The organism is Agromyces sp. NPDC055661, from assembly GCF_053618135.1.
This window is the reverse complement of sequence record NZ_JBSHHC010000001.1, coordinates 2101073-2212911: the sequence shown is the minus strand read 5'-3', so window position 1 is coordinate 2212911 and position 111839 is coordinate 2101073. Positions and strand designations below refer to the sequence as shown.

Genomic DNA, 111839 nt, shown 5'->3' with positions numbered 1-111839 from the left:
CCGCCGCGCATCGAGCGCGGGTGGCGCGAGCACCTCGTCGGCACCGACGGGCGCGTGTACCTCGACATGGTGAACAACGTGACGCCGCTGGGCCACGGGCACCCGAAGCTCGCGGCGGCGGTCGCGAAGCAGCTGCGCACGCTCAACACGAACTCCCGCTTCAACTACGGCGCGGTGGTCGAGTTCTCCGAGCGGCTCGCCGCCCTGCTGCCCGATCCGCTCGACACCGTCTTCCTCGTCAACTCGGGCTCGGAGGCGACCGACCTCGCCATCCGCGTCGCGCTCGCCGCCACCGGACGACGCGACGTCGTATCGATCCTCGAGGCCTACCACGGCTGGACGTACGGCTCCGACGCCGTGTCCACGTCGATCGCCGACAACCCGAACGCGCTCGTGACCCGTCCCGACTGGGTGCACGTGCTCGAGGCGCCGAACCCGTTCCGCGGGCTGCACCGGGGCACGGATGCCGCGCGCTACGCGCCCGAGGCCGCACGCCGCATCCGGGAGCTCGCGGCATCCGGTCGGCTACCTGCGGCATTCATCGCCGAGACCTTCTCCGGCAACGCCGGCGGCATCCCGCTGCCAGACGGCTACCTCGAAGAGGTGTACGCGGCTGTGCGCGAGACCGGCGGGCTGGCGATCGCCGACGAGGTGCAGGCCGGGTACGGACGCCTCGGCGAGTGGTTCTGGGGCTTCGAGCAGCAGGGCGTCGTGCCCGACATCGTCGCCGTGGCGAAGGCCGCCGGCAACGGCTACCCGCTCGGCGCCGTCATCACGTCGCGCGAGATCGCCGCGCGCTTCCGCACGCAGGGCTACTTCTTCTCGTCGACGGGCGGCAGCCCGGCCTCGAGCGTGGCGGGCCTCGCCGTGCTCGACGCGTTCCACGACGAGGGCCTGCAGCGCAACGCGGTCGAGGTGGGCGCGCACCTGAAGGGCCGGCTCCGGGAGGTCGCCACGCGGCATCCGCTCATCGGCGCCGTGCACGGCCTCGGCCTCTACCTCGGCGTCGAGTTCGTGCGCGACCGCGAGACGCTCGAACCCGCCACCGAGGAGACCCGCGCGATCTGCGACCGCCTGCTCGAGCTCGGCATCGTCATGCAGCCCACGGGCGACCACCAGAACGTGCTGAAGACGAAGCCGCCGCTGTGCATCGACCGGACTTCGGCCGACTTCTTCGTCGACACGCTCGATCGGGTGCTCGCCGAGGGCTGGTAGCGCGGGCGCCGGCGGCGCGCGGGCCGAACGGATGCCGCCGATGTCAACGCCATGACACCGGTTGCGGCCGCATCCCTAGACTGGGCGCGTGCTCCCCGCCGTCATCGCTCTTGCGATCGCTCCTGCGTTCCTCATCCTCGGGCTCGGCTTCGTCGCCCGTGGGATCGCCGTGCAGCGGGTGAAGGGGCTCGTGGTGCAGTACACGCCCCAGCGCGGGTCGACGGTGCTGCACGACGCGCTGCTCGTGGACGCCGATCGGCGAGCGGCATCCGCGATGCTCATCGACCTCGCGGTGAAGCGCAAGGTGCGGCTGCTCGCCGGTTCCAAGCGCGAGCCGGTCGGCGTGGAGGTCCTGCCCAATGTGGTGTTCACGGCCGACGAGCTCACGCTGCTCGAGGCCCTGTTCGGCGCCGACCACACGCCCGGACGGGTGCGGCGGTTCTCCGCCGATCGGCGTGCGCTCAACGGGCGGCTCCGCATCCTCGTGCAGCACGCCGAGCACGCGCTCGCCCGCGAAGGGCTCATCGCCCCGCGCCGCACGACCTGGCCGGGGGTCACGCTGCGGAGCCTCGCGTACCTCGGCATGCTCGTCGAGGCGCTGCTGATCGTCTTCGCCCTCATCGACGGCGACGGGGCGTCGCTCGGCCTGACCGTCGTCGCCCTCGCGGCCACGATCGCCACGATCGTGGTCACGCCCGCGTCCTGGCGCCGGTTCCTGCCGCCCGCGCGCCCGCGGCGCGAGCACCTCGACGGGCTGCGGCAGTACCTCGAGCTCGCCGAGGCCGATCGGCTGCGGGTACTGCAGTCGCCGACGGGGGCCGACCTCGTCGCGACCGACGGCGAGGATCCCGCGCTCGCCCGATACCATCTGCACGAGCGCCTGCTCCCCTACGCCGTGCTGTTCGGGCTCGAGCGCGAGTGGATCCGGCAGCTCAAGCTCCAGCACGACGAGTTCGCGGCGTCCGACCTCGACGTCCTCGGCGCGGTCGACGTGCTCAGCGACGTCGCGGTGGCCCTGGATGCCGCGGGCGGCGCCGTGCAGCTCACGGCCGCGGTCGGCGATCTCGTCGACGGCACGGGCGCGGTGCTCGACGGGGTGGGCGGCATCTTCGAGGTCTTCAGCTCCTAGCGGAGCCGCCGAGTCTGAGCGGAGCCGCCGAGTCCTAGCGGTGCAGTGACGTCGGAGGGACAATGGAGGCGGTCGGCGCCTTCGGCGGCTCGACCGCATCAAAGGCCTCGCCCTCGTCGCGGAGCCGAACACATGACCGTCACACCTCCCGAGCACGGCTCCCCCGTGCCGAACTCCGAGACGCCGGTGGATCCGGCGCCGACGCCGACGACCCCGCGGCCGAAGCCGCCGAACATCCACGTCAGCGCACTCATCGTGTGGCTCACGATCTTCCCGCTCGTCGCCATCGTGGGCACCGTGCTCGCCCCGGTGATCGCCGAGTGGCATCCCGTCTTGCGGGCCCTCGTCGTGACGCTCATCGTCGTCCCGATCGCGGCGTACTGGCTCATGCCGCAGATGTTCCGCTGGTATGCCGCGATCGAGCGGCGGCGGGCGGCCCGTCGCGCTGGGAAGGGCATGCCCTGACGTCCGCGCGATGCGGCAGCATGGGGGCATGACCGCGTCGACCTCGCCAGAGACCGCCATCACGATCGACGTCGACGGCACGCCCGTGTCGGGGGTGTACTCGCGCCCGGCGGATGCCGCCGCCACGATCGTCGTGGCGCACGGCGCCGGCGCGGGCATGGAGCATCCGTTCATGTCGGGCTTCACCCGGGCGATGCACGACCTGGGCTACGCGACGCTGCGCTTCAACTTCCCGTATCGCGAGGCGAAGCGGCGGTTCCCCGACCGGCCGCCCGTCGCGATCGCCACGTGGCGCGCGGCCCTCGCCGCCGCGGCCGAGCGGGCCGGCGTCAGCAACGCGGGCGAGCCGATCTGGGCGTCGGGAAAGTCGTTCGGCGGGCGCATGGCGTCGATGGCCGTCGCCGACGGCATGCCGGCCACGGGGCTCATCTACCTCGGCTATCCGCTGCACCCGCCCGGCCGTCCCGAGAAGGCGCGCGACGAGCACCTGCCCGGCATCACGGTGCCGATGCTCTTCCTGCAGGGGCGGAACGACCCGTTCGCCATCCCCAACGAGCAGCTCGACGAGGTCGTCGCCCGCATCGGCCAGACCGCGACGCTCGAGTGGATCGAGGACGCGAACCACTCGTTCGAGGTGAAGGGGCACAAGCGGCCGGCCGCGGAGATCGGTGCGTCGCTCGCCCCGCGCGCGGCCTCGTTCATGGCGATGCACGCGGCGGGCTGAGGAGCCGCGCGGCCCACCCCGCGGGTTGAGGAGCCGCGCAGCGGCGTCGAAACCCGCTGCCCCCGCTGGAACTTCCGAGACGACACGCAGCCTGGCGGTCCTACGCTGGTCGCATGCCCACGACGACCGGTCGCGCGCGGGGTTGGGTGCTCCCCGCGATGGCCGGCGTGGCATCCGTGGCACTCGGCGCCGGCGTCGGCGAGCTCGCGGCGGCGATCCTCGCCCCCGAGGCGAGCCCGTTCGTCGTCGTCGGATCGCTGCTCATCGACCTCGCCCCGCCGTGGGCGAAGGATGCCGCGATCGGGCTGTTCGGCACGGCTGACAAGATCGCGCTGGTCACCGGCATCGCGATCGTGCTGCTCGCCGTCGCCGGAGCGGCGGGCGTGCTCGAGGTGCGGCGTCCGCCCTGGGGGCGCGTCCTCTTCGGGGCCCTGGGCCTCGTCGGCGTCGTCGCCGCGATGACGCGTGCGAACGCGCCGCTGCTCGCGTTCGCACCGCCGGCACTGGCGGCCGTCGCGTCGGTGATCACACTCCAGTTCCTGGTGACCCGGCTTCCATCGACGGATGCCGCGCCGCCCGCGAAGCGTCCAGAGGGAATCGACAGGCGACGCTTCCTGGGCTGGGCCGGCGGGGCCGCGGCGCTCGGAGTGCTCGCGGCGGTGGGCGGCTACGCGCTGCAGGCCGGCACGCGTGCGGTCACGGCGATCCGCGACACGATCACGCTGCCGAAGCCGACGTCGAACGCCACCGTTCCGCCCGGCGCCGAGCTCGACATCGAGGGGCTCACCCCGGTCGTCACGCCGAACGAGCAGTTCTACCGCATCGACACGGCCCTCGCGGTGCCCGCGGTCGACCCCGAGACGTGGAGCCTCCGCATCCACGGCATGGTCGACCAGGAGGTCACCCTCTCCTGGGACGAGCTCCTCGCCCTCCCGCTCGAGGAGAGCGTGACGACCCTCGCCTGCGTGTCGAACGAGGTCGGCGGCAACCTGATCGGCAACGCGGTCTGGCTCGGGTATCCGATCCGCGAGCTGCTCGCCCGCGCGAACCCGAGTGCCGACGCCGACATGGTGCTCTCGCGCAGCGTCGACGGGTTCACGGCGTCGACCCCCCTCGCGGTGCTGCAGGACGACCGGAACGCGATCCTCGCGGTCGGCATGAACGGGGAGCCGCTGCCGGCGCAGCACGGGTTCCCCGTCCGCATGGTCGTGCCCGGCCTCTACGGCTACGTCTCGGCGACGAAGTGGGTGGTCGACCTCGAGGTCACGCGGTTCGACGCGGCATCCGCCTACTGGACCGACCGTGGCTGGAGTGCGAAGGGTCCCATCAAGCTGCAGAGCCGCATCGACGTCCCGCGCGGCGGCCAGCAGCTGACGGCCGGCACGATCACGGTCGCCGGGGTCGCCTGGCACCAGCACGTCGGGATCGCCGCCGTCGATGTGCAGGTCGACGACGGTCCGTGGCAGCCCGCCACCCTCGCCGAGGCGATCTCGATCGACACGTGGGTGCAGTGGCGCTTCGACTGGGAGGCCGAATCCGGCACCCACACCCTCCGCGTCCGCGCGACCGACGCCGACGGCGAGGTGCAGACCTCCGACATGCAGGGCGTCGTGCCCGACGGCGCCACCGGCCTCGACGAGCGCTCGGTCACGGTCGGCTGACGCGCCGGCATCCGCGGCTGGGCCCGGGCCCGAGTGCGGGCGCACGGTGCACAACTCCGGATCCGCGGCCGCTTGCCCGGCGTGTCGCACCACGCCACGCCGACGAACAGGTTCGGCTTCCGGAGTTGTGCACGTGGCGCCGGCGCGCGGCGGCCGGCGCGGCGTCAGACGGCGGTGTAGCCGCCGTCGACGAGGTGGTAGCTGCCCGTGATGAAGCTCGCTGCGTCGCTCGCGAGGAACGCCACCAGCGCGGCGACCTCATCGGCCTCGCCGAGGCGTCCGATCGGGTGCTTCGTGACGAGGAACTGCATGGCGGCCTCGTCGAGGTTCGCGTCGAGCAGCGGGGTCTTGATGAAGCCCGGACCCACAGAGTTCACGCGCACGCCCTGGTCGGCGTACTCGATCGCGGCGTTCTTCGTGAGGCCGACGAGTCCGTGCTTCGCGCTGACGTAGGCCGAGGAGGTCGCGAATCCGACGCTGCCGAGGATGGACGCGATGTTCACGATCGCGCCGCCCCCGTTCGCCGCGATCGCGGGCAGCTGCGCCTTCAGGTTGTGGAAGATCGAACTCAGGTTGACGCCGATGACCGTGTCCCAGCCGTCGTCGGGGTAGTCGCCGATGAGCGCGGACGGTCCGCCGACGCCGGCGTTGTTCACCGCGACCTTGAGCGGAGCCAGGGCGTTCGCCTGCTCGATCGACGACGCGATCCACGCGGCATCCGTGACGTCGCCGACGGATGCCTCGGCGGTGCCGCCGGCCGCCCGGATCTCGTCGACCACCGCGTTCGCGTGCCCCTCGTCGAGGTCGTTCACGATCACGGACGCGCCGTTCGCGGCGAGCAGGAGCGCGATCGCGCGGCCGATGCCGCTGCCCGCGCCCGTCACGATCGCCGAGCGTCCCTCAACGTCGTACGTGGCCATGGTGGGTCCTCCCCGGGCGGACGCGGAGCCGGGAACCCTTCTCGGGCGGTCCGTCCGTTCCCAGCGTAGGAACGGCGGCTGGGAGGCCGACCAGTCGAAGGTCCCGCGGCAGGAGTACCCTTCGCACCGGATGGGTAGGTCAGACCGGCGAGTGCGAGCGGGTCGGCGTCAGGTCGCCGCGGCATCCGGGCCCGTGAACCGCGCCACGAGCGCCAGCGCGATCTCGCGCTGGCGCAGCAGGAACGCGCGCTCGTCGAGCTTCTTGCGGCGCAGCCACGAGGTGACCTCGTCGTTGCACTTGCTGGCGTTGCAGGATCCGCATGCGGGGACGACGTTCTCGAGCGTGTAGCGCCCGCCGCGCGAGATCGGCAGCACGCAGTCGCGCTGCAGGGCTCGATCCGTCGCGCCGCAGTAGGCGCATCCCTGCCACTCCGCGGTCAGCGCCGCCCACTGCGCGTCGCTGAGGTCGTGCGTGAGGCGCGCCATGCGCCGCTTGCGCCGTCGCGCGTAGACCGCCGTGCGGGACCGGCTGACCGCCATGCCGTCAGGGTAGCCAGCCGTCAGAGCCTCGGCGTGCGCGGCGGCTCGGTGCGGCGCGATCCCGTCGCCTCGAAGGCCGCGGCGAGCGAGAGCAGCGCGTTGTCGTCGTACGCGCGTCCGGCGAAGGTGAGCCCCACCGGCATCCCGATGTCGGCCATCGTGCCCATGGGCACCGTGACCGTCGGAATGCCGAGGTGCCGCGGCACCAGGTTGCCGTTCGCCACCCACACGCCGTTGCGCCAGCCGAGGTCGGCGGATGCCTCGGCGACGTCCATGTCGGCCGGACCGACGTCGGCGACGGCAGGGAACACCACGGCGTCGAGCCCCAGGTCGTCCATCCACTGTTCGAGGTCGATCCGCCGGGTCTCCTCGAGGCCGCGGAGTCCGCCCTCGAGCTCTGGCATGTCGGCGAACGTCGCGCGCGGGTTCGCGCGCGCCCAGTCGGGATACTCGGCGATGTCGTCGTCGAATCCGGCGTACCGGTCGGGCAATGCGCCCTCGGGGTGCGGGAAGATCCGGGCGCCGTCGACGTCGGCGAGCGAATGCAGCGCCGGGTCGCCGTTGGCCTCGAGGAAGTCGTTCCACGACCAGGCCGAGAGGTCGACGATCTCGCGGTGCAGGTACTCGGGGCTCACGAGCCCGCGGGTCGCGATCGTGGACGCGCCGGGGCGGTCGCCCTCGTAGTTCGACACGACCGGGAAGTCGACGAGCACGACCTCGGCGCCGGCCGCCTCGAGGTCGCGGCGCGCGGCCTCCCAGAGGTCGATCACCGAGGGCCGCGTCTCGATGCGCTCGCCGGTCGGTCCGCCGATGCCCGGGGCGCGACCCGCGTCGGCGGTTCCGGCCGCGGCGTCGTCGTTCACGTACATGCGCGGGACGCCGAACCGCTTGCCGGCGAGCGCCGAGCGGGCCGCAGCGGCATCCGCCGGCCGCAGCGCCGGGTACGAGTCGGGCCGAACCGACGACGACGCGGGGATCTCGACCCACGGCTGCACGCGCCAGAAGTCGCCGCGCGTCTCGGCGTCGTCGGCGACGATCACGTCGAGCACCTCGAGCAGGTCGGCCATGGAGCGCGTGTGCGGCACGACCACGTCCATGGTCGGCACGAGCGGCCAGTTGCCGCGCACCGAGATGACACCCCTCGAGGGGGTGTACGCGCACAGCGCGTTGTTCGACGCGGGCGCGCGGCCGCTCGACCACGTCTCCTCGCCGAGGCCGAAGGCGGCGAAGGATGCCGCGGTGGCCGTGCCCGAGCCGTTCGACGAGCCCGAACCGAAGGCCGCCGTGAGGTACTCGGCGTTGTACGGGCTCTCGGCGCGACCGTAGACCCCGCGCTGCATGCCGCCGTTCGCCATCGGCGGCATGTTCGTGAGGCCGATCAGCACGGCGCCGGCGGCACGCAGCCGCTCGATCGTGAACGCATCGCGCTGCGCGACGAGGTGCTCGAACGCGGGGCTGCCGGCCGCCGCGGTCAGGCCTCGCGCGAGGTAACTGTCCTTGGCGGTGTACGGGATCCCGTCGAGCGGGCCGAGCGTCTCGCCCCGGGCGCGCCGCTCGTCGGAGGCCCGCGCGTCGTCGATCGCCGCCGGGTTCATCACGACGAGCGCGTTGAGCCCGGTCCCTGAGCCCGTCGAAGCGGTCCCTGAGCCCGTCGAAGCGGTCCCTGAGCCCGTCGAAGGGCGGTCGTACGCCTCGATGCGGTCGAGGTACGCGCGCGTGAGCGACTCGCTCGTCGCGCGCCCGTCCTCGAGCGCGGCGCGCAGCTCTGCGATCGACGCCTCGACGACGTCGAACCCGCTCATCGCGTCACCGCCGGCTGCTGCTGCGTGATGCAGTGGATGCCGCCGCCTCGAGCGAACAACGGTCGCGCGTCCACGGTGACGGCCCGCCGCCCGGGGTACGCCGCCTCGAGGATCTCGCGCGCTGCGGCATCCGCTCGCTCCTCGCCGAACCCGCACGCGATGACGCCGCCGTTGACGACGAGGTGGTTCACGTAGCTCCAGTCGACGAAGCCCTCGTCGTCGCGGAGCGTCTCGGGCGCGGGCAGGTCCAGGATCTCGAAGCGTCGGCCCGCGGCATCCGCCTGTTCGGCGAGCTGGGCGCGGAGCTCGCGGGTCACCTCGTGGTCGGGGTGCTCGGGGTCGCGCTGGTCGTGCAGCAGCAGGCGCCCGGCGGACGGCATCGTCGCCACGATGTCGACGTGGCCGTTGGTGCCGAAGTCGTCGTAGTCGCGAGTCAGCCCGCGTGAGAGCCACACGACGCGGGTCGCACCGATGGTGCGGGCGAGCTCCGCCTCGACGCGCGCCCGGTCCGCGTACGGGTTGCGGCGCGGGTCGAGCTGCACGGTCTCGGTGACGAGCACGGTGCCCTCGCCGTCGACGTGGATGCCGCCGCCCTCGTTCACGAGCAGGCTGCTCACCGTCTCGGCGCCGACGAGATCGGCGATGAGGCGCGCGTGCTCGGCGGACTTGCGCCATTCCGACCACTCGGGCGCGCCCCAGCCGTTGAACACCCAGTCCACGGCGCCCAGCACGCCGGGGCGCTCGTCGTCGAACACGAAGGTGGGGCCGTGGTCGCGCATCCAGAACTCGTCGACGGGCGCCTCGATCTGCTCGATGCCCGCACCGAGCATCGACGCCGCGCGCTCGCGCTCGGTCGGGTCGACGAGCATCGACACGGGCTCGAACTCGGCCACGGCGTGCGCCACGGCCGTCCAGGCGGCGTAGCCCTCCTCGCGGTCGGACGTCGACTCCCCGAGGGTGATCCCCTCGCGCGGGAACGCCATCCAGGTGCGCTCGTGCGGGGCGGTCTCGGCGGGCATGCGCCAGGTCATGCGGGTACCTCCATGGTGACGGGGGCGGATGCCGCGGCATCCTCCTGCTGGGTTCCGGATGCCGCGGCATCCGCTGTCTCATCGCGACCGACGGTCGGCGCACCGGGGCGGAGCGCTCGGTCGCGGTACGGCGAGGTCGTGAGCCAGAGCACGGCGTAGAGCGCTCCGGCGAGGAACGGGCCGGCGACGGCCGAGAGGTCGGCGCCGCCGAGCGCGGCCGCGATCGGGCCGACGTAGAGGGTGGTGTTGGCCATGAGCACGGCGAGCGTGGTGCCGACCACCATGGTGACGACGCCGGGCCAGAACACGCCCCCGTGGTACCAGAAGGGGCTGCCGCGGCGCTCGTCGCTGAGCGCGACGCCGTCGTAGCGGTTCCGGCGCAGCAGGATGTCGACCGCGTAGATCGCGACGAGCGGTCCGAGCACGGTGACGCTGAGCTCGAGCGACGCGTTGAGCGTGTCGAGGAAGCTCGGCGCGAGGTAGACGAACCAGCCGGCGGCGGCGGTCGCGAGCACGCCCGTGATGATCACGGTCGCGGCGCGCGGCACGCGGATGCCGAGGCCCTGCGCGTAGAGGCCGGTCGAGTAGGCGACGAGCACGTTGTTCGTGATGCTGCCGAGCACGACGATCGCGAGGAAGACCGGCGTGAACCAGCCGGGCACGATCTCGCCGATGGTCAACTGCGGGTCGGTCATGTCGATCGCGGTGCCGGCGGCCACGCCGAGGGTGCCGATGAGCACGGCCGGGATGAACCCGCCGAGCGCGGTCCACAGGGCGACCTTGCGCTTCGGGGTGTCGCGCGGCAGGTACCGGGCGTAGTCGGCGCCGGTGCCCCACGACAGCGGACCCGACGCGACGATGGCGTAGCCGAGCAGCACCATGGCCCAGTGCTCGCCGTCGGGCAGCGGCGCCGGCCGGTACGTGAAGTCGGCGGCCTGGAACACGAACACCGCGAGCACGATGAACGCCACGGCGAGCGCGGCCGAGAAGTAGGGCGACAGCTTGGTGATCGTCGCGTGGCCGTAGACGCTCAGCACGAAGCTCAGCGCCGCGACGACGACGAGCACGACCCAGCCGAGGCCGCCCGACACGTCGATGCCGATGAGCCCGAGCAGCGCGTTGGCCGCGAGCGTCGCGACGGCGATGTTGATGATCTCGTAGAAGAGGCCGATCGCGACGCCGAGTCCGCCGCCGAAGACGCGGTTGCCGCGGATGCCGAACATCGCACGCATCACGGTGACGCTCGGCGTGCCCGACACGGGCCCGCTCACGGCGAGCCAGCCGACGGCCGCCCACCACAGGTTGCCGACGACGGTGATCGCGAGCGCCTCCCAGATCGAGAGGCCGAGCAGCATGAGCACGCCGCCGAGCACGAAGTAGAGGTAGACGACGTTGGCGCTCATCCAGATCCAGAACAGCTCGCGCGGGCGGCCGTGGCGCTCGGGGTCGGGGATCACGTCGACGCCGTGGGTCTCGATGTGGCCGGCGCGGTCGGATGCCGCGGCCGACGCGTGCGGCGACGCTGCCGCGCTGGGGTCGGGGGTGTGCTGGCTCATCGTCGAGGACTCTCCGGTTTCGATCGCTCGAGGCGATCTCTGGACTCGGCCGGTGACCCGACCTATTATTGATCACACGATCAATAAGTTGCAAGGACGCTACCTACACTGAGGTCACGATGTCAAGACCCCCTCGCAAGAAGGCCGCACGCAAGTCGCCCGCCGAGCGCTCCGCCGAGATCACGGATGCCGCGCGCGCCGTCGCCCTCGAACACGGCCTCTACGCCGTGACGCTCCGCAGCGTCGCCGCGCGCATCGACGTCGCCCCCGCCCTCGTCGCGCACTACGAGCCGAACATGGACGCCCTCGTCGCGAACACCTTCGGCGCGATCGTCGCGGCCGAGCTCGCGGAGCTCGAGGACCTCGTCGCCCCGCTCGCCACGCCGAGCGCTCGGCTGGCGAACCTCCTCGACACGCTGCTCGACGGCACGCGCGACGACGTCACCGTGATCTGGGTCGAGGCGTGGGCGCTCGGCCGCCGCAACGAGGCCCTCGCGGAGCGCGTGCGCGAGGAGATGGACGACTGGCGCGTGTTCGTGCAGGGCATCGTGCAGGCGGGCGTCGAGGCGGGGGAGTTCGAGACCGACGACGCGGCATCCGTGGCCTGGCAGCTGCTCGGCATGATCGACGGCCTCAACGCGCACGCGCTCGTGCGCTGGGAGGACGCGACCGACCGCGGCTCGCGCATCGGGCACGCCGTCGAGGGCATGCTCGGCCTGGGGCGCGGCGCGCTCGCCTTGACCCCCGGTTGACTCCGGTGGTCGAGGAGGCCGCGAAGCACTCCGGTGGTTGAGGAGGCCGCGAAGCAGCCGTCTCGAAACCACCCCGCTGCAAACCGGCACGCAGGGAATCCCCTACCCCGTCCACAGGTTGCCTTCATCATGACGACCCTCCCGACCACCATGCGCGCCGTCGCCGCCACGGGCGCCCTCCCCCTCGACGACGACCGCGCGCTCGCCGACGTCGAGCTGCCGCTGCCCGAACTGCGTCCGCGCGACGTGCTCGTCGAGGTGGCCGCCGTCTCGGTGAACCCGGTCGACCTCAAGACGCGGATGCGGCGCGCCGCCGACGCCCCGCCCGTCGTGCTCGGCTACGACGCCGCCGGCACGGTCGTGGCGGTCGGCCCCGACGTCACCCTGTTCTCTCCGGGCGACGAGGTGTACCACGCGGGCGTGAACAACCGGCAGGGCACGAACGCGGAGTTCCACGCGGTCGACGAGCGGCTCGTCGGCCGCAAGCCCGGGAATCTCTCGATGGCCGAGGCGGCCGCGATGCCGCTCACCACGATCACCGCGTGGGAGTCGCTGTTCGACCGCTTCGGGCTGCGCGCCGACAGCACCGGCACCCTCCTCGTGCTCGCCGGCGCGGGCGGCGTGGGGTCGATCCTCACCCAGCTCGCGTGGCGGCTCACCGACGTCACGGTCATCGCCACCGCGTCGCGCCCAGAGTCGCAGGAGTGGTCGCGTCGGATGGGCGCGCATCACGTGCTCGACCACCGCGGCGACCTCGCGGCATCCGTGCATGAGCTCGCCCCCGGCGGCCTCGACCGCGTCTTCACGCCTGCGACCGCCGGACGCGTGCCGCTCTTCGCCGAGGTCGTGCGGCCGTTCGGGCAGGTCGTCGCCATCGACGAGGACCCCGACATGGACCTGCGCGCGCTGAAGTCGAAGAGCATCGCCTGGCTCTGGGAGTCGATGTTCACGCGCGGCGTCTTCGAGACGCCCGACATGATCGGCCAGCACGAGCTCCTCGACGCCGCGGCGGGGCACTTCGAGGCCGGCACGCTCGTCACGACGCTCACGCGCGAGATCAGCGGGCTGGATGCCGCGGGCCTCCGCGAGGCGCACGCCATCGTCGCGTCGGGCCGCAGCATCGGCAAGGTCGTCGTCACGCGCTGAGCCCGCGGGTCGAGGAGCCGGCTCCTCCGGCGTCTCGAAACCCGCCGACCGCGAGCGGATGCCGCGGGTTGCGGGCCTGCGGATGCCGCAGGCCGATGTCGGTCGCGACCGCTAGCGTGGTGGCGAAGCCGAGGGAAGGAGCCGAATGTTCGTCGTCGACGGCTCCGTGGTCACCAGCGCGAGCGACCTGAAGAAGGCGTCCGAGTGCGAGTTCGCGTTCCTTCGCGAACTCGACGTCAAGCTCGGCCGCGAGACCCTCTTCGAGCCCAACGCCGACGCGATGCTCGAGCGCGCGGGTCGCCTCGGCGACGAGCACGAGCGGCGGGTGCTCGCGCGTTACCGCGAGCAGTTCGGCGCCGGTGTCGTCGAGATCCCCCAGCCGAACGTGCGCGACACCGAGGCGGTCGCCGCGGCGGTCGAGGCGACCCGCGCCGCCCTCGAGGCGGGCGTTCCGGTCGTGTACCAGGCGACGTTCGCCGACGCGGGGTTCATCGGCTTCGCCGACTTCATCGTCCGCCGGCCCGACGGGCGCTACCGGGTGCAGGACTCGAAGCTCGCCCGGCACGCCCGCGTGACCGCGCTCCTGCAGCTCGCCGCCTACGCGTCCCAGCTCGACCGCATCGGCATCCCGAGCGACGACGTGGTCGAGCTGCTGCTCGGCGACGGCACGAACAGCGAGCACCGGCGCGACGACATCACCCCGGTCTACGTGCAGCGCGTGGCACGGCTGCGGCAGCTCGTCGACGAGCGCATCGCCGCCGACGGTCCGGTCGCGTGGGGCGATCCCCGCTACACGCACGACGGCCGCTGCCCCACGTGCGAGCTCGAGGTGCAGGCCAACCGCGACGTGCTGCTCGTCGGCAGCCTGCGCGTCACCCAGCGCGAGCCGCTCGCCGAGGCCGGCATCACGACGATCGACGGGCTCGCGGCGTCGAGCGGGTCGGTTCCGCACCTCATCGACTCGACGGTCGAGAACCTGCGCGCGCAGGCTCGCCTGCAGCTCGTGGCCGAAGCGGCCGGGCTCGCCGCCGAGGCCTCGGGCGAGCGCGGCCCCGACGATCCGCCCCTCGCGCCGCCGGTCGAGGTGCGCGAGGCGGCCGCGCTCGCGGCGATCCCCGAGCCGAATCGCGGCGACCTGTTCTTCGACTTCGAGGGCGACCCGCTCTACACCGAAGGCGACGCCACGTCGTGGAACCTCGACTACCTCTGGGGCATGGTCGACGAGCAAGAGCAGTACACGGCGCTCTGGGCGCACTCGTTCGCCGAGGAGCGCGAGGCGCTGCTGCAGTTCCTCGAGCTCGTGAAGCTGCGTCGCCAGGCCCATCCCGACCTGCACATCTACCATTACGCGTCCTACGAGCGCACGCACCTCACGACCATCGCCGCACGGCACGGAGTCGGCGAGGCCGAGGTCGACCAGCTGCTGCACGACGGCGTGCTCGTCGACCTGTATCCGATCGTGAAGCGGTCGGTGCGCGTGGGCAGCCGCTCGTACTCGATCAAGAAGCTCGAGCCGCTCTACATGGGCGACGAGCTCCGCGAGGCCGACGTGAAGAGCGGCGCCGACTCGATCACCGAATACGTCCGAGCCCGCCAGCTCGTCGAGTCGGGCGGCGCGGCCGAGACCGCCGAGGGCGAGCGCATCCTCGACGACCTGGCCGATTACAACCGCTACGACTGCGTGTCCACCCGCCGCCTGCGCGACTGGCTGCTCGCGATCGCGCGCCGCGAGGACATCGAGCCCGTGCCGCCCGCCTACCTCGCCGAAGGTGCGGCGAAGGTCTACGAGCCGACGCCACTGGCGATGCAGCTGCGCGAGCTCGTGGGTCCGGCTGCGCCCGGCGACGGACGCACGCCCGACGAGCTCGCGCTCGCCCTGTCCGCCGCGGCCATCGACTACCACGACCGCGAGGCGAAGAGCTTCTGGTGGTCGCACTACCTGCGCGTCGACCAGCCCGTCGACTCGTGGGAGAACCACCGCGACGTGCTCGTCGTCGACCCCGCGGCATCGCGCGTCGAGCAGCGCTGGTACGAGGAGGGCACGCGGCAGTACCCCCGCCGCGAGGTGCTGCTCGGCGGGCGCATCGCCCCCGGATCGCGGTTCGGCGTGGGCGCGAGCGTCTTCCTCCTCTACGAGTGGCCGGCGCCGTTCCCGTCGAGCACGCTGCGCCCCGGCCAGCGAGCCTGGTCGAACGGCACCATCCTCGAGGTCACCGACACCGGGGTGCTCGTCGAGGAGGTCGGCGTCGCGGATGCCACGTGGCCGGCGCTCCCCATGGCGATGACGCCCGGGTGGCCGCCCGACTCGCGCGCCCTCAAGGCGGCGATCGCGGAGTGGGCGGCGCCCATCCCCGCGGCCGTGCCGTCGCTCCCCTCGAACCCCGCGATGGACGTGCTGCGTCGCCTCGCGCCGCGTGCCGCCGGCGGCCTCGCACCCGTGCTCGGCGCCGACTACGTCGACGCCGTCGTCGAGTCGGTGCGTCGACTCGAGCACTCGTACCTCGCCGTGCAGGGCCCACCCGGCACGGGCAAGACCTACGTGGCCTCGCACGTCATCGCGCGACTGGTCGCCGAGCACGGCTGGCGGGTCGGCGTCGTCGCGCAGTCGCACGCCGTCGTCGAGCACGTGCTCGAGGCGGTCGTGGGGGCCGGCCTCGACGCCGCGCTCGTGGGCAAGGCCGTGAAGGATCCGGCCGAGCTGGAGTCGCGGGTGTTCACCGCCTTCGCCAAGAAGGACGACCTGTCGAAGTTCACGGCCGAGCGGCCATCGGGCTACGTCATCGGCGGCACGGCGTGGGACTTCTGCAACGTGAAGCGCGTGCCGCGGGGCTCGCTCGACCTCCTCGTCATCGACGAGGCAGGGCAGTTCTCGCTCGCGTCGACGATCGCCGTCTCGGTTGCCGCGCGCAACCTGCTGCTGCTCGGCGACCCGCAGCAGCTGCCGCAGGTGAGCCAGGCCCTGCACCCCGAGCCCGTCGACGCGTCCGCGCTCGGCTGGGTCGCCGACGGCCACGAGGTCCTCCCGCCCGAGTACGGCTACTTCCTCGCCGAGAGCCGACGGATGCACCCTTCCGTCGCGGCACCGGTGTCGCGGCTCGCCTACCAGGGCGAGCTCCGCTCGCATCCGGTCGCCTCGACCCGGCACCTCGAGGACATCGAGCCCGGCGTGCGCCCGATCCCGGTCGACCACGAGGGCAACACGACCTGGTCGCCCGAGGAGGCCGAGCTCGTGGTCGAGCTCGTCGCCTCGCTGCTCGGCCGCGAGTGGTCCGACGCCCGCGACACGGCCGACGGTCCCGTCCGGGAGACCGCCCGGCCGCTCGACCAGACCGACCTCATCGTCGTGACGCCCTACAACGCGCAGCTCACCACGGTGCGCGAGGCGCTCGACCGCGCCGGCTTCCCCGAGGTGCCCGTCGGCACGGTCGACAAGTTCCAGGGGCAGGAGGCCGCCGTCGCGATCGTGTCGCTCGCCGCATCGTCGGCGAGCGCGGCACCGCGCGGCATCGAGTTCCTGCTGCTCAAGAACCGGCTCAACGTCGCGATCTCCCGAGCGAAGTGGGCGGCCTACCTGCTCTACTCGCCCGGCCTGCTCGACACGCTGCCCCGCCGCCCCGACGGGGTCGCGCAGCTCAGCGCGTTCATCCGGCTGGTCGGAGCCGACGTGCCCCAGTCGGTCGCGGTCTAGGGCGCCCGCCCGCCCGGGCCGGCTCAGCTCGTGAGCTGCTCGACCGTCTTCGCGATCCGGCGCTGGCGCGTCTCTGCCGCCTTCGCGCCCTCGATCGCCGTGACGTGCGCCTTCTTGTGGCTCGGCGAGAGCTTCTCCCACGCCTCACGCGCGCCGGGCGTCGCGTCGAGCGCCTCGGCGAAGTCCGCTGGCGGCTCCACGATGCGCGGCGCCGTGTCGAGCTCGAGTTCCACGACGATGCGATCGCCGCCGACGAGGCCCGTCGTCGCGCGCTTGTCGGAGCTGAACGGGATCAGGAACATGCCGCCCATCGGCGCGATCGTGCTGCGGTACTCGAAGCCGTTCACGTTCACGACCACGGGCGGGCGCTTGCCTGCACCGAACGCCTCGACGACCTCGGGCGGCACCTCGATCCCGGTGTTCCGGCCGTCCACCAGCAGCAGCTCCGTCTCGAATCGCATGCGGCGAGTCTGCCACCGGCGCCGAACACGCGATAGGCCGAAGCTGGGAATACCGCACAGGCTCGCTGCGTATGGTCTCTTCGTGACTTCCCCTGCAACGTCAGACCTGAACCCTGCCCGCATCACGATGTACGGCGCCGCCTGGTGCGGCGACTGCCGCCGCTCGAAGGCCCTCCTCGACGGCCGCGGCGTGGACTATGAGTACGTCGACCTCGAGGCCGTCGTCGACGGCGCCGACCGCGCGAAGGCGATCAGCGGCCGCACGCAGATCCCCGTGGTCGTGTTCCCCGACGGGACCCACTTCACCGAGCCCACCGACGCGGAGCTCGGCGCGAAGCTCGACGAGGCCATCGCGGCGTAGTCCGCAGCGGGCGGGTTTCGCAAGGCCGCTGCGCGGCTCCTCGACCCGCGGGTCCTAGCGCTCCTGCAGCGCCGGGATCACCTCGTTCGCGAAGAGCTCCAGCCCCGAGCGGTCGAAGGCCGCCTCGGGGAAGTAGTGGATCGCGTATCCGAGCCCGGCCTCGCGGCGCTCCGCGAGCATCGCCGCGACCTTCGACGGTGTGCCGACGGCGAACGCCTCGGGTCCCCGGAAGGCGTGCATGTACTCCGCGGTCTTCGCGGGGCCGAGGTACGGCGCGACGCGCGCCTCGATGACGTCGAGCCGGCGCGCGACATCCGCCTCGTCGACGCCGACGACGGTGTTGAAGTTCGTCGAGCGCGTGATCGCCTCGAAGTCGGTGCCGAGGTCCTCGCAGTGTGCGCGCAGCACCTCGCTCCGGTGCACGAACTCCTCCACCGAACCGGCGAAGTTCGTGTACGACGCGTATTGCGCGGCGATGCGCAGCGTGACCTTCTCGCCGGCGCCCGCGATCCAGATCGGGATGCCCCCGGGCTGCAGGGGGAGCGGACGCACGATAGCGCCGTCGACCTGGTAGTGCTTCCCGTCGAGCGTCGCCGAGCCCGTCGTCCACGCCTGGCGCATGATGTCGACGCCCTCGCGGAGCCGCGCGAGCCGCTCGCCGACGGGCGGGAACCCGTAGCCGTACGCCCGCCACTCGTGCTCGTACCAGCCGCCGCCGATCGCCATCTCGACGCGTCCGCCCGAGATCACGTCGACCGTCGCGGCGACCTTCGCGAGGTACGCGGGGTTGCGGTAGCTCATGCACGTGCACATCTGGCCGAGCCGCACGCGCGACGTCGTCGCGGCGAACGCGGACGTCAGCGTCCACGCCTCGTGCGTCGCCTCGGTCTCGCTCGCGACCGGCACGGTGTGGAAGTGGTCGTAGACCCAGATCGACTCCCAGGGTCCGGCATCCGCGAACTCGGCGAGCCCGCGCATCGTGTCCCAGTGCTCGGCCGGCTCGATGCCGACGAGATCGTGACGCCAACCCTGGGGAACGAACATTCCGAATCGCATGCGCTCCAGCCTAGGTCGCTCCGAGTACGCCGGAAACCGCTTCCTCAGGGGCGATGCATCTCAGCGCCAGCACTGAGGACGACCCGACGGGACGCGCTTAGCGTCGGAGACATGACTGCGCCGAACCACTGCGACTTCTCCGCCGCCGACTTCCGGGCGACCGCGATCGAATCGTCCGCCGGCCGCCTCATCCGCGTGACCGGCTCGGGCCTCTGCCCCACCAGCGGCTGGGAGCTGCGACTCGTCGCCGCGAACCCCGGCGTGGTCCCCCACCCCGAGACCCTCTGGCTCGAGCTGCGCGAGTTCGAGCCGCGCAAGGCCCCGCGGGTGGTGACCGAGACGACGGTCGAGGCGATCGTCGAGGACTCGCGGGCGCGTCAGATCGTCGTCCGCTTCGGCTGGCGCGAGGGGTTCACGATCCCCGTCGTCGTCGCCGCGCTCCCCAAGGGGCGGCGCAGCGCCCGCCGGGGGTCGGATGCCGCGCAGGGGCGACTCGCGGCATCCGCCGTCTGACCGGCTGACCCACCGACCCGGCTGCACGAACGCAGCCGGGCGACTCGGAGCTCCGACTACGCCAGCGCGTACCGGAGCTCGGCCATCGCGGGGCCCGACCAGACGTTGTCGTCGAGGTCGTCGCTGCGCACGGTGACGACCTTGCCGCCCTTCGCGATCACGAGCAGCGCGAGCTGCGGCAGCACGTCGCCCGCGAGGGTGCCGTCCTGCATGCTCTCGCCCTCGCCGTTGCCGGTGGCGAACTCGATCGCGCCGGACTCCTGGTCGAGCGTGCCGTTCACCGACGTCGTGAAGTCGAACCACAGGGTCTCGACCGCGCCGTCCGCCGCGAGGCGCCCGATCGCGGCGAGGTCGCGCTCGACGCGGCCGGCGCTGCCCTCGGTGAGGCCGTGCAGCGCAGCATCCGCTTCATTGATGTTCAGGGTCGCGAGCTGCATGCGCAGCGCCTCGTCGATCTCGGCGGGGCCGAGCCGGTCGGGTCCGCCGGGGACGGCGACCATGCGGCGGTGGTTGTGCGCGCGCTCCATGAACCCGCTGAGCGTCGGCTCGGTCGCGAACACGAAGAGGGGCACGCGCTCGTCGGGATCGTGGAGCTGGAGCTCCTGGCGGACCGCGTCGGCGACGCGCTTCGCGTAGATGTCGAGCGTCGCGGCGCGCTTGTCCTCCTCGCTCGTGCCGCGATCGCCGTGGCCGCCGACGCGCTTCGTGCCGGCGCCGCCGGGCTCGCGGTTCGCGGCCTCCTCGGCGTTCTTCGGCAGCGTGGGCTCGACGGGCATCTGGGCTGCGCGGTCGGTGGGCGTCGCGTGCCAGAGGCTCCACTCGTTCGCGGAGATCGCGACGGCGAACGCCTCCTGGTCCTGGCTGGGTGCGCGCAGCAGCTGGCCGAGCGTGAAGTGCGAGCCGACGTGCACGGCGTCGTCGAGGCGGTTCGGCAGCACGAACACCTCGCTGAAGCCCGGCGCGACGAAGATCGCCATCGACCGGGCGAGGTTCCCCCAGAGCTGCTGGTCGAGCACGATCGCGTCGCGGGAACGGCGCAGCTCGTCGACCTCGGCTGCGGAGGCGCCCGAGGCCTTGACCTGTTCGATCGCATCGTCGAACGCGCTCTTCACGGCCACCTCGGACCGTTCGCGTTCGCTGACGACCGGCGAGGTGGACGCGTAGATGGTGATCGCCGGGTGGTGCGGGCCGGCCAGCGCGGCGAAGTCCGCGGTGGTGGGCAGTTCGTAGTGGAGCGTCATTCGTTCCCTCCCCGGGGAATCGCGCGACAGCGGTGTCGCTCGCACCCAGCCTATGAAGGCCGCGGCGCGAGCGACACCCCCCGTCACCGACGCACGGGGTGGTTCGAGCGGATCACGCCCGTGGGGTCCACGGCGTTCTTCAGCGCGCGCAGGCGGTGCACGCGCTCTCCGAAGATGCGCTCGGCCGAACGCTCGCGCTCGGCGAAGTTGAGGTAGTCGAGCGGTGCACGCCAGGGCTCGACGCGAGAGAGCAGCCGGCCGAGCGACATCGCGAGCGCCTCGGATGCCCCGGGCACCGCGATCCCCACGCCGAACACGACGTACTCGGCGTCGAGGCCGGCCACCGCGCCCGGCGCCGGGGTGCCGCGCTCGGCCGCGGAGGCGTGCGCCGCCTCGGGCCGGAGGCCGCCACCGAGGTGCCGGATCTCGGCCGAGAGCAGGGCGCTGCCCGAGTCGGGACCGGCCGCGGCCACGAAGGCGCGCACGGCGGCCGGCGGGAGCTCGGTGAGGAGCATGCCGTCGCCGTACCCGGGGACGGGCGCGGGCGGGTCCATGTGCAACTGCAGCAGCTCGGGCATCGGCTGCGGGTGCACCGAGTCCATCGCGGGGCCGAGTGCGCGCAACGGCGCGAGCAGCTCGTCGGCCCGCTCGGGCGACTCCTGGATCGCGGCCTCGACGACCACGAACGACTGGCCGGAGAGGAATGGCGGCAGGTCGGGCATGGGCGGGAACCGCAGCACGCGGCCGACCGAGGTGACGCTGTCGGGCACGGAAGCGGTCCACGCCGCCCAGGCCTGCAGCACCTCCTCGGCGCGCTCCAACGGGAAGAACAGGGTGCCGGCGACGATCTCGGCGATCGGGAAGAGTCGGAACTCGAGGGCGGTCACGACGCCGAAGTCGCCGCCGCCGCCGCGCACCGCCCAGAACAGCTCGGGGTCGTGGTCGGCGTCGATGCGGCGCAGCACGCCGTCGGCGGTGACGAGCTCCACGGCGAGCACCTGGTTCGCGGCGAGGCCGTGCGACCGTCCGAGCCAGCTGATGCCGCCGCCCAGCGTGTAGCCGACGACCCCCACGTCGTGCGAGGATCCGGCGAGCGCGGCGAGGCCGTGCGGGGCGATCGCGGCGACGACGTCGCCCCAGAGCGCACCGGCCTCCACACGCGCCACGCGCAGCTCGGGGTCGATCGCCACGCCGCGCAGCTCCGACGTGCGCAGGAGCAGCGCGTCGGCCAGGCCGTTGCCCGCGGCGAGCGGGCCGGCGTTGTGGCCGGTCGCCTGCGGGGCGACCGAGAGCCCGAGGCCCTTCGCGGTCCGCACGGCCTGCACGAGATCGTCGGCGGCGCCCGCGACGACGACGGCGACCGGGCGCTGGTCCACGGCGAGGTTCCAGGCCGAGCGCGCCTCGTCCCAGCCGGGGTCGCCGGGGATGAGCACGCGACCCGCGATGCGGTCGTCGAGCAGGGCGAGCGCCTCGCGGAGCGAGAAGGTGGTGACGTCGTCGGACTCGGCGCGGACGTCGGCGGGCGCCGTCACGGCGCCGGGCACAGGGGTGTTCACGGATGGTTCCTCTCGGGATCACGCGTTTCGCGGGCCCGGGCCCTCGCTTCGGAGGCGGACGGCCGCGGGGGATCCCGTCGGCGCGCACGAACGCGATCTCCATCCCATGACGAACGGGTCCGACGGACGACAGGGGCATCCCTCCGATCGGCTCAGGGACAACCCTGTCCGCGGAATAGCGGTCCCCGCGCCGCGGTTGCCGAGAGGGATGACTCCCACGCCCCGCCTCTCCGTGCTCGACCTCGTCCCGGTGCGCAGCGGCCAGACCAGCGCGGGGGCGGTCGCAGCATCCGTGCGCCTCGCGCAGCTCGCCGACCGCCTCGGCTACACGCGCTACTGGTTCGCCGAGCACCACAACATGCCGGCCGTCGCGTCGACGACCCCGCCCGTGCTCATCGCCGCGACCGCGGCGCAGACCGAGCGCATCCGGGTCGGCTCGGGCGGCGTGATGCTGCCGAACCACGCGCCACTCGTCGTCGCCGAGCAGTTCGCCGCGCTCGAGGCGCTCGCGCCCGGACGCATCGACCTCGGCATCGGCCGCGCCCCCGGCAGCGATCCCGTCATCACGCAGTTGCTGCGGATCAGCGGACCGACGGCCGATGTCGACCGGTTCCCCGACCACGTCGCCGACATCCTGAGCCTGCTCTCGCCCGACGGCGCGACGCTGCGCCTCACGAGCGGACGCGAGTACCCGATCACCGCGACGCCGGCCGCGAGCGAGGTGCCCGAGCTGTGGCTCCTGGGGTCGAGCGACTACTCGGCGAAGCTCGCCGCCGAGCTCGGCCTTCCCTACGTGTTCGCCAACCACTTCTCGGGCGAGGGCCTCGAGCGTGCGCTCGAGCTCTACCGCACCGAGTACCGGCCGAGCGAGCGGCATCCGTCGCCCGTCACGTTCCTCACGATGAACGCGTCGGTCGCGCCGACCGTCGAGGAGGCCGAGGCGCGCGCCCTGCCGCAGCTGCGCTCGATGGCGCGGCTGCGTACGAACCGACCGATGCGTCCGCTCGAGACCGTCGAGGAGGCGCAGTCGGCACCCGCCGACTCGATGGCCGACGAGCTCATCGCGGGCATGCGCCGACGCTGGGTCATCGCGGATGCCGCGACGGCGGCCGCCGAGCTCCGGCGCTTCGCCGAGCGGCACGGCGTCGACGAGGTCATGGTGTCGCCGATCGCGGGAGCGTACGAGTCCGAGCCGACGGATGCCGCGCCGGGACGCGAGCAGACGCTGGAGTTGCTGGCGCGGGAACTGTCCACCCCCGTGGGTTGAGGAGCCCGCGCAGCGGGCGTCTCGAAACCCATGCGCAAGCGGGTTTCGAGACGCGCCTCCGGCGCTCCTCGACCCGCGGAGCCGTACGACCGTGGGAAATGCAGATGCCCCGGGCCTGTGCACCCCGGGGCATCCATGTCTACTCGTCGCGGCTCAGGCCGCCAGACCGAGCCGGCGCAGGTCGTCGCTCGACGCACGGAACTCCGCGCCCTCGGCGATCGTGGCCTCGCGCGGCACGCGCGCGCCGTTCTGCACGCGTGCGTCGGCGCCGATCTCGGCGTAGGGACCGACGACGGCGTTCCGGCCCACGACGGCGCGGCGTCCGACGTGCGCGCGCACGCCGATCACGGCGCGCTCCGCGACGATGGCGTCGCGATCGACCCAGCCGCCCGGACCGATGTTCGCGTTGCGCTGCACCTCGGCGCCCGGGTCGACGTAGGCGGTCGGGTCCACGAACGCGCTGGGGTCCACCTTCGCGGTCGTTGCGACGAGGCCGCGACCGTTCACGTGCTTGCGGTAACGCCGCAGCACCCCGTTCTCGTCCTCGAACTCGACGTAGCTGATGCCCACGTTCTCCTCCTTCCGGCGTGGTCCTCCCACGCCGCTCCGACGTGGTGGCTCCACGTCCGGACATTGGTACAACATCGGGGCTGACCGGGGCATTCCCCACTTCGACGGGGGTGCAGGGAGCCCCAGCGAACCCACAGCTCGGTGCCAGCCCTGAAACCCGGTGGGGCCAACCCCGAAACCCGCCCGAATCGCTTGTCGAGGGTTCCCCGGGCTGGATAGCTTCGCTGCTCATGTCCACCTACCTCCTCTGCGCCAGCCCCATCCAGGGTCACGTGGCGCCCATGATCGCCATCGCCCGCGACCTCGTCGGCCGCGGCCACGACGTCACCGTGCTCACCGGATCGCGCTTCCGCGACGCCGTGCTGACCGCCGGCGCCGACCACCGCCCCTTGGTCGGCACCGCCGACTACGACGACCGCATCATGCAGGACCTCCTGCCCGACCGCGACCGCCACCACGGCATCGCGAAGCTCGAGTACGACGTGCAGACCATGTTCGTGCGCCCCGTGCCCGACCAGTACCGCGCCCTCGAACAGGCCATCGCCGAGCTCGGGCCCGACGCGATCCTCGCGGAGGGCGCGTTCGCCGGCATCGTGCCGCTGCTGCTGGACGACCCCGCCACGCGGCCGCCGATACTCGGCGTCGGCGTGATCCCCCTCGTGCAGCTCAGCGTCGACACGGCGCCCGCCGGATTCGGCCTCGCGCCGAAGCCGGGCGCGTTCGGCCGGCTCCGGAACCGCGTCCTCAACGGGCTCGTGACGAAGGTGGTGTTCCGCAAGACGCAGGCCCTCGCGCAGCAGATCATGCGCGACCTCGGCCGCTCGGGCCTCGACACGTTCGTGTTCGACTCGACCCGCAAGTGCGACCGCTTCCTGCAGCTCTCGCCCGCCGAGTTCGAGTACCCCCGCGGAGATCTCAGCCCGAATGTGCGCTTCGTGGGCACGGTGCTGCCGCCCGCTCCGGCCGACGCGGCCCTGCCGTCGTGGTGGAACGAGCTGGACGGCGACCGCCCGGTCGTGCACGTCACCCAGGGCACGATCGACAACAAGGACTTCGACCGGCTCGTGCGTCCGACGCTCGACGCGCTCGCCGACCGCGACGTGCTCGTGGTCGTGGCGACCGGCGGTCGTCCGGTCGAGGAGCTCGGCGAGCTGCCGGGCAATGCGCGCGCCGCGGAGTTCCTCCCCTACGACCTCCTCCTGCCGAAGACCGACGTGTTCGTCACGAACGCGGGCTTCGGCGGCACCCAGTACGCCCTGAGCCACGGCGTCCCGATCGTCGCGGCCGGCGACACCGAGGACAAGCCCGAGGTCTCGATGCGCGTGCAGTGGTCGGGCGTCGGCGTGAACCTCCGCACCGGAACGCCCACCGCGGCCGCGGTCGCGAAGGCGGTCGACGAGGTGCTCGCCGACCGCACCTACCGGGATCGGGCCCGCGCGATGGCCGCCCGGATCCGCGACTACGACACGTTCGACCTGATCGAGGCCGAGCTCGAGGCATCCGTCATCGCCGCCTCGCTGCGACTCGAGACGCCGGTCGGCTGACGCGTCCGTCGGGCCGGGCAACGGGGCGGATGCCGCGCCTCGCCCGGCCCGAAGGCGAAAGGTTAGGCTGTCCTAAGCCGACACCGTCGGCGACGCCTACCCGCCGGCGGCAGCCGGCACGACCGGGACTCCCGATGACCGCTCCCCTGCTCGAGCTCGATGCCGTGCGCATCCGCCACGACGGTGCGACCCGCGCGACGCCCGACGGCGTGAGCCTCGCGGTGCGGCCGGGCGAGGTCGTGCTCGTGCTCGGACCGTCGGGTTGCGGCAAGTCCACGCTGGCGCTCGCGCTCGACGGCCTCGTGCCGCACGCCGTGCCCGCGGCGCTCGACGGCACGGTCTCGATCGCCGGGCTCGACAGCCGGGAGCATCCGGTCGGCGTGCTCAGCGCGCACGTCGCGATGGTGTTCCAGGACCCCGACGCGCAGGTGGTCACCGGCACGCTCCTCGACGAGGTGTGCTTCGGCCCCGAGAACCAGCTCGTGCCCGCCCACGAGGTGCTCGCACGCGCCGAACGGGCGCTCAAGCTCGTCGGGCTCTGGGAGCGGCGGGCCGACAATCCCGATCGACTCTCGGGCGGCGGTCGGCAGCGCCTGGCCATCGCCTGCGCGCTCGCGATGGCGGCGCCCGTGCTCGTGCTCGACGAGCCGACCGCCAACCTCGACCCCGCCGGCATCGACGAGGTCTACGCCGTGCTGCGCGAGCTCGCGTCGACGCGCGACCACGCGATCGTGCTCGTCGAGCACAACCTCGACGCCGCCGTCGACATCGTCGACCGGGTGGTCGTGCTCGACGCCGAGGGCCGTCTCGCGTTCGACGGACCCGTGCGCGAGGTGCTCCGCGACCACGTCGAGGAGCTGCTCGGCCTCGGCGTCTGGCTCCCCGTCTCCACGCTCGCGGCGATGCGGCTCCGCGCCGCGGGCGTCGCGCTCGATCCACTGCCGCTCACGCCCGCCGAGCTCGCCGCCGCACTCGACGCGGTCGAGGACCTGCCCGCGCCGCTGGTCGATATGGCGGGCGGGCAGGCGGCGCCGGCGGCGGCGGCGGCGGAGACTGCCCCCGGCCCTGCCCCCGCCCCCGCCATCCGCGTCCGCGGGCTCTCCGTGCGCCGGGGCGGTCGCCGCGGTCCGGTCGTGGTGCACGACGTCGATCTCGACGTGGCGGCCGGCGAGTTCCTCGCCGTCGTCGGCACGAACGGCGCCGGCAAGACGAGCCTGCTGCAGGCCGTCGCGGGCGTCATCCCGGCGGCATCCGGCACCGTCGACGTGCTCGGCCTCGACCCGCAGCGCGCCGATTCGCGTGAGCGGAGCCGCCGGATCGGGTTCGTCTTCCAGAACCCGGAGCACCAGTTCGTCGCCACCACCGTCGAGGACGAGCTCGAGACGAGCCTGCGGGTGCAGGACGTGCCCGAGCCCGAACGCGCGGGCGAGGTCGCCCGCATGCTCGAGCGCTTCGGCCTCGGCGAGCTCCGGGGCCAGCATCCGTTCCTGCTCTCGGGCGGGCAGAAGCGCCGCCTGTCGGTCGGCACGGCCCTCATCGCCGGTGCGCCGGTCATCGCGCTCGACGAGCCGACGTTCGGCCAGGACCGCGAGCGCGCGGCGGAGCTGCTCGACGTGCTGCGCGCGCTGCACGAGGAGGGCACGACCGTGCTCGTCGTGACGCACGACCTGCAGTTGGTCGCCGACTACGCCACGCGCGTGGCCGTCATGGCCGACGGTCGCCTGCTCGGTTCCGGACCCACCGCCGAGGTGCTCGCCGGGCCGCTCATCGACGAGGCCGGGCTCCGCCACCCGCCGCTCGCGCGCGCGACCCGCGGGCTCGCGCGGCATCCCGAGTGGCATGCGGTCACGCGGATGTCGCAGCTGCCGTCGCGGCGGCCGGGATCGTCGGGAGGCGCCGCATGACCGCCTCGGCCGAGGCCCGCGAGGCCCGCGAGGCGCGGCAAGCGCGCGTGCCCGACGCCGGGGGCGCCGACAGCCGTCCCCCGGCGGACACCGGCACGGCGAGCACCGTCGTCGACCCCTACGCCGAGCGTCGCGCGCCGCGGGCCGGATTCCTCTCCGCGCTCAACCCGCTCGCGAAGCTCGCCGCGCCGCTGCCCGCCATCATCGCGCTCATCTTCACGCGCGGCCTGGCGATCCCGACGGTGCTCATCCTGCTGTCGCTCGCGGTGCTGCTCATCGGCGCCCGGCTCCGGGCGCGCTGGGTCGCGCTGCTCCTCATCGGCCTGCCCGTGCTCGTCGCCGTGCTCGGCGTCAGCTTCGGGCTGTGGGTCGACCCGAGCCGGATCCCGACCGGGAGCCCCGGGGCATCCGTCGTGCTCGTCGAGATCGGCGGCTGGGAATTCACGCTCGCGGCGTACCTCATCGGGCTCGCCACCGCGCTGCGCATCGCGGCGCTGCTCGTGCTGAGCCTCATCGCCGGGCTGACCACCAGGGGTCCCGAGCTCGTACGCGCCCTCGTGCAGAACCTCCGCGTTCCCTACCGGATCGGCTACACCGCGCTCGCGGCGCTGCGCTTCGTGCCGCGGTTCGGGCACGAGCTCGAGGTGATCCGCGCGGCGCAGCGCGTGCGCGGCCTCGACCACGGACGCGGCCCGATCGCCGCGGTGCGTCGCACCCTCGCGGTCGCGATCCCGCTGCTCGCCGGCGCGATCCGCCACGCCGAACGCGTCGCCCTCGCGATGGACGCGCGGGCGTTCGGCGCGCACCCCACGCGCACCGAGCGCACGGTCAGCCGCTGGCGCGCTCGCGACACCGCCTTCGTCGTGCTCTCGTGGTGCGCGATCGCGGCGGTCTACTGGTGGGGCCTCACCTCCGGGTTCGGCGGGCTGGCCGGGCGGCCGTGACGCGCGGTCGCGCGACGGCCGCCCGACGTGCCTACTGGCCCTGCTCCGTCGCGGGCGCGGTGTCGATGATCTCGACGACGAACACCAGCGTCTGGCCGGCGAGCTCGCCGCCGTTCGGGTCGGTGCCGTAGCCGTACTGCGGCGGGATCGTGACGATGAGCTTCGTGCCGACCTTCTGGCCGACGAGCGCAGCGCCGAAGCCCTGGATGACCGCGTCGGTCGTGAACTGCGCCGGGTCGCCACCGTAGGACTGGTCGAAGACCTCGCCCGTGTCCCAGCTGGTGCCCTGGTAGTGCAGCGTCACGTTGTCGCCGGACTGCACCTCGGCGCCGTCGCCCTCCTCGAGCACCTTGAGCTGGTACTCGGCGGGCGGGGCCGTGTCGGGCAGGGTCACCGTGGGCGGCTCGCCCTCGGCGCCGAACTTCACCTCGGGCACGTCCTTCTTCCACTCGGCGGGCTTGAGCGGCTCCTGCACGTCGACCACGATGACGACGGTCTCGTTCGGCGCGATGCCGATGGTCTCGTTCCCCTGCTCGCCGTAGAGCGTGGAGGCCGGCGCGACCGTGACGGTGCGCGAGCCGGTGGGCACGCAGTCGATGCCCGCGAGGAACGCGTCGAACACGCTGTCGTCGCCCGCCGTGATGGTGGCCGGCTGCGAGAAGGCCTGCTCGCCGGTGGTGCCCGAGAACGCGCTCACGATCGCGTTCACGTCGTCGCCGGCCTTGGTCACCTCGCCGTCGCCCTCGATGAGGACCGTGCGCTCGAGCTCATCGGCCTCGAGCGGCGTCGTGAACGTCGCCGTCGGCGAAGCGCCGAAGTCGCCCTCGACCTTCACGCTGTCGCTGAGCGACCCGGACGGCACGTCCATGCAGTCGGCCGCGGCCGGGGTCGTGGTCTCGGGTCCGGGGCCGGCGGCGCAGCCCGCGAGGACGAGCGCGGCGGCGGCGGCGAGTGCGACAGGCGCAGTGCGGCGCAGGGCACGGTTCATGACGGGGATTCTCGTTTCGATCGGAAGCGCGAACTGCCAGTCTGCCCGGTGCTGGCTCTCGATTGCCTGAGACTTCGGATTTCCGCCGGATCAGGACGAGAATGGGCAGATGGGGGACACGACGACCGTACCCGATTCCGCAGGGGAGTTCACCGAGTCCGCGGCATCCGTCGCCGGACTCGACGAGGTGCTCTGGGACACGATCTCCACGGCCGTGCTCCTGCGGTCGCATCCGCAGTTCGATGAACGCGTGCTCGACGCGTACGCGCGCGACGGGGCATCCGCGTTGCCGACGGCCGAGCTCGTGGGCATCGGCGGGCTCGTCGACGCCGTCGAGCCGATGGCGTCGCTGGTCGAGCTGGCCCGCGAGCGCGCCGGCGAGCGGATGCCGCAGCTGCAGCTGCACGTCGCCGATCCGGCCGGGTGGGCGCCCGACGGCTACGACCTCGTGCAGTGCGTGCTCGGCATCGCGGCGTTCGACGACGTCACCGCGGGGATGCGTCACCTGGTCGATCGCGCCCAGCCGGGCGGTCGCGTCGTGATCGCGGTCTGGGCGCGCGACTCGCTGGATCCGCTGCCCGGACTGCTCGCCGCCGCGGCCGGCGGATCGGCGGCGGCCGGCGGATCGGCCGCGGCCGGCGAGTCCGACGAGGAGCCTGAGGAAGGAGCCGACGAGGAATCCGACGGCGCCGCCGAGCCTCCGCACACCGTCGTCGCAGCGGACACGGCCGGGAGCCTCGCGCACTGGCTGACCGAACTCGGCCTCGTCGACGTGCGGGCCGAGGCCGTGCAGCGGCACGTCGACCTCACCCCCGAAGTCGCCTGGCTCCTCGTGCAGGGCACCGGGCTGCACGGACTGGTCGACGGGCTCGACGAATCGGAGCTCGACACGGTGCGGGAGCGGTACCTCAGGGCGATCGCCGACGCGGACGTGCACGCCGTCGACGCCACGACGATCATCGCCGTCGGACGCCGCCCCGCCTAGTTCTGCGAGCCCCCGACGGTTGGCACGGAGTCGCCGGGCTCGTCCCCGGTCGCGACCGGGCGCCCGGGCTCGTTCGACCACTGGCTCCATGAGCCGGGGAAGAGCGCCGCGTCGATGCCGGCGAGCGCGAGGGCCGCGACCTGGTGCGCCGCCGTGACGCCCGAGCCGCAGTAGGCCGCCGTGGCCGTGCCGTGCTCGATGCCGAGCGCGGCATACTTCGCACGCAGTTCGTCGGGCGCGAGGAAGCGCCCGTCGGCGTCGAGGTTCGCCGCGGTGGGCGCGGAGCGCGCGCCGGGCACGTGGCCGGCGCGCGGGTCGATGGGCTCGACCTCGCCCCGATATCGCTCCGCCGCGCGCGAATCGAGCACGACGCCGGTCGCCGGCAGGGCGGCCACGCCGTCGGCGTCGATGACCGGCATCGCGCCGAAGTGCGCGGTGGCGTCGCCGCGTTCGGCGGTGGTCGTGCCCTCCTCGAGCGGATGCCCCGCCGCGGCCCAGGCCCGGAGCCCACCGTCGAGCATCCGCACGTCGCCGAACCCGGCGTAGCGCAGCAGCCACCACGCTCGCGCCGCGGACTGGTTCCCGAGGTCGTCCATGACCACCGCGGTGTCGCCGTCGCGCAGGCCCCACGAGCGCATGGCCTCGGTGAACGCCGCCTCCGCCGGCAGCGGGTGCCGCCCACGTCCGGTCACCGAGTGGTCGGCGAGGTCGTGGTCGAGGTCGACGTAGACGGCGCCGGGGATATGCCCTGTCAGGAATGCCGGTCGTCCGTCGGGCACGGCGAGCGACCAGCGCACGTCGAGCACGACCGTGCGGGTGTCCGACCCTGCGGTCCGCTCGTCGTCGAGGCGACGGGCGAGGTCGTCGGCGGTGATGAGGATCGGCATGGGAGACGCGGTCATCAGGGTTCTCTCCGCTTCCGCTTCTGGATCTCGGGCACGTGGAGCTCGGGCACGGCCCGCAGCATGAAGGCGTCGAAGTCGGGAACCGTGAACGCGGCATAGCCGTGCTCGGGCGTGTACAGCAGGCCCATGTCGATCAGCTCGGCACGGGTCGGCCCGAGCTGGGTCGATTCCCGCCCCATGACCCGCGCGACATCCGATGCCTTCTGCGGTTTCGGGCCGAGTTCGGCCATCGCCCGCAGGTACGCGGTCTGCAGCGGGGTGGCCCGATCGAGGCGGACGCGGAAGAACGACCCGTCGAGCTTGGCCTCGTACGCCTCCCGAGCCGCCGCCACGTCGGCTCGCCGGATGCGGTGCTCGGTCGCGACGCCCCAGACCTGGTAGCCGAGCTCCTGGATGAAGTACGGATATCCCTGGGTGATGCGGATGGCGAGCTTCACCGCATCGTCGTCGAACGTCACGCCTTCGAGGAGCGCGGGCTCGATGAGCGCCTTCCTCGCGTCGTCGTCGTCGAGCGACCCGACCGAGGGGAACGTGAAGAGGCGTTCCGCATAGCTCTTCGCGTCGCCGGCCAGCTCCGCGATCTGCGGCAGGCCCGCCCCGACGAAGGTGATCGGCAGGCGGCGCTGGACGGTCTTGTGCACGGCCTGGATGAGCGCCTCGAGCTGGCTCCGCCCCAGGAACTGGACCTCGTCGACGAGGAGCGCGACGCCCCGGTCCTGCTCCTCGGCCGCCTCCCCCACGGCGACGAACACGTCGGTCAGGTCCATCGAGAGGTCGCCGTGATCGCCGGCGCCCTCGGCGGCGGGCACATCCCAGCTGACGCTGAACGTGCCCTTCTGGTCGACGGAGACCGCGAAGGCGCTCAGCACCTCCCCGGCGCGACGCGCTCGATCCGTCCACCGCGCCCGCGGCGAGAGGCGGAGCAGGGCGGCCTTGAGCTGCGAGAACATCGCCTGGCGGAAGCGCGTGTCGTCGTGCTTGCTCGCCTCGATCTCCACGACCTCCCACCCGGCAGCGCGTGCGATCTCGCCGAACCTGCCGAGGAGGACGGTCTTGCCGACCCCGCGGAGACCCGTGATGACCATGGACTGCTCGGTGCGACCCCGCTCGAGGCGCTGAAGCAGGACGGTGAACGCCTCGAGCTGGTCGTCTCGTCCGACCACGATCTCGGGCGTCGCCCCGGCATTGGGTGTGTACGGATTGCTGACGGCGTCCACGCCCCGAGTTTATGAGTCTTTGGCTTCTTTATGAAGCGACGATAAATCGATCTAAACACTCTCCGGCCTTCGGTAGACTGATCGGACGGAATGTTGCGCGAGGCTCGGGAGGTCGGATGATCGCCAGCCTCGTCGCATTCGGCGTCGTCGCGCTCCTCACGCCGCTCGCAACGAGGCTGCTCGGCCGCCGGGTCTTCCCGATCATCGCGCTGGTGCCCGCCGCGGTCTTCGTCCTGCTCCTCACGTGGCTGCCGGGGGTCCTCGCGGGCACGCCGGTCGTCGAGGTCGTGCCGTGGATCCCGCAGCTCGGCATCGCGCTGTCGTTCCGCCTCGACGCCCTCGCGCTCCTCCTCGCCCTCATCGTCACCGGCGTCGGCGCGCTCGTGCTCCTCTACTGCACGCACTACTTCCGCGACGACGAGCCCGCGCTCGGCCGGTTCGCCGCGCTCCTCCTCGCGTTCGCGGGCGTGATGCTCGGCCTCGTCACCGCAGATGACGTGTTCCTGCTGTTCATCTTCTGGGAAGCGACGAGCGTGCTCTCGTACCTCCTCATCGGCCACTACACGGGCCGCAAGGAGAGTCGAGGCGCGGCCCTGCAGGCCCTCACCGTCACCACGTTCGGCGGCCTCGCGATGCTCGTGGGCCTCGTGCTGCTCGTCGTCGCGGGCGGCACCACCTCGCTCTCGGAGCTCGTGGCGCACCCCGTGACCGGCGCGGCCGGCGAGTGGGGCATCGCACTCGTGCTCGTCGGGGCCATCTCGAAGAGCGCGCTCGTGCCGTTCCACTTCTGGCTCCCCGCGGCCATGGCCGCCCCCACGCCGGTGTCGGCGTACCTGCACGCCGCGGCGATGGTGAAGGCGGGCGTGTACCTGGTGGCGCGCATGGCGCCCGGGTACGCCGACCTGACGGTGTGGCATCCGATCGTCATCGGACTCGGCGTGCTCACGATGCTCGTCGGCGGCTGGCGGGCGCTGCGCCAGTACGACCTCAAGCTCCTGCTCGCCTACGGCACGGTGAGCCAGCTCGGCTTCCTCGTGCTCGTCACCGGCTACGGCACGCGCGACGCGGCGCTCGCCGGCGTCACGCTGCTGCTCGCGCACGCGCTGTTCAAGGCCGCCCTCTTCCTCGTGGTCGGCATCGTCGACCACGCCGCCGGCACGCGCGACTGGCGCAAGCTCTCGGGGCTCGGCCGCCGCATGCCCGTGATCGCGACCATCGCGATCCTCGCCGCCGCGTCGATGGCGGGCATCCCGCCACTGCTCGGGTTCGTCGCGAAGGAGGCCGTCTTCACGGCCTTCCTCGAGGCCGCGGCGGCCGGCGAGTCGTGGGCGTGGGTCGCGCTGGTGGGCGCGTTCCTGGGCTCGGTGCTCACGGTCGCGTACTCCGTGCGCTTCGTGTGGGGTGCGTTCTGGACCCGCCCCGGCGTCGAGCCGACGCCGCTGCACGCGGAGTCGCCGCTCATCGGCATGGCGCCCGGCATCCTCTCGGCGGCGAGCCTCGTCGCGGCGTTCGCGATCCCGGCGATCGAGCCCCTGCTCGCCGCCTACGCCGACGAGCTGCCCGGCCCGCACGACTACCACCTCGCGCTCTGGCACGGCCTCGAGCCCGCGCTCTGGATCTCGCTCACGGTCTTCGCGCTCGGCGCGCTGCTCGTCTGGGGCCGCGTGCGCGTCGCCCGCCTGCAGGCCGCGGTGGCCCCGATGGTCGACTCGGCGCGCGGCTACCTCGGCATCGTCTCCGTCGTCGACCGCGTCGCGGCGGCGGTCACGACCGCGATCCAGCACCGCGGGCTGCCCGGCTACCTGGCGATCATCGTGGCCGTGTTCATCGGCGGGCTCGGCGCGGCATCCGTCATGAACACCGCCTGGCCCGACGGCGTGCGGCTCTGGGACTACCCGGCGCAGCCGTTCCTCGCGTTCGTCATGGCGATCGCGGGACTCGCGGCCGCGACCGTGAAGCAGCGCATGACGGCGGTGCTGCTCGTGAGCGTCACGGGCTACGGGCTGGTGCTGCTGTTCGGCATGTCGGGCGCGCCCGACCTCGCCCTGACCCAGGCCCTCGTCGAGACGATCGTGCTCGTGGTGTTCGTGCTGGTGCTGCGCCGTCTCCCCAAGCAGATCGCGCAGCGCAACCCTCCCGTGCACAAGGTCGCCCGCGGCATCATCGGAGCGCTGGCCGGCATCGTGATGGGGATCATCGGCCTCGTGGCGCTCGGCGCCCGCATCGAGCCGACCATCGCCGAGGGGCTGCCGGCGTTGGCGATCGAGGCGCACGGCAAGAACATCGTGAACGTGATGCTCGTCGACATCCGCGCCTGGGACACGCTCGGCGAGATCTCGGTGCTCGTCGCGGTCGCCACCGGCGTCGCGAGCCTCATCTTCGTCTCCGGCCGCACGGGCGGCGCGCCGCGACTCGACCTCACGGAGCTCGACGTCCCCGTGAGCCGCCGCGAGCGGCTGCAGCCGGTGCCGGAGCAGGCGTCGAGCATCCGCGCCCCGCGCACGAGCCTCGCAGACACCGAGGGCGAGACGGATGCCGCGGGCGAGGCCGCCTCGACCCGGCAGACGTGGCTCCTCGCCGGCCGCACGCTCTCGCCGCGCAACCGCTCGATCCTCATCGAGGTGCTCGTGCGACTGCTGTTCCACCCCGCGATCATCGTGTCGGTCTACCTGCTCTTCGTGGGCCACAACGCCCCGGGCGGCGGCTTCGCGGGCGGCCTGCTCGCCGGCCTCGCGCTCGTCGCCCGCTACCTCGCGGGCGGGCGCTACGAGCTCGGCGAGGCGGCCCCGGTCGACGCCGGGCGCCTGCTCGGCACGGGCCTGCTGCTCGCCGCAGGCACCGCGGCGGCCTCGCTGCTGTTCGGCGGCGCCCCGCTCGAGTCGGCGTGGTTCGAGGCCGAGCTGCCGCTCATCGGCACCATCTCGATCGGCACCTCGACGCTGTTCGACATCGGCGTCTACCTCGTGGTCGTCGGCCTCGTGCTCGACATCCTCCGCTCGCTCGGCGGGGAGGTCGACCGCCAGGAGGAGCTGGCCGGCGACGAGAGCGAGGAGGGCGGCGACCTCGACCGCGGCGGCGCGGCGGCCGGTGCCGACCTCGAGCAGGGCGAGGGGCCCGAGATCGCCGAGCGCCCCGAGCACCTCGACGCCGAGCTCGAGACCCCGCTGACGACGACCGACCACGCCCCCGACACCGCCGAGGAGGTGCGCCGATGACCGCCTCGCTCACGCTCGTCGTGCTCATGGCCGTGCTCTTCGGCGCGGGCATCTCGATCATGCTCGAGCGCAGCCTCACCCGCGTGCTCATCGGGTTCCTGCTCGTCGGCAACGCCGTGAACATCCTCATCTACCTCATGAGCGGCACCCCGGGCCTCGCGCCGATCCTGGGCGAGGGCGTCGACCCCGACGAGATCTCCGACCCCCTGCCGCAGGCGTTCGTGCTGACCGCGATCGTCATCAACCTCGGCATCACGGCCTTCATGCTCGCGCTCATCTACCGTTCGTGGTGGCTCGCCCAGCTCGGCACGAAGGGCGACCTCGTCGACGACGAGGAGGAGGACGTGCAGGACGCCGAGGAGGCCGCCGACCTCATCCGCAGCTCCGCGGCCGATGACGCGGCGATCCAGGAGATCATCGACGCGAGCGACGAGGAGCCCGACGAGGGGTTCGAGGAGGAGCTGGAGCTCGAGGCATCCGCCCGCGACCGCAGCGACGGGGGTGATGAGCGATGACCGCCGTGCTCGTGCCGCTCGTGGTGCTGCTGCCCCTGCTCGGGGCGGCGACCGCGCTCATCCTCGGCCGCCACCGCCGCGCGCAGATGGCCGTGAGCGCTGGCGTGCTCGGCACCGTGACGGTGATCGCCGCCGTGCTGCTCGGCGCCGTCGACGCGGGCGAGTCGACCGTGGTGTCGATCGGCGCGTGGCCGGCGCCGTACGGCATCGTGCTCGTCGTCGACCGCCTGTCGGCGATCATGCTGCTCATCTCCGCGATCGTCCTGCTCGTGGTGCTCGTGTACGCCGTCGGCCAGGGCGTCGCCGACCGCCACCGCGAGACGCCGGTGTCGATCTTCCACCCGAGCTACCTCATCCTGTCGGCGGGCGTGTTCAACGCGTTCATCGCGGGCGACCTGTTCAACCTGTACGTCGGGTTCGAGATCCTGCTGTCCGCGAGCTACGTGCTGCTCACGCTCGGCGGCACGGGCGAGCGCATCCGCGCGGGCGTCACGTACATCATCGTGAGCCTCGTCTCGTCGCTGTTCTTCCTCTCGGCGATCGCACTCGTCTACGGCGCGACCGGCACCGTGAACATCGCGCAGCTCTCGGTGCGCCTGGCCGAGCTCCCCGACGGCGTGCAGCTCATCCTGCACCTGCTGCTGCTCATCGCGTTCGGCATCAAGGCCGCAGTGTTCCCGCTGTCGTTCTGGCTGCCCGACTCCTACCCGACCGCGCCCGCACCGGTCACCGCCGTGTTCGCCGGCCTGCTCACGAAGGTCGGCGTCTACGCGATCATCCGCACCGAGACCGTGATCTTCACCGAGAGCGACCTCACGGTGCTGCTCATGGTCGTCGGCGGGCTCACGATGCTCATCGGCATCCTCGGCGCGCTCACGCAGGCCGACATCAAGCGACTCCTCTCGTTCACGCTCGTGAGCCACATCGGCTACATGATCTTCGGCATCGCCGTGGGCACGCAGCTCGGCCTCGCGTCCACGATCTACTACGTGGTGCACCACATCACCGTGCAGACGACGCTGTTCCTGACGACCGGACTCATCGAGCGCTTCGGCGGCGCGACCTCCATCAACCGGCTCGCGGGGCTGCTCAAGGCGTCGCCCTTCCTCGCGATCCTGTTCTTCATCCCGGCGCTGAACCTCGGCGGCATCCCGCCGTTCTCGGGCTTCCTCGGCAAGACGGGGCTCTTCCTCGCCGGGGCCGAGCAGGCGGGCGCAGCGGATGCCGCGGGCATGGCCTGGCTGACCTGGGCCGTGATCGCCGCGGGCGCCGCCACCTCGCTCATCACACTGTACGCCCTGACGCGGTTCTGGAACATGGCGTTCTGGCGCGGACGCGGCGAACTCGAGGGCTACGAGTCGGTGCTGCTCGGCTCGGTGCAGGAGGCGCCCGAGGGCGCCACCGTCACCGCGACGCGCACGACCCCCGTGCTCATGGTCGCGGCGACCACCACGCTCGTGGTGGTCACGGTGCTGCTGACGGTCTTCGCGGGTCCGCTCTTCGACCTGACCGACCGCGCCTCGTTCGACCTCGTCAACCCCGAGGCGTACGTCTCCCTCGTGTTCCCCGGAGGCATCCGATGAGCCGGCCCGAGCTCGAGGTGTCGCGCTGGCGGTCGGTGTGGCGGCAGCTGCCGCTGCTCATCGGACTCGTCGCCCTGTGGCTCTTCCTCTGGGACCACGTCGACACGCTCACGGTCGTGACGGGCGTGATCCTCGCGATCGCCGTCACGCGCGTGCTCTACCTGCCGCCCGTGCTCCTCAGCGGACGCTTCAACCCGTGGCGCGGCCTGCTGCTCGGCCTGCGCATGATGTTCGACGTCGTCGTCGCGTCGCTCCAGGTCGCGTTCCTCGCCGTGAACCCGCGGTGGAAGCCGATGAACTCGATCATCGCCGTGCAGCTGCTCACCCGCTCCGACCTCGTCACGACCCTCACCGCCGAGGCGATCTCGGTCGTGCCGGGCACCGTCGTGGTCGACATCGACCGCGAGCGGGGACTGCTCTACCTGCACGCGCTCGGCACCCGCACCGAGGCCGACATCGAGCGCACCAGGCGCGGGGTGCTCGGCACCGAGGAGCGCATCGTGCTCGCGATCGGCACGCACGCCCAGGCGGTCGCCGTGCGGAAGGAGCAGCGCGCGCGGCGCGCCGCCGAGAAGGGACGGACCCCATGACCTTCCTCACCGTCGTCAGCGTCATCGCTGGCGTCATGTTCGGCATCGGCGCGCTCGCGGCGGTCTTCCGCATCATCCGCGGGCCGTCGATCCTCGACCGGGCGCTCGCGACCGACGTGCTGCTCGCCATCGCGATCTGCGCGCTCGGCGCCGAGATGGCGATCAACAAGCACACCGACACCCTCGTGGTCATGCTCATCCTCGCGATGTTCGCGGTCGTCGGTTCGATCTCCATCGCCCGGTTCATGGCGAAGCAGGATGCCTCGTGAACGCCACCGAGATCGTCGTCGGCGTGCTCATCCTGGTGAGCGCCTTCCTGTCCATGGCCGCCGGCATCGGCATCGTCCGGTTCCCCGACGTGCTCACCCGCCTGCACGCCGCGACGAAACCGCAGGTGGTCGGCCTCGCCGCCGTGCTCCTCGCGATCCTCCTGCAGGTGCCGACGTGGGGCGTGCTCACGACCATCGTGCTGGTCATGACCTTCCAGCTGCTCACGCAGCCGATGACCGCGCACATGCTCGGCCGGTCGGCGTACCGCACCGACCACGTGCGCCGCGACCTGCTCATCGAGGACGACCTCGGCCGCGACATCGAGGAGCACGACCAGGAGGACGCGCACCGCTGAGGTCGACGAACCTCGCCCGCTCACTCGCCGTCACGCGAACGAGGTGATTGCAGCCCCCGTTCCGGCGGGTGGAGAATACGGCTGAAGTCGCGTTCGTGCGAACTCTCTCCAGTGAAGGAGAGGCCATCTTGAGCGAGCGGGGTCGCAGCAGCATCAGCGAGGAGGACTTCGAACGCCTCCAGCGCGACTACAGCGACGCCACCGAGCAGTTCGCGGCGATGAACGAGGTGCTCACCGCCCTCGGTCGATCCTCCTCGGATCCCGACGCCGTGCTCGACACCGTCGTGCAGAGCGCGCGACGCCTGTGCCGCGCCGCGGCCGGCCAGATCTACCTCGTCGAGGGCGATCACTTCGCCCTCTCCAGCTCGGTCGGCCTGTCCGACGAGTTCGTCGCGTACGTGGAGGCGAACCCGCTGACGCTCGACCGGAGGTCGCTCGTCGGCCGGGCGGTGCAGGACCGACGGATCATGCAGGTGTCCGACGTGCTCATCGATCCCGAGTACGGCCGGCTCGACCTGCAGCAGATCGGCGGCTTCCGCACGCTCATCTCGGCGCCCATGATGCTCGACGACGACGTGGTCGGCACGCTCTCGCTCTTCCGCACCGAGGTCGCCCCGTTCGACGCGCGGGCGATCGCGCTGCTCGAGGCGTTCGCGGCGCAGGCCGCGGTCGTCGTGCGCAACGTGCACCTCGTGCGCGCCCTCGAGGGCCGCGGCAGGGAGCTCGCCCGCCGGATCGAGCAGCTCGAGGCGCTCAGCGAGGTCGGCGAGGCGGTGAGCTCGAGCCTCGTGCTCGACGAGGTCCTCTCGAGCATCATCATGAACGCGGTGCGGTTCGCGGGGTGCGACGGCGGCTCCATCATGGAGTACGTCCCCGAGGACCGGAGCTTCTCGGTGCGCAGCGCGTACGCGTCGAGCGCCGAGCTCCTGCGAAAGCTCCGCGGCATCCGCGTCGACCTCGACACCACGCTGGTCGGCCGCGCCGCACTCGAGGGCCACCCGATGTGGGTCGCGGACCTCGACACCGTCGAGCTCGACCCGCACCTGCAGCTCCTGCACGACGACGGCTGGCGCTCGGTGCTCACCGTGCCGGTGCTCCGCGGGTCGCAGATCATCGGCGCGCTCGTCGTGCGCCGCAAGCGGCCCGGCGGATTCTCGAACGAGACCATCGAGTTCCTCGAGACGTTCGCGAGCCAGTCGGCGCTCGCGGTCTGGAACGCCCGGCTCTTCCGCGAGCTCGAGACGAAGACCGCCGAGCTCGAGGTGGTGAGCCAGCACAAGTCCGAGTTCCTGGCCAGCATGTCGCACGAGCTCCGCACGCCGCTCAACGCGGTGATCGGGTTCTCGGAGGTGCTGCTGGAGCGGATGTTCGGCGAGCTCAACGACCGCCAGGACGAGTACCTCCGCGACATCCTGAGCTCGGGCCGGCACCTGCTCAACCTGCTCAACGACATCCTCGACCTCTCCAAGGTGGAGGCGGGGCGGATGGAGCTCGCGCCGTCGACGTTCTCGGTGTCGTCGGCCATGGAGTACGGCCTCTCGATGGTGCGCGAGCGCGCGGCGATGCACGGGCTCACGCTGAGCCTCGAGGTGGATCCGACCGTCGACGTCATCGACTCCGACGAGCTGCGCGTCAAGCAGGTGCTGCTCAACCTGCTGAGCAACGCGGTGAAGTTCACGCCCGACGGCGGCCACGTCGCGGTGGTCGCCCGGCGCGCCGGCGACGAGCTGGCCGTGACCGTCACCGACGACGGCGACGGCATTCCGGCGGACGACCGCGAGCGCATCTTCGAGTCGTTCCAGCAGGGCGGGCGCGGCACCCAGCGCGAGGAGGGCACCGGCCTCGGCCTCACGCTGTGCCGCCGCATCGTCGCGCTGCTCGGCGGTCGGATGTGGCTCGAGTCCGAGGTCGGCCGCGGCAGCACCTTCGGCTTCACGCTGCCCCTCGACGGGCCCGTGGTCGTGCCGGCGCCCCAGCCCGCCGAACAGGCGAACCTCCCGGTCGTGGTGGTCATCGACGACGACCGGGCATCCCTCGACCTCATGACGGCCTACCTCGACGGGCTCGGCGTGCAGGTCGTGCACGCCCGCGACGGCGAGGAGGGGCTCGAGCTCATTCGGGCGCACGGGCCGGCCGCGGTCGTGCTCGACATCCGGATGCCGGGACTGGACGGCTGGCAGGTGCTCACCCGCGTGCGTGAGGACCAGGCGATGAGCGCGGTCCCCGTGATCATCGTGTCGATCCTCGACGAGCGCTCGCGCGGCATGACGCTCGGCGCGACGGACTACCTCGTGAAGCCCGTCGGCCGCGAGGAGCTCGTCGGCGCGCTGCGGCGGGTCGGCGCGGTGCACTCGGGCTCCCTCCCGGGACGCAACGGGCGGCCGGCCACGGACCCGGAGGAGGCGGGATGATGCCCGGCCGACGCATCCTCGTCGTCGAGGACAACCCGCTGAACCTCAAGCTCGTGCGCGACGTGCTGACGGCCTTCGAGTACGACGTGGTCGAGGCGCACAGCGGCGAGGAGGGCGTGGAGCTCGCGGGGACGTGCTCGCCCGACCTGGTGCTCATGGACCTGCAGCTCCCCGGCATCGACGGGTACGAGGCCCTGCGCCTGCTGCGACAGGACCCCCGGCTCGGCTCGGTGCCCGTGGTGGCGGTCACCGCGTTCGCCATGAAGGAGGACCGGGAGCGCACGGCCCGCGAGGGCTTCGACGGCTACCTCGGCAAGCCCATCAGCGTCCGGGCGCTGCCCGAGCAGGTGAGCCAGTTCCTGAGCAACGGACGGGCCGATGCCCGGTGACGAGGTCACCATCCTCGCGGTGGACGACCTGCCCCAGAACCTCCGGCTGCTCGACGCGGTCCTGAGCCCTCGCGGCTATCGCGTGCTCACGGCGACCTCGGGCGAGGAGGCGCTCGCGATGCTGCCGACCGCCGGAGCCGACCTCGTGCTGCTCGACATCCTGATGCCCGGCCTCGACGGGTACGAGGTGTGCCGCCGCATCCGGGCGAGCGAGGAGTTCGCCTACCTGCCGGTCGTGATGATCACCGCGAGCGGAGAGCAGGAGAAGGTGCGCGCGATCGAGGCGGGTGCCGACGACTTCGTGAGCAAGCCGTTCGACCAGGGCGAGCTCCTCGCCCGCGTCGCGTCGCTGGCCCGCATCAAGCGCTACCACGACACCATCGAGCGGCAGGCCGAGGAGCTCGCGGCGTGGAACGTCGAGCTCGAGGCGCGCGTCGACGCGCAGGTCGCCGAGCTCGAGCGCGTGAACCGGCTCCGCCGCTTCCTCTCCCCGCAGCTCGTCGACGTGGTGCTCGACTCCGGCGAGGAGGGCGTGCTGGCCAGCCATCGGCGGGAGATCGTCGTGGTGTTCTGCGACCTCCGGGGGTTCACCTCGTTCGCCGAGGCGAGCGAGCCCGAGGAGGTCATGGGCGTGCTCGCCGAGTACCACCACGCGCTCGGCGAGCTCATCTACCGGTTCGAGGGCACGCTCGAGCGGTTCACGGGCGACGGGCTCATGGTGTTCTTCAACGACCCGCTCCCGGTGGACGACCCCGCCGGGCGCGCCGTGGCGATGGCCGTCGCGATGCGGGAGCGCGTCGCCGAGCTCGCCCACGACTGGAGCCGGCGCGGCAACGACCTCGGCTTCGGCATCGGGATCGCGCAGGGGTACGCGACGCTCGGCCGCATCGGCTTCGAGGGGCGGTTCGACTACGCCGCGATCGGCAGCGTCACGAACCTGGCCGCCCGGCTGTGCGCGGTGGCGGATGCCGGGCAGATCCTCGTGGCCCAGCGCGTGTACTCGGCGGCCGAGGGAGTGGCGACGGGCGAGCCGGTGGGCGAGCTCGACCTGCGCGGCTTCAGCAAGCCCGTGCGCGCGTTCGCGATCACGGGCCTCGACGACACGGAAGCGCAGGTGAGGACATGACCACGCTCGATGGCACCACGGCACCCACGGCGACGGCATCCGACGCCGCCACGCTGTCCGAGCTCGACGAGGACGCCCGGAACCTCCGCTTCGACCGGCTCCAGGACCGGATGGCGTCGGTGTGGGACGCGATGCGACTCGGGCTCGAGGACGAGTCGGTCGTCGTCGTCCCGTCGGTGACGCTGAGCCGCGCCGTCCCGGGGAGCGGCAGCGGCAGCATGGCGCAGGCGTTCGAGGAGCGGTTCCTCTTCCTCCTGCTCCTGCTCCGCCAGCCGCGGCTCCGCATGATCTACGTCTCGTCGATGCCCGTCGATCCGCGCATCATCGAGTACTACCTCGCGCTGCTGCCCGGGGTCATCCCGAGCCACGCGCAGGCCCGCCTCACGATGGTCTCGGTCGGCGACGCGTCGCCCCGCCCCCTGAGCGTGAAGCTGCTCGAACGGCCGAGGCTGCTCGAGAAGATCGCCGCGCTCATCCCCAACCGCGACCGCAGCCACCTCATCCCGTACAACACGACCGAGCTCGAGCGCGACCTGGCGCTCACCCTGGGAATCCCGATGTACGGCTCCGATCCGCGGCTGTCGGACCTCGGCACCAAGACCGGATGCCGCCGGCTCTTCGGCGAGGTCGGGGTGCCGTACCCCCTCGGCGCCGAGGACCTGCACGGCCTCGACGAGGTGGTCGACGCGATCGGCGACCTGCTCGACGCCCGGCCGACCATCGGCCAGGTCATCGTCAAGCTCAACGAGGGCGTCTCGGGGGCGGGCAACGCGCTCGTCGACCTCGCGGGCGTCGGCGGGTTGCCGGCGGCGGAGCGACGGGCGGCGATCGCCGAGCGCGTCGACGGGATGCAGCTCGAGGCGCCGGACGTGCCGTTCGCGGCGTACGTCGCGAAGCTCGAGTCCGACGGCGGCATCGTCGAGGAGCGCATCGTCGGCGAGGAGCTGCTGAGCCCGAGCGTGCAGCTCCGCTCGCTTCCCGACGGCACCGTCGAGCTCCTGTCGACGCACGACCAGCTGCTCGGCGGCGCGAGCGGGCAGAGCTACCTGGGCTGCGTGTTCCCCGCCGATCCCGCGTACTCCCGCCTCATCAGCGAGCCGGCGGCGGCGATCGGCGAGCGGCTGGCCGCCGAGGGCGTGCTCGGGCGGTTCGCGGTCGACTTCGTCACGATGCGGGATGCCGCGGGCGGATGGTCGGCGTACGCGATCGAGCTCAACCTCCGCAAGGGCGGCACGACGCATCCGTTCCTGACGCTCCAGTTCCTCACCGACGGGCGGTACGACGCCGAGACGGGCCGCTTCCTCACGCCCGAGGGCGCCGAGAAGCACCTCGTGGCCACCGACCACCTCGAGGGCGGGGAGCTCCGTGCGCTCTCGGTCGGCGACCTGTTCGACGTCGTCGCGCGGCACGGCCTGCACTTCGACCAGTCCCGGCAGACCGGGATCGTGTTCCACATGATCAGCTCGATCACCGAGCACGGCCGCGTGGGCATGACCGCCGTCGGCGACACCCCCGAGCAGGCGATGGAGCTCTACGAGCGGGCCGGGCGCGTGCTGTTCGACGAGGCCGGGCTCGCCGGGACCGAGCGGGCGCTGCCGGACTAGGGAGTCCGCGGGTCGAGGAGGCGCGCAGCGCCGTCTCGAAACCGGCTCGCGCAGGCACGGGTTTCGAGACGCGGCTGCGCCGCTCCTCAACCCTCGGGAGTCAGCCGCGACCGGTGAACGCAGGCCTGCGCTTCTGCTGGAACGCCGCGAAGCCCTCGCGGTAGTCGTCGGTGTCGCAGAGCGCCGCCTGCGCGCGGTTCTCCTGGTCCATCGACTGCCAGAGCCCGAGGCGGTCGTCGCGCAGCGACGCGATGAGCGCCTTCGACGCCACGAACGCCTGCGTGGCCCCGGATGCCGCGGCGCGGGCCGCGGCGCGGGCGGCATCCGTCACCTCGTCGGTGGGGAACACCTGCGAGAACAGGCCCGCGGCGACGGCCTCGGTTCCCGACATGAGCCGGCCCGTGACGATGAGGTCCATCGTCTTGTGCGCGCCGAGCCGCTCGAAGAACAGCGCGTGGCCGCCCGAGTCGAGCGTCGCGCCGAGGTTCGCGAAGGGCGAGCCGATCTTCGCCGTGTCGGCGACGTACACGATGTCGCTCGCGATGAGCAGGCCGAGCCCGACGCCGAGGCACGCGCCGTGCGCGACCGCGAACGTGGGCGCCGGGAACGCCGCCATGCGCTCGAGCAGCGGCTGCACCCGGCCGCCGAGGTAGCCGAGCACGTCGTCGTCGCGCGGGTCGACGCCCGAGATGTCACGGCCTGCGCAGAACGCGCGGCCCTCGCCGCGCAGCACGAGCGCGCGCACGTCGCCGGCCTCCGCGGCCCGCTCGGCGGACGCGTACGCCTCGGTGAGCTCGGCGAGCGCCGCGACGTCGAGCGCATTGAGCTTGTCGGGGGCGTTGAGCACGACCTCGGCCACGCCGTCGGCAACGCTGAGTTCGATCATCTGCGCCTCCCAATACCGATTTCAGGACGTTCTGGGCGATTCGGACGCGCTCCCGGCGTGTCTTCCTGAGAACGATGGGGCGCGCGCCTGGTGCTCCTGAGAAACGCGAGCAGCGTCTCACGCTCAGACGTCATAGTCCACCACGACGCGGTCGGACTTCGGGTGCGACTGGCAGGTGAGCACGTAGCCGCGCTCCAGCTCGTCGGGCTCGAGCGCGTAGTTCTCGGTCATGTTCACGCTGCCCTCGACGACCCGGGCGCGGCATGTGCCGCACACGCCACCGGCGCACGCGAACGGCACGTCGGGGCGCACGCGCAGCGCCGCGTTGAGGATCGACTCGTTCGCCGACACGGGGCTCTCGACGGTCGAGGACTGCCCGTCGAGCGTGAACTCGATGGCGACGGTCTCCTCGCCCTGCTTCACCTCGACCGGACGCCCGTGCCGCGGCTCGACGCGGTCGGCGTCCGTCGTGAACAGCTCGTAGCGCACGTGGTCGGCCGGCACGTCCTTCGCGGCGAGGGTGTCGCGCGCGAGCTGCACCAGCTCGAACGGCCCGCAGAGGAACCACTCGTCGACCGTTTCGGGCCGGATGAGCACGTCGAGCATGGTGCCGAGCTTCTCGGCGTCGATGCGGCCCGAGAGGAGCGGCGCGGTGCGCTGCTCGCGCGAGAGCACGTGGTGCACGGCGAGTCTCGACGGGTAGCGGTCCTTCAGCTCGGCGAGCTCCTCGAGGAACATCACGTCGAGGGTCGAGCGGTTCGTGTAGACGAGCTCGAACTCCGCCGTCGCCGACCGCGAGAGCACGGTGTGCGCGAGCGCCATGAGCGGCGTGATGCCGCTGCCGGCCGCGATGCCGACGATGTGCTTGCCGTCGAGCGCGTCGAGCGTCGAGGTGAACGTGCCCTGCGGGCTCATCACGTCGAGCGTCTCGCCCGCCTGCAGCTCGGAGTTCGCCCACGACGAGAAGATGCCGCCGAGGTCGCGCTTGATGGCGACCGAGATGGTGGTCCCTGAGCCCGTCGACGGGTCGGGGGCGCGGCAGATCGAGTAGCTCCGGCGGCGCTCGTGCCCGTCGAGCTCCTTGCGGAGCGCGACGTACTGCCCGGGCAGGTACGTGTAGTCGTCGGCGAGCTCCTCGGGCACCGCGAAGGTCACCTCGACGGCGTCGGCCGTGAGCGGACGCACCTCGGCGACCTCGAGCTCGTGGAACCGCGCCCGGTGGCGCTTCGCGCCCTCCTTCGTCGACAGCGACTCGCCGCCGACCGTGGACGCGAGGAACGCCTCGGCGACGGAGCTGTCGACGGGCTGCGCCGAGCTCGGGGCGATGGCGGTCGACGTGCCGAACCCCAGTCCCGTCGACCCCAGGTTGCGCGCCGCCATCAGAGCACCTTGAAGTAGTCGAAGGGCTCGAGGCAGTCGCGGCACTCGTAGAGCGCCTTGCACGACGTCGAGCCGAAGCGGGCGAGCTCGCGCGTGTTCAGCGAGTCGCAGCGCGGGCACTTCACCGCGAGCTGCAGGCGCACGGGCCCCTGCTTCGCCGCGGCGTGGCCGGTGGGCGCCTGGATGCCGTAGCGGCGCAGCTTCTCCTTACCGGCGTCGCTCATCCAGTCGGTGGTCCACGCGGGGGCGAGCACGAGGTCGACCTGCACCTCGTCGTAGCCGGCGTGGGTGAGCGCGACCAGCACGTCGTCGCGCATGGCGTCGAGCGCGGGGCATCCGCTGTACGTCGGGGTCAGCTTCACGCGCACCGCGACGCCGTCCGAGCTCGACGAAGGGGCGACCTCGACCGAGCGCAGCACGCCGAGGTCCTCGATCGTGAGCACGGGGATCTCGGGGTCGGTCACGGTCGCGGCGACGTCCCAGGCGCGTCGTGCCGCCGGGTCGCTCGGCAACGGTCGGGCGACGGATGCCGCCACCGCGGTCACCACGACGCCCCCGGGTGCTGGCGGGCGAGCACCTGCATCTCCGCGAGCAGCGGGCCGAGGTGCTCGGTGTGGGAGCCGGACCGTCCGCGGCCGGCGGCGATGAACGCCGTGCGGCCGGTCGGGGGCTCGAGCTCGGCCTCGGCGAGCACGGCGGCGATGACCTCGTCGAACCGGGCGCGCAGCGTCGACGGCAGCACCGCGACGCCGTCGGCGGCGAGGCGCTCGGTGAGCTCGTCGTCCTCGAAGAGCTCGTCGATGTACGGCCAGGTGTCGGCGATCGCGATCGTCATGCGGCGCCGCGACTCGTCGGTGCCGTGCGCGAGGCGGAGCGTCCACTGCACGGCGTGGTCGCGGTGGTAGTCGACCTCCTTGACCGCCTTCGCCGCGACGGCGGCGAGGGTCGGGTCGGTCGACGCCGAGAGCTCGCCGTAGAGCTCGAGCAGGTACGTCGCGACCACGAGCTGGCGGGCGATCGTGTGCGCGAAGTCGCCGTTGGGCTGCTCGAAGATCCAGGCGTTGCGCCACTCGGGCTCGTCGCGCCAGTACGCGAGGTCGTCCTCGCTGCGGCCGGTGGCGCTGCCCGCGTAGTGCAGCAGCGAGCGGGCGTGGCCGATCAGGTCGAGGCCGATGTTGCCGAGCGCCACGTCCTCCTCGAGCTCGGGCGCGCGGGTGATCCACATGCCCAGCTGCTGGGCGAGCACCAGCGCGTCGTCGCCGAGCCGCATCGCGTACTCCGCGGCATCCGCCGACGCCGTGCCGCCGGTGCCCGTGAGACCGGCACCCGCGAGCTCCTCGACGAGCTCGACCTGGTCGACGGAGACGTCGCCGTGCCCCTCGACGGGCTCAGGGACGGATGCGCTCACAGGTGCTTCACCCCCTCGGACTTCGTGTAGTACACCGCGTGGCGGTAGTTCTTGCCCGCGGGGCTCTCGAAGAACGCGCCCTTCGCGTCGGGGTCGCTCGTGGTGATCGCGTCGGCGGGCACCACCCAGATCGAGACGCCCTCGTTGCGGCGCGTGTAAAGGTCGCGCGCGTTGCGCACGGCCATGTCGGCGTCGGGCGCGTGCAGCGACCCGACGTGCACGTGGCTGAGGCCGCGGTTGGCCCGCACGAAGACCTCCCAGAGGGGCCAGGCCTCGGTGCCCGTCTCGCCCGGAGTCGACATCATGCCACCGCCCCGGATGCCGCGAGCGCACGCTCGGCCTGCTTGCGGGCGTACTCGGCGGCCGCCTCGCGCACCCAGGCGCCGTCCTCGTGGGCCTCGCGCCGGCGGCGCAGGCGCTCGGCGTTCGCGGGGCCGCGGCCGGCGAGGACCTCGTTGAACTCGGTCCAGTCGATCTCGCTGATGTCGTAGGCCTGGCGCTCCTCGTTCCACGCCAGGTTCGGGTCGGGCAGCGTGACGCCGAGCACCTCGGCCTGCGGCACCAGCATGCCGACGAAGCGCTGGCGCAGCTCGTCGTTCGAGAACCGCTTGATGTTCCACGCCATCGACTGCGCCGAGTTCGGCGACTGGTCGTCGGGCGGCCCGAACATCATGAGGCTCGGCCAGTACCAGCGGTTCACGGCGTCCTGCGCCATCTCGCGCTGCGCCTCGGTGCCCTGCATGAGCTCGAGCAGGATCTCGAAGCCCTGCCGCTGGTGGAACGACTCCTCCTTGCAGATGCGCACCATCGCGCGGCCGTACGGTCCGTAGGAGGCGCGGCACAGCGGCACCTGGTTGCAGATCGCGGCGCCGTCGACGAGCCACCCGATGGCGCCCATGTCGGCCCAGGTCGGCGTCGTGTAGTTGAAGATCGACGAGTAGCGCGCCCTGCCCTCGATGAGCTGCTGCATCATCTCCTCGCGCCCGATGCCGAGCGTCTGCGCGGCCGAGTAGAGGTAGAGCCCGTGGCCCGCCTCGTCCTGCACCTTCGCCATGAGGATCGCCTTGCGCTTCAGGCTGGGCGCCCGCGAGATCCAGTTGGACTCGGGCTGCATGCCGATGATCTCGGAGTGCGCGTGCTGGCTGATCTGCCGGATGAGCGTCTTGCGGTACGCCTCGGGCATCCAGTCGCGCGGCTCGATGCGCGAGTCCTTGGCGATGAGGTCGTCGAACAGCGCCTGGGCGGCCTCGTCGTGCTCCTCACGACTGGCGACGCTGAGGTCTGCGGGTGCGGTCATCGTCGACTCCTGTGCTCTGGCGGAATCCGGCCCGCGGTACGCCGCGGCATCCGGTATTACTAACCGATCGTTCAGTTAGTATATAGTCATCTTCAGCGCCGCAGCAACGGCGCGCAACTCGACGAGGAGCAACGCATGACGGATGCCACGAGCCAGGCCAATCGCGCCATGATGGACCGCGACCTCGCCTCCGCCGCCCTCGGCATGGTCGTCGAGCGCGACGATCCCGGCCACGCGGTCGTGTCGATGCTCGTGCGAGAGGACATGACGAACGGCTTCCACATCACCCACGGCGGCCTCGTCTTCACCCTGGCCGACACGGCCTTCGCCATCGCCTGCAACGAGGACGACAACGTCACCGTCGCGGCGGGCGCCGACATCACCTTCCTGAAGTCCACGCGCGCGGGGCAGACCCTCACCGCGACCGCCGTCCGCCGCACCCGGTCGGGCCGCACCGGACTCTACGACGTCTCGGTCGTCGACGAGCACGGCGACGCGGTCGCCGAGTTCCGCGGCCGATCCCTCTCCACGAACCGCAGCGTTCCCTGAGCCCGTCGAGGGGAACGCACCCCCACCAGGGTCCCTTCGACAGGCTCAGGGACCGGCCATCACCCACAGGAGCACCACGTGTCGACGACGACCATCTCCCCCAGCGTCTCGGGCCTCGAGCCCGTGCCCGCCGCCGACCTCGACCCCGAGGAGCGGATGTCCCGCGCCGAGATCGAGGCGCTCCAGCTCGAGCGGCTGCAGCAGACCGTGCGGCACGCCTACGAGCACGTGCCGCTCTACACGCGCAAGTTCGACGAGGCGGGCGTGAAGCCCGGCGACATCCGTTCGCTGGCGGATGTCGCGAGGCTGCCGTTCACGACCAAGGCCGACCTGCGCGAGACCTACCCCTTCGGCATGTTCGCCGTGCCCATGGAGCGGGTCGCGCGCATCCACGCCTCGAGCGGCACGACCGGCCGGCCGACCGTGGTCGGCTACACCTCGGGCGACCTCGACCGCTGGGCGACGCTCGTCGCCCGGTCGCTGCGGGCCAGCGGCATCCGCCCCGGCATGAAGGTGCACAACGCCTACGGCTACGGGCTCTTCACGGGCGGCCTCGGCGCGCACGCCGGCATCGAGAAGCTCGGCGCGACGGTCATCCCGATGTCGGGCGGCCAGACCGCGCGCCAGGTGCAGCTCATCCGGGACTTCGAGCCCGACGCGATCCTCTGCACGCCGAGCTACCTGCTCACGATCGCCGACGCAATGGTCGAGCAGGGCATCGACCCGCGCTCCACGTCGCTCAAGGTCGCCGTGCTCGGCGCCGAGCCGTGGACCAACGAGATGCGCCACGAGCTCGAGCAGCGCCTCGGCCTCGACGCGCTCGACATCTACGGGCTCAGCGAGGTCATGGGACCGGGCGTCGGCAACGAGTGCCTCGAGACGAAGGACGGCCCGCACCTCTGGGAGGACCACTTCCTGCCCGAGATCATCGACGGCGACACCGGCGCGGTGCTGGCCGACGGCGACCTCGGCGAGCTCGTGTTCACGTCGCTCACGAAGGAGGCGTTCCCGGTCATCCGGTACCGCACGCGCGACCTCACGCGCCTCCTGCCCGGCACCGCCCGCCCCGGCATGCGTCGCATGGAGAAGGTCACGGGCCGGAACGACGACATGATCATCCTGCGCGGCGTGAACCTGTTCCCCACGCAGATCGAGGAGCTCGTGCTCGGCATCGAGCAGCTCACGCCGCACTTCGTGCTCGAGCTCTCCCGCGAAGGGCGCATGGACGCGCTGAAGGTGCGCATCGAGCGGCACCCCGACCTCTCGGTCGAGACGTGCGAGGCGGCCGCGGTCGTGCTCGCGCAGCGCATCAAGGTGCACGTCGGATCGACGGTCGCCGTGCAGCTCGAGGAGCCGGGCGCCCTGCCGCGCAGCGAGGGCAAGTACAAGCGGGTCTACGACCTCCGCTGAGGTCGGCGACGTGCCGGGCGGCCGGCGCGGGGCATCCGCTCTGCGCCACTTCGGCGGCCACCGCACCATCTCGACTGGCGCAGAGGGCACGGAAGTGGCGCAACGGCCGGCGTGACCACCGAGATGGGAGACTGGGGGCGATGTCAGAGAACGGAAGCCTCCGACGGGGACGCCCCGGTTACGACAAGCAGGGCATCCTCGACGTCGCCGTCGCCGCGTTCAACCAGTACGGCTACGACGCGACGTCGATGGGCGTGCTCGCCGACCGGCTCGGCCTGTCGAAGTCCGCGATCTACCACCACTTCGCGTCGAAGGACGAGATCCTCGACCGCGCCCTCGACACGGCGCTCGGCGCGCTCGAGGGCGTGCTGGAGGAGGCGGCGCATCCTGAGCTCGTCGAAGGGCCGGCGCCCCGGCGTGCCGCCGACCGGCTCGACCACGTGCTGCGCGGCGCCGTGCACGTACTCGTCGAGAAGCTGCCCTACGTGACCCTGCTGCTGCGCGTGCGCGGCAACACCGAGGTGGAGCGCCGCGCGCTCGCCCGCCGGCGCGCGTTCGACAAGCGGGTGACGGCGCTCGTGTCCGAGGCGCAGGCCGAGGGGTCGCTGCGCAGCGACATCGACGTGCGCATCGTGGAGCGGCTGCTCTTCGGCATGATCAACTCGATCGTCGAGTGGTACCGGCCCGGCGGCCCCGAGGACGCCGACCGCCTCGCCGACGACGTCATCGCGATCGCGCTCGACGGGCTGCGCATGCCCACGTCGAACCGCGTGGAGGAGCTGCTCGGCTGAGTCCGGGGCGCGAGGTCGTCCGGCGGAAGTCCCGCCGGGGTGGAGGGGGAACACCATGATCGAACCGCTCGAGGGCCTGCCGTCGGGCGTGATCGGCTTCCGGGCCGTGGGCACCATCGAGGCATCCGACTACCGCGACGTGCTCGAGCCGGCCATCGACGCCGCGATCGCCGAGCGCGGCACGGTCAGCTGCGTGTTCGTGCTGGGCGACGAGTTCGACCGCTACTCGCTCGGCGCGATGCTCGAGGACGCGAAGCTCATCCGCCGGCCGCTCTCGGCGTGGAAGCGCGCGGCGTTCGTCACCAACCACGACGTGCTCGCCGGCATCGCGACCGCGTTCGGCGGCCTGGTGCCCGGCGAGTTCGAGGTCTTCCCGCTCGACAAGCAGGCCGAGGCCGCCGCCTGGGTCGCCGAGTCGGTCGAGTCGCCCGCGAGCTGAGCCCTCGGGTCCTACGCCGGGCAGGGCTCGTTCGTCGCGACGCGGGCGCGCGGCATCCGCTCGCGTCGACGTCGCACGGGCGCCGGCGCGTCGGCCGATGCCTCGGCGAGTCGTTCGGCCACCACCCGGCGACGCTCGAGCTGCTGCACGAGCTGGGCCTCGCGTGCCTCGGCGAGATGCGGGAAGGTCAGTTCCGAGATCAACATGTCCACTCCGGTTCCGTGCGTGGTTGACCCTAGACTCCTGTCTGAGGTGGCCGCCCGGCATCCGGCAGATGCCCTATTCTCGGCGGCCGCGGAGCAGAGGGGAATGAGCGGATGCCGCAGGATGCCGTACCCGTCGTGAAGCAGCGCATCGGATTCCTCTCGTTCGGCCACTGGCATCCCTCGCCGCAGTCGTCGACGCGCTCCGGACGCGATGCGCTCGTGCAGTCGATCGAGCTCGCGGTGGCGGCCGAGGAGCTCGGCATCGACGGCGCGTTCTTCCGCGTGCACCACTTCGCCCGGCAGCTCGCGAGCCCGTTCCCGCTGCTCGCCGCGATCGGCGCCCGCACGAGCCGCATCGAGATCGGCACCGGCGTCATCGACATGCGCTACGAGAACCCCCTCTACATGGCCGAGGATGCCGCGGCCGCCGACCTCATCAGCGCCCACGCCGGCGGCGAGGGTCGCCTGCAGCTGGGCGTGAGCCGCGGCTCGCCCGAGCCCGCCCAGAACGGCTCGCACGCGTTCGGGTTCGTGCCGCCCGAGGGCGAGACCGACGCCGACCTCGCGCGCCAGAAGACCGAGCTGTTCCGCGCCGCGATCACGGGCGCCGGCGTCGTGGCGGGCAACCCGCAGATGACCGGATCCACCTCGCCGCTGCCGATCCAGCCCCAGTCGCCGGGCCTCGTCGATCGCATCTGGTGGGGCAGCGGCACGCGCGCGACCGCCGAGTGGACCGCCGAGCAGGGCATGAACCTGATGAGCTCGACGCTGCTCACCGAGGACACGGGCGTGCCGTTCGACGAGCTGCAGTACGAGCAGATCCAGCTGTACCGCGACGCGTGGGAGGCCGCGGGCTGGGAGCGCACACCGCGCGTCTCGGTGTCGCGCAGCGTGATCCCACTGGTGACCGACGAGGACCGCGAGTACTTCGGCCCCCGCGTCGGCAGCGACACGAAGGACCAGGTCGGATTCCTGGACGGCGGGCTCGCGCGCTTCGGCAAGAGCTACATCGGCGAACCCGACCGCATCGCCGAGGAGCTCGCGAACGACAAGGCCGTCGCGGCCGCCGACACGCTGCTCGTCACCGTGCCGAACCAGCTCGGCGTCGACTACAACGCGCGGCTGCTTGCCTCGATCGCCGAGCACGTCGGCCCGGCGATCGGGTGGACGCCGAACCGCTGATCGGAATCCAGAGCGGTCTCGCGAGCGCGGATGTCGGCCGCATCGACGAGAGTGGAGGCATGACCGCCCTCGTCACGACCGACGCCACGCGTGCCGACGCCCTCGCCGCGCTCCGCGAGCTCGTGGGCCGGCCCGACGCGGAGTTCCACGAGGGGCAGTTCGAGGCGATCGAGGCGCTCGTCGACGGGCGACGCCGCGCGCTCGTCGTGCAGCGCACCGGCTGGGGCAAGTCCGCGGTCTACTTCGTGGCCACGGCGCTGCTGCGTCGCAGGGGCGGTGGCCCGACCGTGCTCGTCTCGCCGCTGCTCGCGCTCATGCGCGACCAGATCGCGGCGGCCGAGCGTGCGGGCGTGCGCGCGGTGGCGATCAACTCGACGAATCCGCACGAGTGGGACGACGTCGTGCGCCGGCTCGACGCCGACGAGGTCGACGTGCTGCTGGTGTCGCCCGAGCGGCTCAACAACCCCTCGTTCCGCGAGCAGCAGCTGCCCGCGCTGGTGCGACGCATCGGCCTGCTCGTCGTCGACGAGGCGCACTGCATCAGCGACTGGGGTCATGACTTCCGGCCCGACTACCGACGGCTCCGCGATCTCATCGCCCGCATTTCGGCCGACGTGCCGGTGCTCGCGACCACGGCGACGGCGAACAGCCGGGTGGTGGCGGATGTTGCGGAGCAGCTCGGCGGGAGCGAGGTGCTCACGATCCGCGGCCCGCTGGCCCGCTCGTCGCTGCGCCTCGGGGTCCTGCGACTCCCCGACTCCACGACCCGCCTGGCCTGGCTGCTCAGCCACCTCGACGACCTGCCCGGCTCGGGAATCATCTACACGCTGACCGTCTCGGCGGCGAACGACACGGCGCGCCTCCTGCGCGAGCGCGGCCACGACGTGCGCGCCTACACGGGTCAGACCGATCCCGACGAGCGCGAGGAGTCCGAGGGCCTGCTGAAGCGCAACGAGGTGAAGGCGCTCATCGCCACGAGCGCGCTCGGCATGGGATTCGACAAGCCCGACCTCGGCTTCGTGGTGCACCTCGGGGCGCCGTCGTCGCCCGTCGCCTACTACCAGCAGGTCGGGCGAGCGGGTCGCGCGACCGAACGCGCCGACGTGCTCCTGCTCCCGGGCAATGAGGATCCGGCGATCTGGCACTACTTCGCGACGGCGTCGATGCCCGACGAGGAGCGCGCCCGCCGCGTGATCGACGAGCTGTCCGACGAGCCGGTGTCGACCCCGGCGCTCGAGGCGCGGGTCGACATCCGCCGCATGCCGCTCGAGCTGCTACTCAAGGTGCTCGACGTCGACGGCGCCGTGCGCCGGGTACAGGGCGGCTGGGTCGCCACCGGCGAGCCGTGGAGCTACGACGCCCAGCGCTACGAGCGCATCGCCCAGGAGCGCGAGGCGGAGCAGCGGCACATGATCGAGTACGAGCAGACCGACGGATGCCGCATGGCGTTCCTGCAGCGTTCGCTCGACGACGAGACGGCGGTCCCGTGCGGCCGGTGCGACACCTGTGCCGGTGCCTGGTACCCGGGCGGCCTCGCCGACGGCGCCGCCGAGGCCGCCGCCGGCGCCCTCGACCGGGTGGGCGTGCCCATCGAGCCGCGCCGCGCCTGGCCGACCGGCGCCGACCGGCTCGGGGTCCCGGTCAAGGGCCGCATCCCTGCGGGCGAGCAGGCCGACGAGGGCCGCGCGCTCGCGCGGCTCACCGACCTCGGATGGGGCGCCACCCTGCGCGAGCTGTTCGCGCCGAACACCCCCGATGCCCCGGTTCCGCCGCAGGTGCTGGCGGCCTGCGTGCGCGTGCTCGCCGACTGGGGCTGGGCCGAGCGCCCCGTGGCCGTCGCCTCGCTCCCGTCGCGGTCGCGGCCGCTGCTCGTCGACTCGCTCGCCCGCGGCATCGCGGAGGTCGGCCGGATGCCGTACCTCGGTGCGCTCGCGCCAGCGAAAGGCGGCCCCGCCGGTCGTCCCGGCGGGAACAGCGCCTTCCGGCTCGCCGGCGTCTGGGACCGGTTCACGGCCGACGGGATGGACGTGCCCGAGGGCGGCCTCCTGCTCGTCGACGACCAGGCCGACAGCCGATGGACGCTCACGGTCGCGGCACGGACCCTGCGGGAGCGAGGCGCGAGCGCGGTGCTCCCGTTCGTGCTCGCGCTGCGCGGCTGACGTGCGCGACGCGGCGGATCCCCGGCGCTACGCCGGCTGCGGCGCCTGCTCCTTCGCCACGAGGGTGAGCACGTCGTAGGTCGCGACGAGCTCGTCGTCCTGGTTCTTCAGCACCGCGTCCCAGCGCACCTCGCCGTACTCGTCGGTCTCGCGCGGCGAGATCTGCTTCGCCGTGAGCTCGACCCGGATCGAGTCGCCGGGCGACACCGGCGTGATGAAGCGCAGGTTCTCCAGGCCGGAGTTCGCGAGCACCGGGCCGGGCGCGGCGTCGACGAACAGGCCGGCGGCCCAGGACACGAGCAGGTAGCCGTGCGCGACGCGCCCCGGGAAGAACGGGTTCGCGGCCGCGGCCTCCTCGTCCATGTGCGCGTAGAACGTGTCGCCCGTGAACTCCGCGAACGTCTCGATGTCCTCGAGGGTCACCGTGCGCGACGCCGAGACGACCTGGTCGCCGATGCGCAGCTCCGCGAGCGACTTGCGGAACGGATGCACGCCGTCGGCCTGCGACGCCGCGCCCTGGTGCCACACGCCGGTGAGCGCGGTGAGCATCTCGGGCGAGCCCTGCACGGCGGTGCGCTGCATGTGGTGCAGCACGGCACGGATGCCGCCGAGCTCCTCGCCGCCGCCGGCGCGACCGGGTCCGCCGTGCACGAGGTTCGGCAGCGGCGAGCCGTGGCCCGTCGAGCTGCGCGCGTCGTCGCGGTCGAGGAAGAGCACGCGGCCGTTGTACGCCGCGATGCCCGACGCCAGCGCGACGGCCACCGAGGGGTCGTGCGTCGCGACGCTCGTCACGAGCGATCCTCCGCCGCGGGCCACGAGCCCGGTGGCCTCGTCGAGGGAGCCGTAGCCGACGATCGACGCGACCGGCCCGAACGCCTCGACCTCGTGCAGCGCGGGGCTCGCGGCATCCGCGAACCGCAGCAGCATGGGGCCGACGAAGGCGCCGTCGGGCGCCGCACCGGTGCTGCCGTCGGCGTGGACGATGCTCGGGGCATCCGTCGAGCCGATCACGAGCTCGCCGCCCCCCTGCTCGAGCCGGCCGACCTGGCGGAGGACCTCGTCGCGCTGGGTGAGCGACGCGAGCGGGCCCATCGTGACGCCCTCGGCGCGCGGGTCGCCGACGACCACGCGCTCGGCGATGCGGGCGCGCACGGCGTCGATGACCGCGTCGACGGATGCCTCGGGCACGATCGCGCGCCGGATGGCGGTGCACTTCTGGCCCGCCTTGGAGGTCATCTCGACGACGAGCTGTTTCACGAACGCGTCGAACTCGGGCGTGCCCGACACCGCGTCCGTGCCGAGGATCGACGCGTTGATCGAGTCGGTCTCGCTCGTGAACCGCACGCCGCCCGTCTGCACGGAGTCGTGCGAGCGCAGCCGCTCGGCGGTGGACGCCGAGCCGGTGAACGCGACGAGGTCGCCGAGGCGCAGGTGGTGGAAGAGGTCGGGCACGCCGCCCGACACGAGCTGCAGCGAGCCCTCGGGGAGCAGCCCCGACTCGACGAGGATGCGCACCATCGCCTCGGCGACGTAGCCCGTCGGCGTCGCGGGCTTCACGATCGTCGGGACGCCGGCGAGGAAGGCCGGCGCGAACTTCTCGAGCGAGCCCCATACCGGGAAGTTGAAGGCGTTGATCTGCACGGCCACGCCGGGGAGCCGGGTGTAGATATGCCGGCCGAGGAATGAGCCGTCCTTCGACAGGTTCTCGACGTTGCCGTCGATGTAGACCTTGCTGTTCGGCATCTCGCGGCGGCCCTTGCCCGAGTAGGTGAAGAGCACGCCGATGCCGCCGTCGATGTCGACCCACGAGTCCTGCTTCGTCGCACCCGTGCGGCTCGAGAGCTCGTAGAGTTCGGCCTTGCGCTCGGTGAGCGCGAGCGCGAACTGCTTGAGCAGCACCGCGCGCTGGTGGAACGTCAGCTCGCCGAGGCTCGCCTGGCCCAGCGTGCGGGCGTACTCCAGCGCTCCCGCGAGGTCGAGGCCCTCAGTCGACACGCGGGCGATCACGTCGCCCGTCGACGCGTCGCGCACCTCGGTCGCCGAGGCCGCGGCCGCGGCGTCCGGCGTCCACCACTGCCCCTGGACGTAGCTCGGCAGGATCTCGGTCATCGTGTGTTCCTCTCTCGGATCGCCGCTCACGGCGCATCCCACAGGTAGAAGCCCTCGCCCGTCTTGCGGCCGAGCTTGCCCTCGGCCACCATGCGGCGCAGCAGCGCGGGCGGCGCGAAGCGCTCGCCGAGCGTCGACGAGAGGTACTCGGCGATGCCGAGCCGCACGTCGAGGCCGACGATGTCGGTGAGCCGCAGGGGGCCCACCGGATGCTTGTACCCGAGCGTCATCGCGGCGTCGATGTCCTCGGCGCTGGCCACGCCGTCCTCGAGCATGCGGATGGCCTCGAGCCCGAGCGCGACACCGAGCCGGGACGACGCGAAGCCCGGGGCATCCGCGACGACGATCGGAGTCTTGCCGATCGCGTGCACCCACTCGCGGGCCTCAGCCACGAGGGTGCCCTGCGAGGCGTCGCCGCGCACGATCTCGACGAGCGACGAGGCCGGCACGGGGTTGAAGAAGTGCATGCCGAGGAAGCGGTCGGGCCGGTCGAGCAGCGCGGCGAGCTGGTCGATCGAGATCGACGAGGTGTTCGACGCGAGCGCGGCCTCGGGCGGCAGCACCGCCTCGACCCGGGTGAGCGCGTCGATCTTCAGCTCGAGGTCCTCCGGCACGGCCTCGATCACGAGGCCCGCGCGGGCGAAGTCCGCGACGTCGATGCTCGTCGCGAAGCGCGCGACGATGGCCGACTCCTCTTCGTCGGCGGTGCCGCGGGCGACGGATGCCGCGACGGACTCGAGCACGCGCGCCGAGGCCGCGCCCGCGGCATCCGCGTCACGCTCGACGACGGTCACGCGCGAGCCGGCGAGCAGGAACGCGTGCGCGATGCCGGCGCCCATGCGTCCGCCGCCGAGCACGCCGACGTCGGAGGGGGCTCCGGTCGAGGTCTCGCTCATCGCTGGGTCCTCTCGGTTGTCTTCGGGTCGGCGTGCCTGCGGTCCTTCGACCGGCGCTCGAGGAACTCGGTCATGCGCCGGAACTTCTCGGGGCTCTCGAAGAGGTCGGCCTGGGCCTCGAGGTCGACGGCCGGATGCTCCGCGAGCGGAGCGCGGAAGACGCGCTTCGTGGCGATCGTGGCGGCGCGGTCGTTGGCCGCGATCCGGTCGGCGATCGCGTGCGCCGCGGGCAGCAGCTCGTCGACGGGGTGCACCTCGGTGACGAGGCCGAGGTCGCGCGCCTCGTCGGCGCCGACCGCGCGGCCCGTGAGGAGCAGCTCGATCGCGCGCGCCTCGCCGACGATCTCCTTCAGGCGCCAGCTCGCCCCGGCCGCCGCGATGATGCCGAGTCCGGTCTCGGGGTTGCCGATGCGCAGGCGGGGCGTGGCGATGCGGATGTCGGCCGCGTACGCGAGCTCGGCGCCGCCGCCGAGCGCGTACCCGTCGAGGGCCGCGATGACGGGCATGGGCAGCTCGTGCACGCGCACGAACGCGTTCGCGTTGATGCCGCGGCGGGCGTCGTCGGCCCGGCGCTCGCGCAGCTCGCCGATGTCGGCGCCCGACGCGAACACGCCGCCGGCGCCCGTGAGGATCAGGATCCGCGGGATCGCCTCGAGCTCCGCGCACAGCAGGTGCAGGGCGTCGATCGTCGCCTGGTCGATCGCGTTGCGCTTCTCGGGACGATCGAGCGTGGCGACCACGCGGTCGTCGAATCGCTCGACGCGCAGGGGCCCGCCCGCGGCATCCGACAGCGGGTGCACCTCGGCCATCACACGCGCTCCACGATGAGCGCGGTGCCCTGGCCGACTCCGACGCACATGGTGGCGAGGCCGTAGCGCGAGCCCTCGCGCTCCATACGTCCGAGCAGGGTCACCACGAGTCGCGAACCCGACGAGCCGAGCGGATGCCCCAGCGCGATCGCGCCGCCGTCGGCGTTCACGCGCGACTCGTCGAGGCCGAGCCGGCGGATGCACGCGATGGACTGGGTGGCGAACGCCTCGTTGAGCTCGACCGACCCGATGTCGTCGAGGTCGATGCCCGCCCGCTCGAGGGCCTTCTCGGTCGCGGGGACGGGCCCGAGGCCCATGATCTCGGGCGCGAGCCCGGCGCTCGTGCCGACGACCACGCGGGCGCGGGGCGTGAGGCCGTAGCGCTCGACCGCCTCGCCGCTCGCGACGAGGATCGCCGATGCGCCGTCGTTGAGCGCGCTCGAGTTGCCGGCGGTCACGACCGAGCCGCCGTGCACCACGGGACGCAGGCCCGCGAGCACCTCGAGCGTCGTCTCGGGGCGCGGGCCCTCGTCGACGAGCACCTCGCCCTTGTGGGTCTGGACCCCGACGATCTCGGGCTCGAACCGGCCCGCAGCGATGGCGGCGGCGGCCCGCTGCTGCGAACGGAGGGCGAACGCGTCGGCGTCCTCGCGCGTGATGCCGTCGACGCGGGCGACCTCCTCGGCGGTCTCGGGCATCGCGTAGGTGGCCTTGTCGCGGGCGAGCAGCTGCCGGTTCGGGAAACGCCAGCCGATCGACGTGTCGTAGGCGGCGCCGGGCTTCGCCCACGGCCGGTCGGGCTTGGCCTGCACCCACGGTGCACGGGTCATCGACTCGACGCCGCCCGCGATGATCAGGTCGGCGTCGCCGGCGCGGATGGCCTGGGAGGCCATCGTGATGGCCGACATGCCCGAGGCGCAGAGCCGGTTCACGGTGATGCCGGGCACCTCGTCGGGCAGGCCCGCGAGCAGCACCGACATGCGCCCGACGTTGCGGTTGTCCTCGCCGGCCTGGTTGGCGGCGCCGAGGATGACCTCGTCGATGGCGCCGAGCTCGCCCGCCCGGTCGAGGTCGGTGCGTCGCACCAGCTCGCCGACCACGAGGGCGGCGAGGTCGTCGGGCCGCACGCTCGCGAGCGCACCGCCGTAGCGTCCGACCGGGGTGCGCACCCCGCCGACGAGGTAGGCCTCCGCCATGCTCACTCCTGACTGCATCGTCCGGGAACGCTCGCCCGCCCAGCGTATTCGCCGACGGGTCCTCCGGACCGAGCGGCAGCTCGGGTTCGGAATTGGCAACCGACCGTTCAGTCAGTAATTATGCCCCAGCGTCGAGCGGGGCGCCACTCGGGACGGCACGACGGATGGCGTCGCGCCGGCACGTCGGTGCCGAGGCGACGCCATCCGTCGCGGTCGGTCAGCCCTCGGTGGGCGCGGGCGTCGGGGTCGGCGTCGGGCCGAACAGCGTCCAGGCGCCGGCCTTGCACTCGTAGAACTGCACCGTGCTCGTGTCGATGAAGATGTCGCCGTCGGTGGTGCACGTCGAGGGGTCGGGGACGCCGACGCCGAGGAGCACCTGCGTGCCCGCAGCACCGGCCTCGCCCTGCGCACCCTGCTCGCCCTGGGCACCCTGCTCGCCCTGGGCACCCTGCTCGCCCTGGGCGCCCTGCTCGCCCTTGGCCCCCTGCTCCCCCTGCGCGCCCGTGAGGTTCTCGGCGGCGTTCTGGCGGATGTTCCCGACGAGCGTCCACTCGCCGTCCTGGAACAGGTACACGTCGGAGTTCGAGATGTCGATGTAGACGTCGCCCTCGTACCCCTTGCCTTCCTCGGGCACGCCGGTACCGGCACGAACGGCCGAGCCCGCGGGCAGGATCTCCTTGATCGCCTCCTCGTAGGCGGCCTCGTCGACCTCCGCCGCGGTCGGCGTCGGCGTCGGCTCGGCCGCCGTGGTGTCGCCCGCGCGGGCGACCCAGGACCCGAGGAAGGCCGCGACGAACGAGAGCACGACGATCGCGACGCCGAACCAGATGAGCGTCGCCCGGCTCACGGTCGGGGGGCCCGAGGGCGGCGGTGCTGCCTGCGGAGCAGCCCCCTGCGTCGGGGAATCGGGCGATGCGCCCTGCGGGGTACGGTCGTCGCTCATGTCGATGCGCCCTCCACGTCTCGCGCTCCCGGGCTCCCCAGGTGGTGCACGGCGACGCGCGTCGCGCTCATGCTAATCCCGCGGATGGGACGAGAACAGGCCCGCGACCGGGCGGGTCGCGGGCCTGTTCGGGTGGTGTGGCCGTCGCCTAGGAGGCGACCTCCTCGGTCGTGGCCCCGATCGCGGGCTCGACCTCGACCTCGGCCTTCGCGGGCGCGGCATCGAGCTCGGCGTGCAGGTCGTCCCCGAGGCGAACGTCGACGAAGTCGACCTCGATCTCGGCGCGGCCCAGGAGCTCGGCCATGCGGCGCTGGCGGTTCCGCGGGATGAGCGTGACGACGCGACCCTCCTTGCCGGCGCGGCCGGTGCGGCCGGCACGGTGCAGGTAGGTCTTGTACTCGTCGGGCGCGTCGGCCTGGATCACGAGGTCGATGTCGTCGACGTGGATGCCGCGTGCCGCGACATCAGTGGCCACCAGCACGTCGACCCGGCCGCTCGTCAGCTGCTGCAGGTTGCGCGTGCGGCGCGACTGGTTGAGGTCGCCGTGCAGCGCCACGGCGCGGATGCCGTAATCCTCGAGGTGATCGGTGAGGTCCTCGGCGAACGCGCGGGTGCGCGAGAACACGAGGGTCTTGCCGTCGCGCTGCGCGAGCTGCGCGACGATGTCGCGCTTGTCGCGATTGTCGATCACGAACACGCGGTGGTCGATGGCCGAGGACGCCTGGTCCTCGCCGGCCACCTCGTGCACCGCCGGGTCGACGAGGAACTCGTCGACGAGCGCGGCCACGCCGGTGTCGAGCGTCGCGGAGAAGAGGAGCTTCTGGCCGCCTTCGGAGGTGCGGCGGATGATGCGCTGCACCGGCTCGAGGAACCCGAGGTCGCACATGTGGTCGGCCTCGTCGAGCACCGTGACCACGACCTGGCTGAGGTCGAGGCGACCCTGCTCCACGAGGTCCTCGATGCGGCCCGGCGTGCCGATCACGATGTCGACGCCGCGCTGGAGCGCGCCGACCTGGCGGCCCTGGGGGACACCACCGTAGATCTGCGTGGTGAAGAGGCCGACGCTCTGCGCGATCGGCTGCACCGTGCGGTCGATCTGCAGCGCGAGCTCGCGGGTCGGCGCGAGGATCAGCGCGCGCGGGCTCCGGCCGATCTGGCGCTTCACGCGGCTGGTCCCTGAGCGGCCCGCGGTGCCCTGAGCCTGTCGAAGGGTCGAAGGGCCCGATTCGGCCCACAGCTGCATGAGGCGCTCCACCGTGGGCGCGCCGAAGGCGATGGTCTTGCCGGAGCCCGTGCGACCGCGGCCGAGCACGTCGCGGCCCTCGAGGACGACGGGGATCGTCGCGGCCTGGATCGGGAACGGCGTCTCGGCGCCGAGCTCGGCGAGCACGCGCACGACGTTGCCGCCGAGGCCGAGGTCGGCAAAGCTCACGCCCTCGACCGCGTCGGCCTGAATCGCCTCGGCCTCGAGGCGCTCGAGCACGACGTCGTCGGCCGGCGCGAAGCGCGACTCGGCCTCGCGCGAGGGGTAGAAGCTCGACGCGCGGCGCTCCGAGTCGCGGAAGCCGGGGCGGTCGAACTCGCGGCGGGCGGGACGCTCGTCGCGGTCGGACGAGCGGGCCGGGCGGTCGTTCCGGTCGAACTCGCGACGCGGCGCGCGGTCGTCGCGGTCGGAGCGACGCGGGGCACGGTCATCACGGTCGTAGGAACGTGCGGGACGCTCGTCGCGGTCGGACCGACGCGGCGCACGGTCGTCACGGTCGTACGAACGAGCCGGGCGCTCGTCGCGGTCGGAGCGACGCGGGGCACGGTCGTCGCGGTCGTAGGAACGTGCGGGACGCTCGTCACGGTCGAACCGACGCGGCGCACGGTCGTCACGGTCGTACGAACGAGCCGGGCGGTCCTCGCGGTAGTGCGCGCGCGCGGGGCGGTCGTCACGGTCGCGACGCGGCGCACGGTCGTCGCGATCGAACCGACGCGGCGCACGCTCGTCGCGCGCCGGGCGCTCGTCACGCGCAGGACGCCCCTCGCGCACGGTACGGTGCGGCGAGCGGCCGGTTGCGACGCGCTCCTCGCGCGACCAGCGCTCCTTGCGGGGCGTCTCCTCCTCGGGGCGGTAGCCGCGGTGGCCGGGGCTGCGCGATCCGGCCTTCTGCGAGGTCGAGCCGTTGCGCGCGGCGGTGCCGCTCTTGCGGCCGCCCTTCGCGTACGAGGGATCGAAGTTCCTGGCGGGTCGTCCGCCAGCGGGCTTCTTGTTCTTGGGCACGATGGATCTTCCTGGGTTGTACTTGAGTACATGGCAGCCGGCCGGGCGCAGGAGTGCGCTCGGCAGGACTGAGAACCCGGAACATCGTCGACCGGGGCCGTTCACATACGGTGACTTCCGAGGACAAGCCGCCCTCGAATCCGGCCCTCAGGACTCACAAACCCATCCGCGCCACGGCGCGGTGTCCAGAACCGACTCCGCAACGATACCGGATCGCGGCTGGGAAAGCCCCGAGCAGGCCGCGGTTCCGCCGCCGGCCGCCGCGTTTGACATCGCCGGATCGTGGGTTAGCATCACTCCACCCCTGAACCCGGAGCCCGGTGTGACCTCGACCCGAATCGCAGGCGGCTCCGGCATCCGCGTCAGGCGGATCGTCGCAGCCGCGCTGGCCGCCATCGCGGCGATCACGGGCGTGGTCGCGCTCTCCGGCTTCCACACCCAGCTGCGCGAGATCGACCCGACGGGGCCGGATGCGGCGAGCGAGGTCGCGAGCGCCGAGGTGATCGGCATCCGCACGTTCACCCCGCCCGCGGGCCTCGAGGTCGAGGCCGACCTCGAGTACGGCACGCGCGAGGACGGCACGCTGCTGACGCTCGACGTCTGCCTGCCCGCCGCCGATGCGCTCGAGCGGCAGCGGCCCGCGGTCGTGTCGATCCACGGCGGCAGCTGGGCGCGCGGCGACAAGGCGAACGCCGACTGGCGCAACGTGTGCCTGTGGCTCGCGAGCGAGGGCTTCGTCGCGGCATCCGTCAACTACCGGCTCGTGCCCGACGCGCGGTTCCCGGCCGCGATCGACGACGTGGCGCTCGCGGTGGCGTGGCTGCGCGACCCCGAGCAGGTCGAGCGGTTCGGCATCGACCCGACGCGCATCGGCGCGTTCGGCGGTTCGGCCGGCGGCAACCTCGCCGCGCTGCTCGGGATGACGGGCGAGGGGCCGCTCGACCAGGGCTCGCGGGTCGCCGCGGTCGCGGAGCTGTCGGGTCCGGTCGGCCTGAGCGCGGCCGAGCTCGCGGCCGACGCCGCATCGCCATGGCTCGAGGGCATCGTCGGCGAGTACCTGGGGTGCGACCCGGGCGCGAGCCTCGAGGCGTGCCCGAAGTCGGCGGATGCCTCGCCGGCGAGCCGGATCGACGCGAGCGACCCGCCCGTCTTCATCGGGCACGCCGAGCACGAGGTCGTCCCCCTCGGGCAGTCCGAGCGCTTCATCGAGGCGCTCGGCGCCGCCGGGGTCCCGGCGCAGCTGGTCGTCGTGCCGGGCGACGCGCACTCGATCGGCATCCTCGACGACGCGCTGCGGCCGCGCGTGGCGGCCTTCCTGCACGCCCACCTCGGCTGACCCGAGCAGGAGGCGCGCGCAACCCCTGCCGTCCGCGGCATCCGCGGCCATAGGCTCAGCACGAGCGAGCGTCATCCGTCCGACCCGAGGAGGCGAGATGAGTTCCCAGGCCGACTCACCCGTCGACTCACCCGTCGAGCTGACCCGCGACGACTGGCGCACCCTCTTCCGTCGCACGCTGCACGAGTTCCGGATCAGCCAGAGCTGGGACCTCGCAGCGGCCCTGACCTACCACGCGGTGCTCTCGGTGTTCCCCGCGCTGCTCGGCGCGTTCGCGCTCATCGGCATCTTCGGGAGCGCGGAGGCCGTCGCACGCACCGCCCTCGACGTGATCGGCGACCTCGCCGGCGACCAGGTCGCGACGGCGGTCGACGAGCCGATCGAGCAGTTGCTCGACGCGTCGCACGCCGCGCTCGCGTTCGCGACCGGCCTCGTGCTGACCCTCTGGACCGTGTCGGGCTACCTCGGCACGTTCGGCCGCGGCATGAACCGCATTTTCGGCGTGGCGGAGGGCCGCCCGTTCTGGAAGTCGCGCCCGATGTTCATCGGCGTCGCCGTCGTGATCGTCGCGCTCGCCTCGATCGTCGCCGTGCTCATGCTCGTGAGCGGCCCGGTCGCCGATGCGCTGGCGCGCTCGCTCGGCTTCGACGAGGGGCTCGTCATCTGGTGGGACTTCCTGAAGCTGCCCGTGGTCGCGGTGCTGGTGGCGGTGATGATCGCGGTGCTCTACTGGGCGACGCCGAACGTGAAGCGGCGGAACATCCGCTGGATGAGCGTCGGCGCGGGCGGTGCCCTGCTGAGCTGGCTCGCGACGACCGCGCTCTTCACCGCCTACGTGCTCGGCGTGCGCACCTACGAACGCACGTACGGAGTGCTCGGGTTCGCGGTCGCGTTCCTCCTCTGGGTGTGGCTGTCGAACCTCGCGCTCGTGTTCGGCGCGGTGCTCGACACCGAGGTCGAGCGCGCACGGCAGCTGCGCAACGGCATCGACGCCGAGGATCACCTGCAGCTGCCGCTCCGCGACGATCGCATGATCCAGAAGAACCGCGAGAGCCGGAACGCAGACCGCCTCGCGTCGGCGCGGATGAAGCCCGACACCGCCGTCGACGGCGTCGTGACGCCGTCGGCGGAGCGATGACAGCGGCCCCGTACCGGCGTACGGCCGCAGGATCGCTCCGCGGAGGGATGCCGCGTCGCGCCCCGCGTGACAGGCTGCTGCCACCATGGACTCCCGAATGCCTGCAGCGCCCCGCGACGCCGACCGCCGCTTCCGCGCGTGGACCTGGCTGGCGACCTCGCTGGTCGCGGTCGTGCTCGTGACGATCTCGGTGCCGATCGCCGCGACCGCCTACGGCGTGCACCTCCTCGCGGCCTTCGCGACGAGCCTGGCGCTCGCGGGCGCCGTCCCGCTCGCCGTGCGCCTGCCGTGGCTCGGCGCGGCCCTCTCGACGCTCGGCCTGCTCGCGTTCGCGCTGCTCTCCGCGGCATCGGAGGCCGCGCCCTGGCCATGGCCGGTCACGTCGATCGTGTCGCAGGCCGCCCTCCTCGTCGTGCTCGGCCTCATGCGCCCCTGGTGGCTCGGCCTCGCCGCGTGGCTCGCCGGGGTCGTCGTGACCGCGCCGTTCGCGTTCGTCGACGCGGGCGCCGCGGCCAACGTCGTGACGGCCGCGGCGATCACGCTGTCGGCGCTCGCGGTGGCCGTGCTGGTGGCGCAGCGTCGCACCATCGGCGTCGAGCTGTTCCGCGAGCGGGCGGCCACCGCCTCCGAGCAGGAGCGCCGTGTGCTCGTCGAGGAGCGGAACCGCATCGCGCGCGAGCTCCACGACGTCGTCGCGCACGGGCTGTCGATCATCCACGTGCAGGCGACGAGCGCGCCGTATCGCCTGGATGGGCTGAGCGACGAGGCGACGGCCGAGTTCGGCGAGATCGCGGCATCCGCTCGCACCGCCATGACCGAGATGCGCCAGCTGCTCGGCGTGCTGCGCAGCGCGGACGCCGCGCCCGACACCGCGCCGCAGCCCGGCCTCGACGACCTGCCCGCGCTCGTGGGGTCGGTCGAGCGCGCGGGTGTGCCGGTCACGCTCGAGCTCGGCGCGGCGCTGCCCGCCTCGGGCCTCCCGGCGACCACGGCCTACCGCATCGTGCAGGAGGCGCTCTCGAACGTCGTGCGCCACGCCCCGGGCGCCGCGACGCACGTCACGGTCGAGGTGCTCGCCGACGACCTCGTCGTCGGCGTCGAGAACGAGGCGGCCACGGATGCCCCGGCGCCCGACGCGCGCGGTGGAGGCCACGGCCTCGTGGGCATCGGCGAGCGCGCGGCCCTGCTCGGCGGCCGTGCGGAGTTCGGCGAGCGTCCGGGCGGAGGATACCGTGTGCTTGCGACCCTCCCGCTCGGGTCGGACGGAGGGACCACGTGACGATCACGGTGCTCGTCGCCGACGACCAGGCGATGGTGCGTGCCGGGTTCGCGGCGGTGCTCGCCGCCCAGCCCGGCATCGACGTGGTGGGCCAGGCCGCCGACGGCGTCGAGGCCGTCGCGCTCTCCCGGGAGCTGCGGCCCGACGTCGTCGTGATGGACGTGCGGATGCCGCACCGGAACGGCATCGAGGCGACCCGCGACCTGCAGGCGCCGGCGCGCGGCTCCGACCACGTGCCGCGCGTGCTCATGCTCACGACGTTCGACATCGACGAGTACGTCTACGAGGCGCTGCGCGCGGGCGCGAGCGGGTTCCTGCTCAAGGACGCGACGCCCGAGGAGCTCGTGGCGGCCGTACGGGTGGTGGCCGCGGGAGACGCGCTCCTCGCACCGAGCGTGACCCGGCGCCTCATCGAGGACTTCGCCCGGTCGGCGCCGCCGCCGCGCACCTCCGAGACCCGCCTGGCCGGCCTCACGGAGCGCGAGCGCGAGGTGCTGGTGCTCGTGGGCCGCGGCATGTCGAACGCCGAGATCGCGTCCGCCCTCTTCATCGCCGAGCAGACGGTGAAGACGCACGTGTCGAAGATCCTGCAGAAGCTGGGCCTGCGCGATCGCGTGCACGCCGTCGTGCTCGCCTACGACACGGGTCTCGTGACGCCGGGCGCGTAGCCCGGTCCCTGAGCCCGTCGAAGGGTCCCTGAGCCCGTCGAAGGGACGATCCGACGCGATCGCTTCGACGAGCTCAGCGAACGGGCGCAACCAGTACCGCGGTAGGGGCCGGAACGGCACCCCCGTGTGATGCGGCGTCGGGTGCCGCATCCCTACCGTCGCTGTCGTGGGTGGAGGGTCCGCCCGGATGGAGCACGGTGATGACCGACACGCTCAGCCGCCCGGCGGGCGCTTCCGCCGCGGCATCCGACCGCAGCACCGCGCCCGCCGACGGACGCACGGGCGTCGCCCGCGACTCGAGCGTCGACGCGATCCGCGTCGCCCTGCTCGTCGTCGTCTTCGGCCTGCACGCGATGATGTTCGGCGTGAGCACGGGCCCCGACGGACCGGTGCTGCAGAACGCGCTCGAGGGACAGGCCTGGTTCGGCCCCGTCAGCTGGGTCGTGCAGATCATGCCGCTCTTCTTCATCGCCGGCGGCTTCTCGAGCTTCCACCACTGGCGGTCGATGCGCGCGAAGGGCGCGACGCCGTCGGACTACGTGCGCTCCCGCATCGTTCGCCTCGTCCGACCGGCGATCGCCGTCGTCGCGGTCGTCGCGAGCGGGCTCGTGCTGCTCCGGATGGCTGGCCTGCCCGAGGACCTCGTCGCGACGGCGGGCTTCCGCATCGGCCAGCCGCTGTGGTTCCTCGGCGTCTACCTGGTGACCTCGGCGCTCGTGCCGATCATGGTGCGCGCGCACGAGCGGGCACGACTGCTGACGCCCGTCGCGCTCCTCGCCGCGGTGGTCGCGGTCGACGTCATGCGCCTCTCCACGGGCGTCGACGCGATCGGCCTGCTGAACCTGGTGCTCGTGTGGCTGCTCGTGCAGCAGCTGGGCTTCCACCTCGCCGACGGCGGGCTCGACCGGTTCGGCCCCCGCGCGCTGTGGGGCATGGCGGGCGCGGCACTCGGCGTGCTCGCGGCCCTGACCGTCGCGGGCCCGTATCCCGTCGACATGTACGAGAACCTCAACCCGCCGAATGTGACCCTCGTCGTGCTCGGAGGTGCGCAGCTCGCGCTGTTCCAGCTCGCACGCCCGCGCATCCGGGCCTGGGTCGACCGGGCGGATGCCTCGGGCCCGATCGCGGCGGTCGGCGAGCGCGCCATGACGGTGTACCTCTGGCACATGCCCGTGCTGGTCGCACTCGCGGGCCTCTCCCTCGCCGCGAACGCGACGTTCGGCACGCCCCTGCCCGAGCCGCTCGCCGTCGAGTGGTGGGCCACGCGTCCGCTCTGGCTCGCCGCGGGGGCGGCGGCCGTGGTGCCAGTCGTGCTCGTGTTCGCGCGCTTCGAGCGGAGTCGGCGGCGGGGCGGCGGCGACGCGGCATCCGTCATCGCCACCGCCGTCGACACCGTCGCGGCCGTCGCGGGCGTCGCCACCCTGCTCGTCGCGGGCTTCGGGCCGGTGCCCGCGCTCGTCGCGCTCGCGCTGCTCACGCTCGCCCTCGTCGGCTCCGCGCGCGTGCTCAGCGCTGCGGTGCGGCTCGTCGGCCGACCCCGGTCAGCCCGACCCGACGACCGATCGGACGCTCAGATGCACTTCCCGGCCTCGGCGATCTGGGCGTCCGACGGGCGTCCGTAGGCACCGATGCCCGCGCCCGACGTGTCGTAGCCCTTGGCGATGGCCCAGGCGGTCGCCCACATCTCGTCGTCGGAGGCGAAGACCGGTCCCGTGAAGAGCGGCTTGCACTCGGGTCGGACGACCTGGGCGTGCCCCACCTCGTGCACGACGACCGCCTTGGCGTTGATGTCGTCGGAGAAGTACCAGCCGATGCTGTGGCTGAGCTCGATCGTGGCCCAGCCGCCGTCGGTGTCGCGGTACATGGCGGTGCCCGAGTACCACTCGTCGCTCGAGTGGCCGTTCACGACGTGCGCCCACGTGAAGTCGAGGTTCACGCCATGCGCGATCGACCGGGCGAAGTCCTCGATGGGACCGTGCACGGCGTAGTCGGACTCCGCGCGGCGGGCCGCCTCGGCCGCGGACGACGCCTTCATGGCGTCCACCGCGGCGGCGAGGTCGGCGTAGGCGCCGCGGCTGTCGCGAGACTGCGCCCAGCCGGTGCCCTTCTGGTCGATGCCGTGCTGCACGGCGATGCGCGTCTCGTAGGTGGCGATCGAGTGCTCCGCGAGGGCGGCGGTCGCGTCCTGGGCGGCCGAGGCGTAGAACGCCGTCCGCGCCTCATCGGCGGCGTCCGCCGCGGCGTCGAGCTCCGCGGCCGATCGCGTGAGCCGGTCGAGCTCGGCCTCGAGCTTCGCGGCGCGCTCGCGCGTGGCGAAGATCTCGAGGATGCTCGTGGACGCCGGCCGCACGGCACTCGCGTCGTACACGATGGGCTCGGGCAGCTTCGGCTCGCCCTCGGCCGCATCGACGAGCGCGCCGGCCTCCTCCGCCGCGGCCGTGAGCGTCGCGGCCAGCTCGGCGGAGCCGAGTCCCTCGACGACGACCTCGGACACCGCGGTGCCGTCGGCGGCCGCTGCCGTCGCGAGCGTCCGGGCCGCGCGCCAGTCGCCGACCGCCTCCTCGGCGCGCGCCTCGATCGCGTTCACCTCCACGATCAGCACGTTGCGCGCCTCGTGCGCGAGGTAGCCCGACCCGACGTACGCGCCCGCCGAGCCGCCGAGCACGACGACGATCGCGAGCACGGGGATCCACCACCTGGTGCGGGTGCGCGCGACCGGAGCGGGCGCGAGCGCTGCCGCAGCCTCGCCCGCTTCCGCAGCCTCGATCGCCTCCGCAGGCTCGCCCGCTTCAGCAGCCTCAGGCGGCTCCGCAGCCTTCGGCGCCTCTGCAGCCTCCGGCGCCTCCGCCGTGTCGAGACGCGCTGCGTCGACCGTTGCCTCCTGCGTCACCGACGCCTCCGTTCCCACTCGTGCGCCGCGGGTCGATCCCGTGCGTCGGTGGTTCCGTGCGCTGTCCGGCTGGATGACGATAACCGCGAGACCCCGCCCCGCGCCATCCGGTCGGGGCATCCGTTACCGCTCCGAAACCGCGATGAGGTGGGATGGGTGCATGGCGAGCGAACCGATCACCGTGTCGATCCGGCGCGAGGTGGACCCGGCGCGCATCTCCGAGGCCACCGCCTGGGTGCAGACGGGTGTCAACCTCGCGAACGCGTACCCGGGCTTCCTCGGCTCGGGCTGGGTGCGCGCGGGCGAGGCGTCGACCGTGTGGCACATGCTCTACCGCTTCGCGAACGAGGAGACGCTCGACGCGTGGGAGCGGTCGCCCGAGCGCAGCTGGTGGCTGTCGATGGGCGAGGGCTTCGTCCATTCGGAGCGCAGTCGTCGGCGCACCGGCATCGAGGGCTGGTTCGACGAGCCGGCGACGGGCTCGGTGCCGGTGGCGGATGCCGCGGGGCCCGGCGCCGAGGCATCCGACCTGCCGCCCGCGCCGCCTCGTTGGAAGCAGGCGGTCACGATCTGGCTGGGCTTCTTCCCGGTGAACCTGCTGTTCGCATACCTCGTGGCACCCGTGCCCGGATGGGGCGAGCTGCCGATCTGGCTGCGGGCGCTCGGCACCACGCTCGTGCTGACCCCGATCATGACGTACTGGGTGCTGCCGTTCGTCACGCGGATGCTACGGCGCTGGCTCGCACCGAAGGGCTGACCGAGGCCGAGCCTGCAGCGACCGAGGGCGGGTCAGCGGATGCCGCGGATGCGACGTGAGAGCGTCGCGGCCGCCTCGCGCACGCCCTCGACGGCGCGCTCGCGGAGCCCGGTCGCGGCGTCGTCGGGGAACGTCACGGCGATCGCCGCGGCCGGCCAGCCGAGGTGGTCGACGACCGAGGCGCCCGCCGACGCCAGTCCGCTCGTGACCTCGCCGTCCTCGGCGGCCCACCCCCGCGCGCGCACGTCGGCGAGCACGCGCTTCAGGCGCCCGTAGCTCCACTCCGCGGCATCCGCCTCGCCCTCGGGATGCCGCTCGGCGAACGCCGCCCGGTCGGGGTACAGCGCACGCAGCTGCGCCGACGGCAGCTCGGCCAGCATGGCCCGCCCGGTGGCCGTGAGGTGCGCGGGCAGGCGCACGCCCACGTCGGTGACGAGGGATGGACGCCGCGGCGCGCGCTCCTCGACGAGGTAGAGCACGTCGCGTCCGTGCAGCACGGCGAGGTGTCCCGACTCGCCGAGCCGGTCGACGAGGGCCGCCACCAGGGGCCGACCGAGGCGGGCGAGCGGCTGCTGTCGGCTGAACCCGCTCGACAGCTCGAACGCGGCGATGCCCAGTCCGTACCGGCGCTCCTCGGGCAGGTGCACGACGAAGCCGCGCTCCTGCATGACCGCGAGCAGGTGGTAGACGGTCGAGCGCGGGATCTCCAGCGCCTGCGCGATGGTCGCCGCGGGCACGGGACCGCGCTGCGCGGCCAGGTGGGCGAGGATCGCGAGCGTCTGGTCGGCGGCGGGCACCTTCGAGCCGGGCTCCATGCGACCTCCTCGTCGGGATCCCCGCTGATCACGGACGCCGTGCGCCGACGCCGCCCGATTCCGTGCCGTCCGGGATCCCGGACGCCAGCGTACTCCTCGGCGTTCCCGCGCGCGCGGGTGCGGTGTGGAATCGGAGGCATGAGCACCATCGCGCCCGCACCCGCCCGCACCGCGGCATCCGTCACCGTCGGCACCGGAGCCCTCACGATCGACGACGTCGTCGCCGTGGCCCGGCACGGGGCATCCGTCGTGCTCGACCCGGCCGCCCTCGAGGGCGTCGCCGCGAGCCGCGCGATCGTCGAAGGCCTCGCCGCCGACCCCGAACCGCACTACGGCATCTCGACCGGCTTCGGCGCGCTCGCGACCACGTTCATCGCCGAGGACCGTCGCGCCCAGCTGCAGGCCAGCCTCGTGCGCTCGCACGCCGCCGGCTCGGGCGCCGAGGTGGAGCGCGAGGTCGTGCGCGCACTCATGCTCCTGCGCCTCTCGACGCTCATGACCGGTCGCACCGGCGTGCGCCGTGAGACCGCGGAGACGTACGCGGCGATCCTGAACGCGGGCATCACCCCCGTCGTGCGCGAGTACGGCTCGCTCGGCTGCTCGGGCGATCTCGCGCCGCTCGCGCACTGCGCGCTCGTCGCGATGGGCGAGGGCGACGTGCGGGTGACCCCGCTCCCTGAGCCCGTCGAAGGGAGCACGGCCGATGCGATCGCTTCGACGAGCTCCGCGAACGGCGAGCTGACGGATGCCGCAACGGCCCTCGCCGCCGCCGGCATCACCCCGCTGCGCCTCGGCGAGAAGGAGGGCCTCGCCCTCATCAACGGCACCGACGGCATGCTCGGCATGCTCGCGCTGGCGATCGACGACCTGCGCCTGCTGCTCACGACCGCCGACATCGCCGCGGCCATGAGCGTCGAGGGCCTCATGGGCACCGACGCGGTCTTCGCCGAGGACCTGCACGCCCTTCGTCCGCAGCGCGGCCAGGCGCTCGCCGCGTCCAACCTGCGTCGCCTGCTCGCCGAGTCCCCCATCGTGGCCAGCCACAAGGGCCCCGAGTGCACCCGCGTGCAGGACGCCTACTCGCTGCGCTGCGCCCCCCAGGTGCACGGCGCCGCACGCGACACGCTCACGCACGCGGCATCCGTCGCCGACGCCGAGCTCGCGAGCGCGATCGACAACCCGGTGCTCACGCTCGACGGCCGCGTCGAGTCGAACGGCAACTTCCACGGCGCCCCGGTCGGCTACGTGCTCGACTTCCTCGCGATCGCGGTGGCGGACGTCGCGTCGATGAGCGAGCGACGCACCGACCGGTTCCTCGACCGCGCGCGCAACCAGGGCCTGCCGCCGTTCCTCGCGGACGAGGTGGGCGTGGACTCGGGACTGATGATCGCCCAGTACACGGCCGCGGGCATCGTGTCGGAGCTCAAGCGCCTCGCCGTGCCCGCGTCGGTGGACTCGATCCCGTCGTCGGCCATGCAGGAGGACCACGTGTCGATGGGGTGGGCCGCGGCCCGCAAGCTCCGCCGCGCGATCGACGGCCTCGCGCGCGTGCTCGCGATCGAGGTCATGACGGCATCGCGCGGTCTCGCGCTGCGCTCTCCGCTGGAGCCGGGCGCCGCCACGGGCGCGATCGTGTCGCTCGTCGCCGGCGTCGGCGCCGTGCCTGGACCCGACCGCTTCCTGTCGCCCGAGATCGAGGCGATCACGGGGCTGGTGGCGTCGGGCGAGGTCGTGGCGACCGCGTCGCGGGAGGCCGGCGCGCTGGTCTGATCGCCCGTTCCTCGGGTACCCCTCGAGCCGTTTCAAATGCGAGGTATGCTCATGTACCCCGAACGTGGGCGGACCGGACCCTCCGGAACGGTTGTCTCCCCCGGGCGCCGATGACAGACTGGACGGGATCGGCTCCCCGGGCCGACACCCGAACGGAACCAGATGACGCCGACGCCGACCTGCGCAGCACCCGGCAGAGAACGCCCGTGGTATTCACGGAGCGCTCGCCGCGGTGGTGTGACGCTTGCCGCCGCGACAGCGGTCGTGCTGCTGAGCGTCCTCGGCGCCGCGCCCTCGTACGCGGAGGAGCTTCCGACCGGCGGCGCCACCGACACGACGACGAGCACGACCGAGACGCCGGCGCCCACCGACGCGACGACCGAGCCGACGACGCCCGCGACCGGCGATCCGACGACCGACCCGACGACCGAGCCGTCTCCCACGCCGACGCCGACGCCGACGCCGACGCCCGATCCGACGCCGACCCCCACGCCGACTCCGACTCCCACGCCCGAGCCGACGCCGACTCCCACGCCCGAACCGACGCCGACGCCGACCCCCACGCCCGAGCCGACGCCCACGCCGAGCCCCTCGGCGACGCCGACCACCTCGCCGACGACCACGACCACGACCCGCTCGGCGCTGCGGGCCGGCGCCTCGAGCTTCGGCACGAACAGCCTGCAGTCGGCCGCGCTCGCCGCGGCGCAGGCGCGCATCCAGTTCGCCACGTCGCAGCTGCGCGCCGCTGAGACGGCACTGGCCGACGCGCGCTCGATGCGCGCCGAGGCCCAGGCGGTCGCCGAGCGCATGCAGGGCCTCGCCGACGACGCCCAGGCCAAGGCCGACTCCGCCGGCCGCGTGTACTTCGCCGCCGCCCAGGGCGACGGCGCGACGCTCTCGTCGATCCCCGCCGCGTTCGGCGCCGGCAAGGACCTGCTCGCCGGCCTCGGCGGCGTCGCGCGGGTCGAGCAGATCGCCGGCGACGTCGAGAAGCTCCTCGCGATCGCCGACAAGCGCACCGAGGAGGCCGCGGCAGCCCAGGAGCGCGCCGACGCCGCATGGGCCGCGGTCGACGAGGTGCCGGTCGAGGCCGCCGAGGCCGACGTCGAGGCCGCCGAGCAGGCCCTGGCCGACGCACGACAGGAGCTCTCCGACCTGCAGGCCGACGCCGCCTCCGACAGCCGACTGGCCTCGAGCGGCGTCTCACTCCTGCTCAACCTGCCCGCCGATGCGGGCCAGCTCAGCGACCAGGGCTGGGCGCTCCCCGTCGCCGGCCGCATCACCGACGGCTTCGGGCCGCGGCCGGTCAAGCCGCTGCCGGGCGTGAACGACTTCCACCGCGGCACCGACCTCGCTGCCGCGTGCGGCACGGCCGTGTACGCCGCGACGTCCGGCGTCGTGAACGCCGCCGGGCCGAACGGCAGCCTCGGCAACTGGATCCAGATCGATCACGGCTCCGGCGTCGAGACCGGCTACGGGCACCTGACCCAGGGCGGCATCTTCGTCGCCGCCGGCGAGACGGTGACCGCGGGCCAGCTCATCGGCGCGGTGGGCAGCACGGGCGCCTCCACCGGATGCCACCTGCACTTCGAGGTGCACCTCGACGGCTCCGCCATCGACGCGGTCCCGTTCATGGCCGCCCGCGGCATCCAGCTCGGCTGAGCCGGCACTGGGAGCGTCGCCGCCGACCCAGCGGTTCGACCGTCCCACCTCGTCTGGGATCCCGGACGCGCACCCCGCGGCATCCGTTGTCGCAGGGCTCGGCGTGCGGTGGGATCGAGGCATGACCGATGCACCCCTCGCACCCGCGCGCAGTGTCCGCGCCGCCCGCGGCTCGGAGCTGACCGCGAAGAGCTGGCAGACCGAGGCGCCGCTGCGCATGCTCATGAACAACCTCGACCCCGAGGTGGCCGAGCGCCCCGGCGACCTGATCGTCTACGGCGGCACGGGCAAGGCCGCCCGCAATTGGGAGTCGTTCGACGCCATCGTGCGCACGCTCGAGGACCTCGAGTCCGACGAGACCCTGCTCGTGCAGTCGGGCAAGCCCGTCGGCGTCTTCCGCACGCACGAGTGGGCGCCGCGCGTGCTCATCGCCAACTCGAACCTCGTCGGCGACTGGGCGACGTGGCCCGAGTTCCGCCGCCTCGAGCAGCTCGGCCTCACCATGTACGGTCAGATGACCGCCGGCTCCTGGATCTACATCGGCACGCAGGGCATCCTGCAGGGCACCTACGAGACCTTCGGCGCCGTCGGCCGCTCGCTCGGCCGTCCCGACGGCAGCCTCGCCGGCACGCTCACGCTCACCGCCGGCTGCGGCGGCATGGGCGGGGCGCAGCCGCTCGCCGTGACCCTGAACGGCGGCGCGGTGCTCATCGTCGACGTCGACGAGTCGCGCCTCGTACGCCGCGTCGAGCACGGCTACCTCGACGTCGTCGCGGACGACCTCGACGACGCCGTCGACCGTGCGCTCGCCGCCAAGGCGGCCGGGGAGCCGCTCAGCGTCGGCGTGGTCGGCAACGCCGCCACCGTGTTCCCCGAGCTCCTCGCCCGCGGCGTCGGCATCGACATCGTCACCGACCAGACCAGCGCGCACGACCCGCTCTCGTACCTGCCCGAGGGCGTCTCGGTCGACGAGTGGCACGAGCTCGCGGCATCCGACCCCGAGGCCTTCACCATCCGCGCCCGCGCGAGCATGGCGAAGCACGTCGAGGCCATGGTCGGATTCCAGGACGCCGGCGCCGAGGTGTTCGACTACGGCAACTCGATCCGTCGCGAGGCGGAGCTCGGCGGCTACGACCGCGCGTTCGCGTTCCCCGGGTTCGTGCCCGCCTACATCCGGCCGCTCTTCGCCGAGGGCAAGGGACCGTTCCGCTGGGCGGCGCTCTCGGGCGACCCTGCCGACATCGCCGCGACCGACCGCGCGATCCTCGAGCTGTTCCCCGAGGACGAGCACCTGCGCCGCTGGATCACGCAGGCCGGCGAGAAGGTGCACTTCGAGGGCCTTCCGGCGCGGATCTGCTGGCTCGGCTACCAGGAGCGCCACCTGGCGGGCCTGAAGTTCAACGAGATGGTCGCCTCGGGCGAGCTCAGCGCGCCGGTCGTCATCGGCCGCGACCACCTCGACTCGGGCTCCGTCGCCTCCCCGTACCGCGAGACCGAGGCGATGGCCGACGGCTCCGACGCGATCGCCGACTGGCCGCTGCTCAACGCGCTGCTCAACACCGCCTCGGGCGCCACCTGGGTGTCGATCCACCACGGCGGCGGCGTCGGCATCGGCCGTTCGATCCACGCCGGCCAGGTGGTCGTCGCCGACGGCACCGACCTCGCCGCCGAGAAGATCGCACGCGTGCTCGTGAACGACCCGGGCACCGGCGTCATGCGGCATGTCGACGCAGGCTACGACCGCGCCGTCGAGGTGGCTCGCGAGCGCGGCCTCCGCGTGCCCATGATGGACGCATGACTGATGGCGGTGCAGTGAGGCGGATGCTGCTGACGAACGTCGGCGAACTGGTCACGAACGACCCGGCTCCCGATCGCGAGGGCGGCCCGCTCGGCATCGTGCGCGATGCGGCCGTGCTCGTGGAGGACGGCCGCATCGCGTGGATCGGGCCCGCCGCGCACGTGCCGTCGCACGACGACGAGCTACGGCACGAACGCGAGCAGCGGCGCGACGGCGAGGAGCACCGGTCGCTGTGGGACGCCGACGTCGAGGTGGTCGACGGCGGCGGCCGTGCCGTGATCCCGGGGTTCGTCGACAGCCACACGCACCTCGTCTTCGGCGGGGACCGGGCCGAGGAGTTCGCCGCGCGCATGGCCGGGCGCCGCTACGAGGCGGGCGGCATCCGCTCGACCGTGGCCGCCACACGCGCCGCGACCGACGACGAGCTGCGCGCCCGCCTCGCGGGGTTCGTGGCCGAGCTGCACGCCCAGGGCACCACGACGTTCGAGGTGAAGTCGGGCTACGGCCTCTCGGTGCGCGACGAGGAGCGCATCCTGCGCCTCGCCCGCGAGGTCACCGACGAGGTCACGTTCCTCGGCGCCCACGTCGTGCCGGCCGACTACGCCGACCCGTCGGGCGACCCCGGCACGGGCGCCGACGCCTACGTCGACCTCGTCGTCGGCGAGATGCTCGAGGCGTGCGCGCCGCACGCGAAGTGGATCGACGCGTTCTGCGAGCGCGGCGCCTTCACCGCGGAACAGTCCCGGCGAGTGCTCGAGGCGGGCGCCGCAGCCGGCCTCGGCGTGCGGGTGCACGGCAACCAGCTCGGCGAGGGCGACGGGGTCCGCCTCGCGGTCGAGCTCGGCGCGGCATCCGTCGACCACTGCACGTTCCTCGACGACGCGGACGTCGCGGCGCTGGCCGGATCCGACACGGTCGCCACCGTGCTGCCGGGCGTCGAGTTCTCGACCCGGCAGCCGTACCCCGACGTGCGACGGCTCCTCGAAGCGGGCGTGACCGTGGCGCTCGCGAGCGACTGCAACCCCGGCTCGAGCTTCACGAGCTCGATGCCGTTCTGCATCGCGGTCGCCGTGCGCGACATGGGCATGACGCCAGCCGAGGCGGTCTGGGCGTCGACCGCGGGCGGGGCCGCGGCGCTGCGGCGCACGGATGTCGGCGCGATCCGCCCCGGCGGTCCGGCCGACCTCGTGCTGCTCGACGCGCCCAGCCACGTGCACCTCGCCTACCGGCCGGGCGTGCCGCTCGTCGCGCGCGTCTGGAAGGACGGCGAGGCGGTCGCAGGCGCGTAGCCCGCGGCATCCGGTCGACGGGAGCCCGCGGCATCCGCTCGTCGGCCCGGCTCAGTCGTCGTCGTCGCTGCGGCGCAGCCGCCGGCGCGCCGACAGCAGCGTGATGTCGGGGCGCGACGCGACGAGCCGCTCGGCCCGGTCGAGCGTGTCGGTGACGCGCTCGGCGCCGGATGCCACGACGCCGACGCCGAGCACGGCGCGACGGTGCAGGTCCTGCTCGGCGACCTCGGCCACGCTCGCCTCGGTGGCACGGCGCAGGTCGGCGAGGATCGGGCGGATGACCGCGCGCTTGTCCTTCAGCGAGTGCACGTCGCCGAGCAGCAGGTCGAACTCGATCCAGCCGATCCACATGCGGTGCTCCCGATCGATTCCGGGTATCGAGACGCGTCGGCTCCGCCGGCGCTCCTCAACCCCCGGTCGGGGTCCGGCGCACCTCGATCGCGGTCACGCCTCTGAGGCCGATCCAGGCGCGGTCGTCGGCCTCGACGAGCGTCGCCAGCACGTTGTCGCACGTGCTGCAGCGCACGACCGTGCCGGCACCGCTGCGGTAGACCATGGCCCGGGCGAGCTCGGCGACCGTGCCGCAGCCGACGCAACGGCCGGTGGCCATCGTCACGTCGAACGAGAAGAACTCGGCGAGCGGGCCGGCCAGGACATTGCCGTCGACGTGCTCCATCAGGTTCCTCCGTAGCGTTCGGTGCGGATCGACCGCGGGTCGTGCCCGAGCATGACCAGCCAGTCGGCGACGAGCTCGACGAAGCCGGTCGAGCCGCAGACGAACACGCGTGGGCGCTCCGACGCAGGGAACACCGCGGCCTCCAGCGCCTCGCGCGTGATGCGGCCGGGCGCGGTGGCCCACCCGTCGGGCGTGCGGCGCGTGTAGACGAAGTCGAGCCGCAACGGGGCGGCGGAGTCCGCCAGCGTCCCGAGCTCGTCGTCGAAGTAGACGTCGTCGGGCGTGCGCACGGAGTACAGCAGGCGGAACGGCGTCGGGTCGTCGGCGCCGGCGTGCGCATGCGCCATCGCGTAGAGCGGCACCACGCCCGACCCGCCGGCGATGAGCTGCACCGGGCGACGGTCGCCCGTCTCGGCCGCCGGAGCCCACACGAAGAACGCGCCGAGCGGGCCGTGCACCTCGAGCATGTCGCCATCGCGCACGTCGTCGACGAGGTACGGCGACACCTCGCCGTCGGGGAGCTTGTCGACCGCGAGCACGACGCGGGTCGACGACCCCGACGACGCGATCGAGTACGAGCGCGTGGCCTGGTAGCCGTCGGGCGCCGTGAGTCGCACGTCGAGGTGCTGTCCGGCGGCGTTGCCCGGCCAGCCGGGCACGTCGAGCTCGATGCGGGTCGCGTTCGGGGTCTCGCGGTGCGTCGCGGCCACGGTGGCGACGTGCCAGCCCGAGCGCGGCACGGCCTGGAGCGCCGCGCTCGGCGCGACGGCCTGCGCGGTGGGAGCGTCGCTCACCAGTACCGCTCCTCCTTCCACGGATCCCCGTGGATGTGGTACCCGTTCTGCTCCCAGAAGCCGGGCTCGTCCTGGTCCATCATCACGAGTCCGCGCACCCACTTCGCGCTCTTCCAGAAGTAGAGGTGCGGCACGAGCAGCCGGGCCGGGCCGCCGTGCTCGGGGTCGAGCGGCTCGCCGTCGAACTCGAACGCGACCCACGACTTGCCGTCGAGCAGCTCGTCGAGCGGGACGTTCGTCGTGTACCCGCCGTAGCTGTGCGCCATCACGTAGTCGTACTCGGTCTCGACGTCCTCGAAGAGCGTGTCGAGCGAGACCCCGCGCCAGCGCGTGCCGAGCTTCGACCAGTGCGTCACGCAGTGGATGTCGGTGTCGACGTCCTCGATCTTCAGCGCCATGAACTCGTCCCAGTTCCACGAGTGCGCGCCGGTCTCGGTGCGGATCGTGAACTCCCAGTCCTCGGTGTCGACCTCGGGCGTGGGCCCTGCCGACAGCACCGGGAAGTCGCCGACCAGCGTCTGCCCCGGCGGGAGCCGATCGTCGCGCTCGCGACTGCGTCCGCTGAACCCTCGAGTGATGAACGACATGGCGTCTCCTCTCGACTCGTCTCAGGGTAGTGATGCGCAGGGGCGCTGTCACGGAATCCGAGGCAGTCGACCGGTCATCGTGAACGGACGGACATCGGCGCGAAACATCCGAGCGCCTAGTGTGGAGGCATGGCGGCCCTCTCGCTCGGCATGCCGGCGGTGCGCCGGCCGCCGTCGGCTGCGCCGTCGATCGAGGGGCGACCGGATGTCCCGGGGCTCGTCGACCGGTTCGGGCGCGTCGCCCGCGACCTCCGCGTGTCGATCACGTCGGCCTGCTCGCTGCGCTGCACGTACTGCATGCCCGCGGAGGGCCTGCCCGTCATCCCACGCGACGAGCTGCTCTCGGCGACCGAGATCGCCCGGCTCGTCGGGATCGCCGTGCGCGACCTCGGCGTCACGGAGGTGCGCTTCACCGGCGGCGAGCCGCTCACGCGCGCCGACCTCGTCGAGATCATCGCCCTGAGCGCCGCCGCCGCTCCCGGCACGCCGCTCGCCCTCACGACCAACGGCATCGGCCTCGATCGCAAGGCCCAGGCCCTCAAGGACGCCGGGCTCAACCGGGTCAACGTGTCGCTCGACACCCTCGACCGCGAGCACTTCACCCGGCTCACGCGCCGCGACCGCCTCCCCCGCGTGCTCGACGGCATCGCCGCGGCGCACCGCGCCGGGCTCGGCCCGCTCAAGGTCAACGCCGTCGCGATGCGCGAGACGCTGCACGACGCGCCCACCCTGCTCGCCTGGGCCATCGAGCACGGATGCCGCCTCCGCTTCATCGAGCAGATGCCGCTCGACGCCGACGAGACGTGGCGCCGCACGAACATGGTCGACGCGCAGGAGCTCCTCGACGTGCTCGGCGCGAACTTCGAGCTCGAGCCCGTCGGCCGCGACGACCCGTCGGCTCCCGCCGAGGAGTGGCTCGTCGACGGCGGGCCGGCCACGGTCGGCGTCATCGCCTCGGTGACCCGGTCGTTCTGCGCCGCCTGCGATCGCACGCGACTGACCGCCGAGGGCACCGTGCGCTCGTGCCTGTTCGGCGACGACGAGACCGACCTGCGCGCGATGCTCCGCGACGGGGCATCCGACGCCGAGCTCGCCGACCGCTGGCGCGCCGCGATGTGGGGCAAGCAGGCCGGCCACGGCATCGACGCGGCGGACTTCCACCGCCCGGTCCGCTCCATGGGCGGGATCGGCGGCTGACGTGGCATCCGTGACCGTGCGGTACTTCGCGGCGGCCGCCGAGGCGGCCGGCGTCGAGGAGGAGACCCTCCCCGCGACCGAGGCCGGGTCGACGCTCGGCGAGCTGCGCGAGCTGCTCGTCGGCCGGTACGGACCCGCTATGGCGCGGGTGGTCGCGAACGGCTCGTTCCTCGTCGACGGCGTCGTACGGCGCGACGCCGCGGCCCCGATCGGCGCGAACGTCGACGTGCTGCCGCCGTTCTCGGGCGGCTGAGCCCCCCTCGGGCCGCTACAGGTTCACCCACTCGGTCGCGCCGCCCTCGAGGTGCTGGCGCTTCCAGATCGGCGTGCGCTCCTTGATGCGGTCGACGAGCAGGGCGCAGGCGGCGAACGCCTCGGCCCGGTGCGGTGCGGCGACGGATGCCACGAGCGCGACGTCCCCGATGGCGAGCGTGCCGACGCGGTGGGCCGCCGCAACGCGCAGCCCCGTCTCGCGCGCGACCTCGAGGCACGTCTCGCGCAGGAACCGCTCCGCCTCGGGATGCGCCTGGTAGTCGAGCCGGGTGACGGATGCCCCGTGGTCGTGGTCGCGGATCACGCCCTCGAACGTCACGAGCGCGCCGTCCTGCGCGGACTGCACGAACGCCTCGATCGCGGCGCGGTCGATGGGCTCGTCGAGCACGAGCGCGAGGACCTCGGGGTCAGCGCGCTCGGGATCGCTGCGCTCCGGCTCAGCCATCGGCTCCTCCGCGCGGCGCATGGTCGCCGCCCGCGACCTGGTCGAGCAGGTGCGGCAGCAGTTCGTCGAGCACGCGGAGGCCGTCGGCGACCCCGCCGCGCGACCCGGGCAGGTTGACGACGACCGTGCGCCCGGCGATGCCCGCGAGCGCGCGGCTCAGCGCCGCGGTCGGGGTGGCCGCGCGACCGGCCGCGCGGATCGCCTCGGCGACGCCCGGCAGCTCCTGGTCGAGGATCGCGAGCGTCGCCTCGGGCGTTCGGTCGCCCGGGTTCACCCCGGTGCCGCCCGTCGTGATGACCACAGAGGGCGAGCCGGAGACCGCGCCCCGAAGCGCCTGGGAGACGTCGGCGTCGGCCACGATCACGGGCGCGTCGGTGTCGAAGCCGCGCTCGCGGAGCCACTCCACGATGATCGGCCCGGTCGTGTCCTCGGCGGTGCGGTCGGCCGCGCGGGTCGAGACGACGAGGACCTCGGCGATGCCGGCGGCGCGCGGGCCCGCGGTCACGGTCTCGGCCGCGGCATCCGTCACGCTCGCGGCATCCGTGTCGCTCGCGGCATCCGTCACGCCTGCGGCATCCGCTCGCCAGACGCCACGCTTGCCGCCGCGCTTCTCGACGAGGCGGATGCCGCCGAGCTGCGCCGCCGGGTCGACGGCCTTGACCATGTCGTGCAGCGTGAGGCCGGCGATCGCGACCGCCGTGAGCGCCTCCATCTCGATGCCGGTTCGGGCCGTCGTGGACACGGTCGCCCGGATCGTGACCGCCGCCACCTCGAAACCGAAGTCGATCGACACCGCGTCGAGCGGCACGATGTGCGCGAGCGGGATGAGCTCGCTCGTGCGCTTGGCGCCCGAGATCCCGGCGATGCGTGCGGTGGGCAGCACGTCGGCCTTCTTCAGGCCGTCGGACTGCACGAGCCCGACCACCTCGGTCGTGGTTTCGAGGCGCCCTTCGGCGATCGCGACGCGGCGCGTCACGGGTTTGCCGCCGACGTCGACCATGCGCGCGCGGCCGTCGTCGTCGAGGTGGGTGAGCGAGGTCATAGCTCCACGGTATCCACGACGGCGCCCGCGTCGAGCGACGTGACGTCCTCGGGCACGACGATGAGCAGGTCGGATGCCGCGAGCGCCGCCACGAGGTGCGACCCCGGTCCCCCCACGACCTCGGCTCGGCCGTCGTCGGTGCGGCGTCCGCGCAGGAACTGGCGCTTGCCGGCTACCGACGCGAGCGGAGCGGCGAGCTCGAGCGGTTCGCGACGGGCCTGGGGGAGTCCGGCGATCGCGCGCAGAGTCGGTGCGACGAACAGCTCGAACGAGAGCTGCGCGCTCACCGGGTTGCCCGGGAAGCCGATCAGCGGGATGCCGCGGTACGCGCCGGTCGCCTGCGGGCCGCCAGGCTGCATCGCGACCGAGCCGACCCACGCCCCGAGCGGCTCGACGAGCTCGCGCACCACCTCGTAGGCGCCCTGCGAGATGCCGCCGCTCGTGAGGATCAGCTCAGCGTCGGCGTCCCGCGCCGCGTCGAGCTCGGCGCGCAGCCGATCGGTCGCGTCGCGGACGCGCGCCTCGTGCACCACGACGGCGCCCGCGGCGCGCACGGCCGCGGCGAGCGCGATGCCGTTCGAGTCGGGGATCTCGCCGGGCTCGAGCTCCGCGCCGGGCGCGACGAGCTCGCTGCCCGTGCTGATCACGGCGACGCGCACGCGCTCCCGCACGAGCAGCTGGGTCAGGCCGGATGCCGCGGCCGCCGCGAGGTGGCGCGAGGCGACCTTCAGTCCGGCCGGCAGCACGTCGGCACCGGCGGCGAGGTCGGAGCCCGCCTCCCGGACGTATTCCCCCGTGCGCCGGGCGGTCCGGATGCGGACGCTGCCGTCGCCGTCGGGCTCGGTGTCCTCGACGGGCACGATCGCGTCGGCGCCGTCGGGCACCTGCGCGCCCGTCATGATCCGGACGACCGTGCCGTGCTCGAGCGATGCCGGTGCGCCGGCCGTCGCGGCGACCTCGCCGGCGATCGGCAGGGACAGCGGGGCATCCGCCACGTCGTCGGCTCGCACGGCGAAGCCGTCCATCTGCGAGTTGCGGAACGGCGGGAGCGCGATCGGCGACTCCACCGGCGAGGCCGTGATGCGACCGAGCGCGTCGGCGAGCGCCACCCGTTCGGTCGGGCGCGCGCCGAGGCCGGCGAGCAGCGATCGCACGAACGCGGCGTGCTCGTCGACGGAGATGCGGTCGGCCATCAGTACCTCGCGATCGCAGGATCGACGGTGCGCGACCAGGCGTCGATGCCGCCGACGAGGTTGCGGACGTTCGCGAAGCCCGATCCGGCGAGCATCCGGGCGGCGTACTCCGAGCGGACGCCGAGGTGGCAGTACACGACGACGGATGCCGCGTGGTCGAGCTCGCCCGCCCGGTCGGCGAGCTGCGGCAGCGGGATGAGCGTGGCGCCCTCGATCGTCGCGATCCGGGCCTCCCACGGCTCGCGCACGTCGAGGAGCAGCGGCGGCGCGTCGGACGCGAGCTCGTCGGCGAGCGCGGCGGGGGTGACGTCGCCCGGCTGTGCCGGCCCCGCGGGTCGAGGAGCGACCGGCGCAGCCCCCGCCGGTTGAGGAGGCCGCGCAGCAGGCGTCTCGAAACCCGCCTGCCTCGGCTCGACCGGAGGCGCGGCATCCGTCGCGCGCCGGTACGCGATCTCACGCGACCGGCCGCTCAGCCCGTCGTAGACGACGACGCGGCCGAGGAGCGGTTCACCGACGCCCGTGAGGAGCTTCAGCACCTCGCCGGCCATCATCCCGCCGGTCACGGTGCACACGGTGGGCAGGATCCCGTCGACCTCGCAGCTGAGCCCGGCGTCGGCGGGCGGTTCGGGGAACAGGTCTCGGTACGAGACGCCGCGCGCGTCCCACGAGACGCCGACCTGGCCCGAGAACTTCGCGGCCGACCCCCAGACCAACGGGATGCCGGCGCGGGTCGCCGCGTCATCCGCCGAGTATCGCGTCAGGATGTCGTCGGTGCCGTCGACGACGAGGTCGGCCCCGGCGAGGAGCTCGTCGGCGACGGTCTCGTCGAATCGGATCGCCGCCGGGACGAGGTTCGTGTCGGGCGAGAGGTCGAACGCGGCATCCGCTGCGGACTCGACCTTGAGCCGGCCCACGTCACCCGGCGCGTGCAGGAGCTGGCGGTGCAGGTTGGTGACGTCGACGTCGTCGTCGTCGACCACGACGACGGTGCCGACGCCGGCCGCGACCAGTGCGGGCACGACGAAGCTGCCGAGCCCGCCGGCGCCGAGCACCACGACGCGCGCGTCGGCGAGTCGACGTTGCGCGTCGACGCCCCAGCCGGGGAGCACGCGCTGGCGGGCGTAGCGGGGCGAGTCGGGATCGATCGCGGGCATGCTCCGATTCTCGCAGGCGCCGCGGCCTCCGCGGCCGCCGTCGCGCTGATCCGCGGGTGCGGATAGGATCGCCCTGTGATCACGCATCTGAGGATCCGCTGATGCCCGAATACCGCATCAGCGAGGCCGCGGCCCTGCTCGGAGTGAGCGACGACACCGTGCGCCGTTGGGGGGAGCACGGGCGTCTCACGCTCCGGCGGGGGGCGAAGGGCATGCAGGTGGTCGACGGCACCGACCTCGTGCCGCTCATGGCTGAGGTCGGGCCTGGCGGCACGCTCGCCGAGGCGTTCCCGCTGGCACGCGCCTCGGCCCGCAACCGCTTCGTCGGCCTCGTCACTCGCGTCCAGCGCGACGGCGTCATGGCGCAGGTCGACCTGCAGGCGGGCCCGTTCCGGGTCGTGTCGCTCATGAGCCGCGAGGCCGCCGACGACCTCGGGCTCGAGCCCGGCATGCTCGCCGCCGCGAGCGTGAAGGCGACGAACGTCACGATCGAGCTGCCGCCGGGGAGCGACGCATGACCGGGCGATTCGCCGGATCGGCCGCCGTCGCCGCGCTCGCTGCGCTCGTGCTCGCGGGGTGCGCATCCGCCGGCGCCGGCGGGACGACCCCCTCGGCCGCGCCGACGGAAGCCGACACCGAGCCGACCACCCTCACGGTCTTCGCCGCAGCCTCGCTCACCGAGGCGTTCGACGAGCTCGCAGAGCAGTTCGAGGCCGAGCATCCGTCGGTGGAGGTCACGCTGAGCTACGGCGGCAGCGCCGCGCTCGCGCAGCAGGTCGTCGAGGGCGCGCCGGTCGACGTGTTCGCGTCTGCCGCTGAGCCGCCCATGCAGACCGTCGTCGGCGCCGGGCTGGCGAGCGATCCGGTGGTCTTCGCGACGAACACCCTCGAGCTCGTCGTACCGGCGGGAAACCCCGCGGGCGTGACGGGCCTCGGCGACCTCGCCGACGCCGGCCTGCGGATCGCCCTGTGCGATGCGTCGGTGCCGTGCGGCGCGGCATCCGTGAAGCTGCTCGAGCAGGAGGGCCTGGTCGCAGCGCCCGACACGCTCGAGTCCGACGTGAAGGCCGTGCTCACGAAGGTGTCCCTCGGCGAGGTCGATGCGGCCCTCGTCTACCGCACCGATGTCATCGCGGCGGGCGACGAGGTCGAGGGCATCGAGGTGCCCGGTGCGGCATCCGTCGTGAACCGCTACCCGATCGCGGCACTCACCGAGGCGGGCGATCCCGACGCGGCGGCCGAGTTCGTCGCGTTCGTGACGGGCGATGCGGGCCGAGCCGTGCTCGCCGAGGCGGGCTTCGGGAAGCCGTAGTGGCGGCACCCGTGTCGGACCGACCCGGGATCGGACGAGGACCCCGGAGGGCGCGCGGCGCGCAGCGCCGTTCGAGCGTCGCCGGGCGGCTGGCGTGGCCCGTCGTCGTGGTGGCCGGGATCGCCCTCGCGGTCCTCGTGCTGCCGCTCGCGGCGCTCGTGGTGCGCGCTCCCTGGGGGGACCTGACCGAGCTGCTCGCGCGCGAGTCGGTGCTGCAGGCGCTCGTGCTGTCGTTCACCACCGCGACCGTCGCGACGGCGTGCTGCCTGGTGCTCGGCGTACCGCTCGCCGCACTGCTTGCGCGGGCTGCCGACTGGCCGACGCTGCCGCGCCGAGCGTTGCGCGCGGCCGTGACGGTGCCGCTCGTCCTTCCGCCGGTCGTCGGCGGCATCGCGCTGCTCATGCTGCTCGGGCGACGCGGGCCGATCGGGCAGCTCCTCGAGGAGTCGTTCGGCGTGACGGTGCCGTTCACGACCGGGGCTGTGGTGATCGCGCAGGTGTTCGTGTCGTTGCCGTTCCTCACGTTCGCGGTCGAGGGTGCATTGCGGTCGGCCGATCGGCGCACGGAGCTCGCCGCCGCGACGCTCGGGGCGTCGCGCTGGCAGGTCTTCCGGCACGTGACGCTGCCGCTCGTGGCGCCGGGCGTCGCCGCGGGCGCGGTGCTGTGCTTCACGCGTGCGCTCGGCGAGTTCGGCGCGACCATCACGTTCGCTGGTTCCCTTCCCGGCGTCACGCGCACGCTGCCCATCGCGAGCTACCTCGCGATGCAGTCGGATCCCGACGAGGCGATCGCGCTCGCCCTGCTCCTGCTCGCCGTCTCGGTGATCGTGCTGCTGGGGCTCCGCGACCGCTGGCTGCCGGAGGTGCGGGCATGACGGATGCCGCCGGTGCGTCGTCGGCCGCCGATCCTTCGTCGGCCGCCACGGCGACGCGACCCTCGCTGCACGCCGACGTGGTGGTCGCCCGCGGCGAGACTCGGATCGCCGCCGCGTTCGACGTGGCCCCGGGGCATCCGCTCGCCGTGATCGGACCGAACGGCGCCGGCAAGTCGAGCGTGCTCGCGGCGATCGCGGGGCTCGTGCCGCTCGAGTCGGGACGCGTCGCGATCGGCGCCCGCTCGGTCGACCGGATGCCTCCGGAGCGCCGTCGCATCGGGGTGCTCTTCCAGGACTACGTGCTCTTCCCGCACCTGACCGTGCGGGACAACGTGGCGTTCGCGGCTCGGATGCGCGGATCGCGTGCCGCCGCGCGCGCCGCCGCCGAGCCGTGGCTCGACCGCTACGGGCTCCTGGCGCTCGCCGACCGGTTCCCCGCCCAGCTCTCGGGCGGCCAGGCGCAGCGCGTCGCCCTCGCCCGAGCACTCGCGGCCGAGCCCGACGTGCTGCTGCTCGACGAGCCGATGTCGGCGCTGGACGTGGAGGTGCGCGCCGACATGCGGGCGGAGCTCGCGACGCACGTTCGGGAGTTCGGCGGGGCGACGGTGCTCGTCACGCACAGCCCGGCGGATGCCGCCGCGCTCGCGGATTCGGTGCTCGTGCTCGAGCGGGGTCGCGTGACCCAGCGCGGCACGCTCGAGGAGTTGCGTGCGTCGCCCGCGACGCCGTACGTGGAGCGGATGCTCGCGGCGTCGGGCGAGTGAGCGCCGCGCCGCGCCGCGTCGCGCCGCGTCGCCGTTCTCAGGAGATGCCGGCGGGTGGGCGCCGTTCGTCGGCGTGTCGTCCTGAGAACAGGGTGATTCGGGGACCCGCGTCCTGAGAAACGGTTGGCTGGTGGCGGCGGATTCCTAGCCTTCCCGCGGCGTCTCCACCCGCACCGACGACGGCTCGACGTCCTCGAGCTCGTACCAGGCGTCGACGTCGAATGTGAACTCCGCGACCGCGCACGTGGGCATCTCGTGGATGTCCGACGAGAATTCGTGCGCCAGCGACGCCGTCTCGGGATTGTGCCCGACCACCATCACGGTCGACACCTCACCGTCGACCTCGCCGATCACCCGCAGCACCTCATCGGCGGATGCCGCGTACAGGCGCTCGTCGAGGATGATGCGATCGGCGTCGAATCCGAGGGCATCCGCGATGAGCTGCGCCGTCATGCGCGCTCGCAAGGCGGTGCTCGACAGGATCCGCTCGGGCCGGAACCCGCGCTCGGCGAGCCGCCGACCCACCGCCGGGGCATCCCGCAGGCCGCGCGAGTTCAGCGGCCGGTCGTGGTCGGAGACGCCGGGGTGGTCCCAGCTCGACTTCGCGTGGCGCACGAGCGCAAGGGTCTTCATGCGGCCGAGTCTGCCACCACGACCGACAGGCCGCGAGGCCGGATGCCGCGAGCCGCCGAGACGCGTCCGGGCGAGCAGAACGGACCTCAGCCCCGCGCCGCCAGCCCGGCCGCGAACTCCAGCACGCACAGCGCCGCGAGGCGCACGGTGCGCCCGTCCGCGGCATCCGCCGTCGCATCGATCTCGACGAGATCGGCCGAACGTACGCGCGGATCTACAGCCGCGGCGCGCACGAGCCCCCGCAGCTCCCACGCGGCGAGCCCGCCCGGCACCGATGCCGGGCACCCGGGCGCGACCGAACGGTCGCAGGCGTCCACGTCGACGTCGAGGTGCACCGGACCACCGGCGGCGCCGGCGATCGACAACGCCTCGGCCATGACGTCCGCGGGGCGCCGACCGTGGAGCTCGTCGCGATGGATCACCGTGATGCCGAGGTCGGCCGCGCGCGTCGCGTAGGCGACCGAGTTGGCGAAGTCGGCGATGCCGATCTGCACGATCCGCTTCGGGTCGAGGCCGGCCTCGATCAGGCGCCGCACGGGCGATCCGTTCGAGACCCCGTCGCGGAGGTCGTAGTGCGCGTCGATGGTGACGAGCCCGGCGGTGGAGAGGTCGTCGGCCCACGCGCCGAGGGCCGTGGCCACCGTGACCGAGTTGTCGCCCCCGAGCGCGATCAGCGCCGACGCGCGTTCGAGGGCAGCGGATGCCGCGGCGATCGTGCGCGCCTCGCCCTCGGGCCCGTCGGGCTCCTCGATGTCGCCGGCGTCGGCGAACCGCAGCTCGAAGAGGTCGCGCGGATGACGCGCGCCCGCGGCATCCGGAGCCTGGATCGCTGCGCGGCCGGCCGACCGATCGGGCATGAGCGCCGGGCTGTAGCGCCGCAGCGCGTCGCGGATCGCGGCCGGCGTCGCGTGCGCGTTCGTCGGCGACAGCGAGGTGCGCCAGGCGGGCACGCCGAGCAGGGCGAGGTCGACGGCTGCGCCGGGCCCGAAGTCCGAGAGGGCGGGCCAGTCGCCCGCGCGGGGCCAGAGCGGGTCGTACGAGAGCGTCGCCATGCCACGACGCTAGCAACGGCGGATGCCGCGAGCCGAGGCATCCGTCGACCGCCGTGTCTGCGATCCCGGACGCCCGCGGATGCGCGCCGCCTCAGCTCCGCAATGCCGCCAGCAGCTCCTGCTCCTTCGCCTTCGACAGCCCGGCGCCGCGTTCGCGGTCGAGGCCCTGGCCACGCTCCCAGTCGAGCGTCTCCGCGAGCAGCTGCTCGAGCGGACGCAGCCGCAGGCCCGCCGCCTTCGCCGCCGCGTTCGACCGGTCGAGGAAGGCGTTCCACTCGGGGTCGATGATCCACAGTGGCAGGGATTCGGGCCCCGACCACTCGGCGACGCCCTGTTCGGCGAGCCACTCCGGCGACACCGCGACCATCTCGCCGCCGTATCCGCCCACCGCGCGGCTCGCCTCGAGCCAGTCCGCGAAGGTAACGCGGTCGCCCACCGCGTTGAAGGCGCCGGTGCGCCCCGCCTCGATCGCGTCGAGCGTGAATGCCACGAGGTCGTCGACATGGATGGCTTGAACCGACGCGTCGAGGATGTCGGGCACGAGCATCGGGTCGTCGTCGCGCGCGGCCCGCGCCACCCAGTAGCCACCGCGTCCCGAAGCGTCGCCCGGTCCGGCGATGAGGCCCGGACGCATGACGAGCAGCCGGTCGCCGAGCGCCTCGCGATACGCCTGCTCGATCGCCGACTTCGCCTCGCCGTAGGTGTCGGGCGTCGACTCGTCGGACGCGAGGGGCGGCATGAGTGCGGCCGACTCGTCGGCGCCCGGCTCGTCCTGCGCGGCGTAGACGTTGCCCGAGGAGATGAACGTCCAGTGCGCGGCCCGCGGCGCGAGAGCCGCGGCCGCCCGTCGGGCGAAGCCGGGCTGGCGGGTCACGTCGATCACCGCGTCCCAATCGCGGCCCGACACCGCGTCGTAGGCGTCGGGCTTCGAGCGGTCGGCGACGACGAGCTCGGCGCCGTCGGCCACCGCGCCCGCTTCGCCGCGAGCGAGGCACGTCACCCGGTGTCCGCGCTCGAGCGCCGTCCGGGCGAGTGTGCGTCCGAGCCATTGCGTGCCACCGAGGATGAGCAGGTCCATCCGCTCATCACAGCATGCGACGGATGCCGCGGGCACGCCTGTTCTCGGATCGCGAACCCCGAGCTCGGGAATGCATCCGTCCCCTTCGTCGTTGTGACACATACCCCTAGGGGGTATGCTGCAGAAGCATTCGACTTGGAGGAAGATCGATGGACATGACGCGGGACGAGACGCAGGGACACCGCGGGCACGATCCGCACGCGGGGCATGACCCGCATGCAGGCCACGAGATGCACGACATGCCCGCCGGGCACGACATGGACCACGGCGGCCACGACATGCACGCAGGGCATGACATGAGCCACGACGCGCACGCCGGCCACGGCATGGACCACGTCGGCCACGACATGGGCCACGGAGGCCACGGCGACCACGTCGGCCAGTTCCGCCGCCTGTTCTGGATCAACCTCGTCATCGCGGTGCCGACGATCCTGTTCAGCCCGATGTTCGCCGACATCATCGGCTACGGACTCCCCGACAACGCTCTGATCCCGTGGATCTCCCCCGTGCTCGGCACGGTCATGTACTTCTGGGGCGGCCGCCCGTTCCTCACGGGTGCCTGGTCGGAGCTGAAGGCACGCAAGCCCGGCATGATGCTCCTCATCGGGCTCGCGATCACGGTCGCGTACTTCGCGTCGCTGGGCGCGAGCCTCGGCCTGCTCGACCACCACCTCGACTTCTGGTGGGAGCTCGCGCTGCTGATCGTCATCATGCTGCTCGGCCACTGGATCGAGATGCGGTCGATCGCGGCGACCTCCTCGGCGCTCGACGCGCTGGCCGCCCTGCTGCCCGACGAGGCCGAGCGGGTGGCGGATGCCGCCGGCCCTTCGACGGGCTCAGGGACCGCTTCGACGGGCTCAGGGACCCCTTCGACGGGCTCAGCGACCACCGTCGAGATCGTGGCCCCCTCCGACCTCCGCATCGGCGACGTCGTGATCGTCCGCCCCGGCGGACGCGTCCCGGCCGACGGCGACGTGATCGACGGCACCGCCGCGATGGACGAGTCCATGATCACCGGCGAGTCCACCACGGTGAGCCGCGGCCCCGGCGACCACGTCGTCGCGGGCACCGTCGCGACCGACACCGCGATCCGCGTGCGCGTCTCCGCGGTCGGCGACGACACCGCGCTCGCCGGCATCCAGCGCCTCGTCGCGCAGGCGCAGGCGTCGAGCTCGCGCGCCCAGCGCCTCGCCGACCGCGCCGCCGGCTGGCTGTTCTGGTTCGCGCTCGGCGTGGGCGTCCTCACGGCCGTCGTCTGGACGCTCCTCGGCAACCCCGACGACGCCGTCGTGCGCACCATCACGGTGCTCGTGATCGCGTGCCCCCACGCGCTCGGCCTCGCCATCCCGCTCGTCGTGTCCATCGCGACGGAGCGCGCGGCCCGCGGCGGCGTGCTCATCACCGACCGCCTCGCCCTCGAGACCATGCGCACCGTGCAGGCCGTGCTGTTCGACAAGACCGGCACCCTCACCAGGGGCGAGCCGGCCGTGACCGACGCCGTCGCCGCACCCGGCTGGAACCCCGACGAGGTCATGGCGCTCGCCGCCGCTGCCGAGGGCGACTCCGAGCACCCGCTCGCGAAGGCGATCGTGGCGGATGCCGCGCGCCGGGGCCTGACCGTCCTGCCCGCGTCGGGCTTCACCGCGTCCGCCGCGATCGGCGTGCACGCCAACGTCGACGGCCGCTCGGTGCAGGTCGGCGGCCCCGGACTGCTCGCCCGCGAGGGCGCCGAGCCGCTCGCGGCATCCGCCGGCTGGAGCGAGCGCGGGCAGACCGTGCTGCACGTGCTGGTCGACCACCGGGTCGCTGGCGCCGTCGCCTTGGCCGACGAGGTGCGACCCGAGTCGAAGGAGGCGGTCGACGCCCTCCACGCGCTCGGCGTGCAGGTCGTGATGATCACGGGCGACGCCGAGCCCGTCGCCCGCACGGTCGCCGGGAGCCTCGGGATCGACCGCGTCTATGCCGGCGTCCGCCCCGAGGACAAGGCCGCCAAGGTGCAGGAGCTGCAGCACGAGGGCCTCAGCGTCGCGATGGTCGGCGACGGCGTCAACGACGCACCCGCGCTCGCACAGGCCGACGTCGGCATCGCCATCGGCGCCGGCACGGATGTCGCGATCGCCTCGGCCGGGGTCATCCTCGCGTCGTCCGACCCGCGATCGGTCATCTCGGTGATCGAGCTGTCGCGCGCGAGCTACCGCAAGATGCAGCAGAACCTGTGGTGGGCCGCCGGGTACAACCTCATCTCGGTGCCGCTCGCCGCCGGCGTGCTGGCCCCGATCGGGTTCGTGCTGCCGATGTCGGTCGGCGCGATCCTGATGAGCCTGTCGACCGTGATCGTCGCACTCAACGCGCAGCTGCTGCGCCGGCTCGACCTGCGGCCCGAGGCGTCGACGCGCGCCGTGCTGTCGCGGGCCGGGCGCCCCGCGGGTGCGACGGAGCCCGAGCGCGTCGGCGTGGCCTCCTAGGCCGACCGCTCCGTCGTGGCCGAGGTGGGCGCTCAGCTCACGTCGGCCACGGCAGTCCCAGTGCCGCGACGGATGCCCCGGGCTCGACGCCCGCCTCGGGCACGACGAGCACGGCGTCCGCCGCGGCGAGCCCGCGCAGCATCCCCGACCCGGCGTGACCCGTCGGCGTGGCGACTCCGTCGCTGACCGTGACGGGCACGAGCCGGGTCGCACCGCGCGTTCCGGCGAGCGCCTCCCCGGCCACGAGTCGCGCGAGCTCGGACGTCCGGCCCGTCCACGCCTCGAGCAGCGGCCCGCCGATCGCGAGGAGCCCGAGCACCGACGCGAGCGGGTTGCCCGGGAGCCCGAGGACGAGCCGATCCGGCAGGCGCGCGAGGAAGGTCGGTCCGCCCGGGCGGATCGCGACCGACGGCACGAGCACGTCCGCGCCGAGCCGCTCGATCGCGACCCGCACCTGGTCGGCGCGCGAGCCGCCCGTACCGCCCGTCGTCACGACGACGTCGACGTCATCGGCGGTGAGCGCGTCCGCGGTGGCAGCAGGGTCGTCGCCCACCCGGTGCACCGCGATCGCCTCGGCACCGAGCTCGTGCAGGATCGCGGGCAGCGCCAACCGGAAGCTGTCGCGCACCCGGCCCGGCTCGGGCACGCCACCGTCGACGACCTCGTCGCCCGTGAGCACGAGCGCCACCCGAGGGCGACGCCGCACCGTGAGCCGATCGGCACCGGTCGCCGCGGCGAGCGCGACGCGCGGCGGCGTCAGCAGTGTGCCGGCCTCGAGGACGACCTCTCCCACGGATGCCTCGGTGCCGGCCGGCCGGATGTGCCGCCGCTCGGCGACATCCCGTTGACCTGTCTCGCCGACGGGCTCGAGCCGACCCTCGTCCACGCGCCCGGCCTCCGAGCGGAGCACCGCCTCGGCAGACGCCGGGACGAGCCCGCCCGTGACGATCACGACCGCCTCGCCCGCCTCGAGCTCGGGCCCCTCGACGAGCCGCCACGGCGGCGCGCCGCGCACCGCCCAGCCGTCCATGGCCGACGACGCGTAGTGCGGCAGCGGGATCGGGGTCGCGACGTCCTCGGCCAGCACGCGCGCGACCGCGCGGTGCAGCGGCACATGCTCGGTCACCGGCGCGGGCGCAGCCACGGCCGCGCGCTCACGCGCGACGTCCCAGCCGAGTCCGCGGCTCACGGGGAGGCGAGCCTGCGCACGCGGTCGAGCACATCGCGGGCGGCGGTCGCGGCATCCGCACCGCCTGCAGCCGCGACCCCGGCCGCGTACCCGGCCAGGTACGTCGTGATGGGCGCCGCCGGACGCATGACGGCGTGCGCGGCGACGCCGGCGACGCCGAGCACCTGCTGGATGTCGAGCGGCGCGTCGGCGATGCCGAGCTCCGCGCGCACGCGGTCGGCCCACTCCGCGAGCACGCGGTCGAACTCCTCGTCGGAGACCGTCATCGTCCCTCTCCTCCCGTCGCGCCGACCGCGTCGGCATCGGCCCAGGTGTCCACGTCCATCGTCGCCTCCGGCGGCACGGCGACGTCGGCGAGCCGCAGCGGCTCGAGCAGTCGGCGCATCGAGGCGCCGTCGATCGAGCCTCCGACGGATGCCGCATCGATCGCCGCCTCGAGTGCCGCCCGGCGCACGACGCACGTCAAATGCTGCGCGCGACCGTCGGCGTCCACGGCCCGGACGCCGTCGGCGCCGGCAGCCGTCGCCCGGGCGAATCCGGCGAGCAGCGGCTCGATCGCCGCGCCGACGAACGGCTGGTCGCCGGCGAGCACGAGGATGGCATCGGCGTCGCCGCCGAACGCGCGCACGCCCGCGGCGACCCCCGCGGCCGGGCCGCCGAACGGCGGCTCCTCGCGCACCACGCGCACGTCGTCGGGCAGCACCGACGCACCGGCCTCGCCGACCACCACGCGATCGCGCGCCACGTCGGCGGCGGCCACGACCCGCTCGAGCAGCGTGCGCCCGTCGACGCGGAGGTCGCCCTTCGCGGCTCCGCCGAGGCGTTCGGCACGGCCGCCCATGAGGATCACCGCATCGAGGACGAGCACGGCTCAATCGTAGGACCGACGGCCACGCGGCATCCGACCCATGACGACCGCAGCCGCGATCGCCCTCGGCGTCAGTAGATGTGGAGCTTCTCGAGGAGCCGGACCGGGTCGTCGATCGCCTCGAAGAGGTCCTTGTTGTGCTTGATCATCTTGCTGCGCATGTAGACGCGCAGCCACTGCTTGTACATGAACAGCTCGTACTCGTCGAGCAGGTCGTCGAGCGGCAGGCCCGGCCGGGCGATGAGCTCGGCCAGTCGCATCGCGCATTCGAACCCGAGCGAGATCGACTGGAAGTACGGCGATCCGATGGCCGAGTCGCCGGCGAGGAAGACGGGTGCGTGTGCGAACGGGTGGTCCGTGCGGCCCGAGCGCAGCCATCGCCGGTTCGTCGCGTTCCTGGCGCGGTAGACGTTGAGCGGGATGCGGATGATCTCGAGGTCCCCGATGAGGTCGCCGTGGGTCTCCTCGCGGATCTTGTCGATGAAGCGGTCCATCGACTCGGCCACGACGGGGAAGTTCTCGCGCAGCCACTCGCCGTCGCAACGCGGCGGCATCTCCGCGAACTCCTCGGGTGTGATGGTCACGATGCCGGTCACGTGGGTGACGCTGCCGTCGTAGTGCGTGCGGCGCACCATCGGGATGAACTTGTACTGGAGGTTGCCGACGTTCTTGTAGTACTTGCAGGACTCGTTGCAGTCGTACGGCTGCCCGTAGAGGAAGGTGATGACGAGCGCGTACTCGAGCCGCACCTTGAGGGTGTTCGCGTGCGCCTCGACGTCGTCGGCGCCGGTCGTCAGGTGATCGCGCAGGAGCGAGCCGCTGCCGGTGCAGTCGATCAGGATGCCGCCCGGCTCGAGCCTGGCGATGGCGTCCTCCGCGCTGACGAGACCCGCCGTGCGCTGCACCGGATGCGCCGTGCGCGCGTCGATCAGGTCGCTGAGCGACTGCTCGATCTCGTTGAGCGCGCAGAACCCGAGCGACCACTCGTGGAGCAGCCCGTCGAGGTCCGGCGGGATCGTCCGGCGGAAGGCGAGTCCGTCGACGAGCTCCTCCGGGTCGAACAGCGCGCCGATGCTGTCCCCGTCGATCGCATCCGTCTCGTACGCCTCGATCGAGTCCGCCACGAGGTACGGGGCGAGCTCGACCATCCGCTTCCGCGTGTACTCGCTGCGCTTCTCGTAGAGGTGCACCCGCATCCCCTCGATCGGCTGGAGCAACGCGGTCAGCATGAGGCCCACCGGGCCGGCGCCGATCACATGGACGTCTCCGTTGAAAGGGCGGACCCCGGGGCGGACGGTGTCGGACGACGCGGACATGGAGCCTCCCTGCTCGTGCCGGAGCGTGCTGGGCGCGCCCGGCCGGCGGCCTCCGCGGAGCCCCCCGAACGGGCACGACCGATCCTCAGCGTACGCCCGCGCGCCCGCTCGCGCCTCCGGCCTATTCGGCGAGCAGTTCGCGCATGCGCTCGATCTCGCCTGCCTGCGTCTCGATGATCGCGGCGGACAGCTCCAGCGCGCCCTCGTGCTCGCCCGACTCCTGATGCGCCTCGGCCATGTCGATCGCGCCCTCGTGGTGCTCGATCATCTGCTCGAGGAACAGGTCCGATCCGGATGCCCCGTCGGCGGCCTCGAGCTCGTCGAGCTCCGCGTCGGTGAGCATGCCGTTCATGCCCATGTCGTGGTCGCCCGGCATCCGGGGCACGCCCCACTCGTCGAGCCAGGCCTCGAGCTGGTCGATCTCGGGACCCTGCGCCGCCGCGATCTGCTCGGCCAGCTCGTCGACCTCGGGGTCGACGCCGTCCTTCGCGAGCACGATCGCGCTCATCTCGAGCGCCTGCTCGTGGTGCGGGATCATCATCTGCGCGAACATGACGTCGGCCGCATTCGCCTCGGTCGAGGCATCTGCGCTCGAGCTGTCGCCGTCCATGTGTACGTCATGGCCTGCGCCCGAGCCGGGTGTCGTGCACCCGGCGAGTGCGAGGAGTCCGGCGAGCGCGAGCACGCCGGCGGCGCCCGGTCGCAGCATCGACCGCGCGCTCATCGGGTCACCACCCGGTAGCCGGCCTCGGCCACGGCCGCGACGATCGCCGCGTCGTCGACCGGCTGCGACCCGCGCACGCTCACTGTCGAGACGCCCCCGGCGACGAGCTCGACCTCGACGGCCTGAACACCGTACAGTCCACCGAGTTCCTCCGTGACGTGACGCACGCAGTTGCCGCAGGTCATGCCCTCGACGGCGAACTCGGCGGCATGAGCGGGGAGCTCTCTTGCGGCATCCGCATGATCGTGGGCGGGGGCCGTCGCGTCAGCGGCGGGAGCAGCGCAGCATGCGCAGCCGCCGCCGGACAACTCCAGCTCCAGTCGTCCGTCGGGTGCGAGCGTCATGGTGTCCTTTCGTCGGGTCGTCGAGAAGTATACCCCCCTAGGGTATATCTCGCCAGTCGCGAGTGGTCATGGAAACATGGCGGAGGAATCTCGCCGACGATGTCGATCCGGCCCCCAGTCCGTTCGACGTGCAAGTGAGGCGGGCGCACGGCCCACCCGACGAAGGAGCGAATCACGATGAAGTACATGCTGATCATGCGGTCCACCCAGGAGGCCGTCGACGCCTTCCAGGACGTCGACTTCGAGGAGGTCATCGCGGCCATGGGCGCCTACAACGAGTCGCTCATCAAGGCCGGCATCCTGCTCGGCGGCGAGGGTCTCGCGGGCGTCGAGGAGGGCTTCGTCGTGGACTTCGATGCGACGCCCCCGGTCGTGACCGACGGTCCGTACGCCGAGGCGAAGGAGCTCTTCAACGGCTTCTGGATCATCGGCGTCTCGAGCAAGGAGGAGGCCGTCGAGTGGGCGAAGCGGTGCCCGCTCGGCCCCGGCTCGAAGCTGGAGGTGCGCCGCGTCAACGAGCTCGAGGACTTCCCGCAGGACAACGAGTGGATCCAGAAGGAGGCCCAGTGGCGCGCCGACGCCGAGGGTCGCCTCGGATCGTCGAGCTGAATGTCCGACGTGACGGATGCCGCGGGCGCGGTCGCACCGGCGGATGACGCCGACGCCGACCGCGCCCGGCGCGCCCTCGCCGCGGTGTGGCGCATCGAGTCGGCGCGCATCGTCGCGACGCTGACGCGCTTCGTCGGCGACGTGGGCCAGGCCGAGGACCTCGCCCAGGAGGCGATGCTCGAGGCCATGCGCCAGTGGCCCGTCGAGGGCGTGCCGCGCAACGGCGGCGCCTGGATCACGGCGGTCGCGAAGCGCCGGGCGATCGACGGCTGGCGGCGCCGCGAGCGGCTCGACGAGCGGTATGCCGCGATGACCCACGACCTCGAGGAGGAGGAGCGCACGGCGTCGGGCACGTTCTGGGACCCCGACACGATCGACGACGACGTGCTGCGGCTCGTGTTCGTCGCGTGCCACCCCGTGCTCTCGCGCGAGGCGCAGATCGCGCTCACGCTCCGCATCGTCGGCGGCCTCAGCTCCGAGGAGATCGCCCGCGCGTTCCTCGTCCCGGTGGCGACGATCCAGCAGCGCATCGTGCGGGCGAAGAAGACCCTCGCCGCCGCGAACGTGCCCTTCGAGGTGCCCGAGCCGCAGGACTACGCCGAACGACTCGGCTCGGTGCTCAGCGTGCTCTACCTGATCTTCAACGAGGGCTACCTGCCCGCGGCGGGCGACCAATGGGTGCGACCGGATGTCTCCGCCGAGGCGCTGCGCCTCGCCCGCATGGTCGCCGGCCTCATGCCGCGCGAGCCCGAGGCGCAGTCGCTGGTGGCGCTCATGGAGTTCCATGCGGCGCGGTTCGCCACGCGCGTGGCGCGCGACGGCACGCCGATCCCCCTCGACGAGCAGGATCGCAGCCGCTGGGACCGCGCCCAGATCGAGCGGGGCCGCGCCGCGCTCGCCCGCGCCGACCGCATCGGACGCGGCCGCGCCTCGTACGGGCTGCAGGCCGCGATCGCCGAGTGCCACGCGGTCGCGCCGACCTCCGCGGACACCGACTGGGGCCGCATCGTGGTGCTCTACGAGGCGCTCGGGCGCATCGCGCCGTCACCCGTGGTCGAGCTGAACCGCGCCGTCGCCGTGGCGATGTCGACGGGTCCCGCGAGCGCGCTCCGCATCGTGGACGACCTCGAGCGCTCCGGACGGCTCGCCGGCTACGCCGGACTCCCCGCTGTCCGCGGCGAGCTGCTGGCCCGGCTCGGCCGCACCCATGAGGCCCGTGGCGAGCTCGAGAGCGCCGCACGGCTCACGGGCAACGAGCGCGAGCGGGCGGCGCTGCTCGCGAAGGCGGCGGGGCTCCGCCCGGCGGTCGAGTAGCGCCCGGCGGAGCCGGACGCGTCTCGAGACCCGTGCTGCGTCTCGACACGCGTCGCCTACGGCGACGCTACTCGACGACCGGAGCGACCGGCTCCCGCTCGTCCGCCTCGGCCTCAGCAGCCGCGGCCTTCGCCGCCTTCCGCTCCCGGCGCCGCTCGCGGCCGCCCTCGACGAGGTCGTAGAGCACGGGCAGCACGATGAGCGTGAGCGCCGTCGACGACACGAGGCCGCCGATGACCACGAGCGCGAGCGGCTGCGAGATGAAGCCGCTGTGGCCGGTCAGTCCGATCGCCATGGGCAGCAGCGCGAAGATCGTCGCGAGCGCGGTCATGAGGATCGGACGGAGTCGGCGCGAGGCGCCGTGCAGCAGCGCGTCGCGCACGCTGCGGCCGCGGTCGCGGTACTGGTTCACGAGGTCGACGAGCACGATCGCGTTCGTCACCACGATGCCGATGAGCATGAGCACGCCGACGAGCGACGCGACGCCGAGCGGGATGCCCGTGATGACCTGCAGGGCGATCGCACCCGTGGCCGCGAACGGGATCGACACGAGCAGCAGCAGCGGCTGCAGCAGCGAGCGGAACGTCGCGACCATCACGATGTAGACGATGAGGATCGCCGCGAGCAGGGCGAGGCCGAGCTGCGAGAACGACTCCTGCTGGTCGGCGGTGACGCCGCCGATGGAGGCGGTGGCGCCCGCGGGCAGGTCGGCGCGGACGACGGCCGCCGACACCTCGGCGCTCGCCGTGCCGAGGTCGCTCCCGCTCGGCGTCGCCGACACCGTGGCGCTGCGCAGGCCCTGCACGGTCGTCACCGACGAGGGGCCCTCGACCTCCTCGACGGTCGCGAGCGAGTCGAGCTGCACGGGACCGGTCACCGTGGGCACCGTGAGCACCGAGAGCTCCTCCACGGTCGTGGGCGGGTCCTCGCTCTCGAGGTAGATCGTGAGCGTCTTCTCGTCGATGACGATCGAGCCGGCCGACTGCGGCTGCATGGCCGCCGAGACGAAGCCGCCGAGGGCGACCTCCGAGTAGCCGGCGGCCGCGGCATCCGCCCGGTTCACCTCGACCGCGATGTACTCGCGCGACTCCGACAGGTTGGACGTGACCTGCGACACCGAGTCGAGGTCCTCGACCTCCGACTGCACCGCGTCGGTCGCGGCCTGCAGGTCCTCGGCGTTCGAGGCGGTGACGTCGACCTCGATGTCGTTCGAGGCGCCGAAGCCGCTCGAGGCGGCGAGGGTGATCTCGCCGATGCTGTCGCCGAGGTCGTCGAGCTCCGTGCGCACCTCGTCCTGCAGCGCATCTTGGTCGGCGTTCTCGTCGGTCGTGACCGAGTAGGTGATGGTGGCGCCGCTGCCGCCGCCGAGCACGGCGGCCAGGCCGCGCCCGCCCGAGCCGATCGAGGTCTGCACGGTCTCGATGCCGTCGATGTCGAGCAGGGTGCGCTCGACGGGCTTCGACGCCTCGTCCATCGCGTCGAGGCTCGTGCCGACCGGCAGCTCCTGCGTGACCTGGAACGTGTTCTGGCCCGACGAGCCGAGGAAGTTCGTCTTCATGAAGGGCGTGAGCGCGAGCGTGCCCACGAGCACGAGGCCCGCGATCACGAGCGTGACGACGCCGTGGCGCAGCGTCCACTCGATGATCGGCAGGTAGCCGCGCTGCAGGCGAGACGGGTGCTCGAGCTCGTCGACGGCGCCCGCAGAGCCCGTCGAACCGGCCGCAGGCCCCGACTCGTCGATGAACGCCGCCGCCGCGGCCTCCCCCGCGTCGTCGTGCTTGTGGATCTTGGCGGGCTTCAGGAACCAGTACGCGAGCACCGGCACGATCGTGAGCGAGACGAGCAGCGACGCGAGCAGCGCGATCGTGACCGTGAGCGAGAACGGGCGGAACAGCTCGCCCGTGACGCCCTCGACGAGCGCGATCGGCAGGAACACTGCGACGGTGGTGATCGTCGACGCCGTGATCGCCCCGGCGACCTCGCGCACGGCGTGCACGATCGTCGAGGCCTTGTCGACGCCCTCGACGAGGTGGCGCTTGATGTTCTCGATCACGACGATGGAGTCGTCGACGACGCGGCCGATGGCGATCGTGAGGGCGCCGAGCGTGAGGATGTTCAGCGTGTAGTCGGCGGCCTGCAGCCCGATGAACGTGATGAGCACCGATGTCGGGATCGAGATCGCCGTCACGAGCGTCGCCCGGATCGACAGCAGGAACACGAGGATCACGAGCACCGCGAACAGGAGTCCGAGCAGGCCCTCGGTCGCGAGCGACTCGATCGACTGCTGGATGTACGGCGCCTGGTCGAACACGACGGTGAACGACGCACCCGGGTTCGTGGTGTCGAGCGACGATTCGAGGTCGGGCAGGATCGCGCGCACCTCGTTCGACACGTCGACCGTGTTGGCCGCCGGCAGCTTCGTGACCGAGATCGAGAGCGCGGGCTCGCCGTTCACGCGCGAGATGCTCGTGACCGGGTTGTCGGTGAGCTCGACGGATGCCACGTCGCCGATGGTCGTCGCGGGTTGCGGGACGCCCGGGGTGCCGAGCACCGGGAGCGCCGAGATGTCGTCGACGCCCGTGAGCACCTGGCCGGTCTGCACGGCGAACGTCCGGTCGTCGGCGGTGATCGTGCCCGCCGGCACGAGGAGGCCGTTCTGCACGAGCGCGTCGCGGATCGCCTGCTGGGTCATCCCGCGCGTCGCGAGCGCCGTCGGGTCGGGCGTGATGGTGACCCGCTGGCCGACATCGCCGATCAGCGTCGCCTCGCGCACGCCGGGGAGGTCGTTGATCTCTCCGAGGGTGGTGCGCGTGATCTCGTCGGAGAGCGCGCTGACGTCGTCTGCGCCGGTGACGGCGACGACGATCACCGGGAAGTCGTCGAGGCTCAGCGCGAGCACCCGCGGGTCGACGTCCTCGGGCAGCTGGTTCGAGATGCGGTTGACGGCCGAGAGCAGCTTCTGCTCGGCGAACGCGAGGTCGGTGCCGTACGTGAAGCTCGCGACGACCCGCGAGAGGCCCGTCGAGCTCGTGGTCGAGGTGGACTCGAGCCCGGTGATGCCCTGGATCGCGGTCTCGATCGGCGTCGAGACATCCGTGTTCACGACATCGGGCGAAGCGCCCGGGTACGCCGTCACGATCGACAGCTGCGGGAACTCGATCGACGGTGCCAGCTCCTGCTTGAGGTTCGTCAGCGCGATGCCGCCGAAGATGGCGACCACGACGGTCACGAGGGCGATGAGCGCGCGGTTCTTCATGCTGAGCGCGGCAAGCAGGTGCATGCCCCCGATTCTCGCAGGGGCATGCTCGCGGGGATGTCACGGGAAGCTGGGAATCCCGCGGATCCCGCGCTGGACCGTCCGACCGACCGGGAGTACCGTCGAGAGGCACGGGGGGTGAGCTCGATGACGACAGCGGATGCCGCACGGCCGATGCCGTGGCTCCGCCTCGCCCTCCTCGGCATGATCGCCGCCGCGATCTGGCTCGCGTTCAGCCTGTTCTCGTCCACGCATTCGGCGTCGGCCGAGGAGACCCTGCCCGATGCGGCCGCGGATGGCGCGGTGGCGGCCGTCTCGGGCGACCAAGGGGAGCCCGCCGCAACCGCTGCCGCCGCCACGGAGCCCGTCGCCGAGCCCCCGGCGCCCGCCGAGGCGACGACTCCCGCTGCCGCGGTCGCAGCCTGGCCCGCTGCTGCCGCACCAGCTGCACCCGGTCGTGACGCCGGCTTCGTTCCGCCGGGGCAGGCGAAGGAGAAGGCGGTGCCGCCCGGGCAGGCGACGACGGAGAAGGCCGTACCGCCCGGGCAGGCGACGGAGGAGGCGGTGCCGCCCGGGCAGGCGACGACGGAGAAGCCCGTCCCGCCGGGGCAGGCGACGGAGAAGGCGGTGCCGCCCGGGCAGGCCGGCAAGCCCGCCGATCGCACCGCACCCGCCTCGCAGAACGCGAACGCGAACGCGAACTCCAACCAGAGCGCGAACGCGAACGAGAACTCGACCACGAACAACGCGCAGCACACGGTGCCGCCGGGGCTCGCCGACAAGCCGGCCGATCACCCGGCCCTCGTGAACGCGGCCGACGTCGCTGCTTCGACCGATCTCCAGCCGGCCGAACCCGCGGCGCTGGGATCGGCGCTCGCCGCGATCGGCGCAACGCTGGTCGGGCCCACCTCCGACGCAGTCGCCGGCGTCGGCGCAGGCGTCGACGCCCCCTCCTGGGCGGATCCCGACGGGAACGCCGCCGGCGACACGAGCACCCCCGACGCGGCGGCCGGCGCGATCCTGCCCGTGGACGGCACGCCGAACGGCCCCGCCGCATCGGGCTCGCCCGGGGCGGGCGGCGGTGCGGGCACCGGTGGATCCGGCGCGGGCGCCGGCGCGGCCGGGGCATCCGGAACCGCTGACGCGGCGCTCACCGCGTTCGGCCTCGACGCGCTCGCGTCGCTGGTGCTCGGCTCGGTCGACGACGAGCTGCCGTCGTCGCCGGTCTTCGGCACCGACACCACCCCTGACTGATCGGGGCCGGCTCCGCCTGCCGTGATGCAGGCGTCGAGCGGTCGTCGCTCCCTGCGCGGGAGCAGTCCATCGATCAGTCAGGAGGACCGGGTCATGTCGCGAACCATCACGCAGGCACGTGCGGCGTCGTGCCGCTTCCCCGTGCTCCGCCGCGCCGCCGTGCTCCACGGCGCCCATGAGCTCCGCATCGGGAGGCTCCCGATGCGACGTTGACCGGGTGGGGTCCGGTGCACTGCCCCCAGTGCCGGGCCTCGCCCCTCCCAGGCCGCGCAGCGACCCGACGCGCGCGGCCCCGGCCGCGATCTGAACGCGGCCAGGTGCGGGGCGGCGGAGACACCCGCCCGCCGCCCCGCACCATCTCCCTCGGAATGACCCCGGGGGGAACCCGAGCCGGCTTCCGCCGTGTTCGTGCGCTCGGATGCCGCAGCGGCGCCGTCAGTCGGCGGTCGGCTCCATGACAGCCCGGTGCTTGCCATGCGAGCCGGGTCGGACCTCCGCGAGGGGACGACCGGGATCGATGCCGGCCGCGGGAAGCAGCACCCCGTCGATCAGCGACAGCAGGTACTCGGCGTCGATCGGCTGCTTCTGGATCAGCAGGCGGAACGCCGCCATGGCCGGGGCCACCACGGCCAGCGCCTCGACGTCGCAGTCGGCCGGGATCTCGCCGCGTTCGATGGCCCGACGCAGGAAGAGCCGATTCACGGCCACCCGGGGTTCGATGATCGCGGCATGTGCGGCATCCGCGAGTTCGGGCGAGCTGGAGATCATGCCGAAGAGCCCGCCCATGATGCGGAGCTTGCGCTCGCCCTCCTCGATGGAACGCGGGCGGATCATGGCGACGAGGTCGCCGCGCAGGGTTCCGGTGTCGGGGAGGTGCTCCGCGTCGAGCTCGCCCGCCTTCATGCACGCCACGGCGTCGAGCACGAGGTCGGCCTTCGACGTCCACCGCCGGTAGATCGTGGCCTTGCCGGCCTTGGCGCGGGCAGCGACCATGTCGATCGTCATCCCGTCGAAGCCCGTCTCGGCGAGGACGTCGATGGCGGCCTCGAGGATCTCGGGGTCGCGGGTGTGATCGCGCTTGCGTCCGAGCTTCGACGTGGGGGCCGAGGCCTCGAGCTCTCGGTCGACCATGGAGTCGGGCTGCGTCATCGCGGTCGTCTCCGTTTCTCGCGTGATGCGTGATGTTGCTGACATGTTACTTCAGGAACTGTTCATATCCGAAACTGTCGAGTCTCGTATAGAGTGACCGCATGACTTCCGCTCCGGTCGAGACACCAGCGCCCGCCGTCCCCCACTCCCGCAGGTGGTGGACCCTCGCCACGGTGGCCCTCGCCCAGCTGATGGTGGTGCTCGACGCGACGGTCGTGAACATCGCCCTCCCCGCCGCGCAGGCCGACCTCGGCTTCTCCGACGGCCAGCGCCAATGGGTGGTCACCGCCTACTCGCTCGCGTTCGGCAGCCTGCTGCTCCTGGGCGGCCGGCTCTCCGACCTGTGGGGGCGCAAGCGCACCTTCATCATCGGCCTGATCGGCTTCGCCGCCGCGTCCGCCCTCGCCGGCGCGGCGCCCACATTCGGCGTGCTCGTCACGGGCCGTGCGCTGCAGGGCGCGTTCGGCGCCCTCCTCACCCCCACCGCCCTGGCCGTGCTCACCACCACCTTCACGATCCCCAAGGAGCGCGCACGTGCCTTCGGCGTCTTCGGCGCCATCGCCGGTGCGGGCGGCGCCATCGGCCTCCTGCTCGGCGGGTTCCTCACCGAGCAGTTCAACTGGCGATGGAACCTCTACATCAACGTGTTCATCGCGGCGATCGCGATCGTGGGCGCCGCCCTGTTCGTGCGGCACGTCGCACGCACGGGCCCGCGCCCCAAGCTCGACCTGCCCGGCACCGTGCTCGTGTCCGCGGCCCTCTTCCTCCTCGTGTACGGCTTCTCGAACGCCGAGACCGAGGGCTGGGACGCACCGCAGACGTGGGGCATGCTCGCGGCATCCGGGGTGCTGCTCATCGCCTTCGTGCTCTGGCAGCGCCGCGCCGCCCACCCGCTGCTGCCGCTGCCGATCGTGCTCGACCGCAACCGCGGTGCGGCCTACATCTCGGTGTTCATCGCCGGCGCCGGCATGTTCGGCATCTTCCTGTTCGTCACCTACTACCTGCAGACCTCGCTCGGGTACTCGCCGATCCAGACCGGCCTGGCATTCCTGCCGATGATCGTCATGCTGGTGCTCGCCGCCCAGCTGTCCACGAACATCTTCGTGCCTCGGTTCGGCCCGAAGGTCATGGTCCCGATCGGCATGCTCATCGCCTCGACCGGCATGGTCTACCTCACCCACCTCGACGCGCAGAGCACGTACGCCGTGGACGTCCTGCCGCCGCTCATGATCCTCGGCTTCGGCATGGGCTCGATCATGCCCGCGTCGATGCAGACGGCCACCTTCGGCGTCGAACGATCGTTCGCGGGCGTCGCGTCGGCGATGGTCAACACGAGCCAGCAGGTCGGCGGTTCCGTCGGCACGGCGTTGCTCAACACGCTCGCCGCGACGGCGGCCACCGACTACATCGCGGCGCACACTCCGCCCACCGAGGCGGTGCTGGCGGATGCCGCGATCCACAGCTACACGGTCGCGTACTGGTGGGGCGCCGGCCTCTTCGCCGTCGGCGCGGTGATCGCGGCGACGCTTTTCCGTCGTCGCAGCGACGGCCCGTCGATCGCCGCCCCGCGCGACGCCCGGTCCGAGACTGCACGAGCCACCGAAGCCTCCACCGCCACCTGAGTCGACGGATGCGCCGCGCCGTCGCCGCCGTCCGTCACGGTGCGGGGTTCGCACCGGAGCCGCCGGATCAGACCACGGAGGCGAGCAGCTCGGGCTCGGGCTCGCCGACGGGCACGTGTCCGAGCGAGCGCCAGGCGCGGGCGAGCGCCTGCACCGCGGCATCCGTCGTCTCGGGGGAGTAGCAGACGGGCAGGCGCAGGAAGCGCTCGAACGCGCCGTCGATGCCGAACCGCGGCCCGGCCGCGACGATGAGGCCCTCGCGTCGGGCGGCGAGCGCGAGCTGCGAGCTGACGGGCGCGCCGAGGCCGACCCAGGTCACGATGCCGCCGTCGACGTGCGGAACCTCCCACTCGGGCAGGTGGCGGGCGACGAGCTCCTCGAGGCGGTCGCGGCCGGCGCGGAGCTGCCCGCGGCGCAGCTCGAGGATCTCGTCCATGCGGGGAATGAGCCGCGTGACGATGAGCTGCTCGAGGATGGGCGTTCCGAGGTCGCCGGGCGAGCGCACGGCGAGGAGGCGGCGGATGAGCGGGCGCTCGGCCCGGATCCAGCCGACGCGCAGGCCGCCCCACACGGTCTTGCCGACCGAGCCGATGAGCACGGCCGACCCGTCGGCGGCCATGGGCGGGAAGTGGCCCGGGCGGTCGATCGAGAGCTCGGCGGTGGTCTCGTCGGCGACGACGACCGTGCCCTGGCGGGCGGCGGCGTCGAGCACGCGCGCCCGCGACACCCGGCTCATGGTGCGGCCCGTCGGGTTCTGGAAGTCGGGGATGACGTACGCCATGACCGGATTCGAGTGCCGGATGGCCTGCACGAGGCCCATGGTCTCCTCGCGATCGTCGAGGTCGTCGTCGACGTCGTGCGGCGAAACGGGCACGGGAACGAGCCGGGCGCCCGCCGCTCGCAGCGCCTCGTAGGCGTGCGGGTAGATCGGCACCTCGGTGACGGCGCGGTCGCCGCGGCCGATGAGCGCGCGGGACAGCAGGGCGATGGCGTGCTGCGCGCCGATGGTGACCATGATCTGGTCGGGCGTGGTCGGCAGGCCTCGGGCCGTGTAGCGGTCGGCGATCGCCTGGCGGAGCGCGGGCGTGCCGATCGGGTCGAAGCCCGCGTCGAGCAGGTGGCCCGGCAGGTCCTCGACGGCCTGCCGGGCGACCTCGGGCAGCCACGGCAGCGCGGGCGGCGCGGCCTTGGAGAAGTCGATGTACTCGGCCTCGGGCGGCGCCGGCAGGACGGCGGGCGCGCCGGTCAGGCGAGCGACGCTGCCCGACCCGCGCACGCTGTGCAGGTTGCCCTGCTCGCGCAGGTGCCGGTAGGCCGCGGTCACGGTCGTGCGGCTGAGCCCGAGCCGCTCGGCGAGGTCGCGCTCGGCGGGCAGCCGGGTGTCGACGGCGATGCGCCCGTCGACGATGAGCAGTCGGATGCGCTCGGCGAGCGCCTCGTAGGCACTGCCCGGTCCACGCCAGTCGCCGAGGAGGAGCTCGAGGGACCGCGCGGTCAGCGCGAGATCGGCCATAAGGCCACTTTAGGCGAATTGGCTATATGAGGAAAGGCCAATCATGGAATTGGATTGGGACATGCTTCGCCGACCGACCGATCCCGCGCCCGTGCTCGTCCGCCGATTCGTGCAGCTCTTCGTCGGGCTGTTCCTCTACGGCATCGGCATCGCGCTCATCGTGCGCGGCGAGCTCGGCGTCGCCCCGTGGGACGTGCTGACGCAGGGCATCGCGAAGCAGACCGGCCTCAACTTCGGGCTCATCACGATCCTCACGAGCGGCGTCGTGCTGCTGCTCTGGATCCCCATCCGGCAGAAGCCGGGCTTCGGCACGGTCATGAACGCACTGCTCGTCGGCCCGTTCGCCGACCTCGGCCTGTGGCTCATCCCGCCGGGCCTCGACCTCTGGATCCGCGCGCTGCTGCTGCCCGCCGGAATCGTGGTGCTCGCGATCGCGACCGGCCTCTACATCGGCGCGCACTTCGGCCCCGGCCCGCGCGACGGCCTCATGACGGGCCTGCACCGGGTGACCGGCTGGAAGATCTGGATCGTGCGCACGGGCATCGAGGTCGTCGTGCTCGCGGCCGGCTGGCTGCTCGGCGGCAACGTCGGCATCGGCACGCTCGCCTTCGCGCTGCTCATCGGGCCGCTCTGCGGGTACACGATCCCGCTGTTCGCGATCCGGCGCTCCGAGCGGATGCCGGCGGATCGGGTGCCGGCGCGACGGGGACGGGCCAAGCGCTCCACCAGCACGGCGACCGGCTCCGTGGCATCCGTCACACCGGCGAACTGAACGCCGATCGCCCCCGAGGCTGGGACACCTCGGGGGCGATGCGCGCCGCGCCGGTGGTCGAGGAGCGCTAGAGGTTGCGCTCGGCGTAGGCGGTCATCGCGTCGCGCACGAACTCCGCGCCCGCCTGGCCGCCGTAGTTGGCGCCGAAGCGCGGATCCGCCACATACATCTCGGCGAGGCCGAGGAAGTACTCCCTCGACGGGCCCTCCGCGCCGCCGCCGGGCGTACCGGGGATGGCGCGGAGCCAGTCGAACTGGCGCTGGGCCAGCGCCTGCGCCTCCTCGCCGGCGGGGTCGACGCCCCGCTCGTGGGCCGCGATCCAGTCGCTGCCGAGCTGCGCCGCGCGCTGCTGCCACGCTGCCTTCTCGTCGGCGCTCATCGAGCGCCACCACGCGTCGCCCTTCGCGTACGCGTCCTTCCCCCAGCGCTCCTCGACCTCCTCCTTGTACTGCGTGTGGTCGAAGCCGTCGAACATCTGCTCTGCCATGAGTCGTTCACCTCCTTCCAGTGCTCCGATGGTGCGTTCGACCGACGCGATCTGCCGCGCCAGCCTGCTCTGCTCCTCGCGCAGCCACTCGAGGTGGCGGCGCAGGGCGCGCTCGGCGTCGGCCTCGCGGTCGAGCACCTCCGCGATGGCGGGGAGCCCGAGGCCGAGGTCGCGCAGCAGCATGATGCGCTGCAGCCGCACGAGCGCGTCGTCGTCGTAGTAGCGGTAGCCGTTGTCGCCGACCCGCGTCGGCGGCAGCAACCCGATGTCGTCGTAGTGCCGCAGCGTGCGGCTCGTCGTCCGGGCGATCTTCGCGATCTCCTGGATCGACCAGTCGGCGACCCTCGTTCCCGTG

Annotated in this window: 102 protein-coding genes (2 of these 102 running past the window's edge); 53 read left to right on the top strand and 49 right to left on the bottom strand. The window is 72.8% G+C overall.

Going from position 1 to position 111839, the window contains the following annotated elements; translation table 11 throughout:
- From ACWGO8_RS10220 to ACWGO8_RS10200, 5 genes are all read left to right on the top strand, one after another.
- Positions 1–1215, top strand: partial view of an aminotransferase class III-fold pyridoxal phosphate-dependent enzyme gene (locus ACWGO8_RS10220; RefSeq protein ID WP_452042952.1) — the 3' end only. It extends 1800 nt beyond the left edge of the window; 1215 of the gene's 3015 nt are visible here — the last part of the coding sequence; its start codon lies off the left edge, out of view; it ends in the stop codon at positions 1213–1215.
- Positions 1216–1303: 88 nt separating this feature from the next.
- Positions 1304–2344, top strand: coding sequence for a DUF2207 family protein (locus ACWGO8_RS10215; RefSeq protein WP_452042951.1), 1041 nt, complete (start codon positions 1304–1306; stop codon positions 2342–2344).
- Positions 2345–2476: 132 nt separating this feature from the next.
- Positions 2477–2809, top strand: coding sequence for a hypothetical protein (locus ACWGO8_RS10210; RefSeq protein WP_452042950.1), 333 nt, complete (start codon positions 2477–2479; stop codon positions 2807–2809).
- 28 nt (positions 2810–2837) lie between these two features.
- On the top strand, positions 2838–3533 hold the full coding sequence (locus ACWGO8_RS10205) for an alpha/beta hydrolase family protein (RefSeq protein ID WP_452042949.1): 696 nt from the start codon (positions 2838–2840) through the stop codon (positions 3531–3533).
- Between the two features lie 113 nt (positions 3534–3646).
- On the top strand, positions 3647–5194 hold the full coding sequence (locus ACWGO8_RS10200; protein ID WP_452042948.1) for a molybdopterin-dependent oxidoreductase: 1548 nt from the start codon (positions 3647–3649) through the stop codon (positions 5192–5194).
- Between the two features lie 164 nt (positions 5195–5358).
- Here the strand turns inward: ACWGO8_RS10200 and ACWGO8_RS10195 are convergent, their stop codons facing one another.
- The 5 genes from ACWGO8_RS10195 to ACWGO8_RS10175 form a co-directional block, all read right to left on the bottom strand.
- Positions 5359–6114: an SDR family NAD(P)-dependent oxidoreductase gene (locus ACWGO8_RS10195; protein ID WP_452042947.1), complete on the bottom strand. Its 756-nt coding sequence runs from the start codon at positions 6112–6114 to the stop codon at positions 5359–5361.
- Between the two features lie 168 nt (positions 6115–6282).
- Positions 6283–6654: an HNH endonuclease gene (locus ACWGO8_RS10190; RefSeq protein WP_452042946.1), complete on the bottom strand. Its 372-nt coding sequence runs from the start codon at positions 6652–6654 to the stop codon at positions 6283–6285.
- 20 nt (positions 6655–6674) lie between these two features.
- Entirely contained in the window at positions 6675–8456 is a 1782-nt protein-coding gene (locus tag ACWGO8_RS10185) for an amidase (protein WP_452042945.1), read from the bottom strand.
- On the bottom strand, positions 8453–9487 hold the full coding sequence (locus ACWGO8_RS10180) for an agmatine deiminase family protein (protein WP_452042944.1): 1035 nt from the start codon (positions 9485–9487) through the stop codon (positions 8453–8455). The genes ACWGO8_RS10185 and ACWGO8_RS10180 overlap by 4 nt, the downstream gene beginning before the upstream one ends.
- Complete coding sequence (locus ACWGO8_RS10175; protein ID WP_452042943.1) at positions 9484–11043, bottom strand: purine-cytosine permease family protein; 1560 nt, start codon at positions 11041–11043, stop codon at positions 9484–9486. Before ACWGO8_RS10175 ends, ACWGO8_RS10180 begins: the two co-directional genes overlap by 4 nt.
- 119 nt (positions 11044–11162) lie before the next feature.
- Here ACWGO8_RS10175 and ACWGO8_RS10170 point away from each other — a divergent pair, with 119 nt between their 5' ends.
- From ACWGO8_RS10170 to ACWGO8_RS10160, 3 genes are all read left to right on the top strand, one after another.
- Entirely contained in the window at positions 11163–11795 is a 633-nt protein-coding gene (locus ACWGO8_RS10170) for a TetR/AcrR family transcriptional regulator (RefSeq protein WP_452042942.1), read from the top strand.
- A 129-nt stretch (positions 11796–11924) separates the two neighbouring features.
- The gene (locus ACWGO8_RS10165) at positions 11925–12941 is read left to right on the top strand and encodes a zinc-binding alcohol dehydrogenase family protein (protein WP_452042941.1); all 1017 of its coding nucleotides are present in this window, start codon (positions 11925–11927) and stop codon (positions 12939–12941) included.
- Between the two features lie 145 nt (positions 12942–13086).
- A complete protein-coding gene (locus ACWGO8_RS10160; RefSeq protein ID WP_452042940.1) occupies positions 13087–16629 on the top strand; it encodes a TM0106 family RecB-like putative nuclease in 3543 nt (1180 codons plus the stop codon).
- A 23-nt stretch (positions 16630–16652) separates the two neighbouring features.
- Here ACWGO8_RS10160 and ACWGO8_RS10155 read toward each other — a convergent pair whose 3' ends face one another.
- Complete coding sequence (locus ACWGO8_RS10155; protein WP_452042939.1) at positions 16653–17090, bottom strand: YdeI/OmpD-associated family protein; 438 nt, start codon at positions 17088–17090, stop codon at positions 16653–16655.
- An 82-nt stretch (positions 17091–17172) separates the two neighbouring features.
- On the opposite strand from ACWGO8_RS10155, the gene ACWGO8_RS10150 reads away from it, so the two are divergent.
- Positions 17173–17451 carry a glutaredoxin family protein gene (locus ACWGO8_RS10150; protein ID WP_452042938.1) on the top strand — a complete coding sequence of 93 codons (279 nt, stop codon included), beginning with the start codon at positions 17173–17175 and terminating at the stop codon, positions 17449–17451.
- A gap of 54 nt (positions 17452–17505) precedes the next feature.
- On the opposite strand, the gene ACWGO8_RS10145 is transcribed toward ACWGO8_RS10150, so the two are convergent.
- Positions 17506–18507 (bottom strand): LLM class F420-dependent oxidoreductase, encoded by a 1002-nt coding sequence (locus ACWGO8_RS10145; protein ID WP_452042937.1) that lies wholly within the window; start codon positions 18505–18507, stop codon positions 17506–17508.
- A 111-nt stretch (positions 18508–18618) separates the two neighbouring features.
- Here ACWGO8_RS10145 and ACWGO8_RS10140 point away from each other — a divergent pair, with 111 nt between their 5' ends.
- On the top strand, positions 18619–19020 hold the full coding sequence (locus ACWGO8_RS10140) for a hypothetical protein (protein ID WP_452042936.1): 402 nt from the start codon (positions 18619–18621) through the stop codon (positions 19018–19020).
- A 56-nt stretch (positions 19021–19076) separates the two neighbouring features.
- Here ACWGO8_RS10140 and ACWGO8_RS10135 read toward each other — a convergent pair whose 3' ends face one another.
- Together ACWGO8_RS10135 and ACWGO8_RS10130 are read right to left on the bottom strand one after the other, a co-directional pair.
- The gene (locus ACWGO8_RS10135) at positions 19077–20261 is read right to left on the bottom strand and encodes a baeRF3 domain-containing protein (RefSeq protein WP_452042935.1); all 1185 of its coding nucleotides are present in this window, start codon (positions 20259–20261) and stop codon (positions 19077–19079) included.
- Between the two features lie 83 nt (positions 20262–20344).
- A complete protein-coding gene (locus ACWGO8_RS10130; RefSeq protein ID WP_452042934.1) occupies positions 20345–21817 on the bottom strand; it encodes an FAD-binding protein in 1473 nt (490 codons plus the stop codon).
- 208 nt (positions 21818–22025) lie between these two features.
- Between ACWGO8_RS10130 and ACWGO8_RS10125 the strand changes: the two genes are divergently transcribed.
- Positions 22026–23084, top strand: coding sequence for an LLM class flavin-dependent oxidoreductase (locus ACWGO8_RS10125; protein WP_452042933.1), 1059 nt, complete (start codon positions 22026–22028; stop codon positions 23082–23084).
- A gap of 153 nt (positions 23085–23237) precedes the next feature.
- Here ACWGO8_RS10125 and ACWGO8_RS10120 read toward each other — a convergent pair whose 3' ends face one another.
- Positions 23238–23654: a transferase gene (locus ACWGO8_RS10120; RefSeq protein WP_452042932.1), complete on the bottom strand. Its 417-nt coding sequence runs from the start codon at positions 23652–23654 to the stop codon at positions 23238–23240.
- 230 nt (positions 23655–23884) lie between these two features.
- Here ACWGO8_RS10120 and ACWGO8_RS10115 point away from each other — a divergent pair, with 230 nt between their 5' ends.
- The 3 genes from ACWGO8_RS10115 to ACWGO8_RS10105 all read left to right on the top strand — a co-directional run bounded on the left by ACWGO8_RS10115 (position 23885) and on the right by ACWGO8_RS10105 (position 28046).
- Positions 23885–25198 (top strand): glycosyltransferase, encoded by a 1314-nt coding sequence (locus tag ACWGO8_RS10115; RefSeq protein WP_452042931.1) that lies wholly within the window; start codon positions 23885–23887, stop codon positions 25196–25198.
- 134 nt (positions 25199–25332) lie between these two features.
- Complete coding sequence (locus tag ACWGO8_RS10110) at positions 25333–27102, top strand: ABC transporter ATP-binding protein (protein ID WP_452042930.1); 1770 nt, start codon at positions 25333–25335, stop codon at positions 27100–27102.
- Positions 27099–28046: an energy-coupling factor transporter transmembrane component T family protein gene (locus tag ACWGO8_RS10105; protein WP_452042929.1), complete on the top strand. Its 948-nt coding sequence runs from the start codon at positions 27099–27101 to the stop codon at positions 28044–28046. Before ACWGO8_RS10110 ends, ACWGO8_RS10105 begins: the two co-directional genes overlap by 4 nt.
- Positions 28047–28077: 31 nt before the next feature.
- On the opposite strand, the gene ACWGO8_RS10100 is transcribed toward ACWGO8_RS10105, so the two are convergent.
- Complete coding sequence (locus ACWGO8_RS10100) at positions 28078–29034, bottom strand: FKBP-type peptidyl-prolyl cis-trans isomerase (RefSeq protein ID WP_452042928.1); 957 nt, start codon at positions 29032–29034, stop codon at positions 28078–28080.
- Between the two features lie 109 nt (positions 29035–29143).
- On the opposite strand from ACWGO8_RS10100, the gene ACWGO8_RS10095 reads away from it, so the two are divergent.
- The gene (locus ACWGO8_RS10095; RefSeq protein WP_452042927.1) at positions 29144–30019 is read left to right on the top strand and encodes a class I SAM-dependent methyltransferase; all 876 of its coding nucleotides are present in this window, start codon (positions 29144–29146) and stop codon (positions 30017–30019) included.
- Here the strand turns inward: ACWGO8_RS10095 and ACWGO8_RS10090 are convergent.
- Both ACWGO8_RS10090 and ACWGO8_RS10085 read right to left on the bottom strand, forming a co-directional pair.
- A complete protein-coding gene (locus tag ACWGO8_RS10090) occupies positions 30016–30921 on the bottom strand; it encodes a sulfurtransferase (protein WP_452042926.1) in 906 nt (301 codons plus the stop codon). The two genes, ACWGO8_RS10095 and ACWGO8_RS10090, sit on opposite strands and share 4 nt — an antisense overlap.
- Positions 30921–32141, bottom strand: a complete 1221-nt coding sequence (locus ACWGO8_RS10085; protein ID WP_452042925.1) for an AAA family ATPase — start codon at positions 32139–32141, stop codon at positions 30921–30923. Before ACWGO8_RS10085 ends, ACWGO8_RS10090 begins: the two co-directional genes overlap by 1 nt.
- A gap of 116 nt (positions 32142–32257) precedes the next feature.
- Here ACWGO8_RS10085 and ACWGO8_RS10080 point away from each other — a divergent pair, with 116 nt between their 5' ends.
- The 10 genes from ACWGO8_RS10080 to ACWGO8_RS10035 all read left to right on the top strand — a co-directional run bounded on the left by ACWGO8_RS10080 (position 32258) and on the right by ACWGO8_RS10035 (position 44199).
- A complete protein-coding gene (locus ACWGO8_RS10080) occupies positions 32258–35356 on the top strand; it encodes a Na+/H+ antiporter subunit A (protein ID WP_452042924.1) in 3099 nt (1032 codons plus the stop codon).
- Positions 35353–35871 carry a Na(+)/H(+) antiporter subunit C gene (locus tag ACWGO8_RS10075; protein ID WP_452042923.1) on the top strand — a complete coding sequence of 173 codons (519 nt, stop codon included), beginning with the start codon at positions 35353–35355 and terminating at the stop codon, positions 35869–35871. The genes ACWGO8_RS10080 and ACWGO8_RS10075 overlap by 4 nt, the downstream gene beginning before the upstream one ends.
- Entirely contained in the window at positions 35868–37454 is a 1587-nt protein-coding gene (locus ACWGO8_RS10070; protein WP_452042922.1) for a Na+/H+ antiporter subunit D, read from the top strand. Before ACWGO8_RS10075 ends, ACWGO8_RS10070 begins: the two co-directional genes overlap by 4 nt.
- Positions 37451–38044 carry a Na+/H+ antiporter subunit E gene (locus ACWGO8_RS10065; protein ID WP_452042921.1) on the top strand — a complete coding sequence of 198 codons (594 nt, stop codon included), beginning with the start codon at positions 37451–37453 and terminating at the stop codon, positions 38042–38044. The genes ACWGO8_RS10070 and ACWGO8_RS10065 overlap by 4 nt, the downstream gene beginning before the upstream one ends.
- Positions 38041–38313, top strand: a complete 273-nt coding sequence (locus ACWGO8_RS10060) for a monovalent cation/H+ antiporter complex subunit F (RefSeq protein WP_452042920.1) — start codon at positions 38041–38043, stop codon at positions 38311–38313. The genes ACWGO8_RS10065 and ACWGO8_RS10060 overlap by 4 nt, the downstream gene beginning before the upstream one ends.
- Positions 38310–38669, top strand: a complete 360-nt coding sequence (mnhG, locus tag ACWGO8_RS10055) for a monovalent cation/H(+) antiporter subunit G (protein ID WP_452042919.1) — start codon at positions 38310–38312, stop codon at positions 38667–38669. The genes ACWGO8_RS10060 and mnhG overlap by 4 nt, the downstream gene beginning before the upstream one ends.
- Before the next feature lie 128 nt (positions 38670–38797).
- Positions 38798–41080: a GAF domain-containing protein gene (locus tag ACWGO8_RS10050; protein WP_452042918.1), complete on the top strand. Its 2283-nt coding sequence runs from the start codon at positions 38798–38800 to the stop codon at positions 41078–41080.
- Entirely contained in the window at positions 41077–41469 is a 393-nt protein-coding gene (locus ACWGO8_RS10045; protein ID WP_452042917.1) for a response regulator, read from the top strand. The genes ACWGO8_RS10050 and ACWGO8_RS10045 overlap by 4 nt, the downstream gene beginning before the upstream one ends.
- A complete protein-coding gene (locus tag ACWGO8_RS10040; protein WP_452042916.1) occupies positions 41459–42595 on the top strand; it encodes an adenylate/guanylate cyclase domain-containing protein in 1137 nt (378 codons plus the stop codon). Before ACWGO8_RS10045 ends, ACWGO8_RS10040 begins: the two co-directional genes overlap by 11 nt.
- Positions 42592–44199, top strand: a complete 1608-nt coding sequence (locus ACWGO8_RS10035; protein ID WP_452042915.1) for a peptide ligase PGM1-related protein — start codon at positions 42592–42594, stop codon at positions 44197–44199. The genes ACWGO8_RS10040 and ACWGO8_RS10035 overlap by 4 nt, the downstream gene beginning before the upstream one ends.
- A 100-nt stretch (positions 44200–44299) precedes the next feature.
- Here ACWGO8_RS10035 and ACWGO8_RS10030 read toward each other — a convergent pair whose 3' ends face one another.
- The 6 genes from ACWGO8_RS10030 to paaA all read right to left on the bottom strand — a co-directional run bounded on the left by ACWGO8_RS10030 (position 44300) and on the right by paaA (position 49170).
- Positions 44300–45085: an enoyl-CoA hydratase/isomerase family protein gene (locus ACWGO8_RS10030; protein ID WP_452042914.1), complete on the bottom strand. Its 786-nt coding sequence runs from the start codon at positions 45083–45085 to the stop codon at positions 44300–44302.
- A gap of 123 nt (positions 45086–45208) precedes the next feature.
- The gene (paaE, locus tag ACWGO8_RS10025; RefSeq protein ID WP_452043547.1) at positions 45209–46333 is read right to left on the bottom strand and encodes a 1,2-phenylacetyl-CoA epoxidase subunit PaaE; all 1125 of its coding nucleotides are present in this window, start codon (positions 46331–46333) and stop codon (positions 45209–45211) included.
- A gap of 131 nt (positions 46334–46464) precedes the next feature.
- Positions 46465–47010, bottom strand: coding sequence for a 1,2-phenylacetyl-CoA epoxidase subunit PaaD (gene paaD / locus ACWGO8_RS10020; RefSeq protein WP_452043546.1), 546 nt, complete (start codon positions 47008–47010; stop codon positions 46465–46467).
- The gene (gene paaC, locus ACWGO8_RS10015) at positions 47007–47873 is read right to left on the bottom strand and encodes a 1,2-phenylacetyl-CoA epoxidase subunit PaaC (protein WP_452042913.1); all 867 of its coding nucleotides are present in this window, start codon (positions 47871–47873) and stop codon (positions 47007–47009) included. Before paaC ends, paaD begins: the two co-directional genes overlap by 4 nt.
- Positions 47870–48175 carry a 1,2-phenylacetyl-CoA epoxidase subunit PaaB gene (paaB, locus tag ACWGO8_RS10010; RefSeq protein ID WP_136707718.1) on the bottom strand — a complete coding sequence of 102 codons (306 nt, stop codon included), beginning with the start codon at positions 48173–48175 and terminating at the stop codon, positions 47870–47872. Before paaB ends, paaC begins: the two co-directional genes overlap by 4 nt.
- Entirely contained in the window at positions 48175–49170 is a 996-nt protein-coding gene (gene paaA / locus ACWGO8_RS10005) for a 1,2-phenylacetyl-CoA epoxidase subunit PaaA (RefSeq protein WP_452042912.1), read from the bottom strand. The genes paaB and paaA overlap by 1 nt, the downstream gene beginning before the upstream one ends.
- Positions 49171–49305: 135 nt before the next feature.
- Here paaA and paaI point away from each other — a divergent pair, with 135 nt between their 5' ends.
- The 4 genes from paaI to ACWGO8_RS09985 all read left to right on the top strand — a co-directional run bounded on the left by paaI (position 49306) and on the right by ACWGO8_RS09985 (position 52359).
- Positions 49306–49719: a hydroxyphenylacetyl-CoA thioesterase PaaI gene (gene paaI / locus ACWGO8_RS10000; protein WP_452042911.1), complete on the top strand. Its 414-nt coding sequence runs from the start codon at positions 49306–49308 to the stop codon at positions 49717–49719.
- 156 nt (positions 49720–49875) lie between these two features.
- Entirely contained in the window at positions 49876–51129 is a 1254-nt protein-coding gene (gene paaK / locus ACWGO8_RS09995; RefSeq protein ID WP_452043545.1) for a phenylacetate--CoA ligase PaaK, read from the top strand.
- Positions 51130–51269: 140 nt separating this feature from the next.
- The gene (locus ACWGO8_RS09990) at positions 51270–51920 is read left to right on the top strand and encodes a TetR/AcrR family transcriptional regulator (protein WP_452042910.1); all 651 of its coding nucleotides are present in this window, start codon (positions 51270–51272) and stop codon (positions 51918–51920) included.
- A 55-nt stretch (positions 51921–51975) separates the two neighbouring features.
- Positions 51976–52359 (top strand): STAS/SEC14 domain-containing protein, encoded by a 384-nt coding sequence (locus ACWGO8_RS09985; protein WP_452042909.1) that lies wholly within the window; start codon positions 51976–51978, stop codon positions 52357–52359.
- Between the two features lie 11 nt (positions 52360–52370).
- Here ACWGO8_RS09985 and ACWGO8_RS09980 read toward each other — a convergent pair whose 3' ends face one another.
- Positions 52371–52565, bottom strand: a complete 195-nt coding sequence (locus ACWGO8_RS09980; protein WP_452042908.1) for a hypothetical protein — start codon at positions 52563–52565, stop codon at positions 52371–52373.
- A 111-nt stretch (positions 52566–52676) separates the two neighbouring features.
- On the opposite strand from ACWGO8_RS09980, the gene ACWGO8_RS09975 reads away from it, so the two are divergent.
- Together ACWGO8_RS09975 and ACWGO8_RS09970 are read left to right on the top strand one after the other, a co-directional pair.
- Positions 52677–53747 (top strand): LLM class flavin-dependent oxidoreductase, encoded by a 1071-nt coding sequence (locus ACWGO8_RS09975; RefSeq protein WP_452042907.1) that lies wholly within the window; start codon positions 52677–52679, stop codon positions 53745–53747.
- A 59-nt stretch (positions 53748–53806) separates the two neighbouring features.
- On the top strand, positions 53807–55906 hold the full coding sequence (locus tag ACWGO8_RS09970; RefSeq protein WP_452042906.1) for a RecQ family ATP-dependent DNA helicase: 2100 nt from the start codon (positions 53807–53809) through the stop codon (positions 55904–55906).
- Between the two features lie 27 nt (positions 55907–55933).
- On the opposite strand, the gene paaZ is transcribed toward ACWGO8_RS09970, so the two are convergent.
- The 6 genes from paaZ to ACWGO8_RS09940 form a co-directional block, all read right to left on the bottom strand.
- On the bottom strand, positions 55934–58015 hold the full coding sequence (paaZ, locus tag ACWGO8_RS09965; RefSeq protein ID WP_452042905.1) for a phenylacetic acid degradation bifunctional protein PaaZ: 2082 nt from the start codon (positions 58013–58015) through the stop codon (positions 55934–55936).
- Positions 58016–58041: 26 nt separating this feature from the next.
- Positions 58042–58911 (bottom strand): 3-hydroxyacyl-CoA dehydrogenase family protein, encoded by an 870-nt coding sequence (locus ACWGO8_RS09960; RefSeq protein WP_452042904.1) that lies wholly within the window; start codon positions 58909–58911, stop codon positions 58042–58044.
- On the bottom strand, positions 58908–59720 hold the full coding sequence (locus tag ACWGO8_RS09955; protein WP_452042903.1) for an enoyl-CoA hydratase/isomerase family protein: 813 nt from the start codon (positions 59718–59720) through the stop codon (positions 58908–58910). The genes ACWGO8_RS09960 and ACWGO8_RS09955 overlap by 4 nt, the downstream gene beginning before the upstream one ends.
- On the bottom strand, positions 59720–60916 hold the full coding sequence (locus ACWGO8_RS09950; RefSeq protein ID WP_452042902.1) for an acetyl-CoA C-acyltransferase: 1197 nt from the start codon (positions 60914–60916) through the stop codon (positions 59720–59722). The genes ACWGO8_RS09955 and ACWGO8_RS09950 overlap by 1 nt, the downstream gene beginning before the upstream one ends.
- A gap of 217 nt (positions 60917–61133) precedes the next feature.
- The gene (locus tag ACWGO8_RS09945) at positions 61134–61859 is read right to left on the bottom strand and encodes a hypothetical protein (RefSeq protein WP_452042901.1); all 726 of its coding nucleotides are present in this window, start codon (positions 61857–61859) and stop codon (positions 61134–61136) included.
- Between the two features lie 148 nt (positions 61860–62007).
- Entirely contained in the window at positions 62008–64125 is a 2118-nt protein-coding gene (locus tag ACWGO8_RS09940; RefSeq protein WP_452042900.1) for a DEAD/DEAH box helicase, read from the bottom strand.
- Positions 64126–64447: 322 nt separating this feature from the next.
- Here ACWGO8_RS09940 and ACWGO8_RS09935 point away from each other — a divergent pair, with 322 nt between their 5' ends.
- The 5 genes from ACWGO8_RS09935 (at position 64448) to ACWGO8_RS09915 (ending at position 70168) form a co-directional block, all read left to right on the top strand.
- Complete coding sequence (locus ACWGO8_RS09935; protein ID WP_452042899.1) at positions 64448–65461, top strand: alpha/beta hydrolase; 1014 nt, start codon at positions 64448–64450, stop codon at positions 65459–65461.
- A gap of 97 nt (positions 65462–65558) precedes the next feature.
- Positions 65559–66599, top strand: a complete 1041-nt coding sequence (locus ACWGO8_RS09930) for a YihY/virulence factor BrkB family protein (RefSeq protein WP_452042898.1) — start codon at positions 65559–65561, stop codon at positions 66597–66599.
- 97 nt (positions 66600–66696) lie between these two features.
- Positions 66697–67878 (top strand): sensor histidine kinase, encoded by a 1182-nt coding sequence (locus ACWGO8_RS09925; protein ID WP_452042897.1) that lies wholly within the window; start codon positions 66697–66699, stop codon positions 67876–67878.
- The gene (locus tag ACWGO8_RS09920) at positions 67875–68546 is read left to right on the top strand and encodes a response regulator (RefSeq protein ID WP_452042896.1); all 672 of its coding nucleotides are present in this window, start codon (positions 67875–67877) and stop codon (positions 68544–68546) included. The genes ACWGO8_RS09925 and ACWGO8_RS09920 overlap by 4 nt, the downstream gene beginning before the upstream one ends.
- 200 nt (positions 68547–68746) lie before the next feature.
- Positions 68747–70168: an acyltransferase family protein gene (locus ACWGO8_RS09915; RefSeq protein WP_452042895.1), complete on the top strand. Its 1422-nt coding sequence runs from the start codon at positions 68747–68749 to the stop codon at positions 70166–70168.
- Here ACWGO8_RS09915 and ACWGO8_RS09910 read toward each other — a convergent pair.
- Positions 70117–71436: a hypothetical protein gene (locus tag ACWGO8_RS09910; RefSeq protein WP_452042894.1), complete on the bottom strand. Its 1320-nt coding sequence runs from the start codon at positions 71434–71436 to the stop codon at positions 70117–70119. The genes ACWGO8_RS09915 and ACWGO8_RS09910 overlap by 52 nt on opposite strands.
- A gap of 160 nt (positions 71437–71596) precedes the next feature.
- Between ACWGO8_RS09910 and ACWGO8_RS09905 the strand changes: the two genes are divergently transcribed.
- Complete coding sequence (locus ACWGO8_RS09905) at positions 71597–72193, top strand: antibiotic biosynthesis monooxygenase (protein ID WP_452042893.1); 597 nt, start codon at positions 71597–71599, stop codon at positions 72191–72193.
- Between the two features lie 32 nt (positions 72194–72225).
- Here the strand turns inward: ACWGO8_RS09905 and ACWGO8_RS09900 are convergent, their stop codons facing one another.
- Entirely contained in the window at positions 72226–73008 is a 783-nt protein-coding gene (locus ACWGO8_RS09900; RefSeq protein WP_452042892.1) for an IclR family transcriptional regulator, read from the bottom strand.
- A gap of 138 nt (positions 73009–73146) precedes the next feature.
- On the opposite strand from ACWGO8_RS09900, the gene hutH reads away from it, so the two are divergent.
- The 4 genes from hutH to hutI all read left to right on the top strand — a co-directional run bounded on the left by hutH (position 73147) and on the right by hutI (position 79527).
- The gene (hutH, locus tag ACWGO8_RS09895; RefSeq protein ID WP_452042891.1) at positions 73147–74778 is read left to right on the top strand and encodes a histidine ammonia-lyase; all 1632 of its coding nucleotides are present in this window, start codon (positions 73147–73149) and stop codon (positions 74776–74778) included.
- Positions 74779–75015: 237 nt separating this feature from the next.
- Positions 75016–76440, top strand: coding sequence for a M23 family metallopeptidase (locus ACWGO8_RS09890; protein ID WP_452042890.1), 1425 nt, complete (start codon positions 75016–75018; stop codon positions 76438–76440).
- A gap of 121 nt (positions 76441–76561) precedes the next feature.
- A complete protein-coding gene (gene hutU, locus ACWGO8_RS09885) occupies positions 76562–78238 on the top strand; it encodes a urocanate hydratase (RefSeq protein ID WP_452042889.1) in 1677 nt (558 codons plus the stop codon).
- Positions 78235–79527, top strand: coding sequence for an imidazolonepropionase (gene hutI / locus ACWGO8_RS09880; RefSeq protein ID WP_452042888.1), 1293 nt, complete (start codon positions 78235–78237; stop codon positions 79525–79527). Before hutU ends, hutI begins: the two co-directional genes overlap by 4 nt.
- Positions 79528–79578: 51 nt before the next feature.
- Here the strand turns inward: hutI and ACWGO8_RS09875 are convergent, their stop codons facing one another.
- Genes ACWGO8_RS09875 through ACWGO8_RS09860 form a run of 4 tightly spaced genes read right to left on the bottom strand, consistent with a single transcriptional unit; the run spans position 79579 to position 81584 of the window.
- Positions 79579–79878, bottom strand: a complete 300-nt coding sequence (locus ACWGO8_RS09875; RefSeq protein WP_452042887.1) for a DUF503 domain-containing protein — start codon at positions 79876–79878, stop codon at positions 79579–79581.
- Positions 79879–79933: 55 nt separating this feature from the next.
- On the bottom strand, positions 79934–80203 hold the full coding sequence (locus tag ACWGO8_RS09870; protein WP_452042886.1) for a DUF6510 family protein: 270 nt from the start codon (positions 80201–80203) through the stop codon (positions 79934–79936).
- Positions 80203–80997: an FAD-binding oxidoreductase gene (locus ACWGO8_RS09865; protein WP_452042885.1), complete on the bottom strand. Its 795-nt coding sequence runs from the start codon at positions 80995–80997 to the stop codon at positions 80203–80205. Before ACWGO8_RS09865 ends, ACWGO8_RS09870 begins: the two co-directional genes overlap by 1 nt.
- Complete coding sequence (locus tag ACWGO8_RS09860; protein ID WP_376953326.1) at positions 80994–81584, bottom strand: sulfite oxidase-like oxidoreductase; 591 nt, start codon at positions 81582–81584, stop codon at positions 80994–80996. Before ACWGO8_RS09860 ends, ACWGO8_RS09865 begins: the two co-directional genes overlap by 4 nt.
- Positions 81585–81713: 129 nt before the next feature.
- On the opposite strand from ACWGO8_RS09860, the gene moaA reads away from it, so the two are divergent.
- A complete protein-coding gene (moaA, locus tag ACWGO8_RS09855; RefSeq protein WP_452042884.1) occupies positions 81714–82781 on the top strand; it encodes a GTP 3',8-cyclase MoaA in 1068 nt (355 codons plus the stop codon).
- Between the two features lies 1 nt (position 82782).
- Positions 82783–83034 (top strand): MoaD/ThiS family protein, encoded by a 252-nt coding sequence (locus tag ACWGO8_RS09850; protein WP_452042883.1) that lies wholly within the window; start codon positions 82783–82785, stop codon positions 83032–83034.
- A 15-nt stretch (positions 83035–83049) separates the two neighbouring features.
- On the opposite strand, the gene ACWGO8_RS09845 is transcribed toward ACWGO8_RS09850, so the two are convergent.
- Genes ACWGO8_RS09845 through ACWGO8_RS09830 form a run of 4 tightly spaced genes read right to left on the bottom strand, consistent with a single transcriptional unit; the run spans position 83050 to position 86888 of the window.
- Complete coding sequence (locus ACWGO8_RS09845; RefSeq protein WP_452042882.1) at positions 83050–83499, bottom strand: molybdenum cofactor biosynthesis protein MoaE; 450 nt, start codon at positions 83497–83499, stop codon at positions 83050–83052.
- Positions 83492–84541, bottom strand: coding sequence for a bifunctional molybdenum cofactor biosynthesis protein MoaC/MoaB (gene moaCB / locus ACWGO8_RS09840; protein WP_452042881.1), 1050 nt, complete (start codon positions 84539–84541; stop codon positions 83492–83494). Before moaCB ends, ACWGO8_RS09845 begins: the two co-directional genes overlap by 8 nt.
- Positions 84538–85734 (bottom strand): molybdopterin molybdotransferase MoeA, encoded by a 1197-nt coding sequence (locus ACWGO8_RS09835; RefSeq protein ID WP_452042880.1) that lies wholly within the window; start codon positions 85732–85734, stop codon positions 84538–84540. Before ACWGO8_RS09835 ends, moaCB begins: the two co-directional genes overlap by 4 nt.
- On the bottom strand, positions 85734–86888 hold the full coding sequence (locus ACWGO8_RS09830; RefSeq protein WP_452042879.1) for a ThiF family adenylyltransferase: 1155 nt from the start codon (positions 86886–86888) through the stop codon (positions 85734–85736). The genes ACWGO8_RS09835 and ACWGO8_RS09830 overlap by 1 nt, the downstream gene beginning before the upstream one ends.
- Before the next feature lie 101 nt (positions 86889–86989).
- Here ACWGO8_RS09830 and ACWGO8_RS09825 point away from each other — a divergent pair, with 101 nt between their 5' ends.
- From ACWGO8_RS09825 to ACWGO8_RS09810, 4 genes are read left to right on the top strand one after another with little or no spacing between them, the layout of a single operon-like run.
- The gene (locus ACWGO8_RS09825) at positions 86990–87406 is read left to right on the top strand and encodes a TOBE domain-containing protein (protein ID WP_452042878.1); all 417 of its coding nucleotides are present in this window, start codon (positions 86990–86992) and stop codon (positions 87404–87406) included.
- Positions 87403–88200 (top strand): molybdate ABC transporter substrate-binding protein, encoded by a 798-nt coding sequence (gene modA, locus ACWGO8_RS09820; RefSeq protein ID WP_452042877.1) that lies wholly within the window; start codon positions 87403–87405, stop codon positions 88198–88200. The genes ACWGO8_RS09825 and modA overlap by 4 nt, the downstream gene beginning before the upstream one ends.
- A gap of 11 nt (positions 88201–88211) precedes the next feature.
- A complete protein-coding gene (locus tag ACWGO8_RS09815; protein ID WP_452042876.1) occupies positions 88212–89075 on the top strand; it encodes an ABC transporter permease in 864 nt (287 codons plus the stop codon).
- Positions 89072–89839, top strand: coding sequence for a sulfate/molybdate ABC transporter ATP-binding protein (locus ACWGO8_RS09810; RefSeq protein ID WP_452042875.1), 768 nt, complete (start codon positions 89072–89074; stop codon positions 89837–89839). The genes ACWGO8_RS09815 and ACWGO8_RS09810 overlap by 4 nt, the downstream gene beginning before the upstream one ends.
- A 144-nt stretch (positions 89840–89983) precedes the next feature.
- On the opposite strand, the gene ACWGO8_RS09805 is transcribed toward ACWGO8_RS09810, so the two are convergent.
- The 3 genes from ACWGO8_RS09805 to ACWGO8_RS09795 all read right to left on the bottom strand — a co-directional run bounded on the left by ACWGO8_RS09805 (position 89984) and on the right by ACWGO8_RS09795 (position 92602).
- The gene (locus ACWGO8_RS09805) at positions 89984–90472 is read right to left on the bottom strand and encodes a SixA phosphatase family protein (RefSeq protein WP_452042874.1); all 489 of its coding nucleotides are present in this window, start codon (positions 90470–90472) and stop codon (positions 89984–89986) included.
- Positions 90473–90558: 86 nt separating this feature from the next.
- Positions 90559–91524, bottom strand: a complete 966-nt coding sequence (locus ACWGO8_RS09800) for an arginase family protein (protein ID WP_452042873.1) — start codon at positions 91522–91524, stop codon at positions 90559–90561.
- 91 nt (positions 91525–91615) lie between these two features.
- Positions 91616–92602: an NAD-dependent epimerase/dehydratase family protein gene (locus ACWGO8_RS09795; RefSeq protein WP_452042872.1), complete on the bottom strand. Its 987-nt coding sequence runs from the start codon at positions 92600–92602 to the stop codon at positions 91616–91618.
- A 149-nt stretch (positions 92603–92751) separates the two neighbouring features.
- Here ACWGO8_RS09795 and ACWGO8_RS09790 point away from each other — a divergent pair, with 149 nt between their 5' ends.
- A complete protein-coding gene (locus ACWGO8_RS09790) occupies positions 92752–95067 on the top strand; it encodes a heavy metal translocating P-type ATPase (RefSeq protein ID WP_452042871.1) in 2316 nt (771 codons plus the stop codon).
- Between the two features lie 37 nt (positions 95068–95104).
- Here ACWGO8_RS09790 and ACWGO8_RS09785 read toward each other — a convergent pair whose 3' ends face one another.
- The 6 genes from ACWGO8_RS09785 to ACWGO8_RS09760 form a co-directional block, all read right to left on the bottom strand.
- Entirely contained in the window at positions 95105–96256 is a 1152-nt protein-coding gene (locus tag ACWGO8_RS09785) for a molybdopterin molybdotransferase MoeA (RefSeq protein WP_452042870.1), read from the bottom strand.
- On the bottom strand, positions 96253–96522 hold the full coding sequence (locus ACWGO8_RS09780) for a DUF6457 domain-containing protein (protein WP_452042869.1): 270 nt from the start codon (positions 96520–96522) through the stop codon (positions 96253–96255). Before ACWGO8_RS09780 ends, ACWGO8_RS09785 begins: the two co-directional genes overlap by 4 nt.
- Positions 96519–97124, bottom strand: coding sequence for a molybdenum cofactor guanylyltransferase (gene mobA / locus ACWGO8_RS09775; protein WP_452042868.1), 606 nt, complete (start codon positions 97122–97124; stop codon positions 96519–96521). The genes ACWGO8_RS09780 and mobA overlap by 4 nt, the downstream gene beginning before the upstream one ends.
- A gap of 71 nt (positions 97125–97195) precedes the next feature.
- Complete coding sequence (locus ACWGO8_RS09770) at positions 97196–98380, bottom strand: hypothetical protein (protein WP_452042867.1); 1185 nt, start codon at positions 98378–98380, stop codon at positions 97196–97198.
- Positions 98381–98561: 181 nt separating this feature from the next.
- Positions 98562–99164 (bottom strand): DUF305 domain-containing protein, encoded by a 603-nt coding sequence (locus ACWGO8_RS09765; protein ID WP_452042866.1) that lies wholly within the window; start codon positions 99162–99164, stop codon positions 98562–98564.
- On the bottom strand, positions 99161–99508 hold the full coding sequence (locus tag ACWGO8_RS09760) for a heavy-metal-associated domain-containing protein (RefSeq protein WP_452042865.1): 348 nt from the start codon (positions 99506–99508) through the stop codon (positions 99161–99163). The genes ACWGO8_RS09765 and ACWGO8_RS09760 overlap by 4 nt, the downstream gene beginning before the upstream one ends.
- A 177-nt stretch (positions 99509–99685) precedes the next feature.
- Between ACWGO8_RS09760 and ACWGO8_RS09755 the strand changes: the two genes are divergently transcribed.
- Positions 99686–100117 (top strand): YciI family protein, encoded by a 432-nt coding sequence (locus ACWGO8_RS09755; protein WP_452042864.1) that lies wholly within the window; start codon positions 99686–99688, stop codon positions 100115–100117.
- Positions 100118–101431, top strand: coding sequence for an RNA polymerase sigma factor (locus ACWGO8_RS09750; protein ID WP_452042863.1), 1314 nt, complete (start codon positions 100118–100120; stop codon positions 101429–101431).
- Between the two features lie 67 nt (positions 101432–101498).
- Here ACWGO8_RS09750 and ACWGO8_RS09745 read toward each other — a convergent pair whose 3' ends face one another.
- Entirely contained in the window at positions 101499–104711 is a 3213-nt protein-coding gene (locus tag ACWGO8_RS09745) for an efflux RND transporter permease subunit (RefSeq protein WP_452042862.1), read from the bottom strand.
- 114 nt (positions 104712–104825) lie between these two features.
- On the opposite strand from ACWGO8_RS09745, the gene ACWGO8_RS09740 reads away from it, so the two are divergent.
- Positions 104826–105941, top strand: a complete 1116-nt coding sequence (locus ACWGO8_RS09740; protein ID WP_452042861.1) for a hypothetical protein — start codon at positions 104826–104828, stop codon at positions 105939–105941.
- 435 nt (positions 105942–106376) lie between these two features.
- Here ACWGO8_RS09740 and ACWGO8_RS09735 read toward each other — a convergent pair whose 3' ends face one another.
- Positions 106377–107090 carry a TetR/AcrR family transcriptional regulator gene (locus tag ACWGO8_RS09735; protein ID WP_452042860.1) on the bottom strand — a complete coding sequence of 238 codons (714 nt, stop codon included), beginning with the start codon at positions 107088–107090 and terminating at the stop codon, positions 106377–106379.
- A 101-nt stretch (positions 107091–107191) separates the two neighbouring features.
- Here ACWGO8_RS09735 and ACWGO8_RS09730 point away from each other — a divergent pair, with 101 nt between their 5' ends.
- The gene (locus ACWGO8_RS09730; protein WP_452042859.1) at positions 107192–108712 is read left to right on the top strand and encodes a DHA2 family efflux MFS transporter permease subunit; all 1521 of its coding nucleotides are present in this window, start codon (positions 107192–107194) and stop codon (positions 108710–108712) included.
- A gap of 67 nt (positions 108713–108779) precedes the next feature.
- Here ACWGO8_RS09730 and yczR read toward each other — a convergent pair whose 3' ends face one another.
- Positions 108780–110225 (bottom strand): MocR-like transcription factor YczR, encoded by a 1446-nt coding sequence (gene yczR / locus ACWGO8_RS09725; protein ID WP_452042858.1) that lies wholly within the window; start codon positions 110223–110225, stop codon positions 108780–108782.
- Between the two features lie 61 nt (positions 110226–110286).
- On the opposite strand from yczR, the gene yczE reads away from it, so the two are divergent.
- Positions 110287–110997, top strand: coding sequence for a membrane protein YczE (yczE, locus tag ACWGO8_RS09720; protein WP_452042857.1), 711 nt, complete (start codon positions 110287–110289; stop codon positions 110995–110997).
- A 67-nt stretch (positions 110998–111064) separates the two neighbouring features.
- Here the strand turns inward: yczE and ACWGO8_RS09715 are convergent, their stop codons facing one another.
- Positions 111065–111839: the 3' portion of a MerR family transcriptional regulator gene (locus ACWGO8_RS09715; RefSeq protein WP_452042856.1), read on the bottom strand. 5 nt of this gene lie beyond the right edge of the window; the window shows 775 of its 780 coding nt (coding positions 6–780); its start codon lies beyond the right edge, outside the window; its stop codon occupies positions 111065–111067.

What these genes read in the sequence shown, in the direction of transcription:
- ACWGO8_RS10145 (WP_452042937.1), bottom strand. Translation starts at nt 18,507, where the DNA reads ATGCGATTCGGAATGTTCGTTCCCCAGGGTTGGCGTCACGATCTCGTC.
- ACWGO8_RS09760 (WP_452042865.1), bottom strand. Translation starts at nt 99,508, where the DNA reads ATGACGCTCGCACCCGACGGACGACTGGAGCTGGAGTTGTCCGGCGGC.
- ACWGO8_RS10035 (WP_452042915.1), top strand. Translation starts at nt 42,592, where the DNA reads ATGACCACGCTCGATGGCACCACGGCACCCACGGCGACGGCATCCGAC.
- ACWGO8_RS09765 (WP_452042866.1), bottom strand. Translation starts at nt 99,164, where the DNA reads ATGAGCGCGCGGTCGATGCTGCGACCGGGCGCCGCCGGCGTGCTCGCG.
- ACWGO8_RS10080 (WP_452042924.1), top strand. Translation starts at nt 32,258, where the DNA reads ATGATCGCCAGCCTCGTCGCATTCGGCGTCGTCGCGCTCCTCACGCCG.
- ACWGO8_RS09780 (WP_452042869.1), bottom strand. Translation starts at nt 96,522, where the DNA reads ATGACGGTCTCCGACGAGGAGTTCGACCGCGTGCTCGCGGAGTGGGCC.
- paaZ (WP_452042905.1), bottom strand. Translation starts at nt 58,015, where the DNA reads ATGACCGAGATCCTGCCGAGCTACGTCCAGGGGCAGTGGTGGACGCCG.
- ACWGO8_RS10045 (WP_452042917.1), top strand. Translation starts at nt 41,077, where the DNA reads ATGATGCCCGGCCGACGCATCCTCGTCGTCGAGGACAACCCGCTGAAC.
- ACWGO8_RS10195 (WP_452042947.1), bottom strand. Translation starts at nt 6,114, where the DNA reads ATGGCCACGTACGACGTTGAGGGACGCTCGGCGATCGTGACGGGCGCG.
- ACWGO8_RS10180 (WP_452042944.1), bottom strand. Translation starts at nt 9,487, where the DNA reads ATGACCTGGCGCATGCCCGCCGAGACCGCCCCGCACGAGCGCACCTGG.
- ACWGO8_RS10210 (WP_452042950.1), top strand. Translation starts at nt 2,477, where the DNA reads ATGACCGTCACACCTCCCGAGCACGGCTCCCCCGTGCCGAACTCCGAG.
- ACWGO8_RS09830 (WP_452042879.1), bottom strand. Translation starts at nt 86,888, where the DNA reads ATGCCCGCGATCGATCCCGACTCGCCCCGCTACGCCCGCCAGCGCGTG.
- paaI (WP_452042911.1), top strand. Translation starts at nt 49,306, where the DNA reads ATGACGGATGCCACGAGCCAGGCCAATCGCGCCATGATGGACCGCGAC.
- ACWGO8_RS09985 (WP_452042909.1), top strand. Translation starts at nt 51,976, where the DNA reads ATGATCGAACCGCTCGAGGGCCTGCCGTCGGGCGTGATCGGCTTCCGG.
- modA (WP_452042877.1), top strand. Translation starts at nt 87,403, where the DNA reads ATGACCGGGCGATTCGCCGGATCGGCCGCCGTCGCCGCGCTCGCTGCG.
- ACWGO8_RS09975 (WP_452042907.1), top strand. Translation starts at nt 52,677, where the DNA reads ATGCCGCAGGATGCCGTACCCGTCGTGAAGCAGCGCATCGGATTCCTC.
- ACWGO8_RS09970 (WP_452042906.1), top strand. Translation starts at nt 53,807, where the DNA reads ATGACCGCCCTCGTCACGACCGACGCCACGCGTGCCGACGCCCTCGCC.
- ACWGO8_RS10090 (WP_452042926.1), bottom strand. Translation starts at nt 30,921, where the DNA reads ATGACCGCGTCTCCCATGCCGATCCTCATCACCGCCGACGACCTCGCC.
- ACWGO8_RS10135 (WP_452042935.1), bottom strand. Translation starts at nt 20,261, where the DNA reads ATGACGCTCCACTACGAACTGCCCACCACCGCGGACTTCGCCGCGCTG.
- ACWGO8_RS10190 (WP_452042946.1), bottom strand. Translation starts at nt 6,654, where the DNA reads ATGGCGGTCAGCCGGTCCCGCACGGCGGTCTACGCGCGACGGCGCAAG.
- ACWGO8_RS09845 (WP_452042882.1), bottom strand. Translation starts at nt 83,499, where the DNA reads ATGGCTGAGCCGGAGCGCAGCGATCCCGAGCGCGCTGACCCCGAGGTC.
- ACWGO8_RS10170 (WP_452042942.1), top strand. Translation starts at nt 11,163, where the DNA reads ATGTCAAGACCCCCTCGCAAGAAGGCCGCACGCAAGTCGCCCGCCGAG.
- ACWGO8_RS10175 (WP_452042943.1), bottom strand. Translation starts at nt 11,043, where the DNA reads ATGAGCCAGCACACCCCCGACCCCAGCGCGGCAGCGTCGCCGCACGCG.
- ACWGO8_RS09990 (WP_452042910.1), top strand. Translation starts at nt 51,270, where the DNA reads ATGTCAGAGAACGGAAGCCTCCGACGGGGACGCCCCGGTTACGACAAG.
- ACWGO8_RS10095 (WP_452042927.1), top strand. Translation starts at nt 29,144, where the DNA reads ATGGGGGACACGACGACCGTACCCGATTCCGCAGGGGAGTTCACCGAG.
- ACWGO8_RS09960 (WP_452042904.1), bottom strand. Translation starts at nt 58,911, where the DNA reads ATGAGCGAGACCTCGACCGGAGCCCCCTCCGACGTCGGCGTGCTCGGC.
- paaK (WP_452043545.1), top strand. Translation starts at nt 49,876, where the DNA reads ATGTCCCGCGCCGAGATCGAGGCGCTCCAGCTCGAGCGGCTGCAGCAG.
- ACWGO8_RS09730 (WP_452042859.1), top strand. Translation starts at nt 107,192, where the DNA reads ATGACTTCCGCTCCGGTCGAGACACCAGCGCCCGCCGTCCCCCACTCC.
- ACWGO8_RS10060 (WP_452042920.1), top strand. Translation starts at nt 38,041, where the DNA reads ATGACCTTCCTCACCGTCGTCAGCGTCATCGCTGGCGTCATGTTCGGC.
- ACWGO8_RS10070 (WP_452042922.1), top strand. Translation starts at nt 35,868, where the DNA reads ATGACCGCCGTGCTCGTGCCGCTCGTGGTGCTGCTGCCCCTGCTCGGG.
- ACWGO8_RS09825 (WP_452042878.1), top strand. Translation starts at nt 86,990, where the DNA reads ATGCCCGAATACCGCATCAGCGAGGCCGCGGCCCTGCTCGGAGTGAGC.
- ACWGO8_RS09860 (WP_376953326.1), bottom strand. Translation starts at nt 81,584, where the DNA reads ATGTCGTTCATCACTCGAGGGTTCAGCGGACGCAGTCGCGAGCGCGAC.
- ACWGO8_RS10065 (WP_452042921.1), top strand. Translation starts at nt 37,451, where the DNA reads ATGAGCCGGCCCGAGCTCGAGGTGTCGCGCTGGCGGTCGGTGTGGCGG.
- ACWGO8_RS09875 (WP_452042887.1), bottom strand. Translation starts at nt 79,878, where the DNA reads ATGTGGATCGGCTGGATCGAGTTCGACCTGCTGCTCGGCGACGTGCAC.
- ACWGO8_RS09745 (WP_452042862.1), bottom strand. Translation starts at nt 104,711, where the DNA reads ATGCACCTGCTTGCCGCGCTCAGCATGAAGAACCGCGCGCTCATCGCC.
- ACWGO8_RS10105 (WP_452042929.1), top strand. Translation starts at nt 27,099, where the DNA reads ATGACCGCCTCGGCCGAGGCCCGCGAGGCCCGCGAGGCGCGGCAAGCG.
- yczR (WP_452042858.1), bottom strand. Translation starts at nt 110,225, where the DNA reads ATGGCCGATCTCGCGCTGACCGCGCGGTCCCTCGAGCTCCTCCTCGGC.
- ACWGO8_RS10165 (WP_452042941.1), top strand. Translation starts at nt 11,925, where the DNA reads ATGACGACCCTCCCGACCACCATGCGCGCCGTCGCCGCCACGGGCGCC.
- ACWGO8_RS09835 (WP_452042880.1), bottom strand. Translation starts at nt 85,734, where the DNA reads ATGGCCGACCGCATCTCCGTCGACGAGCACGCCGCGTTCGTGCGATCG.
- ACWGO8_RS10185 (WP_452042945.1), bottom strand. Translation starts at nt 8,456, where the DNA reads ATGAGCGGGTTCGACGTCGTCGAGGCGTCGATCGCAGAGCTGCGCGCC.
- ACWGO8_RS09800 (WP_452042873.1), bottom strand. Translation starts at nt 91,524, where the DNA reads ATGGCGACGCTCTCGTACGACCCGCTCTGGCCCCGCGCGGGCGACTGG.
- ACWGO8_RS09905 (WP_452042893.1), top strand. Translation starts at nt 71,597, where the DNA reads ATGGCGAGCGAACCGATCACCGTGTCGATCCGGCGCGAGGTGGACCCG.
- hutU (WP_452042889.1), top strand. Translation starts at nt 76,562, where the DNA reads ATGACCGATGCACCCCTCGCACCCGCGCGCAGTGTCCGCGCCGCCCGC.
- ACWGO8_RS10140 (WP_452042936.1), top strand. Translation starts at nt 18,619, where the DNA reads ATGACTGCGCCGAACCACTGCGACTTCTCCGCCGCCGACTTCCGGGCG.
- ACWGO8_RS09750 (WP_452042863.1), top strand. Translation starts at nt 100,118, where the DNA reads ATGTCCGACGTGACGGATGCCGCGGGCGCGGTCGCACCGGCGGATGAC.
- ACWGO8_RS09955 (WP_452042903.1), bottom strand. Translation starts at nt 59,720, where the DNA reads ATGGCCGAGGTGCACCCGCTGTCGGATGCCGCGGGCGGGCCCCTGCGC.
- yczE (WP_452042857.1), top strand. Translation starts at nt 110,287, where the DNA reads ATGCTTCGCCGACCGACCGATCCCGCGCCCGTGCTCGTCCGCCGATTC.
- ACWGO8_RS09795 (WP_452042872.1), bottom strand. Translation starts at nt 92,602, where the DNA reads ATGGACCTGCTCATCCTCGGTGGCACGCAATGGCTCGGACGCACACTC.
- ACWGO8_RS10110 (WP_452042930.1), top strand. Translation starts at nt 25,333, where the DNA reads ATGACCGCTCCCCTGCTCGAGCTCGATGCCGTGCGCATCCGCCACGAC.
- ACWGO8_RS09915 (WP_452042895.1), top strand. Translation starts at nt 68,747, where the DNA reads ATGACCGACACGCTCAGCCGCCCGGCGGGCGCTTCCGCCGCGGCATCC.
- ACWGO8_RS09755 (WP_452042864.1), top strand. Translation starts at nt 99,686, where the DNA reads ATGAAGTACATGCTGATCATGCGGTCCACCCAGGAGGCCGTCGACGCC.
- moaA (WP_452042884.1), top strand. Translation starts at nt 81,714, where the DNA reads ATGGCGGCCCTCTCGCTCGGCATGCCGGCGGTGCGCCGGCCGCCGTCG.
- ACWGO8_RS09925 (WP_452042897.1), top strand. Translation starts at nt 66,697, where the DNA reads ATGCCTGCAGCGCCCCGCGACGCCGACCGCCGCTTCCGCGCGTGGACC.
- ACWGO8_RS09980 (WP_452042908.1), bottom strand. Translation starts at nt 52,565, where the DNA reads ATGTTGATCTCGGAACTGACCTTCCCGCATCTCGCCGAGGCACGCGAG.
- ACWGO8_RS09900 (WP_452042892.1), bottom strand. Translation starts at nt 73,008, where the DNA reads ATGGAGCCCGGCTCGAAGGTGCCCGCCGCCGACCAGACGCTCGCGATC.
- ACWGO8_RS10075 (WP_452042923.1), top strand. Translation starts at nt 35,353, where the DNA reads ATGACCGCCTCGCTCACGCTCGTCGTGCTCATGGCCGTGCTCTTCGGC.
- hutH (WP_452042891.1), top strand. Translation starts at nt 73,147, where the DNA reads ATGAGCACCATCGCGCCCGCACCCGCCCGCACCGCGGCATCCGTCACC.
- ACWGO8_RS10155 (WP_452042939.1), bottom strand. Translation starts at nt 17,090, where the DNA reads ATGCGATTCGAGACGGAGCTGCTGCTGGTGGACGGCCGGAACACCGGG.
- ACWGO8_RS09805 (WP_452042874.1), bottom strand. Translation starts at nt 90,472, where the DNA reads ATGAAGACCCTTGCGCTCGTGCGCCACGCGAAGTCGAGCTGGGACCAC.
- ACWGO8_RS09790 (WP_452042871.1), top strand. Translation starts at nt 92,752, where the DNA reads ATGGACATGACGCGGGACGAGACGCAGGGACACCGCGGGCACGATCCG.
- moaCB (WP_452042881.1), bottom strand. Translation starts at nt 84,541, where the DNA reads ATGACCTCGCTCACCCACCTCGACGACGACGGCCGCGCGCGCATGGTC.
- ACWGO8_RS10200 (WP_452042948.1), top strand. Translation starts at nt 3,647, where the DNA reads ATGCCCACGACGACCGGTCGCGCGCGGGGTTGGGTGCTCCCCGCGATG.
- ACWGO8_RS10160 (WP_452042940.1), top strand. Translation starts at nt 13,087, where the DNA reads ATGTTCGTCGTCGACGGCTCCGTGGTCACCAGCGCGAGCGACCTGAAG.
- ACWGO8_RS09945 (WP_452042901.1), bottom strand. Translation starts at nt 61,859, where the DNA reads ATGAGCGACGACCGTACCCCGCAGGGCGCATCGCCCGATTCCCCGACG.
- ACWGO8_RS10125 (WP_452042933.1), top strand. Translation starts at nt 22,026, where the DNA reads ATGACTCCCACGCCCCGCCTCTCCGTGCTCGACCTCGTCCCGGTGCGC.
- ACWGO8_RS09950 (WP_452042902.1), bottom strand. Translation starts at nt 60,916, where the DNA reads ATGGCGGAGGCCTACCTCGTCGGCGGGGTGCGCACCCCGGTCGGACGC.
- ACWGO8_RS09870 (WP_452042886.1), bottom strand. Translation starts at nt 80,203, where the DNA reads ATGGAGCACGTCGACGGCAATGTCCTGGCCGGCCCGCTCGCCGAGTTC.
- hutI (WP_452042888.1), top strand. Translation starts at nt 78,235, where the DNA reads ATGACTGATGGCGGTGCAGTGAGGCGGATGCTGCTGACGAACGTCGGC.
- ACWGO8_RS09735 (WP_452042860.1), bottom strand. Translation starts at nt 107,090, where the DNA reads ATGACGCAGCCCGACTCCATGGTCGACCGAGAGCTCGAGGCCTCGGCC.
- ACWGO8_RS10040 (WP_452042916.1), top strand. Translation starts at nt 41,459, where the DNA reads ATGCCCGGTGACGAGGTCACCATCCTCGCGGTGGACGACCTGCCCCAG.
- ACWGO8_RS10100 (WP_452042928.1), bottom strand. Translation starts at nt 29,034, where the DNA reads ATGAACCGTGCCCTGCGCCGCACTGCGCCTGTCGCACTCGCCGCCGCC.
- ACWGO8_RS10030 (WP_452042914.1), bottom strand. Translation starts at nt 45,085, where the DNA reads ATGATCGAACTCAGCGTTGCCGACGGCGTGGCCGAGGTCGTGCTCAAC.
- paaA (WP_452042912.1), bottom strand. Translation starts at nt 49,170, where the DNA reads ATGACCGCACCCGCAGACCTCAGCGTCGCCAGTCGTGAGGAGCACGAC.
- ACWGO8_RS09930 (WP_452042898.1), top strand. Translation starts at nt 65,559, where the DNA reads ATGAGTTCCCAGGCCGACTCACCCGTCGACTCACCCGTCGAGCTGACC.
- paaB (WP_136707718.1), bottom strand. Translation starts at nt 48,175, where the DNA reads ATGTCGACTCCGGGCGAGACGGGCACCGAGGCCTGGCCCCTCTGGGAG.
- ACWGO8_RS10205 (WP_452042949.1), top strand. Translation starts at nt 2,838, where the DNA reads ATGACCGCGTCGACCTCGCCAGAGACCGCCATCACGATCGACGTCGAC.
- ACWGO8_RS10115 (WP_452042931.1), top strand. Translation starts at nt 23,885, where the DNA reads ATGTCCACCTACCTCCTCTGCGCCAGCCCCATCCAGGGTCACGTGGCG.
- ACWGO8_RS09810 (WP_452042875.1), top strand. Translation starts at nt 89,072, where the DNA reads ATGACGGATGCCGCCGGTGCGTCGTCGGCCGCCGATCCTTCGTCGGCC.